92 protein-coding genes and 2 pseudogenes (2 of these 94 only partly in view) are annotated in these 115,343 nt (G+C 71.0%); 63 read left to right on the top strand and 31 right to left on the bottom strand.

The window, feature by feature from the left end:
• Window positions 1-394, top strand: partial view of a dolichyl-phosphate-mannose--protein mannosyltransferase gene (locus tag IF54_RS0109380; protein ID WP_234438946.1) — the end only. Its footprint begins 1,259 nt before the window's first position; only the last 394 of its 1,653 coding nucleotides appear in the window; the start codon falls outside the window, past its left edge; the stop codon is at window positions 392-394.
• A gap of 61 nt (window positions 395-455) precedes the next feature.
• Window positions 456-1,343, top strand: a complete 888-nt coding sequence (locus IF54_RS0109385) for a prephenate dehydratase (RefSeq protein WP_051735370.1) — start codon at window positions 456-458, stop codon at window positions 1,341-1,343.
• 18 nt (window positions 1,344-1,361) lie between these two features.
• Here the strand turns inward: IF54_RS0109385 and IF54_RS0109390 are convergent, their stop codons facing one another.
• Both IF54_RS0109390 and IF54_RS0109395 read right to left on the bottom strand, forming a co-directional pair.
• Window positions 1,362-1,910 (bottom strand): GNAT family N-acetyltransferase, encoded by a 549-nt coding sequence (locus tag IF54_RS0109390; RefSeq protein ID WP_030316460.1) that lies wholly within the window; start codon window positions 1,908-1,910, stop codon window positions 1,362-1,364.
• Between the two features lie 62 nt (window positions 1,911-1,972).
• Window positions 1,973-2,347, bottom strand: a complete 375-nt coding sequence (locus tag IF54_RS0109395) for a VOC family protein (RefSeq protein WP_030316461.1) — start codon at window positions 2,345-2,347, stop codon at window positions 1,973-1,975.
• 156 nt (window positions 2,348-2,503) lie between these two features.
• On the opposite strand from IF54_RS0109395, the gene IF54_RS0109400 reads away from it, so the two are divergent.
• Window positions 2,504-2,698 carry a hypothetical protein gene (locus tag IF54_RS0109400; RefSeq protein ID WP_030316463.1) on the top strand — a complete coding sequence of 65 codons (195 nt, stop codon included), beginning with the start codon at window positions 2,504-2,506 and terminating at the stop codon, window positions 2,696-2,698.
• Between the two features lie 4 nt (window positions 2,699-2,702).
• Here the strand turns inward: IF54_RS0109400 and IF54_RS0109405 are convergent, their stop codons facing one another.
• Window positions 2,703-3,266: a CGNR zinc finger domain-containing protein gene (locus IF54_RS0109405; RefSeq protein ID WP_030316465.1), complete on the bottom strand. Its 564-nt coding sequence runs from the start codon at window positions 3,264-3,266 to the stop codon at window positions 2,703-2,705.
• A gap of 225 nt (window positions 3,267-3,491) precedes the next feature.
• Here IF54_RS0109405 and IF54_RS0109410 point away from each other — a divergent pair, with 225 nt between their 5' ends.
• The 5 genes from IF54_RS0109410 to IF54_RS0109430 all read left to right on the top strand — a co-directional run bounded on the left by IF54_RS0109410 (window position 3,492) and on the right by IF54_RS0109430 (window position 8,117).
• Complete coding sequence (locus tag IF54_RS0109410) at window positions 3,492-4,460, top strand: NADPH:quinone oxidoreductase family protein (RefSeq protein ID WP_030316467.1); 969 nt, start codon at window positions 3,492-3,494, stop codon at window positions 4,458-4,460.
• Window positions 4,457-5,674: an acyl-CoA dehydrogenase family protein gene (locus tag IF54_RS0109415; RefSeq protein ID WP_030316469.1), complete on the top strand. Its 1,218-nt coding sequence runs from the start codon at window positions 4,457-4,459 to the stop codon at window positions 5,672-5,674. The genes IF54_RS0109410 and IF54_RS0109415 overlap by 4 nt, the downstream gene beginning before the upstream one ends.
• Window positions 5,671-6,753 carry an acyl-CoA dehydrogenase family protein gene (locus IF54_RS0109420; RefSeq protein WP_030316471.1) on the top strand — a complete coding sequence of 361 codons (1,083 nt, stop codon included), beginning with the start codon at window positions 5,671-5,673 and terminating at the stop codon, window positions 6,751-6,753. The genes IF54_RS0109415 and IF54_RS0109420 overlap by 4 nt, the downstream gene beginning before the upstream one ends.
• A gap of 181 nt (window positions 6,754-6,934) precedes the next feature.
• Window positions 6,935-7,792 carry a phosphatidylinositol-specific phospholipase C/glycerophosphodiester phosphodiesterase family protein gene (locus tag IF54_RS0109425; RefSeq protein WP_030316473.1) on the top strand — a complete coding sequence of 286 codons (858 nt, stop codon included), beginning with the start codon at window positions 6,935-6,937 and terminating at the stop codon, window positions 7,790-7,792.
• Between the two features lie 130 nt (window positions 7,793-7,922).
• Window positions 7,923-8,117, top strand: coding sequence for a hypothetical protein (locus tag IF54_RS0109430; protein WP_030316475.1), 195 nt, complete (start codon window positions 7,923-7,925; stop codon window positions 8,115-8,117).
• 13 nt (window positions 8,118-8,130) lie between these two features.
• Here IF54_RS0109430 and IF54_RS0109435 read toward each other — a convergent pair whose 3' ends face one another.
• The 5 genes from IF54_RS0109435 to IF54_RS0109455 all read right to left on the bottom strand — a co-directional run bounded on the left by IF54_RS0109435 (window position 8,131) and on the right by IF54_RS0109455 (window position 11,697).
• Window positions 8,131-9,366 carry a phosphodiester glycosidase family protein gene (locus IF54_RS0109435; protein ID WP_030316477.1) on the bottom strand — a complete coding sequence of 412 codons (1,236 nt, stop codon included), beginning with the start codon at window positions 9,364-9,366 and terminating at the stop codon, window positions 8,131-8,133.
• A 73-nt stretch (window positions 9,367-9,439) separates the two neighbouring features.
• A complete protein-coding gene (locus IF54_RS0109440) occupies window positions 9,440-9,826 on the bottom strand; it encodes a DUF779 domain-containing protein (RefSeq protein ID WP_030316479.1) in 387 nt (128 codons plus the stop codon).
• Between the two features lie 48 nt (window positions 9,827-9,874).
• Complete coding sequence (locus tag IF54_RS0109445; RefSeq protein ID WP_030316480.1) at window positions 9,875-10,126, bottom strand: hypothetical protein; 252 nt, start codon at window positions 10,124-10,126, stop codon at window positions 9,875-9,877.
• Window positions 10,127-10,178: 52 nt separating this feature from the next.
• Window positions 10,179-10,457, bottom strand: coding sequence for a hypothetical protein (locus IF54_RS0109450; protein ID WP_030316482.1), 279 nt, complete (start codon window positions 10,455-10,457; stop codon window positions 10,179-10,181).
• Window positions 10,458-10,530: 73 nt separating this feature from the next.
• Window positions 10,531-11,697, bottom strand: coding sequence for a bifunctional class I SAM-dependent methyltransferase/NUDIX hydrolase (locus tag IF54_RS0109455; protein WP_030316484.1), 1,167 nt, complete (start codon window positions 11,695-11,697; stop codon window positions 10,531-10,533).
• A 168-nt stretch (window positions 11,698-11,865) separates the two neighbouring features.
• On the opposite strand from IF54_RS0109455, the gene IF54_RS0109460 reads away from it, so the two are divergent.
• The 9 genes from IF54_RS0109460 (at window position 11,866) to IF54_RS0109500 (ending at window position 23,783) form a co-directional block, all read left to right on the top strand.
• Entirely contained in the window at window positions 11,866-13,515 is a 1,650-nt protein-coding gene (locus tag IF54_RS0109460; RefSeq protein WP_030316486.1) for a cellulase family glycosylhydrolase, read from the top strand.
• Between the two features lie 155 nt (window positions 13,516-13,670).
• Window positions 13,671-15,722, top strand: coding sequence for a discoidin domain-containing protein (locus tag IF54_RS0109465; RefSeq protein ID WP_030316488.1), 2,052 nt, complete (start codon window positions 13,671-13,673; stop codon window positions 15,720-15,722).
• Between the two features lie 24 nt (window positions 15,723-15,746).
• A complete protein-coding gene (locus tag IF54_RS0109470; RefSeq protein WP_030316489.1) occupies window positions 15,747-16,337 on the top strand; it encodes a TetR/AcrR family transcriptional regulator in 591 nt (196 codons plus the stop codon).
• A 65-nt stretch (window positions 16,338-16,402) separates the two neighbouring features.
• Window positions 16,403-16,744, top strand: coding sequence for a VOC family protein (locus IF54_RS0109475; protein ID WP_030316491.1), 342 nt, complete (start codon window positions 16,403-16,405; stop codon window positions 16,742-16,744).
• Window positions 16,745-16,798: 54 nt separating this feature from the next.
• Entirely contained in the window at window positions 16,799-19,174 is a 2,376-nt protein-coding gene (locus IF54_RS0109480; RefSeq protein ID WP_030316493.1) for an ATP-binding cassette domain-containing protein, read from the top strand.
• Between the two features lie 640 nt (window positions 19,175-19,814).
• Complete coding sequence (locus IF54_RS0109485) at window positions 19,815-20,900, top strand: S-(hydroxymethyl)mycothiol dehydrogenase (RefSeq protein WP_030316495.1); 1,086 nt, start codon at window positions 19,815-19,817, stop codon at window positions 20,898-20,900.
• A gap of 148 nt (window positions 20,901-21,048) precedes the next feature.
• Window positions 21,049-21,411 (top strand): bifunctional 3-phenylpropionate/cinnamic acid dioxygenase ferredoxin subunit, encoded by a 363-nt coding sequence (locus IF54_RS0109490; RefSeq protein WP_030316497.1) that lies wholly within the window; start codon window positions 21,049-21,051, stop codon window positions 21,409-21,411.
• Window positions 21,408-22,568 carry an NAD(P)/FAD-dependent oxidoreductase gene (locus IF54_RS0109495; RefSeq protein WP_030316499.1) on the top strand — a complete coding sequence of 387 codons (1,161 nt, stop codon included), beginning with the start codon at window positions 21,408-21,410 and terminating at the stop codon, window positions 22,566-22,568. The genes IF54_RS0109490 and IF54_RS0109495 overlap by 4 nt, the downstream gene beginning before the upstream one ends.
• A gap of 87 nt (window positions 22,569-22,655) precedes the next feature.
• The gene (locus IF54_RS0109500) at window positions 22,656-23,783 is read left to right on the top strand and encodes an aromatic ring-hydroxylating oxygenase subunit alpha (protein ID WP_030316501.1); all 1,128 of its coding nucleotides are present in this window, start codon (window positions 22,656-22,658) and stop codon (window positions 23,781-23,783) included.
• Here IF54_RS0109500 and IF54_RS0109505 read toward each other — a convergent pair.
• Entirely contained in the window at window positions 23,771-24,517 is a 747-nt protein-coding gene (locus IF54_RS0109505; RefSeq protein WP_030316503.1) for an IclR family transcriptional regulator, read from the bottom strand. The genes IF54_RS0109500 and IF54_RS0109505 overlap by 13 nt on opposite strands.
• Before the next feature lie 125 nt (window positions 24,518-24,642).
• Entirely contained in the window at window positions 24,643-25,839 is a 1,197-nt protein-coding gene (locus IF54_RS0109510; protein WP_030316505.1) for a phospholipase D-like domain-containing protein, read from the bottom strand.
• Between the two features lie 223 nt (window positions 25,840-26,062).
• Here IF54_RS0109510 and IF54_RS0109515 point away from each other — a divergent pair, with 223 nt between their 5' ends.
• Window positions 26,063-26,902, top strand: coding sequence for an RNA polymerase sigma factor SigF (locus tag IF54_RS0109515; RefSeq protein ID WP_381011007.1), 840 nt, complete (start codon window positions 26,063-26,065; stop codon window positions 26,900-26,902).
• Window positions 26,903-27,299: 397 nt separating this feature from the next.
• On the opposite strand, the gene IF54_RS0109520 is transcribed toward IF54_RS0109515, so the two are convergent.
• Window positions 27,300-27,731, bottom strand: a complete 432-nt coding sequence (locus tag IF54_RS0109520; protein WP_030316514.1) for a MarR family transcriptional regulator — start codon at window positions 27,729-27,731, stop codon at window positions 27,300-27,302.
• A gap of 194 nt (window positions 27,732-27,925) precedes the next feature.
• Here IF54_RS0109520 and IF54_RS0109525 point away from each other — a divergent pair, with 194 nt between their 5' ends.
• From IF54_RS0109525 to IF54_RS0109555, 7 genes are all read left to right on the top strand, one after another.
• Window positions 27,926-29,119 (top strand): PP2C family protein-serine/threonine phosphatase, encoded by a 1,194-nt coding sequence (locus tag IF54_RS0109525; RefSeq protein ID WP_030316516.1) that lies wholly within the window; start codon window positions 27,926-27,928, stop codon window positions 29,117-29,119.
• A 108-nt stretch (window positions 29,120-29,227) separates the two neighbouring features.
• A complete protein-coding gene (locus IF54_RS0109530) occupies window positions 29,228-30,124 on the top strand; it encodes an STAS domain-containing protein (protein WP_030316520.1) in 897 nt (298 codons plus the stop codon).
• The gene (locus IF54_RS0109535) at window positions 30,121-30,540 is read left to right on the top strand and encodes an STAS domain-containing protein (RefSeq protein WP_030316522.1); all 420 of its coding nucleotides are present in this window, start codon (window positions 30,121-30,123) and stop codon (window positions 30,538-30,540) included. The genes IF54_RS0109530 and IF54_RS0109535 overlap by 4 nt, the downstream gene beginning before the upstream one ends.
• Complete coding sequence (locus tag IF54_RS0109540) at window positions 30,540-30,983, top strand: ATP-binding protein (protein ID WP_030316524.1); 444 nt, start codon at window positions 30,540-30,542, stop codon at window positions 30,981-30,983. Before IF54_RS0109535 ends, IF54_RS0109540 begins: the two co-directional genes overlap by 1 nt.
• The gene (locus IF54_RS0109545; RefSeq protein WP_030316527.1) at window positions 30,980-32,134 is read left to right on the top strand and encodes a SpoIIE family protein phosphatase; all 1,155 of its coding nucleotides are present in this window, start codon (window positions 30,980-30,982) and stop codon (window positions 32,132-32,134) included. Before IF54_RS0109540 ends, IF54_RS0109545 begins: the two co-directional genes overlap by 4 nt.
• On the top strand, window positions 32,131-33,999 hold the full coding sequence (locus IF54_RS0109550) for a PP2C family protein-serine/threonine phosphatase (protein WP_030316529.1): 1,869 nt from the start codon (window positions 32,131-32,133) through the stop codon (window positions 33,997-33,999). The genes IF54_RS0109545 and IF54_RS0109550 overlap by 4 nt, the downstream gene beginning before the upstream one ends.
• 138 nt (window positions 34,000-34,137) lie before the next feature.
• Window positions 34,138-35,325, top strand: coding sequence for a PP2C family protein-serine/threonine phosphatase (locus tag IF54_RS0109555; protein ID WP_199821194.1), 1,188 nt, complete (start codon window positions 34,138-34,140; stop codon window positions 35,323-35,325).
• Window positions 35,326-35,359: 34 nt separating this feature from the next.
• Here IF54_RS0109555 and IF54_RS0109560 read toward each other — a convergent pair whose 3' ends face one another.
• Window positions 35,360-35,842, bottom strand: coding sequence for a MarR family winged helix-turn-helix transcriptional regulator (locus IF54_RS0109560; RefSeq protein ID WP_030316533.1), 483 nt, complete (start codon window positions 35,840-35,842; stop codon window positions 35,360-35,362).
• Window positions 35,843-36,083: 241 nt separating this feature from the next.
• Between IF54_RS0109560 and betA the strand changes: the two genes are divergently transcribed.
• The 9 genes from betA (at window position 36,084) to IF54_RS0109605 (ending at window position 51,419) form a co-directional block, all read left to right on the top strand.
• Window positions 36,084-37,754, top strand: a complete 1,671-nt coding sequence (gene betA / locus IF54_RS0109565; RefSeq protein WP_030316535.1) for a choline dehydrogenase — start codon at window positions 36,084-36,086, stop codon at window positions 37,752-37,754.
• Between the two features lie 184 nt (window positions 37,755-37,938).
• Complete coding sequence (locus IF54_RS0109570; RefSeq protein WP_030316538.1) at window positions 37,939-39,408, top strand: aldehyde dehydrogenase family protein; 1,470 nt, start codon at window positions 37,939-37,941, stop codon at window positions 39,406-39,408.
• A gap of 20 nt (window positions 39,409-39,428) precedes the next feature.
• On the top strand, window positions 39,429-40,517 hold the full coding sequence (locus IF54_RS0109575) for a quaternary amine ABC transporter ATP-binding protein (protein WP_030316541.1): 1,089 nt from the start codon (window positions 39,429-39,431) through the stop codon (window positions 40,515-40,517).
• Window positions 40,517-42,526, top strand: a complete 2,010-nt coding sequence (locus IF54_RS0109580; protein WP_030316543.1) for an ABC transporter permease — start codon at window positions 40,517-40,519, stop codon at window positions 42,524-42,526. The genes IF54_RS0109575 and IF54_RS0109580 overlap by 1 nt, the downstream gene beginning before the upstream one ends.
• A gap of 13 nt (window positions 42,527-42,539) precedes the next feature.
• Window positions 42,540-43,505 carry an ABC transporter substrate-binding protein gene (locus tag IF54_RS0109585; RefSeq protein ID WP_030316545.1) on the top strand — a complete coding sequence of 322 codons (966 nt, stop codon included), beginning with the start codon at window positions 42,540-42,542 and terminating at the stop codon, window positions 43,503-43,505.
• Between the two features lie 181 nt (window positions 43,506-43,686).
• Window positions 43,687-46,125 carry a GcvT family protein gene (locus tag IF54_RS0109590; protein ID WP_030316547.1) on the top strand — a complete coding sequence of 813 codons (2,439 nt, stop codon included), beginning with the start codon at window positions 43,687-43,689 and terminating at the stop codon, window positions 46,123-46,125.
• A gap of 56 nt (window positions 46,126-46,181) precedes the next feature.
• Entirely contained in the window at window positions 46,182-47,414 is a 1,233-nt protein-coding gene (locus IF54_RS0109595; RefSeq protein ID WP_030316549.1) for a sarcosine oxidase subunit beta family protein, read from the top strand.
• Window positions 47,415-47,437: 23 nt separating this feature from the next.
• Complete coding sequence (locus IF54_RS0109600; protein ID WP_030316551.1) at window positions 47,438-50,728, top strand: sarcosine oxidase subunit alpha family protein; 3,291 nt, start codon at window positions 47,438-47,440, stop codon at window positions 50,726-50,728.
• A 52-nt stretch (window positions 50,729-50,780) separates the two neighbouring features.
• A complete protein-coding gene (locus IF54_RS0109605; protein ID WP_030316552.1) occupies window positions 50,781-51,419 on the top strand; it encodes a sarcosine oxidase subunit gamma in 639 nt (212 codons plus the stop codon).
• Window positions 51,420-51,426: 7 nt separating this feature from the next.
• Here IF54_RS0109605 and IF54_RS0109610 read toward each other — a convergent pair whose 3' ends face one another.
• Together IF54_RS0109610 and purU are read right to left on the bottom strand one after the other, a co-directional pair.
• Entirely contained in the window at window positions 51,427-52,218 is a 792-nt protein-coding gene (locus tag IF54_RS0109610) for an IclR family transcriptional regulator (protein ID WP_030316555.1), read from the bottom strand.
• 32 nt (window positions 52,219-52,250) lie between these two features.
• The gene (purU, locus tag IF54_RS0109615; RefSeq protein ID WP_030316557.1) at window positions 52,251-53,123 is read right to left on the bottom strand and encodes a formyltetrahydrofolate deformylase; all 873 of its coding nucleotides are present in this window, start codon (window positions 53,121-53,123) and stop codon (window positions 52,251-52,253) included.
• Window positions 53,124-53,328: 205 nt separating this feature from the next.
• Between purU and IF54_RS0109620 the strand changes: the two genes are divergently transcribed.
• Entirely contained in the window at window positions 53,329-54,366 is a 1,038-nt protein-coding gene (locus IF54_RS0109620; RefSeq protein WP_078851917.1) for a LacI family DNA-binding transcriptional regulator, read from the top strand.
• Window positions 54,367-54,403: 37 nt separating this feature from the next.
• Here IF54_RS0109620 and IF54_RS0109625 read toward each other — a convergent pair whose 3' ends face one another.
• The gene (locus IF54_RS0109625; RefSeq protein WP_030316561.1) at window positions 54,404-58,009 is read right to left on the bottom strand and encodes a LamG-like jellyroll fold domain-containing protein; all 3,606 of its coding nucleotides are present in this window, start codon (window positions 58,007-58,009) and stop codon (window positions 54,404-54,406) included.
• A gap of 404 nt (window positions 58,010-58,413) precedes the next feature.
• Here IF54_RS0109625 and IF54_RS0109630 point away from each other — a divergent pair, with 404 nt between their 5' ends.
• The 5 genes from IF54_RS0109630 (at window position 58,414) to IF54_RS0109650 (ending at window position 64,399) form a co-directional block, all read left to right on the top strand.
• A complete protein-coding gene (locus IF54_RS0109630; RefSeq protein ID WP_030316563.1) occupies window positions 58,414-59,424 on the top strand; it encodes a LacI family DNA-binding transcriptional regulator in 1,011 nt (336 codons plus the stop codon).
• 116 nt (window positions 59,425-59,540) lie between these two features.
• Window positions 59,541-60,788 (top strand): sugar ABC transporter substrate-binding protein, encoded by a 1,248-nt coding sequence (locus IF54_RS0109635; protein WP_030316565.1) that lies wholly within the window; start codon window positions 59,541-59,543, stop codon window positions 60,786-60,788.
• Window positions 60,789-60,811: 23 nt separating this feature from the next.
• Window positions 60,812-61,762 carry a carbohydrate ABC transporter permease gene (locus IF54_RS0109640; RefSeq protein WP_051735382.1) on the top strand — a complete coding sequence of 317 codons (951 nt, stop codon included), beginning with the start codon at window positions 60,812-60,814 and terminating at the stop codon, window positions 61,760-61,762.
• Between the two features lie 89 nt (window positions 61,763-61,851).
• Window positions 61,852-62,613: a carbohydrate ABC transporter permease gene (locus IF54_RS0109645; RefSeq protein ID WP_234438954.1), complete on the top strand. Its 762-nt coding sequence runs from the start codon at window positions 61,852-61,854 to the stop codon at window positions 62,611-62,613.
• Window positions 62,614-62,671: 58 nt separating this feature from the next.
• A complete protein-coding gene (locus IF54_RS0109650) occupies window positions 62,672-64,399 on the top strand; it encodes an amylo-alpha-1,6-glucosidase (protein WP_030316571.1) in 1,728 nt (575 codons plus the stop codon).
• Window positions 64,400-64,470: 71 nt separating this feature from the next.
• Here IF54_RS0109650 and IF54_RS39520 read toward each other — a convergent pair.
• Window positions 64,471-64,925, bottom strand: a pseudogene (locus IF54_RS39520) (cytochrome P450); the annotation flags it as partial.
• Here IF54_RS39520 and IF54_RS39525 point away from each other — a divergent pair.
• From IF54_RS39525 to IF54_RS0109685, 6 genes and pseudogenes are all read left to right on the top strand, one after another.
• A pseudogene (locus tag IF54_RS39525) lies at window positions 64,923-65,261 on the top strand (gamma-glutamyl-gamma-aminobutyrate hydrolase family protein); the annotation flags it as partial. The pseudogenes IF54_RS39520 and IF54_RS39525 overlap by 3 nt on opposite strands.
• A gap of 118 nt (window positions 65,262-65,379) precedes the next feature.
• Window positions 65,380-66,372 (top strand): hypothetical protein, encoded by a 993-nt coding sequence (locus IF54_RS0109665; protein ID WP_030316578.1) that lies wholly within the window; start codon window positions 65,380-65,382, stop codon window positions 66,370-66,372.
• Window positions 66,373-66,430: 58 nt separating this feature from the next.
• A complete protein-coding gene (locus IF54_RS0109670) occupies window positions 66,431-68,254 on the top strand; it encodes an HSP90 family protein (RefSeq protein WP_030316579.1) in 1,824 nt (607 codons plus the stop codon).
• Between the two features lie 2 nt (window positions 68,255-68,256).
• Window positions 68,257-71,310 (top strand): hypothetical protein, encoded by a 3,054-nt coding sequence (locus IF54_RS0109675; protein WP_030316580.1) that lies wholly within the window; start codon window positions 68,257-68,259, stop codon window positions 71,308-71,310.
• Window positions 71,311-71,422: 112 nt separating this feature from the next.
• The gene (locus IF54_RS0109680) at window positions 71,423-72,268 is read left to right on the top strand and encodes an endonuclease/exonuclease/phosphatase family protein (RefSeq protein ID WP_037819651.1); all 846 of its coding nucleotides are present in this window, start codon (window positions 71,423-71,425) and stop codon (window positions 72,266-72,268) included.
• Window positions 72,269-72,399: 131 nt separating this feature from the next.
• Window positions 72,400-73,821 carry a DEAD/DEAH box helicase gene (locus tag IF54_RS0109685; RefSeq protein WP_030316583.1) on the top strand — a complete coding sequence of 474 codons (1,422 nt, stop codon included), beginning with the start codon at window positions 72,400-72,402 and terminating at the stop codon, window positions 73,819-73,821.
• Between the two features lie 64 nt (window positions 73,822-73,885).
• On the opposite strand, the gene IF54_RS43290 is transcribed toward IF54_RS0109685, so the two are convergent.
• Window positions 73,886-74,173, bottom strand: a complete 288-nt coding sequence (locus IF54_RS43290) for a hypothetical protein (protein WP_234438947.1) — start codon at window positions 74,171-74,173, stop codon at window positions 73,886-73,888.
• The gene (locus IF54_RS43295; protein ID WP_234438948.1) at window positions 74,170-74,532 is read right to left on the bottom strand and encodes a hypothetical protein; all 363 of its coding nucleotides are present in this window, start codon (window positions 74,530-74,532) and stop codon (window positions 74,170-74,172) included. The genes IF54_RS43290 and IF54_RS43295 overlap by 4 nt, the downstream gene beginning before the upstream one ends.
• A 329-nt stretch (window positions 74,533-74,861) precedes the next feature.
• Here IF54_RS43295 and IF54_RS0109695 point away from each other — a divergent pair, with 329 nt between their 5' ends.
• From IF54_RS0109695 to IF54_RS43305, 3 genes are all read left to right on the top strand, one after another.
• Window positions 74,862-77,138: a GmrSD restriction endonuclease domain-containing protein gene (locus IF54_RS0109695; RefSeq protein WP_030316586.1), complete on the top strand. Its 2,277-nt coding sequence runs from the start codon at window positions 74,862-74,864 to the stop codon at window positions 77,136-77,138.
• 266 nt (window positions 77,139-77,404) lie between these two features.
• Window positions 77,405-77,614: a hypothetical protein gene (locus IF54_RS43300; RefSeq protein WP_234438949.1), complete on the top strand. Its 210-nt coding sequence runs from the start codon at window positions 77,405-77,407 to the stop codon at window positions 77,612-77,614.
• The gene (locus tag IF54_RS43305; protein WP_030316590.1) at window positions 77,611-77,877 is read left to right on the top strand and encodes a hypothetical protein; all 267 of its coding nucleotides are present in this window, start codon (window positions 77,611-77,613) and stop codon (window positions 77,875-77,877) included. The genes IF54_RS43300 and IF54_RS43305 overlap by 4 nt, the downstream gene beginning before the upstream one ends.
• A gap of 63 nt (window positions 77,878-77,940) precedes the next feature.
• On the opposite strand, the gene IF54_RS0109710 is transcribed toward IF54_RS43305, so the two are convergent.
• Window positions 77,941-78,984 carry a LacI family DNA-binding transcriptional regulator gene (locus tag IF54_RS0109710; protein WP_051735373.1) on the bottom strand — a complete coding sequence of 348 codons (1,044 nt, stop codon included), beginning with the start codon at window positions 78,982-78,984 and terminating at the stop codon, window positions 77,941-77,943.
• A 412-nt stretch (window positions 78,985-79,396) separates the two neighbouring features.
• Here IF54_RS0109710 and IF54_RS0109715 point away from each other — a divergent pair, with 412 nt between their 5' ends.
• The 9 genes from IF54_RS0109715 to IF54_RS0109755 all read left to right on the top strand — a co-directional run bounded on the left by IF54_RS0109715 (window position 79,397) and on the right by IF54_RS0109755 (window position 95,979).
• Window positions 79,397-81,862 carry an RICIN domain-containing protein gene (locus tag IF54_RS0109715; protein WP_234438950.1) on the top strand — a complete coding sequence of 822 codons (2,466 nt, stop codon included), beginning with the start codon at window positions 79,397-79,399 and terminating at the stop codon, window positions 81,860-81,862.
• A 55-nt stretch (window positions 81,863-81,917) separates the two neighbouring features.
• Entirely contained in the window at window positions 81,918-83,054 is a 1,137-nt protein-coding gene (locus IF54_RS0109720; protein WP_030316594.1) for an SGNH/GDSL hydrolase family protein, read from the top strand.
• 362 nt (window positions 83,055-83,416) lie between these two features.
• On the top strand, window positions 83,417-84,850 hold the full coding sequence (locus IF54_RS0109725) for an arabinofuranosidase catalytic domain-containing protein (protein WP_030316595.1): 1,434 nt from the start codon (window positions 83,417-83,419) through the stop codon (window positions 84,848-84,850).
• Window positions 84,851-84,902: 52 nt separating this feature from the next.
• The gene (locus IF54_RS0109730; protein ID WP_030316596.1) at window positions 84,903-86,504 is read left to right on the top strand and encodes a glycoside hydrolase family 27 protein; all 1,602 of its coding nucleotides are present in this window, start codon (window positions 84,903-84,905) and stop codon (window positions 86,502-86,504) included.
• A 29-nt stretch (window positions 86,505-86,533) separates the two neighbouring features.
• A complete protein-coding gene (locus IF54_RS0109735) occupies window positions 86,534-88,096 on the top strand; it encodes an arabinofuranosidase catalytic domain-containing protein (RefSeq protein ID WP_030316598.1) in 1,563 nt (520 codons plus the stop codon).
• A 143-nt stretch (window positions 88,097-88,239) separates the two neighbouring features.
• On the top strand, window positions 88,240-90,072 hold the full coding sequence (locus IF54_RS0109740) for an RICIN domain-containing protein (protein ID WP_030316599.1): 1,833 nt from the start codon (window positions 88,240-88,242) through the stop codon (window positions 90,070-90,072).
• Between the two features lie 68 nt (window positions 90,073-90,140).
• Window positions 90,141-92,549 (top strand): ricin-type beta-trefoil lectin domain protein, encoded by a 2,409-nt coding sequence (locus IF54_RS0109745; RefSeq protein WP_030316601.1) that lies wholly within the window; start codon window positions 90,141-90,143, stop codon window positions 92,547-92,549.
• Window positions 92,550-92,606: 57 nt separating this feature from the next.
• Complete coding sequence (locus IF54_RS0109750) at window positions 92,607-94,589, top strand: alpha-L-fucosidase (RefSeq protein ID WP_030316604.1); 1,983 nt, start codon at window positions 92,607-92,609, stop codon at window positions 94,587-94,589.
• Window positions 94,590-94,656: 67 nt separating this feature from the next.
• Entirely contained in the window at window positions 94,657-95,979 is a 1,323-nt protein-coding gene (locus IF54_RS0109755) for a ricin-type beta-trefoil lectin domain protein (RefSeq protein WP_030316606.1), read from the top strand.
• A 544-nt stretch (window positions 95,980-96,523) separates the two neighbouring features.
• Here the strand turns inward: IF54_RS0109755 and IF54_RS0109760 are convergent.
• Genes IF54_RS0109760 through IF54_RS42060 form a run of 5 tightly spaced genes read right to left on the bottom strand, consistent with a single transcriptional unit; the run spans window position 96,524 to window position 101,077 of the window.
• A complete protein-coding gene (locus IF54_RS0109760; RefSeq protein ID WP_051735374.1) occupies window positions 96,524-98,377 on the bottom strand; it encodes an ABC transporter ATP-binding protein in 1,854 nt (617 codons plus the stop codon).
• Window positions 98,374-98,811 carry a lasso peptide biosynthesis B2 protein gene (locus IF54_RS0109765; protein WP_030316612.1) on the bottom strand — a complete coding sequence of 146 codons (438 nt, stop codon included), beginning with the start codon at window positions 98,809-98,811 and terminating at the stop codon, window positions 98,374-98,376. Before IF54_RS0109765 ends, IF54_RS0109760 begins: the two co-directional genes overlap by 4 nt.
• Window positions 98,808-99,062: a lasso peptide biosynthesis PqqD family chaperone gene (locus IF54_RS0109770; protein WP_030316616.1), complete on the bottom strand. Its 255-nt coding sequence runs from the start codon at window positions 99,060-99,062 to the stop codon at window positions 98,808-98,810. The genes IF54_RS0109765 and IF54_RS0109770 overlap by 4 nt, the downstream gene beginning before the upstream one ends.
• 29 nt (window positions 99,063-99,091) lie before the next feature.
• Complete coding sequence (locus tag IF54_RS0109775) at window positions 99,092-100,939, bottom strand: lasso peptide isopeptide bond-forming cyclase (protein WP_030316618.1); 1,848 nt, start codon at window positions 100,937-100,939, stop codon at window positions 99,092-99,094.
• 27 nt (window positions 100,940-100,966) lie between these two features.
• A complete protein-coding gene (locus IF54_RS42060) occupies window positions 100,967-101,077 on the bottom strand; it encodes a keywimysin-related RiPP (protein WP_107047813.1) in 111 nt (36 codons plus the stop codon).
• 599 nt (window positions 101,078-101,676) lie between these two features.
• Between IF54_RS42060 and IF54_RS42695 the strand changes: the two genes are divergently transcribed.
• On the top strand, window positions 101,677-101,940 hold the full coding sequence (locus IF54_RS42695) for a 4-hydroxyphenylacetate 3-hydroxylase N-terminal domain-containing protein (RefSeq protein ID WP_030316620.1): 264 nt from the start codon (window positions 101,677-101,679) through the stop codon (window positions 101,938-101,940).
• Window positions 101,941-103,104: 1,164 nt separating this feature from the next.
• Here IF54_RS42695 and adh read toward each other — a convergent pair.
• The 6 genes from adh to xylB form a co-directional block, all read right to left on the bottom strand.
• Window positions 103,105-104,628: an aldehyde dehydrogenase gene (gene adh, locus IF54_RS0109795; protein WP_030316623.1), complete on the bottom strand. Its 1,524-nt coding sequence runs from the start codon at window positions 104,626-104,628 to the stop codon at window positions 103,105-103,107.
• A gap of 56 nt (window positions 104,629-104,684) precedes the next feature.
• Complete coding sequence (locus tag IF54_RS0109800) at window positions 104,685-105,965, bottom strand: GAF domain-containing protein (protein WP_030316625.1); 1,281 nt, start codon at window positions 105,963-105,965, stop codon at window positions 104,685-104,687.
• Window positions 105,966-106,061: 96 nt separating this feature from the next.
• The gene (locus tag IF54_RS0109805; RefSeq protein WP_030316627.1) at window positions 106,062-106,661 is read right to left on the bottom strand and encodes an N-acetylmuramoyl-L-alanine amidase; all 600 of its coding nucleotides are present in this window, start codon (window positions 106,659-106,661) and stop codon (window positions 106,062-106,064) included.
• Between the two features lie 28 nt (window positions 106,662-106,689).
• Window positions 106,690-107,703 carry an acetamidase/formamidase family protein gene (locus tag IF54_RS0109810; protein WP_030316629.1) on the bottom strand — a complete coding sequence of 338 codons (1,014 nt, stop codon included), beginning with the start codon at window positions 107,701-107,703 and terminating at the stop codon, window positions 106,690-106,692.
• A gap of 298 nt (window positions 107,704-108,001) precedes the next feature.
• Complete coding sequence (locus IF54_RS0109820) at window positions 108,002-109,306, bottom strand: ROK family transcriptional regulator (protein WP_030316631.1); 1,305 nt, start codon at window positions 109,304-109,306, stop codon at window positions 108,002-108,004.
• Between the two features lie 7 nt (window positions 109,307-109,313).
• Window positions 109,314-110,759 carry a xylulokinase gene (gene xylB, locus IF54_RS0109825; RefSeq protein ID WP_030316632.1) on the bottom strand — a complete coding sequence of 482 codons (1,446 nt, stop codon included), beginning with the start codon at window positions 110,757-110,759 and terminating at the stop codon, window positions 109,314-109,316.
• Between the two features lie 146 nt (window positions 110,760-110,905).
• Here xylB and xylA point away from each other — a divergent pair, with 146 nt between their 5' ends.
• Complete coding sequence (gene xylA / locus IF54_RS0109830) at window positions 110,906-112,072, top strand: xylose isomerase (RefSeq protein ID WP_030316633.1); 1,167 nt, start codon at window positions 110,906-110,908, stop codon at window positions 112,070-112,072.
• Between the two features lie 228 nt (window positions 112,073-112,300).
• The gene (locus IF54_RS43310) at window positions 112,301-112,759 is read left to right on the top strand and encodes a hypothetical protein (RefSeq protein ID WP_234438952.1); all 459 of its coding nucleotides are present in this window, start codon (window positions 112,301-112,303) and stop codon (window positions 112,757-112,759) included.
• A gap of 94 nt (window positions 112,760-112,853) precedes the next feature.
• On the opposite strand, the gene IF54_RS0109840 is transcribed toward IF54_RS43310, so the two are convergent.
• Window positions 112,854-113,531: a TetR/AcrR family transcriptional regulator gene (locus tag IF54_RS0109840; protein WP_030316635.1), complete on the bottom strand. Its 678-nt coding sequence runs from the start codon at window positions 113,529-113,531 to the stop codon at window positions 112,854-112,856.
• Window positions 113,532-113,634: 103 nt separating this feature from the next.
• On the opposite strand from IF54_RS0109840, the gene IF54_RS0109845 reads away from it, so the two are divergent.
• Window positions 113,635-114,477 (top strand): patatin-like phospholipase family protein, encoded by an 843-nt coding sequence (locus tag IF54_RS0109845; RefSeq protein WP_030316636.1) that lies wholly within the window; start codon window positions 113,635-113,637, stop codon window positions 114,475-114,477.
• 245 nt (window positions 114,478-114,722) lie between these two features.
• Window positions 114,723-115,343: the 5' portion of a cytochrome P450 family protein gene (locus IF54_RS0109850; RefSeq protein ID WP_030316637.1), read on the top strand. The gene runs 552 nt beyond the window's last position; 621 of the gene's 1,173 nt are visible here — the first part of the coding sequence; its start codon is at window positions 114,723-114,725; its stop codon lies off the right edge, out of view.

The following is a 115,343-nucleotide window of genomic DNA, read 5'->3' on the forward strand; positions in this document are numbered from 1 at the left end:
CCTCGGCACCCCGCTGCTGTGGTGGGCGGCCTGCGGGGCCCTCGCCTACCTGATCTTCCGCTGGGCGCTGCGCCGCGACTGGCGGGCCGGGGCGATCCTGTGCGGGGTGGGCGCCGGGTACCTGCCCTGGTTCCTGTACCAGGACCGCACGGTCTTCTCCTTCTACGCCGTCGTCTTCGTGCCCTACCTGTGTCTGGCGGTGGCGATGACGGTCGGTGCGATGCTGGGCCCGCCCGGCTCGGACCACCGGCGGCGCACCCTGGGCGCGGTCGCCGCGGGCACCCTCGTGCTGCTCATCGCCTGGAACTTCGTGTACTTCTTCCCGCTCTACACCGGGCAGACGATCCCGTACGCCGACTGGCACTCGCGGATGTGGCTGGACACCTGGATCTGAGCCGGCCGGACCCTGGTACGTTACGGAGCTTCCGCCGCCCGACGACAAGAGACCGAGCACAGTGACGACCGTCGCGTACCAAGGTGAACCCGGATCCAACTCGGCGACCGCCGCGCACACCCTGTACCCCGGGTGCGCCGAGCAGCCCTGCACCAGCTTCGAGCAGGCCCTGGACGCGGTGACGCTCGGCACCGCCGACGTGGCGGTGATCCCGGTGGACAACTCCGCGGCCGGACGGGTCGCCGACGTCCACCATCTGCTGCCCGAGTCGGGGCTGTTCATCATCGCCGAGTACTTCCTCGCCATCCGCTTCGACCTGATGGGCGTGGCCGGGGCGACGGTGGACCAGGTGGAGTGCGTACGCAGTCATGTGCACGCCCTCGGGCAGTGCCGCAAGGTCCTGCGGGAGGGCGGCTGGCGGACCCTCGTCTCCGACGACACCGCCGGCGCGGCGCGCGAGGTGGCCGAGCTGGGGGACCCGCGGCACGCGGCGCTCGCCCCGCCCGCGGCCGCCGCGCGGTACGGCCTCGACGTCCTGTGCGCCGGGGTCGAGGACGACCCCGACAACACGACCAGGTTCGTCGTGCTGTCCAGGGACGCGGTCGTGGCCCCGGCCACCGGGCAGCCGACCATGACGAGCCTGTTCTTCTCCGTCCGCAACATCCCCAGCGCGCTGTTCAAGGCGCTCGGCGGGTTCGCCACCAGCGGGGTGAACCTCACGAAGATCGAGAGCTACCAGGTCGGCGCGGGCCTCGACGCCAGCCGCTTCTACGTCGAGATCGAGGGCCACCCCGACGAGCGGCACGTCGCCCTCGCGCTGCACGAGCTGGGGTTCTTCTCCACGGAGGTGCGGATTCTCGGCGTCTACCCGGCCCATCCGCACCGGTCCCGGACGGCGGCGGGTACCGCGGGATCCGCCCAGGCGGTCGATACGTCGTCCGGCGTCTGAGGACCTAGTACGAGCCGATCAGGGAACGAGCGGGGCGGCGGGCTTCCAGTCCCGGGCGAGGAGGCCGAGCAGGACCTCGTCCAGGAACTCGCCCATCACCCAGGCCGAGGAGCGCAGCACGCCCTCGCGGACGAAGCCGTTGCGCTCGGCGGACCGCAGCATCGCCGTGTTGTCCGCCAGGGTCTCGATCTGGAGCCGGTGCAGACCGCGCACGACGAAGCCGTAGTGGCACAGCACGGCGACCACATCGGTGCCGTACCCCTTGCCCCGGCAGGACGGCAGCAGTCCGAGGCCGATGTGGGCGCAGCGATTGTGGGTGTCGATGCCCCACAGGGTCGCGGTGCCGACCAGCGTCCCGCCCTCCAGCTCCACCACGGAGAACGGGACGTGTCCCTCCTCCTCGTCGTCCACCACGAGCCGCGGGTCCTTCGAGCCCGGCGTGATCGGCCGCCACGGTCCGCTCCCGGCGCGCGAGGAGTTGACCACGTCGTCGTAGAGCTCGGTCCGCAGCACCGGGATGTCGTCATCGTGGCGGGCCCTCAGCCCGACCTTGCCGCCCTTCAGCATGCGAGCTTCCTATAGGACCGCGCCGACCTGCGGCAACCGAATAGTCGGCGGCGGGCTCAGGCTCAGTGGAAGCAGAGACAGAACGGATGGCCGGCCGGGTCCGCGTAGACCCGCCAGTTGGCCTCCGGGCGGAGCTGGTCCGTGCGCTCCAGCACGGTCGCCCCGAGGGCGAGCGCCCGCTGCTCCTCCCCGTCGAGATCGTCCACGTCGAAGTCGAGGTGGAGCTGTTGCGGGTGGTCCTGTCCCGGCCACTGCGGCGGCCGGTAGTCGTCCACCCGCTGGCAGGCCAGCGGTGTGCCCTCGAACCCGTGCACCTCGACCCAGTCGGGATCCTCCGGGTGCTTGACCACCCGGCCGCCGAGCAGTTCCGCCCAGAACTCGGCGAGCCGTACCGGGTCGGCGCAGTCCAGGGCGACCGCTTGCAGTTTTCGAATCATGCGGGGGGCGTACCCACGACCGGGGAGGACATGCACGGCGGGCAACGGCCTGCCCGGGGAGCATGCGTCACCACCTTGACAGGTGACGAGCTTCGAGCGCACGCTGGTCACCGTCCGAGGCGTCGAGCCGGACCGGTCCACGAAGTGGAGAACGTCATGAGCAGGAACCTCACCCTGGACGCCGACACGGCGGCCCGGCAGGCGCGCTACGGCAGCCTTCCCGAGCGCATCCGCTTCGAGGACATGACCGAAGAGGTGGAGGCCGCTCCCAGGGGCGGGGTGGACGTCGCGTACGACCCCGCGGGGGGCTGGAAGTACTACTCGTGCCTGGCCCTCGACCTGGGCCTGTAGGGGTTCAGTCCGCGGTCCTCGCGGGGGCGTCCTTCTTGCGGGCCCGGTACGCGGCGGCCTTGATCCGGTTGCCGCAGGACTCCATGCCGCACCACTGGCGTCGCATGCCGCGCGAGCGGTCGATGTAGACGCGGGTGCACTCGGGGTTGCCGCATTCCTTCATGAGGGGCACGTCGGGGCCGCTCAGCAGCTCCACGGCCTGTCGGGCGACCGACGCGAGGGCCTGCGCGGGCGTCGCGTCGGTGTGCCGGCCCGACAGGGTGAGCTGCGGTGTCGTGGGAGTCTCGCGGGCGGCGGCGTTGAGCAGGGCGAGCGCCTCCCGGTCGAACCCCTCGCCCAGCCGGCGATCGGTGACGAGCCGGTAGACGGCCTCCCGCACGGTGATCGCCGCCCGGACGTCCTCCTCCCGCCCGGGCGTGATCGCGTCCACGAGCCCGGCTCCCAGATACCAGGCGTTGAGCCGCTCGGGCGACACGAACATCTCGAAACGAGCCGAGCGCCGGGCACGGAGAGTGGCCGCGAAGTCCAGAGCGGGGTGCCCGCAGACGAAGACGTGGTCAAGGTTCACATCACCATCCTGACGGGTGACTGCGGGGCGAAGCAAGAAACGCCCGGCCGGTTGCTCGAGGGTGCCGGACCGGTGGCGGCCCGCTCTCCGTAAGTGGCGGTACTTTCTCCCGGCGGCTGTTCCCTCACGGCAAGCGACCGCTTAGTATGCGAGGGATCCTGGTCGGACCCCGTCGGACCTGGGATTCAGACCCGGCATGACGACGCAGTCCTGTGGAGGCCCCCCATGCAGGCATGGCAAGTGCACGAGAACGGTGAGCCGAGCGAGGTGATGCGCCTCGAGGACGTGGCACGTCCCGTGCCCGGCGACGGCCAGGTCCTGCTGAAGGTGCGCGCCGCGAACATCAACTTCCCGGACGTCCTGATGTGCCGCGGCCACTACCAGGTCCGCCCGCCGCTGCCCTTCACGCCCGGCGTGGAGATCTGCGGCGAGACCGAGGACGGGCGGCGCGTGATCGCCAACCCCGCGCTGCCGCACGGCGGTTTCGCCGAGTACGCCGTCGCGGACGCCGCCGCTGTGCTGCCCGCGCCCGACTCGCTGGACGACGCCGAGGCCGCCGCGCTGCACGTCGGCTACCAGACGGGCTGGTTCGGTCTGCACCGACGGGCCCGCCTGGAAGCCGGCGAGACGCTGCTGGTCCACGCTGCCGCAGGAGGGGTCGGCAGCGCGGCCGTGCAGCTCGGGAAGGCGGCCGGGGCCACCGTCATCGGGGTCGTCGGCGGTGCCGACAAGGCCGCCGTGGCCCGCGAACTGGGCTGTGACGTGGTGGTCGACCGGCGGAGCGAGGACGTCGTCGCCGCCGTCAAGGAGGCCACCGGGGGCCGGGGCGCGGATGTGATCTACGACCCCGTGGGTGGCGAGGCCTACACGCAGTCGACCAAGGTCGTCGCCTTCGAGGGCCGGATCGTGGTCGTCGGCTTCGCGAGCGGGACCATCCCGAGCCCCGCCCTCAACCACGCCCTGGTGAAGAACTACACGATCCTCGGCCTGCACTGGGGCCTGTACAACACCAAGAACCCCAAGCTGGTCCAGCACTGCCACGAGCAGCTCACCGAACTGGCCGCCCGGGGCGCCATCAAGCCCCTGGTGAGCGAGCGGGTGCCGCTGGCGGGGGCCGCGGACGCGGTGCAGCGCCTCGGCGACGGAGTCACCACGGGCCGGATCGCCGTCGTACCGACGGGAGCACAGGCATGACCGACGCAGCCGAACTCCAGCGCCGCACCGCAGAGTTGCTGGCCTCCCACCCGCCCGCGAGCACGGACCGCCAGGACTTCCTCAAGGCCCGCTTCGACGCCGGACTCGCCTGGGTGCACTACCCCGAGGGCCTCGGCGGACTGAACGCGCCCCGCTCCCTCCAGGCCGTCGTGGACGCCGAGCTGGAGGCCGCGGGCGCCCCCGACAACGACCCCCGGCGCAACGGCATCGGCCTCGGCATGGCCGCGCCGACGATCCTCAAGTACGGCACCGAGGAGCAGAAGCAGCGCTATCTGCGGCCCCTGTGGGTGGGGGAGGAGGTCTGGTGCCAGCTGTTCAGCGAGCCCGGCGCCGGGTCAGACCTCGCGGCCCTCGGCACGCGTGCGGTGCGGGAGGATGGGGGCCCCTCCCGCTCGAGCGGAGCCGAGAGTGGGGGAGACTGGGTGGTCAACGGGCAGAAGGTGTGGACCTCCGGTGCCCACAACTCCCGCTGGGCCATCCTCATCGCCCGCACCGACCCGGACGTGCCCAAGCACGCGGGCATCACCTACTTCATCTGCGACATGACCGACCCCGGCGTCGACGTCCGCCCCCTGCGGCAGATCACCGGCGAGGCCGAGTTCAACGAGGTCTTCCTCACCGACGTCCGCATCCCCGACGACCGCCGCCTCGGCGAGATCGGAGACGGCTGGCGGGTCGCCCAGACCACCCTCAACAACGAGCGCGTCGCCATCGGCGGCATGCGGCTGCCCCGCGAGGGCGGCATGATCGGCCCGGTCTCGAAGACCTGGCGCGAACGCCCCGAACTGCGTACCCAGGACCTGCACCAGCGGCTGCTGAAGCTCTGGGTCGACTCCGAGGTCGCCCGCCTCACCGCCGAGCGGCTGCGCCAGCAGCTCGTCGCGGGCCAGCCCGGACCCGAGGGCGCCGGCATGAAGCTCGCCTTCGCCCGCCTCAACCAGGAGATCAGCGGCCTGGAGGTCGAACTGCGCGGCGAGGAGGGCCTGTTGTACGACGACTGGACCATGCGCCGCCCCGAGCTGGTGGACTTCACCGGCCGCGACGCCGGCTACCGCTACCTCCGCTCCAAGGGCAACAGCATCGAGGGCGGGACCAGCGAGGTCCTGCTGAACATCGTCGCCGAGCGGGTCCTGGGCCTCCCTGCCGAACCGCGCACCGACAAGGACGTCGCATGGAAGGACCTCTCCCGATGAGCGCACAGCCCGACCTGCTGTACTCGGAGGAGGAAGAGGCCCTCCGCGCCGCCGTCCGGGACCTGCTCGCGGACCACTGCGACGCGCCGGGCGTGATCGCCCGCACCGAGTCGGACACCCCGCACGACCTCGCGGCCTGGAAGGCCCTCGCCGACGGGATGGGCCTCGCGGGGCTCCTGGTCCCGGAGGACAAGGGCGGCCAGGGCGCCAGCCACCGCGAAGCCGCCGTCGTCCTGGAGGAGTTGGGCCGCGCGGTCGCCCCCGTCCCCTACCTCACCAGCGCGGTCGTCGCCACCGAGGCCCTGCTCGCCTGCGACGCCGACGACCTCCTCGCCGAGCTCGCCTCCGGGCGGAGGATCGGCGCTCTCGCCGTCGCCCTGAACGTCGCTCCGGGCGGCGCCTACAAGGTCGTACGCCATGAAGACGGCTCACTGCACGGGGAGTTGACGGCGATCGCCGACGCCCAGGCGGCCGATGTGCTGCTGGTGCCCGCGGACGACGGCGGACTGTACGCGGTGGACGCCGACGCGGCGACCGTCACCCCGCAGGTCTCCTTCGACCTGACCCGGCCGCTCGCGACCGTCACACTCGACGGGGTGCCCGGCCGCCTCCTCGGTGACGCCGAGACCGCCGTGCACCGGGCCCTCAGGGCCGGGGCCGGGCTGCTCGCCTCCGAGCAGTTCGGGCTCGCCGAATGGACGTTGACCGAGACCGTGCGCTACCTCAAGGAGCGCAAGCAGTTCAACCGGCCCGTCGGCGGCTTCCAGGCGCTCAAGCACCGGCTCGCCCAGCTGTGGCTGGAGGTCGTCAACCTCCGTGCCGCCGCCCGCAACGCGGCCGACGCGCTCGCCACCGGCGCGGACGCGGACGTGGCGGTCGCCGTCGCCCAGGCCTACGCGGCGTCCGTCGCCGTCCACGCCGCCGAGGAGGCGCTCCAACTGCACGCCGGGATCGGCATGACGTGGGAGCACCCGGTGCACCTGTACCTGAAGCGGGCCAAGTCCGACTCGATCGCGTACGGCACGGCGGGCGCTCACCGCGCCCGGCTGGCCGAACTCGTCGACCTCCAGGCGCCCTGACCCCTCGTCCCGCCACCCGGTGAAGCCCGCCCCACCTGGGGCGGGCTTTTCCGTGCCGTGTGCGCGGGAGGAGTGAACGAGGGGCGGCGGTCCGGCCAACTCCTTTCGCTTACAGGTTCATTGGGGTGCGGATGGCCCCATACTCCCTGTGGTTCCGACCCAGACCGCAGGGAGGCAGAACATGGCCCGCATCAGTCGTCGCACAGCCCTCACCGCCTTCGGGGCCACGGCCGCCGCGGTGCTCGCCCCGCCCGCCGGCAGCGCGTGGGCCGCCGACCGCAAGCACCGTCCAAGCCCGCTGTGGCGCGCCCACGCACACAACGACTACGAGCATCCGCGCCCCCTCCTCGACGCCCTCGACCACCGGTTCGGCAGCGTCGAGGCCGACATCTTCCTCGTCGGCGACCAGCTCCTCGTCGGCCACACCGTGGACGACCTCGATCCGACGCGCACGCTCGAATCCCTGTACCTCGACCCGCTGGCCAGAATCGTCAAGGCCAACCACGGTTCGGTGTACCGGGGCCGGCGCCGCCCGCTCCAGCTCCTCATCGACATCAAGACCGAGGGCTCCTCTACGTATCTCGAACTCGACCGTCATCTCCGGCGCCACAAGCACCTGTTCACGACCTACGTCCACGGCAAGGTGGTCCCCGGAGCGGTCACCGCCGTGATCTCCGGGGACCGGGCGGCCCGGGACCCCATGGAGGTCCAGCCGGTCCGGCGGGCCTTCTACGACGGCCGCCTCGCCGACCTCGGCTCCCCGGCGCCCGCCTCCTTCATCCCGCTGATCAGCGACAACTGGACGCTCAACTTCACCTGGCTCGGCGAAGGCGCCTTCCCCGAGGCCGAACGGCAGAAGCTGCGGAGCATCGTCGGGCAGGCCCACGCGCGCGGCCAGAAGGTGCGGTTCTGGGCCACCCCCGACCTGCCGGGTCCGGCCCGGGACGCGCTGTGGGGCGAACTCCTCGCCGCCGACGTCGACTACGTCAACACGGACGACCTGGCGGGCCTGGAGGCCTTCCTGGACGCCCGTCGATAGTCGTTCTCCCACGGGTGGGACACCACTCGTTCGGAGGACGCTTCCACCGCACGGACGAACCCTCCGCTACGCCACACTTGCGCCCGGATGCCGCGAAACGGAACCGGCGGCGTGGCGGAGGAGGCTGTCCATGGCGATTTCCATCTCGGTGCTGGTGCTGCTGCTGATCCTGGCGGTGATCTTCCTGCGCAGCGGCGGACTCAAGGTCTCCCACGCGTTGGTGTGCGCGCTCCTCGGCTTCTACCTCGCGAGCACGAGCATCGCGCCCACCATCCACAGCGGGATGACGGCGACCGCCGACATCGTCGGCAGTCTGCGCCCCTGAGCAGGGCCGGAGATCAACCCGAGAAGACCCCGATGCCGTTCGGAACGGGGCGTTCGGCGCCACCGGAGGGGTGGTTGAGGGCGGTGACGGAACTCGTGCCCGGCAACCGGGCGGCCATCGTCGTCGAGCCGCCGCCGTCCAGGCTGAAGGCGTCGACCGAGCCCAACGTCCGCATGGCGCCCGCGACTTCCGCGATCGTCAGTCCGCCGCGGTAGTCGGGCGCCCCGTCCAGTGCGAGGAGATACAGCGTTCGGCCGCCGTCCGCGATGCCCACGGCCGTTCGCACAGCCGACGTGGTGTCGTCGAGGCCGGGCAGCGCTCGGCCGTCCTCCAGCACCGGATAGCCGCCGAGCGCGAAGCGGTACGGGACCCGCGACGAGGCGGCGACCAGCCGGTGCCGCACCTTCACCGTCGAGCCGACCGCGAGCTTCCGCAACTCCTGCGCGCCCGCCTCCCGGCCCACGAGGACGGTGGTGTTCGCGGCGATCGGCCCGTGGCCAGGGGTGCCGGCCGCGGCGACGACGTGCCCGGCACGGACCGTCACCTCGTAGGTGTCGGTGCTGCACGGGGCCGCCCGGTCGGTGTCCGTCCCGCAGGTCGCCCGCACCCGGGACACGTTGCCCCAGTCCGAGGTGAACGCCCCCACCGAACCGACGGGCAGCGCGTACTGGTTGAGCCCGCCGAGTGGCAGCAGACCTTGGGGTGTGCGCACCGATCCGTCGAGTGCCAGGTCGTCCAGGCGGGCCCGGCGGTCGGTGCCCACCCCGAACACGTCCTCGGTGCTCGTGTCGGGTGGCAGCGCGGGCCCGAATCGCTGGCCGTCCGGGACCGCCCCCTTCAGCACCCGCCCGTGCGCGACCGCCGGTCCCACGCTCGCGCCGGTCGCCTCCACGCCCGGGTGCTGGGCCTCGGAGATGTTGAAGAAGTCGCCGTTCACGCCCGCGAGGGCGCCCTGTGCGGTCGCCTGCCGGGACACCGTGGCCCGCGCGGCCACCGCGCCCGGGTACAGCAGCTCCACCCGCACCCGCGGAGCGCGCAGGTCGACGCTCAGCACATGGGCGTGCGCCGGCCCCGCGGCCCCGGAGATGTCGAACTGGCCGTAGCTCACGCCCTTGGCGAGCCGCGTCCACTGCGGGGCGGCGCTCGCGGGTGCCGCGCCCACCAGGGCCGAACCGGCCAGGGTGCCGAGGGCGGCGAGAAACGTCAGTACCGATCTGCCTGCGCCGAAAAGTCCTTGACGGTGCGTCACAGCTCTCCCCTGAGGTCTCGTCAACTGTCCCAGAACTCAGGGGAAGTGCACCAGACGACGGGGAGCCGCGTGGCTACTCGGCACCGACCACACGCGAACGGATGAGGAAACGCACCCCCTCGGGTGCCTCCAGGGAGAATCCGCTGCCCCGCCCCTCGACGACGTCCACGATCAGCCGGGTGTGCGCCCACACCTCGTACTGGCTCCGCGACATCCAGAAGGTCACCGGCGCCTCGACCCCGGCCACGTCCAGCTCCGCCAGCAACACATCGGAACCACCGGTACGGAACTCGCCCTCCGGGTAGCACATCGGCGCGCTCCCGTCGCAGCAGCCGCCGGACTGATGGAACATCAGCGGCCCGTGCGCCTCGTGGAGCCGACGCAACAACTCACCGGCCGCGGCCGTGAGCTCGACCCGTGGCACCTCGTCGTACCCGGCACGTGCGGAATCCTCGTCCATGACCGACGAGTGCAGCACGGGGAAGGTTGCGAAGGGGTTGCACCGACCTCAGGACAGGTCGAGGGGCGCCGGGTTCCACTTGTACCGCGCGTCGTCCTCGTCCTTGAGCAGAACACCGGCCTGGGCCATGCGGTCCAGGATGTCCACGAGCATGTCTCCCAGGGGATATCCGTCGACCCAGAACATCCGCTTCACCGAGGAGAACTTCTGGTCGGGCGGAAAGACGCCCAGAAAGACTCCGAGCCGGAACGCCGCGACGTCATAGTCGAGCCAGTCGGCCAGCACATCCTTGAGCTCCATACAGTCACCGTCCTATGAGGCATTCCCGGCGGGCGCGTCGCGTCCCGCGGCGCTAGCAGGTGGCGAAGTCGCAGCCGAAGTCGAGGAGGAAGAAGAAGCCGGGAAGGGGCCACAGGACCGCCGCCGCGACGAGACCCGCCGCCAGCCGGCGTGACCTCTTGCGGCCAAGCCGCCGGACTCGGTCAGGGTCCTCGCCCTGGGCCACGGCCGGTTGCCTCCACTTGGCCGTCACCGACCAGATCGCGATCAGGCCGATCCAGACAATCGCATCGGAGCGGCCGGACCACGTGCTGAGTTGGTAGATGGACCGGCCGTCCGCGACGAAGATCACGGGCTGACTGTAGGCCCCTGTCCTGCGAGGGCGGCCGGCGGGGCGTCACGGGTGTGCGTCGCCGGCCGCCGCGTCACGGCGCGAACCGCGTGAAGTGCGCCGGTGTGTGGTCGATCGGCAGGTCCGGACGCCACACCGTGAGGCCCTGGGCGCTGCACACGAACAGGTTCTCCGGGAGGCGGTCCAAAGGGAACCAGCGCCAGTCGCCGACGCGTTCGTCGGGCTGGTCGGACGGTTCGCCGTGCCAGGTGGTGACCTCGGTGGCCACGGTCATCCGGACCACCCCCTCGACATGATCGAGGAGTGTGCCCAGGAGCCGTACGTCGGAAGGGCGGGACTCGATCCCGGTCTCCTCGCGGAGTTCGCGGACGACGGTCTCCTCCAGTGACTCCCCGGGCTCCACCGTGCCCCCTGGCAACTCCCAGGTCCCGCGCCGGTGCCGGCCGAGGAGCAGTCCGCGCGGGCCGTACAGGATGGCGCCGACCCCGATCGCCGCATGCGGGACCGGAGGGCGGCTGCCGCGGGGGCGGGAGGAGACCCGGACCGGGCGGGTCACCCGGAAGATCCGGTACGAGGCGTGGTTGTCCTTCTCCGGCGCGTCGAGGACTTCGACACCCTCGACCCGGAGACCGTTCTCGGCCAGCAGGTCGGTCCAGAGGTCGGGCGTCAGCACCCACACGTGCACGGTCACCTCACCGCCTCCCGCCGGCCGCAGCATTTCGGGCCGGGACTCGACGGCCGTCGAGGGGCCGTCCCCGCGGGAGTTGGTGTGCAGCACCGTGAAGCACAGCGTCCCCCCGGGACGCAGCGCCGCGGCGACGGCCGGCAGCAGCCGGCGGGGATCGATGTACGGCATCCCGTTGACCGAGTAGATGACGTCGTACGGCTCCGCCGTGCCCAGGTGTTCGACGGCGTCGGCCCTGATCAGGTTCAGGCCGGGCACGGAGCCGTGAGCGGCGCGGGCCCGTTCGTGCTGGGCGGGGCAGGAGTCGACCGCGTCCACCGAGACGCCGTGCGCCCGCACCAGGTGCGCCGCGTGCCGGGCCGGCCCGCAGCCGAGGTCCAGCACCCGGCGCCCGGCGAGTTCGCCGAGGATCTCGGCGCCCGGCCCGGTGCCCCAGAAGCCCCAGTCGAACCGCGTCGGCTCCGGCAGCACCGTGCCGCGCCGCAGATGGTGGTCGCCGTAGGCCTGCCAGGCCGCGGCGTTCACGGATTCCGGGTCGACGGGGCGACTGGTCAAGGTGCCTCCAGGGTGCGGTGGTCGAGGCCGCCACCCTATGTGCCATCCCGGCCGCCCTTTGCCGTCGCGCATCTTGACGTGTACTCGGCAGAGTAGCTTCCATGGGAGCGCTCCCATTCCCACGCCTCATTCCCTTTGCCGTCAACCCCACCCACCCCTGGAGCCGCAATGAGAAGAACGAGAACGAGCCCCTTGCGCACCTGCCTGGCCGTACTGACCGCCCTGATCGGCCTCGTGGTCCCCGGCGCCCTCTGCCCAGGGACCGCCCAGGCTGCCGTCGAGCCCGGCACCCAGGCCACCGGCCTGCACATCAGCAACGGCCGCCTCGTCGAGGGCAACGGCAACGACTTCGTGATGCGCGGCGTCAACCACGCCCACACCTGGTATCCCGACGAACTCGGTTCGCTGGCCGACATCAAGGCACAGGGCGCCAACACCGTCCGGGTCGTCCTCGCCGACGGACACCGCTGGACCGCCAACAGCGCAGCGGACGTGGCCAACGTCATCGCCCAGTGCAAGGCCAACAAGCTCATCTGCGTCCTGGAGGTGCACGACACCACCGGCTACGGCGAGGAGAGCGCCGCCGGCACCCTCGACCAGGCCGCCGACTACTGGATCGGCCTGAAGGACGTGCTCGCCGGCCAGGAGAACTACATCATCATCAACATCGGCAACGAGCCCTGGGGGAACACCGGTCCGGAAGGGTGGACCGCTCCGACCATCGCCGCGATCCAGAAGCTCCGCAATGCCGGCCTCCAGCACACGATCATGGTGGACGCGCCCAACTGGGGTCAGGACTGGCAGCAGGTCATGCGCACCAACGCCCGGTCCGTGTACGCCGCCGACACCACCGGCAACCTGATCTTCTCGATCCACATGTACAGCGTCTACGACACCGCGGCCGAGGTCACCGACTATCTGAACGCCTTCGTCGACGCCAAACTGCCCATCCTCATAGGGGAGTTCGGCGGCCCCGCCGACCAGTGGGGCGATCCCGACGAGGACACCATGATGGCGACGGCCCAGCAGCTCAAACTCGGGTACCTCGCCTGGTCCTGGAGCGGCAACACCGACCCGGCCCTCGACCTCGTGCTCAACTTCGACCCGGCCCAGATGACGTCGTGGGGGCAGCGCATCTTCCACGGCCCCAACGGCATCGCGCAGACCGCCAAGGAGGCCACGGTCTTCGGAGGCGGCTCCACCGACACCCAGGCCCCGACCGCTCCCGGCACCCCGAGCGCCTCCGCGGTGACGGCGTCCTCGGCCCACCTCGCCTGGACCGCGTCCTCTGACAACGTTGGCATCGCCGGATACGACGTCGTGCGGGTCAGCGGGGGCACGGAGACCACGGTCGCGTCCGCCACCGGCACCTCGGTGACGGTCACCGGCCTGAACGCCAACACCGCCTATTCCTTTGCCGTTTACGCCCGTGACGCGGCAGGCAACAAGTCGGCCCGCTCGGCGACGGTGAGCGTCACCACCGCGTCCACGCCCGCCGGGAGCTGCTCGGTCGGCTATCGCGTGGTCGGCGAGTGGTCCGGCGGCTTCCAGGGCGAGATCGTCGTCCGCAACACGGGGACGACGGCCGTCACCGGCTGGAAGCTGGGCTTCTCCTTCGCCGACGGACAGACCGTCTCCACCATGTGGGGCGGCACCGCCGCGCAGAGCGGTGGCTCGGTGACCGTCACCCCGGCCTCGTACACCAACACCGTCCCCGCCGGGGGCTCGGTGACCGTCGGCTTCATCGGCAGCAAGGGGGCCAGGAACACCGCGCCCGGCGCGTTCACCCTCAACGGGGCGTCCTGCGTGAACGGTTGATGTACCTCCGACATCAGGTCAACTGTCCCGGACTCTTGACTCGGAACGCGCTCGTCGCGATCCTCGACGCATCTATTGCGCCGGTCATGACAACTCCAAGGGCAGTCAAAACTCCCTCGGTCGACGGCGCCCCCGCCGACCGAGGGACGTGTGCCGTGACCGGACGCTCCTGCCGCAGACGCAAGAACATCACCATCGTCTCCGTGCTCTTCCTGGTACTGGCCGCGATCCTCGGCCCCACGCCGAGTTCGGCCGCCACCGACTGGTGGACGCCGACCGCACGGCCCACCCCCGACGCCCAGATCAACGTGACCGGAGCGCCCTTCACCGGCACCAATTCCGCAGGTGAGGTACGGGGGTTCGTCGACGCGCACAACCACCTCTTCTCCAACGAGGCCTTCGGTGGCCGACTGATCTGCGGCAAGGTGTTCTCCGAGTCCGGAGTCGCCGACGCCCTCAAGGACTGCCCCGAGCACTACCCCGACGGCAGCCTCGCGCTCTTCGACTACATCACCCACGGTGGCGACGGCAAGCACGACCCGACCGGCTGGCCCACCTTCAAGGACTGGCCGGCCTACAACTCGATGACCCACCAGGCCAACTACTACGCCTGGGTGGAGCGGGCCTGGCGCGGTGGCCAGCGGGTGCTCGTCAACGACCTCGTCACCAACGGGATGATCTGCTCGATCTACCCTTTCAAGGACCGTGGTTGTGACGAGATGACCTCGATCCGCCTCCAGGCCAAGCTCGCCTACGACCTCCAGGGCTTCGTCGACAAGATGTACGGCGGCACCGGCAAGGGCTGGTTCCGGATCGTCACCGACAGCGCGCAGGCCCGACAGGTCATCGAGCAGGGCAAGTTGGCCGTCGTGCTCGGCGTCGAGACCTCCGAGCCGTTCGGCTGCAAGCAGATCCTCGACATCGGGCAATGCAGCAAGGCGGACATCGACAAGGGCCTCGACGAGCTCTACGGACTCGGTGTGCGCTCGATGTTCCTGTGCCACAAGTTCGACAACGCGCTGTGCGGGGTCCGCTTCGACGAGGGCGGTCTCGGCACCGCCATCAACGTCGGCCAGTTCCTGTCCACCGGCACCTTCTGGAAGACCGAGGCCTGCAAGGGCCCGCAGCACGACAACCCGATCGGCACGGCGGCCTCCGGGGCCGAGGCGGACCTGCCGGCGGGCGTCGACGTCCCCTCGTACGACAAGGCCGCGCAGTGCAACGTCCGCGGGCTCACCGATCTCGGCGAGTACGCCGTGCGCGGCATGATGAAACGCAAGATGATGCTCGAGATCGACCACATGAGCGTCAAGGCCACCGGCCAGGTCCTCGACATCTTCGAGGCCGCCAACTACCCCGGTGTGCTGTCCTCGCACAGCTGGATGGACCTCAACTGGACCGAACGCGTGTACTCGTTGGGCGGGTTCGTCGCCCAGTACATGCACGGCTCAGAGGGGTTCGCCGCCGAGGCGAAGCGCACGAAGGCCCTGCGGGACAAGTACGGCGTCGGATACGGCTTCGGCACCGACTTCAACGGCATCGGTGACCACCCCGCACCACGCGGAGCGGACGCCCCGAACAAGGTGACGTACCCCTTCAAGAGCGTCGACGGCGGCTCGGTGATCGACAAGGAGACCTCCGGGCAGCGCACCTTCGACTTCAACACCGACGGGGCCGCGCATGTCGGGCTGATCCCCGACTGGATCGAGGACATCCGGCTCGTCGGCGGTCAGGACGTGGTCGACGACCTGTTCCGCGGGGCCGAGTCCTACCTCGGCACCTGGGGCGCCACCGAGCGGCACCAGGCCTCCGTCAACCTCGCCGACAGACGTCCGGCCGCGGCCAGTTCGTCCGAGTCCAACCCCTTCACCAGCTACCAGCCGGGGCGGGCCGTGGACGGCGACGACTCCAGCCGCTGGGCGAGCGACTGGAGCGACGACCAGTGGTGGCAGGTCGACCTGGGCTCCACCAACCTGGTCTCCAAGGTCACGCTCGACTGGGAGCGGGCGTACGGGAAGTCGTACCGGATCGAGCTGTCGACGGACGGGACGAACTGGCGGACCGTCTGGTCGACGACCTCCGGTGACGGCGGTCTGGACACCGCCAAGTTCGCCGGTACCCCGGCGCGTTACGTCCGGGTCCACGGTCTCGGCCGCGGCACCGACTGGGGATACTCGCTCTACGAGGTGGGCGTCCACAGCGGCTGATCCGTTCGACAGCGGGGGACACACATGGCACGCATGCCGTCGGCCGAGCGGCGCCGACAGCTGACGGAAGCGGCGATCAGGGCGATGGCCCGGGACGGCGTGGCGAAGACGACGACCCGGTCCATCGCCGCCGAGGCCGGCGTGTCCCTGAGCGTCTTCCACTACTGCTTCGACTCCAAGCAGGCCCTCGTCGAGGCCGTGATCACCACGCTCACCGACCACTCGGTGAGCGTGGTGCAGGAGGCGCTGCGCCCGAAGGACACCCTGGAGGAGACCGTCGACGCCGGTTTCCGGGCCTACTGGGACCATGTCCGCGCCAACCCCGAGGCGCACATGCTCACCTACGAGCTCACCCAGTACGCCCTGCGCGAGCCCGGCTTCGACCACCTCGCCAGACGCCAGTACGAGCTGTACGGCGAGGCCTACGCCGAGCTCATCGAGCAGCTGCGCCGGGACATGGACCTGGAGCTGAGGGTGCCCGTGTCCGTCCTGGCCCGCTATCTCGCGGCCATGACCGACGGGCTCACCCTCAACTACCTCGTGCTCGGCGACGCGGCCGCCTGGTCGGACATCCTCGACACCGTCACGGCACACATCGCGGGCCTCGTGCGCTGAGGATGCGCTGAGACCGGTCAGGATCCGAGAAGCGTGAGCCGGGAGCCGTGGCTAGCGTGACGGTCATGGACATCACCCTTCGGGCGAGCTTCCTTCCGCATGACGACCCGGAAGCGTCGCTGGCGTTCTACCGGGACGTGCTCGGCTTCGAGGTCCGGGGTGACACCGGCCGCGGAGGCCGGCGCCGGATCACGGTCGGTCCCGCGGGCGGCCCCTCGGTGGTGCTGCACCCCGTGGGCGAGGACCCCGGGCTCCTGCTCACCACCACCGATCTCGACGCCGCCTTCGAGTGGCTCCAGGCACGAGCCGAGGTGATCCAGGAGCCGATCGAGCAGTCGTACGGTGTGCGGGACTGCGCCTTCCTCGACCCCGCGGGCAATGTGATCCGGGTCCAGGAGCTGCGCTGAGACGCACGCCTCGACATAGTGTTCGAAGTCGTCGAAACGGGAGGACGAAAGACCATGAGCAAGGCCACTCCGGGCGACCGGCACACCGCTGACAGCCACGACCTGATCCGCGTGCACGGGGCGCGCGAGAACAACCTCAAGGACGTCAGCATCGAGATCCCGAAGCGCCGGCTCACGGTCTTCACCGGAGTCTCCGGCTCAGGCAAGAGCTCCCTGGTCTTCGACACCATCGCCGCCGAGTCGCAGCGGCTGATCAACGAGACCTACAGCGCCTTCGTCCAGGGCTTCATGCCCACCCTCGCCAGGCCCGAGGTCGACGTCCTCGACGGCCTCACCACCGCGATCACCGTCGACCAGCAGCGCCTCGGCGGCGACCCGCGCTCCACCGTGGGCACCGTCACCGACACCAACGCGATGCTGCGCATCCTTTTCAGCAGACTCGGCACCCCGCACATCGGCTCGCCCAAGGCCTTCTCCTTCAACGTCGCCTCCATCAGCGGCGCGGGCGCGGTCACCATGGAGCGCGGCGGGCAGACCGTGAAGGAGCGGCGCAGCTTCAGCATCGTCGGCGGCATGTGTCCGCGCTGCGAGGGCCGGGGCACCGTCAACGACATCGACCTCGGCCAGCTCTACGACGACTCCAAGTCGCTGGACGAGGGCGCCCTGACCATCCCCGGCTACAAGGCCGGCGGCTGGAACTACCGCCTCTACAGCGAGTCCGGCTTCTTCCCCGCGGACAAGCCGATCGGGAAGTTCACCAAGCGCGAGCTCCAGGACTTCCTGTACCGCGAGCCGACCAGGATGAAGATCGCGGGCATCAACATGACCTACGAGGGTCTTGTGCCGCGGATCCAGAAGTCGATGCTCGCGAAGGACCGCGAGTCGATGCAGCCGCACATCCGGGAGTTCGTGGACCGGGCCATCACCTTCATGGTGTGCCCCGACTGCGAGGGCACCCGGCTCAACGAGGGCGCCCGGTCCTCGAAGATCAAGGGGGTCAGCATCGCCGACGCCTGCGCGATGCAGATCAGCGACCTCGCCGACTGGGTCCGCGCGCTGAAGGAACCGTCGGTCGGGCCGCTGCTCACGGCGCTGGGGGAGACCCTCGACTCCTTCGTGGAGATCGGGCTCGGCTATCTCTCCCTGGACCGGCCCTCGGGCACGCTGTCCGGCGGCGAGGCGCAGCGCACCAAGATGATCCGTCATCTCGGCTCCTCGCTCACCGATGTCACCTACGTCTTCGACGAACCGACGATCGGGCTGCACCCGCACGACATCCAGCGCATGAACAACCTGCTGCTGCGCCTGCGGGACAAGGGGAACACGGTGCTCGTCGTGGAGCACAAGCCGGAGACGATCGTGATCGCCGACCATGTCGTCGACCTCGGCCCGGGGGCCGGTACGGCGGGCGGTTCGGTCTGCTTCGAGGGCACTGTCGAGGGGCTGCGGACCAGTGACACGGTCACCGGGCGCCACTTCGACGACCGGGCCGGTCTCAAGGACACGGTCCGCAAGGCGACCGGCGTGCTGGAGATCCGGGGTGCGAGCACGCACAACCTCCAGGACGTCGACGTGGACATCCCGCTCGGGGTGCTGACCGTGATCACCGGGGTGGCGGGGTCCGGCAAGAGCTCGCTCGTGCACGGGTCGATCCCGGTCGCGGAGGGGGTGGTGTCCGTGGACCAGGGGGCGATCCGTGGCTCGCGGCGCAGCAACCCGGCGACGTACACGGGACTCCTCGAGCCGATCCGGAAGGCGTTCGCGAAGGTCAACGGGGTGAAGCCTGCGCTGTTCAGCGCGAACTCGGAGGGGGCGTGTCCCACCTGCAACGGTGCGGGGGTCGTCTACACCGACCTCGCGATGATGGCCGGGGTCGCGACGACCTGCGAGGAGTGCGAGGGGAAGCGGTTCCAGGCCTCGGTCCTCGAGTACCACCTCGGTGGGCGGGACATCAGCGAGGTGCTCGCGATGCCGGTGACGGAGGCGTTGGAGTTCTTCGACACCGGTGAGGCACGGACGCCCGCCGCACACCGGATCCTGGAGCGCCTGTCGGACGTCGGGCTCGGCTACCTCACCCTCGGGCAGCCGCTCACCACGCTGTCCGGCGGTGAGCGGCAGCGGCTGAAGCTGGCGACCCACATGGGGGACAAGGGCGGCGTCTACATCCTCGACGAGCCGACGACCGGCCTTCACCTCGCCGACGTCGAACAGCTCCTCGGCCTCCTCGACCGCCTCGTCGACGCCGGCAAGTCCGTCATCGTCGTCGAACACCACCAGGCGGTCATGGCCCACGCCGACTGGATCATCGACCTCGGCCCGGGAGCGGGCCACGACGGCGGCCGGATCGTCTTCGAGGGGACTCCGGCGGAACTGGTGGCGACGGGGGGCACGCTGACGGCGGAGCATCTGGCGGCTTACGTGGGGGAGTGACGGCGGAGCATCTGGCGGCTTACGTGGGGGAGTGACGGCGGTCGGGTCCGGGCGGCGACTTGACGTGCGGGCTGGGGGCGAGGGGCGGGGCGTGGGCTGCTCGGTGGGCGGCCACCTGTTCGCGCGGGCTGCGGCAGCCGGGGTGCGGCGTGTACCGCAAAGGCGATCCCGGCGGCACCTTCGGGAGGGGGAGCAATCGGGTTCGGAGCGGATCCACGGGCCCGTCTCTCCCCCCTCCTGGCGCAGAGCTGTCCGTTGCTCCGCCGGGCGACCCCGGGGTGGTGATCTCGGACAGTGCGGAAGCACCCCGGCTCGGAGCCCGTCGGCGTGGACGTGTCCTCGTCCTCCGCGCGGTGGCCGAAAGTACCCCGGCCCCCGCCCCTCTCCGTCCTCCACCCACCCACCCACGGCACGGAATCCCCTGACCGGTGTCGCGCATATCCGGCCCCCGTCTGTCCCGCACCTCCACGCACGGCGGCGGATCTCCCGGCCCCGCCTCCCCGCCCCCCGCCGTGCATCCCCCCGCCCCGCCCGGCCGGAACCGACCCCTTGACCCCTGGCTCGCCCTCCCTGATGCTCGGTTGCGCATAGCGCGTCGTGTCGCGAATGAGGCAACCAAGCGTAGTCGGAGGAGTGACCCATGGCTCATGAGGTTCGTGCTGTCGTCGCCCGGGCGAAGGGCGCCCCCGTCTCCGTCGAGACGATCGTCGTGCCCGACCCGGGGCCCGGCGAGGCGCTGGTGAAGGTGGAGGCGTGCGGGGTCTGTCACACCGATCTGCACTACCGGGAGGGCGGGATCAACGACGAGTTCCCCTTCCTGCTGGGGCACGAGGCGGCAGGCCGGGTCGAAGCCGTCGGGGAGGGCGTCACCGGCCTCGCACCCGGTGACTTCGTCATCCTCAACTGGCGCGCGGTCTGCGGCACCTGCCGCGCATGCAGCAAGGGCAAGCCCTGGTACTGCTTCGACACGCACAACGCGCAGCAGAAGATGACCCTCACCGACGGCACCCCGCTCGCCCCCGCCCTCGGCATCGGTGCCTTCGCCGAGAAGACCCTCGTCGCCGCCGGCCAGTGCACCAAGGTCGACCCCGCCGCCCCGGCGACCGCCGCCGGCCTGCTCGGCTGCGGGGTCATGGCCGGCTTCGGCGCGGCCGTGAACACCGGCGCGGTCGGCCGCGGGGACTCCGTCGCCGTCATCGGCTGCGGCGGAGTCGGCACGGCCGCCGTCGCGGGAGCCCGGCTCGCCGGCGCCACCAAGGTCATCGCCGTCGACGTGGACCCGCGCAAACTGGAACGCGCCACCGGGATGGGTGCCACCCACACCGTCGACTCCCGCGAGACCGACCCCGTCGAGGCGATCCGCGAACTGACCGGCGGCTTCGGCGCCGACGTCGTCGTCGAGGCGGTCGGCCGCCCCGAGACGTACCAGCAGGCCTTCTATGCCCGCGACCTCGCCGGCACCGTCGTCCTGGTCGGTGTCCCGACCCCGGAGATGAAGCTGGAGCTGCCGCTCCTCGACGTCTTCGGACGCGGCGGCTCCCTCAAGTCCTCCTGGTACGGCGACTGCCTGCCCTCCCGTGACTTCCCCGCCCTCATCGACCTCTACCTGTCGGGGCGCTTCGACCTCGACGCCTTCGTCTCCGAGACCATCGGCCTCGAGGACGTGGAGAAGGCGTTCGAGAAGATGCACCGGGGTGAGGTGCTGCGCTCCGTGGTCGTGCTGTGACGTTCCCCCATGCGCACCAAGTTGCGCAAGAAGCAACCTCGGGGGTCGGCCGTGTCCGCCCCCTGGACTCCTTGACAAGGGTTTGCGGGCGCCCGCACACTGACGTTGCGTTCACCGCAATCCGTTTCGCTATACGCACCGAGGTGTCATGATGATTCCCGCGTGCCGTCTCGTGGATCTTCCGCGAGGCGAGGCCTACCGGCTCGACATCGATCCGCCGGTCTCGGTGTTCCACACCGACGACGGCGAGGTCTTCGCCATCGACGACACCTGCACCCATCAGGACGCCTCGCTCGCCGACGGCTGGCTGGAGGGCTGCGAGGTCGAATGCCCGCTGCACGCCTCGAAGTTCGACCTGCGCACGGGTGCCGTCGACGCCCCGCCGGCCAAACGCCCGGTGCGCACCCACGAGGTCCGCGTCGAGGACGGCATGATCTACGTCCGGCTCTCCACCGACGCCCCCAACCTGCCGCCCTGCGTGGCCGTCCGGCTCGCCGGAGGACCCGCGTGAAAACCGTCGCCGTGGTCGGCGCCTCGCTCGCCGGCCTGTCGGCGGCACGCTCCCTGCGCAAGCGGGGCTACGACGGACGGCTCGTCGTCATCGGCGACGAACTCCACCGCCCGTACGACAGACCGCCGTTGTCCAAGGAGTTCCTGGCCGGCTCCCTGGGCGAGGCGGACCTCGCGCTGGAGACGGACGACGAGGACCTGGGCGCCGAGTGGCTGCTCGGCGTCCGCGCCACCGGACTCGACGGCCCGCGGCGCGCCGTACGGCTCGACGACGGCGGCGAGATCCGGGCGGACGGCGTCGTCATCGCGACCGGCGCCACCGCCCGCACCCTGCCCGGCACGGCGGGCCTCGCCGGGGTGCACACCCTGCGCACCCTGGACGACGCCCGCGCGCTGCGAGACGAACTCGCCCTGGGCGGACGGCTGGTGGTGATCGGCGGCGGTTTCGTCGGCGCCGAGGTCGCTTCCACGGCGTACGCCCTCGGACTCGACGTGACCGTGGTCGAAGCCGCCCCCACCCCGCTGGCCGGGCCGCTCGGTGCCGCCATGGGAGGGATCGTCTCCGCCCTCCACGCGGACCACGGCGTACGGCTGTTGTGCGGAGTCGGCGTCAAGGGACTGAGCGGCGAGAGCCGGGTCGAGGCCGTCCTGCTGGAGGACGGCCGCAGCCTGCCCGCCGACCTGGTGGTCGTGGGCGTCGGCGCCCGTCCCTGTGTCGAGTGGCTGGCCGGCTCCGGCATCGAACTCGCCGACGGCGTGGTCTGCGGCACCGACGGACGCACCGGCCTCGCCGGAGTCGTCGCGGTCGGCGACTGCGCCTCCTGGTACGACCCGCGCGCGGGCCTGCACCGCCGCGTGGAGCACTGGACCGGCGCCCTGGAGCGGCCCGACGCGGCCGTGGCAGCGCTGCTGGCCGGAGGCGAGGTGGAACCGGCCGCGCCGAGGCCGCCGTACTTCTGGTCCGACCAGTACGGCGTCAGGATCCAGTTCGCCGGTCACGCGGCCGGTGCCGACAGCGTGACGATCGAGGAAGGCGCCCGGGACGACCGCAACGTCCTGGCCGTCTACCGGCGCGGGGAGCATCCGGTCGCCGTGCTCGGGATGAACCAGCCGCGGCTGTTCATGCGCTGGCGCAAGCAACTCGCCGCCGCGGCCTGACCGTTCACCGCCGCGACTCCCTACAGAACGCCGCCGGCTCCGGCCGGCCGTGCCTCACCGGTCCACGACATCCCCGAGGAGTGCCCTGTGACCTCGACCAGCCTGCCGGACAGTCTGATCGCCACCCTCCCCGGCGCCTCCTACACGGATCCCGGGATCTTCGCCCAGGAGCAGGAGCGCATCTTCGAAGCGATGTGGTTCTGCGCCGTCCGCGCCGACGACCTGCCCCGCCCCGGCGCTTTCAGGACCGTGCAGGTGGGCCGGGAGAGCATCCTGATCGCACGCGCCCGGGACCACTCGGTCCGCGCCTGGTTCAACGTGTGCCGGCACCGCGGCGCCAAGCTGTGCACCGAGGAGTCCGGCGAGGTCAAGCGGGCCTTCCAATGCCCGTACCACGCCTGGACGTACGACCTGACGGGCAAGCTCGTCGCGGCCCCGAACCTGACGAAGATGCCGGACGTGGGCCGCACCGAGTACGGCCTGGCGGGCGTGGCCGTGCGCGAGTGGCTCGGCTATGTGTGGGTGTGCCTCGCCGAGGACCCGCCGCCCTTCGACGAGGTGATCCAGGACGTGATCACCCGGCTCGGCGACACCGAGTCCATCGAGCGCTACGACATCGACCACCTCAGCGTCGGCCGCCGGATCGTCTACGACGTGAAGGCGAACTGGAAGCTGATCATCGAGAACTTCATGGAGTGCTACCACTGCGCGACGATCCACCCCGAACTCACCGAGGTGCTCCCGGAGTTCGCCGACGGCTACGCCGCCCAGTACTACGTGGGCCACGGCGCGGAATTCGGCGAGGACATCCAGGGCTTCACCGTGGACGGCTCGGAGGGCCTGGACCGGCTGCCCGGAGTCTCCGAGGACCAGGACCGCCGCTACTACGCGATCACCGTGCGGCCGCAGGTCTTCGTCAACCTGGTGCCCGACCACGTGATCCTGCACCGGATGTACCCGATGGCCGCGGACCGGACGGTCGTCGAGTGCGACTGGCTCTACCTTCCGCACGTCGTCGAGAGCGGCAAGGACGTCAGCCGGTCGGTGGAGCTGTTCGACCGGGTCAACCGGCAGGACTTCGACGCCTGCGAGCGCACCCAGCCCGGGATGAGCTCACGGCTCTATGCCAAGGGCGGTGTCCTCGTGCCCAGCGAGCACCACATCGGGGAGTTCCACGACTGGGTGCAGGCCCGGCTGGGCGGTCAGCCCAGGTAGCCCATGCGGTGACTGATCTCCTGCGCGCCCTTGACCAGGACCGGGGCGAGTTCGTGCAGGCGCTCCTCGGAGAGCCGGTACGCGGGCCCCGAGGCGCTGAGCGCCGCGATGACCTCGCCGTCCCGGTCGCGCACCGGCGCGGCCATGGCGTGCAGACCCAGCTCCAGCTCCTCCAGGGCCCAGGCGTACCCGCGTTCCCGGGCCTCGGCGAGGTTCCGCTCGAGCTTGGTCTTCGCGGTGATGGTGCGCGGGGTGACCTTCTTCAGACCGGTCTCCGTCAGCAGCGCCGAGCGCTCCTCGTCGGGCAGGTGGGCCAGCAGGATCTTGCCGCTGGAAGTGGCGTGCAGCGGGGTCAGCTGGCCGACCCAGTTCTGCGCGGTGACGGCACCCGGGCCGCGCACCTGGTAGAGGTTGACCGCGTAGCTCTCCTGGAGCACCGCGAGGTTGACGGTCTCGCCGAGTTCCTCGGCCAGGTCCTCGCAGACCGGGCGGCTCTGCTGGGTGATGTCGATGCGCCCGGTGACCGCGCCGGCCAGCCGCACGATCCCGAAGCCGAGCCGGTACTTCCCGCGCTCACCGGCCTGTTCCACCAGGCCCCGCGCCTCCAGGGCCCCGAGGAGCCGGAACGCCGTGGACTTGTGGACCTCGATCTCGCCCGCGACCTCACTGACGCCGGCCTCGCCCCGGCGGGCCAGGATCTCCAGAACGTGAATGGCCCGGTCGACGGACTGCACTCCGCCGCTCGACGACCCTGTCGTTTCGTTGTCCGGGTTGTAGTTGCTCACAACGCAACTATACGCACTCTGCGCTACAGCGGGTTTGCGACCGCGACTCCGGGCGCCCCCGGCTTCCCGGGCGTTCACAGGAAACGCCGGATCGGGGTCACGGCCGCCTCCTTGGCCCGCTGGAGGGCCGGACGCCGTTTCCACCGGGCGAGTTCGATGGCCACGCTGTGCTCCAGATCGGCCTCGTAGTCCTGGTCGAGTGCGGCGGTGAACGTCTCGTCCAGCACGGCGAGCATGACCTCCTCGTCGTGGTCCATGGAGCGGCGGTTGAAGTTGGTGGAGCCGATGAGGGAGGCGACCGAGTCGACCGTGATGATCTTGGCGTGCATCATCGTCGGCTGGTACTGCCGGATCCGCACCCCCGCCTCCAGCAGCCGCCGGTAGTGCTGCTGACCGGCGAGCTGACAGGCGCGCTGGTCGGTGTGCGGGCCGGGGAGCAGGATCTCCACACGTACGCCCCGCCGGGCGGTGTCGCACAGCAGGTCGACGAAGTAGGTGTCGGGCGCGAAGTACGCGGTGGCGAGCCGGAACCGCTCCTCGGCGGAGGCGAGCATCACGCGGATGAGGGTCTGCATGTCCTGCCAGCCGATACTGGCGGAGCCGCGCACCACCTGTACGACCGACGAGCCGGCCTGGCGGTGCTCCGTGAAACGGTCGCGCTCGTCGAAGAGTTCGTCGTGGCACTCTGCCCAGTTCTGGGCGAACGCGGCGGCGATGCCGTCCACGGCCGGGCCGCGCACCTGGACATGGGTGTCCCGCCACTCCCCGGGGGTGCGGGCGTCACCGCACCACTCCTCCGCGATGCCCACCCCGCCGGTGAACGCGGTGTGCTCGTCGACGATCAGGGCCTTGCGGTGGCAGCGGTGGTTCTGCTTGAACGGCGACAGCCACACCGGCTTGCGGAACCAGGCCACCTGCACTCCGGCGGTGTCCATGAGGTCCAGCAGGCTCGGCTCGATCTCCTTGGCGCCGAAACCGTCGAGCAGCAGCCGTACCCGCACACCCGCCCGGGCGCGGTCGGCGAGAGCGGCGGCGAAGTCGCGGGCGATCTCGCCGCGCCAGTAGACGAACGTCATCATGTCGATCGTGTGCCGCGCCGATTGGATCGCCCCGAGCATCGCGGGGAAGATCCGGTCGCCGTTGCGCAAGGGGACCAGCTCGTTGCCTTCGGTGGCGGCGACGCCGATCAGCCGCTCCAGGCGGCGCCGCAGCCGCAGCTTGCGGGCCTCCGCGCCGGATGCGGGGGACACGGGTCTGTCATCGAGGATCACGCCGAATCTCCCGGAGGGTAGGACCGTTGGTCGCGGGCCGCGGTGCGGCCCGGAGAGCGGATGCCCGGGAGCCCCGCACTCACTCCCGGCCGCCGTGCCCCGGTCGCGGAAGAGTCGCGGAAGATCCGCGAAGTGCGGGCATATGCGCAGGAGGTGGGGGTAGACGGCTGATCGCCGGTCGCCGGACCGGCTCAGGCAAGGACACCCTGTGGAGGGGCACATGATGGCGACGACCGTGCAAACTGCCGGACGGACGGCGGGCATGCCGGAGATCACCGACCCTTCCCAGGTCGCTCCCAAGGACGCGCGTGAACTGTCGAAGCTGTTCTTCGAGAAGCTCGCGGTCCTGGAGGAAGGGACCCCCGAGCACCAGTACGCCCGCAACACGTTGATCGAGATGAACATCTCACTGGTCCGCTACGCGGCCGGCCGGTTCCGCGGCCGGGGCCAGGAGGAGCGGGAGGACATCGTCCAGGTCGGCATGATCGGCCTGATCAAGGCGATCGACCGGTTCGAGCTGACCCGCGAGGTGGAGTTCACCTCCTTCGCCGTCCCCTACATAGTCGGCGAGATCAAGCGGTTCTTCCGCGACACCTCCTGGGCCGTGCACGTGCCGCGCCGGCTCCAGGAGGCCCGGGTGCAACTGGCCCGCGCCAGCGAGGAGCTGAGCAGCCGGCTGGGCCGCACTCCGACCACCGCGGAGCTGTCCGAGCTGATGAGCCTGCCCGAGGAGGAGGTCGTCGAGGCCCAACTGGCCTCCAACGCCTACCGGTCGGCGTCCCTGGACGCGGCGATCAACGGCAGCGAGGACGGGGAGAGCGCGCTCGCCGACTTCATCGGCGGCCAGGACCCGGCCCTCGGCCTGGTCGAGGACTTCCACGCCCTCGCGCCGATGATCGCCTCGCTCGACGACCGCGACCGCAGGATCATCCACTGGCGCTTCGTCGAGGAACTCACCCAGGCCCAGATCGCCGAACGTCTCGGGGTCTCCCAGATGCACGTCTCCCGGCTGATCGCCCGACTGCTGGCCCGGCTGCGCGAGGGCATGCTCAGCACCCGCTGACCCGACCCGGTACACGAATCCGCGATCACCAGCGGCACCTCCGGCGCACACCGGAGGTGCCGCTCCCGTTTTTCACCCCGTCTTCACGGCCGCCCGCGCCTGGGTGTGAGGTCGCGCTCCGTCGCACACGGGAACGCCTGGCGGGGCCCGATACCACTCGTTCGAGAGAGATGGCACACAACCATCACAGTTCGCGCGGATTCGGGGTAAGCGAGTCGGAGTAAGGGCCGCGAAAGCGCACTGTTGCCGTTTGACAACAATAGTCAGGAGGCAACAAAGTGGCCGTGTCGGACGTGCGCGGGGAAGGACCTGGAATGCTCCGGTTGACGGAGACCGCTCCGTGCGCGGGGCGCCGTCGCCGAGGGGTGACGGCGGCACCGGTGCCGCGCGACGTGGTTCAGGCGGTCCGGCTGTCGGACTCCTGTGAGTCGTGCAGCTGCGTCGCCGCCGAGGCGCAGAAGGCCTCCAGCCCCTCCAGCAACGCGACCCGCTTGGCGGCGGGCATGTCCGCCAGCACCCTGCTCAGCTCCTTCTCCCGGCGGGCCCGCAGATCGGCCAGGAAGGCCCGGCCCCGGCCGCTGAGGTGCAGCCTCACCTCGCGGCGGTCCTGGACGCCCGTCACCCGCTCGACGAATCCGGCGGCCACCAGCCGGTCGCACAGCCGGCTCGTGGACGGCGGCGTGGAGGCCAGGGACTCGGCGAGCGCGCGGAGGTTGATGCCGTCATGGTGCTCGAGGATGTGCAGCACCCGCAGCTGGGACGCGGAGGCGGGCGCGGTCGAGGCCCTGCCCCACACGAACTCCAGCAACTCGACGGCCGTCGTGGTCACGCGCGCCACCTCATCGGGCGCGGGGCGGCGGAAGGCAGTCACGGTCACACTCTCGCAGGCACTCGGGTGCCTGTCAGCGTACTAGGCGCGGGCCCGGCCCCCGACGGGCCGCCGCGACCGACACAGCTCGTGCACATGGCGGATCTCCCGAGCGAGGCCCCACGTCCCCGACGAAAGATGGTGTATTGCTCATCGTGAACAGATTCGAGGCCGCTGAACGCGCCCTGCGGACAGCGGCTCCCCACGAGCTCCTCGACGCCGTGCGTGCCGTCCTCGCCGAACGGTACGGCGCCCGGTCCGTCGAGTTGTTCATGGCCGACTACGGCCTGACGGTGCTCCAGCCGGTCTCGGTGCTGCCGCACACGCTCGACCCGGTCTCCGTGCACAACAGCCCGGCCGGACGGGCCTTCGGCTCCCAGCGGCCGTACCGCGAGGACCTCGGGGACGGACCGGTCCGGCTGCACCTGCCGGTCAGTGTGCGCGGCGACCGCCTCGGAGTGCTGACGGTCACGCTGGCCACGGCCGACGAGGCCCGCCGCTACGAGTCCGAACTGGTCGAGATCGCCGACGTGCTGGGGCACGAGGTGCTCGTGGCCGAGCGCGACACCGACCTCTACCTCCAGGCGCGCCGCAAGGACCGGCTCACCCTGGCCGCCGAGATGCAGTGGCAGCTGCTGCCCGGACGTGCCTGCTCCCGCCCCGAGTTCGACCTCGCGGCCCAGCTGGAACCGGCGTACGCCATCTTCGGCGACAACTTCGACTGGTCCGCCACCGCCGACCACCTGAGCCTCTACGTGACCAACGGCATGGGGGAGGGCATAGAGGCGTCGCTCCTGACGAACCTGGCCATCAACGCCCTGCGCAACGCCCGGCGGGCCGGCATCCCCATCGCCGACCAGGCCGCCCTGGCGGACCAGGCGGTCTACGCCCACTACCAGGGACGCTGCTATCTGTCGGTCCTCATGTTCGACTTCGACCTGCGCACCGGCCGGGCGAGCGTCGTGGACGCGGGCTCCCCCCAGTTGCTCCGGCTGCGCGACGGGACCGTGGAACGCGTCGACTTCGACGCCCAGTTGCCGTTGGGCATGTTCGAGGAGACGGACTACGTCGCCCAGGACTTCCAGGTGGAGCCGGGCGACCGGCTCGTCTTCGTCAGTGACGGAGTGCACACCGTGGCCTCCCCGCGTGGCGAGGCGTACGGCGACGCGGCTCTCACGCGGGCCATCCACGCCACCCGGCTGCTGCCCGCCGCCGAGGTGCCGCGTGCGGTCCTGCGGGAGTTGACCGGTCATCGCGGTGAGGCCCTCGCGGACGACGACGCCCTGGTCGTCTGTCTGGACTGGCGTGGCCGACCCCGCAGCGGCGAGGACGGCTCCGGTCGGTTGTGACGATCCCGTGTTGTTCGGGATGGGCGGCGACGATAATGTTTGTCATAAGGCAATAATTGCAAGATGGCCCGCGGTGAGGTGGGTTGACGAGACAGCGGCAGGGAGACGATGCAGGTGGCTGACCACGACACGGCTGACGGGGTGGCGAAGGAGCTCGGCGGGTTCCTGGAACGCAGGCGCGAGCAGATCGCCCAGCGCTGGGCGGACGCGCCCCTGTTCCGTACCGTCTTCACCGTCTCACGTGACGAGGCCGTCGAGGCCTGCAAGGCCGTCGTGGACGCCCTGGCCGACGTGGCCCGCTCCGGTCGGCTGGAGGACGTGCAGGCCCCGGGCTTCGGCGCCGTCCGCGACCAGCTCGGGCGAATGGCCGCCTCCCGGACCCAGGCCGGCTTCAGCTCCTCCCAGATCGCCGGCGAGGTGGCGGGCCTTCGGGAGCCGGCCCTCGCCCTGCTGAGGGCCGAGCTCGAGGATTCCTCCAGCGAGCACGTCGAGGCCTGTCTGCTCGCGCTGACCGTCCTGATGGGCACGCTGCGTGTGGTGGTCATGGAGACGAGCGTCAGCGCGGGCGAGGAACTCATCGCCCGGCAGCAGCTCCAGCTCCTCGAGGTGGCCACCCCCGTCATCAAGCTGTGGGAGGGCATCGTCGCCGTCCCGCTCATCGGCACCCTCGACAGCGCCCGCAGCCAGGTCGTGATGGAGAGCCTGCTGGAGGCGATCGTGGACCAGCGGGCCCGGTACGCCATCCTCGACATCACCGGCGTGCCGACCGTCGACTCGCTGGTCGCCCAGCACCTGATGAAGACGGTCGCCGCAGCCCGCCTGATGGGCGCCGAGTGCATCGTCTCCGGCATCCGTCCCGCGATCGCGCAGACCATCGTCCACCTCGGCATCGACCTCGGGACGATCATCACCCGGGCCGGCCTGGCCGACGCCCTGGCCTACGCGCTCACCGAGCAGGGCATCGTCGTCTCCCAGGGCCCGGCCCAGGGAGGGAGCCCGCGGTGAGCGGCCTCCCCGCCACCCCCGCCTCCTCGGTGCCGGTCCTGGCACTGGGAGACGTCCTGCTGGTCTCCTTGCAGGGAGAGCTGCACGACGCCACCGCCGAGCAGCTCCAGGACCACATCTCCCATCGCATCGCCCACCACCCGGTGCCGGTGGGCGGAGTCGTCATCGACATCTCCGGGGTGGAGATCGTCGACTCCTTCCTCGGCCGCATCCTCGCCGAGATCGCGGCCAACGCCCGGCTGCTGGCCACCCGGACCGTCGTGGCCGGGATGCGTCCCGCCGTGGCCATCACCCTGGTCGAACTGGGCCTCACCCTGCCCGGTCTGACGACGGCTCTGGACGTCGACAGCGCGTTGTCCCTCCTCGGGCGCGCCCCAGGGCCGGCCGCCCCCGCACACCCGGAAGGGGATGCTTGATGCATGCCCCACCCGCCCCCACCGCCCGGCTGCCCATCGCCTCGGACGCCGACCTGGCGTGGGTGCGCCAGCAGGTCCGCCGGGCCGCCGCCGGCCTCGGCTTCGGCCTGGTCCAGCAGACGAAACTGGTGACCGCGGCCAGCGAACTCGCCCGCAACACCCTGGTGCACGGCGGTGGCGGGCACGTGGAGATGACGACACTGGAGGAGGGCGCCGCCCGCGGACTGCGCCTGTCCTTCGTGGACAACGGTCCCGGCATCCGGGACGTCGAACTCGCCATGACCGACGGCTACACCACCGGGGGCGGCCTGGGCATGGGCCTGAGCGGGGCCAAACGGCTGGTCCAGGAGTTCACCCTCGACAGCCGCCCCGGCGAGGGCACCACCGTCACCGTCACCGAATGGGCCGCCGGGCTGCCCTCGCCCCGCACGGGGGCGCCATGAGCAGGGTCTGGGACATCCCGGTCCAGGAGAGCACCCGGGTCCGGGACGCGCGCGTGGCGGCGGAGGCCGCCTGTGCCGAGGTGTCGCTCGACGCCCCCAGCACGGCGGCCGCGGCACTGGTCGCCACCGAACTGGCCACCAACCTCGTCAAGCACGCCAGCGGCGGCCGTATCGTCATCAACCTCGTCGGCTCCGCCGACTCCCGCGCGGGGACCGAACCCTGCGTCCAGATCGTCTCGCTCGACCACGGGCCCGGCATCGGTGACGTCGGGGCGGCCAGCGCGGACGGCTACACGACCTCCGCCGCCTCCCTCGGGGCGGGGCTCGGCACCTGCCGGCGCGTCGCCGACGACTTCGACCTGCACAGCCGGCCCGGGGAGGGCACCGTCGCCGTCGCGCGCATCACCTCGACGCGGACGTCGCGCGCCAAGGGCTCGGGGCGAGCGGGGAGCGGCCTGCGGACCGGCGGCAGTGTCCAGGTCGGTCGGAACCTGCGGGTGGGCGGGAGCGTGCGGGTCGGCGGGGGCGTCCGGGCCGGCGACAGCGTCCGGGCTGGTGGCGTCACCGCCTCCTACGCCCACGCCGAACACTCCGGCGACGCCTTCGCCTGGGTCCGCTCCGGCTCCCGTGTCACCCTGCTGCTCGCCGACGGACTCGGCCACGGCGAGAAGGCGGCCGAGGCGTCCACGGCTGCCGTCGAGGAACTGCGCCGCGACGCCGACCTGCCGCCCGCCGACCTTCTGCGACGCCTGCACACCGTGCTGCGGACGACCCGCGGCGCGGCCGTCGGGGTCGCCCAACTCGACGAGGACACCGGCCGGTTGGCCTTCGCCGGGGTCGGCAACATCGGCGCCAGGCTGCGCACCGGAACCGGGTGGCAGCCGTTCATCTCGCACCCGGGCATTGTCGGGGCGCACTTCCCTGCCACCGTGCCGCTGCGCGAGGCCGACTGGGGGCACGACAGCCTGCTCGTCCTGCACAGCGACGGGCTGCCGGGCCGCTGGGTGCCGCCCCTGGATCCCCTGCTCCTCGCCCACGATCCCGCCGTGGTGGCCGCGGTCGTCCTGCGGGACGCCGGCAGCGCCGCACGGCCGCTGCGGGACGACACCAGTGTGGCCGTCCTGACCCCCGCCGCGGACGGAGGTCCATGACCGACCACACCGACGTCTGGAAGATCGCGTCGGCGGCCGACGCGGCCCGTGCCCGTGCCGCCGCCGCCGGCATCGTCGTGGCCGCCGGCACCCCGGCACCGGACCGGGCCCGCTTCCTGACCTCCCTGTCCGCCCGGCTGCGGAACTGCCTCGACCAGGGCGGCACTTGGGAGCTCCGCCTCCTCACCTGCGGAACCGAGCACGAGGGACGGCTCGACGTCCTGCTGCGGCCCTTCGACGGAGGGAAGCCGCGGCCCGTCGACGACGGGAACCTGTGGCCCATCGACGTCGAAACCCTGCGGCCCATCGACGTCGAAACCCTGCGGCCCATCGACGGCGGGAGCCTGCGGCCCTTCGACGGCGGGACCGCAGAGGACGGACGGGCCGGCGAGCCGGTCCTCTCCTGCCCGCTGCCGAACCCGCCCGCGCCCGGCGGTCGCGTCGGCGGCCGCGCCGGTCGCCCGATGTCGCCGTCCCGGGCCCTGCTGTCCGCCGACGAGGACACCGCCGCCGTACTGCGCCTCCTGGACGAGCAGGAACGACTCGTCCAGCTGCACCGCGAGGAGCTGCACCAGACGAACCAGGGTGTCCTCGCGCTGCACTCCGACCTGGAGGCCGCCGCGCTGGCCCAGGGGGAACTGCTGGAGGCCGAGCGGTCCGCGCGGGCCGAGGTGGAGCGGGCCCGGCGCCTGCTGAACTTCCTAGCCGACGCCAGCGCGGCCATCACCTCCTCCCTCAGCCCCACCGAAGTCCTGCGCCGGCTGACCGACCTGCTGGTACCGGAGTACGCGGCACGCCTCGACGTCTGGCTCTTCGACGAGGAGCAGGGCGACGAGGAGGCCGGCCCCGTACAGGAACACTCCAGGGCCGCGGTGGTCGCCGCACGCACGGGCCGCCCCCAGCACGCCGCCGCGCACCCCGGGAACCTGCCGGGCACCGACGACCTCCCGCCCGCCGCCATGTCGCCGGACCGGCCCCTGCTCGCCATTCCCCTGATCACACACCGCCTGCTGGGTGTGCTCACCCTCATCGCCCCCGGCCCCCGCTTCGACGCGGACACCTGCCTGATGCTCGTCGAACTCGGCCGCCGGGCCGGTGTCGCCCTGGACAACGCCCGCCGGTACGAGCAGCACCGCGACACCGCCGAGGCCCTCCAGCGCGCCCAGCTCACCGAGCTGCCCGACCCCGACGGCCTGCTGCTGGCCGCGCGCTACCTCCCGGCGTCCCAGGGCATGAACATCGGGGGCGACTGGTACGACGCCTTCCTCCAGCCCGACGGCAGTCTGCTGGCCGTCATAGGGGACGTGACCGGGCACGGGATGCACGCCGCCGTCGTCATGGGCCAACTGCGCACGGCACTGCGGGCCTACGCCGTGGAGGACAACTCCCCGGCGGAGATCCTCACGCGTCTGCACCGCATGCTCCGCCATCTGCAACCCCAGCTGTACGCCACCGCGATGATCGCCCGTTTCCGTCCCGGGGACCCGGAGGTGGTCTGGGCGTCGGCGGGCCATCCGCCCGCCGTGGTGCGCGACGCCGACGGCTCGGTGCGGATACTGGACGACGCTCCCGGCGTCATGCTGGGCATTCCCATCGCCTTCACCTACGCCGACCATGTCACCCGGCTCCCGGCGGGCTCCTCCCTGGTGCTGTACACGGACGGACTGGTCGAACGCCGGGCGCACGGCATCGACCCGGGCATCGAGCGGCTCCGCCAGGCGCTGGCCGGGCTCAGCACCCCGGAGCTGGAACAGGACCTGGACGCGGCCGCCGAGGCGCTGCTGAAGCCCCTGATGCACGATTCGGAGCGCGACGACGACGTCTGCCTGCTGCTGTGCCACACCGTCACGTACCCGGCGTCCTGAGCGCACGGCCTCTCCGGCCCGAGGCGTCCCGAGCCCGCGGCCTCCTCACCGCACGGCGTTCTCGGCACAGGCCTCCTCGGCCCACTGCCTCTGAGACCGGTCACCCGCGCGATAGCGTGGAGGAGACATGGTGAAAGGGTGGATGCCGTGAACGCCTTCGAGTCGCTTCCGTCCATGGAAGCCCAGTTGCGCGCGGCACCTCCGCACGCGCTGGTCGCCACCGCCCGCCGCCTGCTGGCCGAGCGCGCCGGTGCCCAGGACGTGACCCTCCTGCTCGCCGACTACGGACTGGCCGTGCTCCAGCCGGTCTCCCATCTGCCGCACACAGAGGAGCCGGTGTCCGCCCACGAGGGCCCGGCGGGCAGCGCCTTCACCCGTCAGAGCCCGGTGGTCGAGGACCTGAGCGACCCGGCCGGCCACCTGGTGCACCTGCCCATCACCGTGCGCGGAGACCGCCTCGGCGTGCTGTCCGTACGGCTGCCCGCGGGCATCGCGGCCCCCGAGAACGTCCGGCGCCTCGGTGACTTCGCGACGGCGCTCGGCCATGAGGTCACCACCGCGGGCCGCGACACCGACCTCTACCTCCAGGCCCGTCGCACCCGTCGGCTCACCCTGGCCGCCGAGATGCAGTGGCAGTTGCTGCCCGGCCGCGGGTGCGCGCGCGAGGAGTACGCCATCGGCGCCCATCTGGAACCCGCCTACTCCATCGGCGGCGACAACTTCGACTGGTCCACCAGCGCCGACCATCTCGTCCTGTCCGTCACCGACGGCATGGGCGAGGGCATCAACGCCGCCCTGCTGACCAGCCTGACGGTGGGCGCCCTGCGCAACGCCCGCCGGGCCGGCATAGGCCTCGCCGACCAGGCCTGTCTCGCCGACCAGGCGGTCTTCGCCCAGTACGGCGGCAAGGTGTACGCCTCCACCCTGCTGCTGGAGTTCCATCTCGCCACCGGCCTCGTGCGGGCCGTCGACGCGGGCTCCCCGCAGCTGTTCCGGCAGCGCGGCGAGCACGTCGAACGCGTCGAGCTGGACGCACAGTTGCCGCTCGGGATGTTCGAGGAGACGCTCTACGACGAGCAGACCTTCCACGTGGAGCCCGGCGACCGGCTCATCGTGGTCAGCTCCGGTGTGCACGGCAGCCGCTCGGCGACGGGTGACCTCTTCGGGGAGCGGGCCCTGCGCGGGATTCTCGTCGCGACCCGGTCGACCCCGGCGTACGAGACGGCACGCGCGGTCGTGTCCGGCCTGATCGACCACCACGGCAGCAGGGAGCTCCCGGCCGACGCGGCCGTCATCTGCCTGGACTGGCACGGCCGCACCGCCTGACCGGTGTCCCGGGAGGAATTCTTCGGCCGGCTCCTCAGGGCTCGGGCGTGTCCTGTGCCGCCCGGAATCCCCCAAGGCCTCGTTCGAGGGCCGAGCGTTCGGCCGGGGTCATCGCCGCGAGGACCGAGGCGAGCGCCTGTGACCTGCGGGCGCTCACCTCGTCGAGCACTTGGAGGCCGGGACCGGTCAGGCTCAGTCGCACCTCGCGCCGCTTCTGCGGGTGCAGCGCCCGCTCCAGCAGCCCGGCCGCCTCCAGTCGGTCGCAGAGCCGGCTCGCGGTCGGCAGACCTATGTCCATGCTCTCCGACAGCGCGGTGAGGTTCAGCCCGGGCGTCGCCTCCAGGATCTGAAGAGCCCGCAACTGGTGCGGCGACAAGCGGAGGCGGGCGCCCTGAGCGGCGACGGACCAGAGGTTCGCGAGGCGGTCCACGGCGTCGGAGATCTCCCGCGCGAGGGCCATGGGATCCTCGGCCGACCCGCTTGCCTGGTCGTCCCCGGAGCCACTGAGACGCGTCACGAACACATCGCTTTCAGTAATCGCCTGCCCATACAGATGCAACCCTCATTCAAACGCGGTACCCGAAGCATCGTCGAGCAAGCACTCCGAACCCGGGCCATCGTAGGAAGTCCGGCCGAACGGGAAACGCGGTTTCGTCCTGAATCTCCCCGCCAGGTTGCGTCGGTCGCAACCTGGTGCGCATAGCGATACCCGTATTAGCATGCCGCGCATATCTACGGCGCGAGCGAGACGAGGGACCATGGCTCCTCAGCAGTACGACTTCGTCATCGTCGGTGGTGGATCGGCCGGCAGCGCGCTGGCCAACCGCCTGTCCGCCGACCCGGCCAACCAGGTGCTGGTCCTGGAGGCCGGTCGGCCCGACTATCCGTGGGACGTCTTCATCCATATGCCCGCGGCGCTGACCTACCCCATCGGCAGCCGCTTCTACGACTGGAAGTACGAGTCCGAGCCCGAACCGCACATGGGGGGCCGGCGCGTCTACCACGCCCGCGGCAAGGTGCTGGGCGGCTCCAGCAGCATCAACGGCATGATCTTCCAGCGCGGCAACCCCATGGACTACGAGCGCTGGGCCGCCGATCCCGGCATGGAGACCTGGGACTACGCGCACTGTCTGCCGTACTTCAAGCGCATGGAGAACTGTCTCGCGGCCGACCCCGACGACGAGTTCCGCGGTCATGACGGCCCCCTCGTCCTGGAGCGCGGCCCGGCCACCAACCCGCTGTTCACCGCCTTCCAGAAGGCCACCGAGGAGGCCGGGTACGCGCCCACCGACGACGTCAACGGCTACCGGCAGGAGGGCTTCGCCAAGTTCGACCGCAACGTCCACCGCGGCCGCCGGCTCTCCGCCTCCAAGGCCTACCTGAAGCCCGTCAGGAAGCGTCCCAACCTCACCGTTACCACCCGCGCCCTCGTGACCCGCGTCCTGTTCGAGGGCAAGAAGGCCGTCGGCGTCGAGTACCGGCGCGGAAAGAGCGCGCTCCAGCAGGTCCGCGCCAGGGAGGTCATCCTCTGCGGCGGTGCCATCAACTCCCCGCAGCTGCTCCAGCTGTCCGGGGTCGGCAACGCGGAGGAGCTGCGCGCGCTGGGCATCGACGTCGTCCACGACCTGCCCGGCGTCGGCGAGAACCTCCAGGACCACCTGGAGGTCTACATCCAGTACGCCTGCAAGCAGCCCGTCTCCATGCAGCCGTACCTCGCGAAGTGGCGCGCCCCCTTCATCGGCCTGCAATGGCTCTTCCGCAGGGGTCCCGCCGCGACCAACCACTTCGAGGCGGGCGGCTTCGCGCGCAGCAACGACGACGTGGACTACCCCAACCTGATGTTCCACTTCCTGCCGATCGCGGTCCGCTACGACGGCTCGGTGCCCGCCGGTGGACACGGCTACCAGGTGCACGTGGGCCCCATGTACTCCGACGCCCTGGGCTCGGTGAAGATCAGGAGCAGGGATCCGCAGGAGCACCCGGCGCTGCGCTTCAACTACCTGTCCACCGAGCAGGACCGCCGGGAGTGGGTCGAGGCGATCCGGGTCGCCCGCAAGCTGCTCAACCAGCCCGCGCTGGCCCCCTTCAACGCCGGGGAGATCTCACCGGGACCCTCCGTGGAGACCGACGAGGAGATCCTCGCCTGGGTCGCCAAGGACGGCGAGACCGCCCTGCACCCGTCCTGCACCTGCAAGATGGGTACCGACAAGATGGCCGTCGTGGACCCCACCAGCATGCGCGTGCACGGCGTCGAGGGGCTGCGGGTCGTCGACGCGTCCGTGATGCCGTACGTCACCAACGGCAACATCTACGCGCCGGTGATGATGATCGCCGAGAAGGCGGCCGACCTCATCCTCGGCAAGGAGCCGCTCGCTCCCTCCAAGGCCGTCTTCTACCGCCACCGCGACGCGCGCACGCAGGCCGGGTAACACGGAATTTGCGCGCGGACGCTTGTTGCGGAAACCGGCCGTCGGCTGCCCGGCCGCACCGCGTCCGCGTGCTCAAACCGTCATCCGCCAACCCCTTGACGTGGGTTCACGCATTCTCCAGAGTGTTCCACCACAAGCAATGCGATGCGCGATGCGCAACGAAATCGCTCGAAGGGCTCCCGACGTGGCAGACCTGTATGTGGACGGTGAATGGCGGGAGCCGGTGGCCGCGGGCCGCCGGGAGATCCGATGTCCAGCCGACGGCACGCTCTCCGCGACCGTCTCCGAGGGCACCCGCCCCGACACCGAGGCGGCCGTCGCCGCCGCCCGCCGGGCCTTCGACGAGGGGCCCTGGCCGCACACCCCCGAGCGCGAGCGCGGCGCCCTGCTGCTGCGCACCGCCGACCTGATCGAGCGCGACGCCAAGGAGTTCGCCCGCGCCGAGTCGCTCGACACCGGCAAGCGGCTGGTGGAGAGCGAGTACGACATCGCCGACGTCGTCTCCTGTCTCCGCTACTACGGCGGCCTCGGCGGCACCGGCGCCGGCCGCGTGATCGACACCGGGCGGGACGACGCCGTCAGCCGGGTGGTCCACGAGCCGGTCGGTGTGTGCGCACTGATCACACCCTGGAACTACCCTCTCCTGCAAGCGAGTTGGAAGGTCGCCCCGGCCCTGGTGGCCGGAAACACCATCGTCCTCAAGCCCAGCGAGCTCACCCCCTCCACCTCGATCCTGCTCATCCGCGCGCTGGCCGAGGCCGGACTGCCGGCCGGGGCGGCCAACCTCGTCCTCGGCGCCGGACCCGAGGTGGGCGCGCCGCTCTCCGAGGACCCCCGCGTCGACATGGTCTCCTTCACCGGCGGCCTGGACACCGGCCGACGGATCATGGCGACGGCCGCCGCGACCGTGAAGAAGGTCGCCCTGGAACTCGGCGGCAAGAACCCCAACGTCGTCTTCGCCGACGCCGACTTCGAGACGGCCGTGGACTTCGCGCTCACGGCCGTCTTCCTGCACTCCGGCCAGGTCTGCTCGGCCGGTGCCCGGCTGATCGTCGAGGACTCCCTGCACGACCGCTTCGTCGACGAGGTGGTCCGGCGGGCCCGGCTGATCCGCCTCGGCGGGCCCTTCGACCCCGAGGCCGAGACCGGGGCACTGATCTCCGCGCAGCACCTGGCCAAGGTCGAGGCCTACGTGGCGGCCGGTCTGGCGGAGGGCGCCGTCCTGCGCTGCGGCGGCGCACGCCCCACCGACCCGGCCCTCGCGAACGGCCACTTCTACCCGCCCACCGTCCTCGACGAGTGCACCCAGGACATGAAGGTGGTCCACGAGGAGTCCTTCGGGCCCGTCCTCACCGTGGAGCGCTTCACCGGCGAGGACGACGCCGTCCGCATCGCCAACGACACCGAGTACGGCCTCGCCGGAGCCGTGTGGACCCAGGACGCGGGGGAGGCCCAGCGGGTCGCCCGGCGGCTGCGGCACGGCACGGTGTGGATCAACGACTACCACCCCTATGTGCCGCAGGCGGAATGGGGTGGCTTCGGGCACTCCGGTGTGGGCCGGGAACTGGGACCGACCGGCCTCGACGAGTACCGCGAGACCAAGCACGTCTGGCAGAACATCCAACCCCGGCCGCAGCACTGGTTCCGCGGCTGAACGCCGAGAAGAGGTCGACCATGACCCCCACCAAGACCGAGGTGCCGCCGCGGCGCGGCACCCCCGAGGACGCGGCTCCCACACCGGTGATCTCCGTGCGCGGGCTGTGGAAGGTGTTCGGGCCGAAGGCCGAGCGGGTGCCGGACTCCGAGGAGCTGTGCGGGCTCAGCCGCCGCGAGCTCATGGAGCGCACGGGCTGCACCGCCGCCGTGCGGGACGTGGACTTCGAGGTCGCGCCCGGCGAGGTCTTCGTCGTCATGGGCCTGTCCGGCTCCGGCAAGTCCACCCTGGTGCGCTGTCTGACCCGGCTGATCGAGCCCACCGCCGGCGAGATCGTCTTCGAGGGCGAGGACATCCGGGATGCCGACGAGCGCCGGCTGCGCGAACTGCGGCGCAGCAAGTTCTCCATGGTCTTCCAGCACTTCGGTCTGCTGCCCCACCGCCGCGTCGTCGACAACGTGGCGTTCGGTCTCGAGATCCGCGGCATGGGAAGGGCCGAGCGCACCCGGCGGGCACTGGAGGTCGTCGAGCTCGTGGGCCTGTCCGGCTACGAGAACTCCTACCCCGACCAGCTCTCCGGCGGCATGCAGCAACGGGTGGGTCTGGCACGGGCGTTGGCCGGCGACCCGGACGTCCTCCTCTTCGACGAGCCGTTCTCCGCGCTCGACCCGCTGATCCGCCGTGACATGCAGAGCGAGGTCGTCCGGCTGCACCACGAGGTCGGCAAGACCATGGTGTTCATCACCCATGACCTCTCCGAGGCACTCAAGCTCGGCGACCGCATCCTCATCATGCGCGACGGCAAGATGGTCCAGTGCGGCACCGGCGACGAACTCGTCGGCGCCCCCGCCGACGACTACGTCCGTGACTTCGTGAAGGACGTGCCGCGCGGCGACGTGCTGACCCTGCGCTGGATCATGCGCCCCGTGACCCCCGAAGACCCGCTGGACGGGCCCGAGCTGGGTCCGGACGTCGTCGTCAAGGAGGCCACCCGGGCGGTCCTCGCGGCCGAGAAGCCCGTCAAGGTGGTCGAGAACGGCGAACTGCTCGGCATCGTCGGGGACGAGGAGATCCTCGCGGTGGTCGCCGGGCAGGAAGGCGACGCGTGATGACCGTCGTCATGGAGAAACCCGAGACCTCGGGGGAGGGCCGGCAGGCCCCGACGCCCCCGCCGGTCACCCCCGCGCGCAGGATCAGCCGGTCCATGATGATCGCCGGGATCGTGGTCGTCTGGCTCGGCCTGTTCGTCGTCCTGCGCGGGAAGCAGACGCTGTCGCTGGCCGCGGCCGACCTCACCGATCTGCACCGCCGGCTCAACGACGTCAACGACTCCATCGGCGCCGACCGCAACTCCAACCCGCTCTTCCTGTACTTCTTCAACGAGATCCGGCTGGTCATCGACACCCTGGTGACCTTCGTCCAGGACCTCATCTCCCAGCCCTCCGGCGACCGGCCGCTCCCGCAGATCGGCTGGCTCGGAGTCGTCGGCCTGGCCGGCTACGTCTCCTGGGCGGTGGCCAACTGGCGGGTCGCGCTGCTGGCCGTGGCCGGCTTCACCTTCCTCGGGCTCCAGGGCCTGTGGCAGGAGAGCATGGACACCCTGTCGCTGACGCTCTCCGCGGTCCTCGTGGCGCTGCTGTTCGCGATTCCGCTGGGGGTGTGGGCGGGCCTGTCGGAACGGGTCAACCGGATCGTCACGCCCTTCCTGGACTTCATGCAGACGATGCCGACCATGGTCTACCTCGCGCCGCTCACCCTGTTCTTCCTCATCGGCGGCGCCTCCGCGACCATCGCCACCGTCGTCTACGCGGCGCCACCGGCCATCCGCATCACCGCGCACGCCATCCGCTCGGTGCCCCCGACGACCGTCGAGGCCGCCGAGTCCATGGGCGCCACCCGCAGGCAGTCGCTGCTCAAGGTGCTGCTGCCCATGTCCAAGCGGACCGTGGTGATGGGCGTCAACCAGACCATCATGGCCGCCCTCGCCATGGTGACCATCGCCGCCCTGATCGACGCCCCCGGACTCGGCAAGACCGTCGTCCAGGCCCTCCAGTCCCTCGACGTCGGAACGGCGTTCAACGCGGGCCTCGCGATCGTCGTCCTGGCGATCGTCCTGGACCGGGTCACCACCGCGGCGAGCGGACGCGCGGAGGCGGCCCGGCGGTCCGGCAACCCCCTGCTCAAGTGGCGTCGGCATCTGGTCGTGGCCGGGGGAGCGGTGACGGCCGTACTCGTGTACCTCTCGCACACCTATGTGTGGGCGGCCGAGTTCCCGGGTGACGGCAGCGTCGGCAGCCATGTCGCCAAGGCCGCCGACGACGTGACCACCTGGGCCCAGGACCACCTGTCGGGCCTGACCAACGGCTTCCGGGACGTCATCACCAACGGTCTGCTCAACCCCTTCCAGACCCTGCTGACCGACTCCCCGTGGTGGCTGGTCGGTGCCGCCCTGACCGGGATCGCCGTGGTCCTCGGCAGCTGGCGGGCCGGGATCACCACGGTCGTGTGCGCGGGCCTGCTGGTCGCCACCGGCCTGTGGTCGGACGCCATGACCACCCTCGCGTCGACCGTGGTGGCGACCGTGCTGGTGATGCTGCTCGGTGCGGTCTTCGGGGTGTGGATGGGCCGCAACGCGCTGGTGGACCGACTCGTGCGGCCCACCCTCGACGCGGCCCAGGTCATGCCGCCGTTCGTCTACCTCGTACCGTTCCTGGCCCTGTTCGGCGCGACCCGGTTCACGGCCATCGTCGCCGCGATCGTCTACGCGGCCCCGGTCGCCATCAAGATCATCGCGGACGGGGTGCGGACCGTCCCCGCGACCACCGTCGAGGCGGCCACCTCCACCGGGTGCAACACCTGGCAGATCATCACCAAGGTCCAGCTCCCGATGGCCCGCAGCGCCCTGACGCTCGCGACCAACCAGGGCCTGATCTACGTGCTGTCGATGGTCGTCGTCGGCGGCCTCGTGGGCGCGGGCGCCCTCGGCTACGACGTGGTGGCCGGCTTCTCGCAGGGACAGCTGTACGGCAAGGGCCTGGCGGCCGGACTCGCCATCGTCCTGCTCGGCGTCATGTTCGACCGGATCACTCAGGCTGCGGCTCGCCGCACCAGCGCATAAGGAGCACCACACGATGGCAAGACACTGGCGAGCCGGCGCGGCCGGCCTGGCGGTCCTCGGTCTCACCCTCACGGCCTGCGGCGGTGCGAAGGTCGGCGACTCCTCGGAGGCTGGCGGTTCGGGCAGCTCGGGCAAGTGCGGCACCTTCAACCTCGCGGTCAACCCGTGGGTCGGCTACGAGGCCGACGCGGCGGTCGTCGCGTACGTCGCCGAGCACGACCTGAAGTGCAAGGTCGCCAAGAAGGACCTCAAGGAGGAGATCGCCTGGCAGGGCTTCGGCACCGGAGAGGTCGACGCCGTCCTGGAGAACTGGGGTCACGACGACCTGAAGAAGAAGTACATCACCCAGCAGAAGACCGCCGTGGAGGCCGGCTCGACCGGCAACAAGGGCATCATCGGCTGGTACGTGCCGCCGTGGCTGGCCAAGGCCCACCCGGACATCAAGGACTGGAAGAACCTCAACAAGTACGCCGCGAAGTTCAAGACCTCCGAGTCCGGCGGCAAGGGCCAGCTCCTGGACGGCGACCCGTCGTACGTCACCAACGACGAGGCCATCGTCAAGAACCTCAAGCTGGACTTCAAGGTGGTGTACGCGGGCAGCGAGACCGCGCTCATCCAGGCCTACCGCAACGCCGAGAAGAACAAGCAGTGGGTGATCGGCTACTTCTACGAGCCGCAGTGGTTCCTGTCCGAGGTGCCGCTGGTCAAGGTCGACCTGCCCGCGTACAAGACCGGCTGCGACGCGGATCCGGCCAAGGTGGCCTGCGACTACCCGGTCTACGACCTCGACAAGATCGTCAGCGCCAAGTTCGCCAAGTCCGGCAGCCCCGCCTACGACCTGGTGAAGAAGTTCAACTGGACCAACGACGACCAGAACGTCGTGGCGAAGTACATCGCCGTGGACAAGATGACGCCGGACGCGGCCGCCAAGAAGTGGGTCGACGCCAACCGTGCCAAGGTCGACGCCTGGCTCAAGTAGGCCGGTCCAGGGGGCCCGGTGGGCGGCGCGCGCGGGTGCGCGCCGCCCACCGGGCCTTGCCGTTTTCCGGCCGGTTCCGCGAGGTCACGGACCCTCTTGACACCCACCGGCGCGACGGGCACATTGAGTTGCGCAGCCTGAATCGTGTTGCGTAAAAAGCAACTTATCCGGAGGTGCGGCGATGGCGGGACCCCGAGTGGTCATCATCGGAGCGGGCGTCGTCGGCGCAGCACTCGCCGACGAACTCTCCGCGCGCGGCTGGACCGAGGTGACCGTCGTCGACCAGGGCCCGCTGCCCGCCACCGGCGGGTCCTCCTCGCACGCCCCGGGCCTGGTCTTCCAGGCCAACCCCTCCAAGACCATGACCGAGCTGGCCCGCTACACCGTCGAGAAGTTCTGCTCCCTCGACGTCGACGGACAGCCCTGCTTCCTCCAGGTCGGCGGCCTGGAGGTGGCCACCACCCCGGAGCGCGTCACCGAACTGCACCGCCGCCACGGCTGGCTCACCGCCTGGGGCGTGGACTCGCGGATCCTGACCGGCGACGAGTGCGTCGAGAAGCACCCCCTGGTCAACCGCGACCGCGTCCTCGCCGGCCTGCACATCCCCACCGACGGCCTCGCCAAGGCCGTCCTCGCCGTCGAGGCCCAGATCCGCCGGGCCACCGACCGTGGCGTGACCTTCCTGGACCGTCACGAGGTCCTGGACATCCTCCGTACCGACGGCGAGGTCACCGGCGTCCGCACCGACCAGGGCGACCTGGAGGCCGAGATCGTGGTCTGCTGCGCCGGCATCTGGGGCCCGAGGATCGCCCGCATGGTGGGCATGAACCTCCCGCTCACCCCGCTCGCCCACCAGCTCGCCTGGACCGGCCCGGTCCCCGCGCTCGCCGGCCAGGCCGAGGAGGCGGTCCGCCCGATCCTGCGCCACCAGGACGCCGACCTCTACTACCGCGACCGCCACGACACCCTCGGCATCGGCTACTACGGCCACCGCCCCATGCCGATCAGCGCCGACGAGATCCTCTCCTGCGACGAGGCCGACGCCATGCCGTCCGTCCTGAAGTTCACCGAGGACGACTTCGCGGACGCCTGGACCGAGACCCAGTCACTGCTCCCGGCGACCAAGGACGCGAAAGTCGAGGAGGGCATCAACGGTCTCTTCTCCTTCACCACCGACGGCATGCCCCTGCTCGGCGAGTCCCCGGACGTCAAGGGCTTCTGGGTCGCCGAGGCCGTCTGGGTCACCCACTCCGCCGGTGTCGGCCGGGCCGTCGCCGAGTGGCTGGTCGACGGCCACTGCTCCTCCTTCGACCTCCACGAGTGCGACGTCAACCGCTTCGAACCGCACCAGCTCTCCCCGGAGTACGTGCTGGCCCGCGACTGCCAGAACTTCGTCGAGGTCTACGACATCCTCCACCCGCTCCAGCCCTCCGGCGACCCGCGCCCGATCCGCACGAGCCCCTTCCACACCCGCCAGCAGGAACTGGGCGCGGTGTTCCTGGAGGCCAACGGCTGGGAGCGGCCGCACTGGTACGAGGCCAACGCGGGTCTGGTGGAAGGCCGTTCGATCGTCACCCCCAACGACTGGGCGGCCCGGTACTGGTCGCCGATCGTCGGTGCCGAGGCCCAGGTCACCCGCGAGACCGTCGCGATGTACGACATGACGGCCCTCAAGCGCCTGGAGGTGAGCGGACGGGGCGCCGCCGACTTCCTGGAGCGGCTGTGCACCGGCAAGGTCGCCAAGTCCGTCGGCTCGGTGACGTACACCCTGCTCCTCGACCACGACGGCGGCATTCGCAGCGACATCACCGTCGCGAGGCTCGCCCCCGACGTCTTCCAGGTCGGCGCCAACGGCAACCTCGACCTCGACTGGTTCACCCGCCACCTCCCCGCCGACGGCACCGTCCAGGTCCGCGACATCACCCCCGGAACCTGCTGCATCGGCCTGTGGGGCCCGCTCGCCAGGGACGTCCTCCAGCCCCTCACCGACGAGGACTTCTCAGCCACCGGCCTGAAGTACTTCCGTGCCAAGCGCGCCCACATCGGGTCCGTCCCGGTGACGGCCATGCGGCTGTCGTACGTCGGCGAACTCGGCTGGGAGCTGTACACCACCGCCGATCTCGGACAGAAGCTGTGGGACACCCTGTGGCGGGCGGCGAAGCCGCTGGGCGGCATCGCGGCCGGCCGGGGCGCCTTCAACAGCCTCCGCCTGGAGAAGGGCTACCGCTCCTTCGGCACCGACATGACCTACGAGCACGACCCGTACGAGGCCGGCGTCGGCTTCGCCGTCAGGGCCGACAAGGAGGACTTCATCGGCAAGGCGGCACTGGAGCGGCGCGCGGCCGACGTCCGACGGAAGCTGACCTGCCTGACCATCGACGACCCGCGGGCCGTCGTCATGGGCAAGGAGCCGGTGTACGACGGTGAGCGCGCGGTCGGCTACGTCACCAGCGCCGCCTTCGGCCACACCATCGGCAAGGGCATCGCGTACGCGTGGCTCCCGGCGCACCTCGCCACCCCCGGCACCCCCGTCCGGATCGGCTACTTCGACCGGTTCGTGGACGCCGTGGTCGCCGAGGAGCCCCTGTTCGACCCGGCCATGTCCCGTCTGCGCGGCTGACCAGGCCCGCAGGAGACGCCGTCCCCGCACCCTCCCGGCACCTCAGGAGACATCCGATGAGCCCCCGCACCCCCGGCGCCGAACTCCCCGAACACCCGGACTGGCTGTGGCGCACCCCCGAGCCGAAGCGCTCCTACGACGTGATCGTCGTCGGCGGCGGCGGACACGGTCTGGCCACCGCCCACTACCTCGCCAGGAACCACGGCATCACCAATGTGGCCGTGCTGGAGAAGGGCTGGCTCGCGGGCGGCAACATGGCCCGCAACACCACGATCATCCGCTCCAACTACCTCTGGGACGAGAGCGCCGGCATCTACGAGCACGCCCTCAAACTCTGGGAGGGCCTCGCGGACGAACTCGACTACCCGATCCTCTTCTCCCAGCGGGGCGTGCTGAACCTCGCCCACAGCCTCCAGGACGTCCGCGACAGCGTGCGCCGGGTGGAGGCGAACCGCCTCAACGGCGTGGACGCGGAATGGCTCGACGCGGACGGCGTCAAAGAGGTCTGCCCGATCGTCAACGTCTCCCCGGACGTGCGCTACCCGGTCCTCGGCGGCACCTACCAGCCGCGCGCCGGCATCGCCAAGCACGACCACGTCGCCTGGGGCCTGGCCCGCTCGGCCGACGCGGCGGGCATCGACATCATCCAGAACTGCGAGGTCACGGGACTGGACGTGGTCGGCGGCAGGGTGACCGGCGTCCGCACCACACGGGGCCCGATAGCGGCGGGCAAGGTCGCCCTGTGCTCGGCGGGCCACACCTCGGTCCTCGCGGCCATGGCCGGCATCGAACTCCCGCTCCAGAGCCACCCGTTGCAGGCCCTGGTCTCCGAACTCCTCGAGCCGGTGCACCCGACGGTCGTGATGTCCAACGCCGTCCACGTGTACGTCAGCCAGGCGCACAAGGGCGAGCTGGTGATGGGGGCGGGCATCGACTCGTACAACTCCTACACCCAGCGCGGGGCGTTCCACATCATCGAGGAACAGATGGCGGCCGCCCTGGAGCTCTTCCCGGTCTTCGCCCGCGCCCACGTGCTGCGCACCTGGGGCGGCATCGTCGACGTCAGCCCCGACGCCTCGCCGATCATCGGCCTCACGCCCGTCGAGAACCTGTACCTCAACTGCGGCTGGGGGACCGGCGGTTTCAAGGCCACCCCGGGCGTCGGCTGGGTCTACGCCCACACGATCGCCCACGACACACCCCACCCGCTCAACGCCCCCTTCACGCTCGACCGTTTCACCACCGGCGCGCTCGTCGACGAGCACGGCGCCGCCGCGGTGGCCCACTAGGGATCCTCGAGGAGCCGAACGACATGCTGCTGATCCCCTGCCCGTGGTGCGGACCCCGCGACGAGTCCGAGTTCCACTACGGCGGCCAGGCCCACGTCCCCTACCCGGAGGCCCCGGCCGACCTGAGCGACGAGGAGTGGGCCCGCTACCTCTTCTTCCGCGCCAACCCGAAGGGCCCCTTCGCCGAACGCTGGAGCCACGCGGCGGGCTGCCGGCGCTGGTTCAACGCGGTACGGAACACGGCGACGAACGAGGTGCTGGCCGTGTACCGGGTGGGGGAGAGCCGCCCGGAGGCAGCGGTGCCGCTTCAAGCGAATTCGCGCCCCCTTCCGGTCACCTCTCAGCCTCGTTCGGCACCAACAGCCCGTCCGGCGTTTGAGGACGAGGCCTTTCGGGCCGACGGGGGTCCGGGGCCGCAGCCCCCGGGCGGGGCCGAAGGGGCGGCAGCCCCTGGGGACGGGACGGGCAGGGGCCGCGGGGGCGAGGAAAACCCCTACCGCCACCCCACCCGAGGCCGCATCGCCCGCGACCAACCCCTCACCTTCACCTTCGACGGCACCGCCTACCAGGGCTACAAGGGCGACACCCTCGCCTCCGCCCTCCTGGCCAACGGCATCATCCAGACCGGCACCAGCATCAAACTCGGCCGCCCCCGAGGCATCTTCTCCGCGGGCGTGGAAGAACCCAACGCGGTCGTCCAGATCGAAGAACCCTTCCCCGAACCCATGCTCCCCGCGACCACCGTCGAACTCCACGACGGCCTGGTCGCCACCGGCCTCCCCGGCCAGGGCCGCCTCGCCACCACCCCCGACCCCGCCCGCTACGACGCCGTGCACACCCACTGCGACGTCCTGATCGTCGGAGCCGGCCCGGCCGGCCTCGCGGCAGCCGCGGCGGCAGCGGGCAGCGGCGCCCGGGTCGTCCTCGCCGACGACCAACCGGAGCCCGGCGGCAGCCTGTTGGGCACGGCCGAGCACCTCGACTGGGCCGCGGCGACCGCGGCCCTCCTCGAAGCCGCCCCCGACGTCCGCGTGCTGCGCCGCACCACGGTCTTCGGCCACTACGACGACAACCACCTCCTCGCCGTCGAGCGCCGCACCAACCACCTCGGCGCGGACGCCCCCGCGTACGTCTCCCGCGAACGCGTCCACCGCATCCGCGCCCGCCGCGTCGTGCTCGCCACCGGCGCCCACGAACGCTCCCTGGCCTTCGCCGACAACGACCGCCCCGGAGTGATGCTGGCCGCCTCGGCCCGGGCCCACCTCAACCGGTACGGCGTCCTGCCCGGCCGCCACGCGGTGGTGTTCACCACCAACGACAGCGCGTACACGGCGGCGCTGGACCTGCACGCGGCCGGCGTGACGGTGGCCGCGATCGTCGACACCCGTCCCGAGCCGGGGGAGTGGGCCGACCGCGCCCGCGAGGCCGGCATCGAGGTGCTGCCCGGCCACGCCGTCACCGGCACCGAGGGCGAGGCGCGCCTCGCCGCCGTGACCGTCGCCCCCTACGGAACCCATGAAACGACCACGGGGCAGCGGGAGTTCGCCGCCGACCTGCTCCTCGTCTCCGGCGGCTGGAACCCGGTGGCCCACCTGTTCAGCCAGGCGGGCGGCACCCTGCGCCACGACGAGACGCTCGGCACCTTCGTCCCGGACTCCTGCCGTCAGGCCGTCGAGGTCGCGGGCGCCGCGAACGGCGTGTGGGACCTGCGCGAGGTGCTCGCTCAGGGCGCCGCTGCCGGAGCCCGCGCGGTCGAGGCCGAGGGCTGCACCGCCCGGACCCCGGTGCTCCCGCAGGTGCCCGCACCGCCCCGGCCGACCCCGCCCATGCAGGTCTTCACCGTCCCGGGCCGCGAGGGCGCCCCCCGTTTCGTCGACCTCCAACGCGACGTCACCGTGGACGACCTGACCCGTGCCACCGGCGCCGGCATGCGCTCGGTGGAGCACACCAAGCGGTACACCACGGCCGGTACCGCCAACGACCAGGGCAAGACCTCCGGCGTCCTCGCGAGCGGGGTCGTCGCCGAACTGCTCGGCGTGGACGTGGCCGCGCTCGGCACCACGACCTTCCGGCCCCCGTACACGCCCGTCTCCTTCGCCGCGCTCGCCGGCCGCGACCGCGGCGCCCTGCACGACCCGGTCCGCACGACCGCCCTGCACGAGTGGCACGTCGAGCACGGCGCCCGCTTCGAGAACGTCGGCCAGTGGAAGCGACCCTGGTACTACCCGCGCGACGGCGAGGACATGACGGCGGCCGTCCTGCGCGAGTGCGCCGCCGCCCGCGAGGGCGTGGCCTTCATGGACGCCTCCACCCTCGGCAAGATCGACGTACAGGGCCCGGACGCGGCCGTGTTCCTGGACCGGCTCTACACCAACATGATGTCCACCCTGAAGGTCGGCATGATCCGCTACGGCGTGATGTGCCGGCTGGACGGCATGGTCTTCGACGACGGCACCGTCATCCGTCTCGCCCCCGACCGCTTCCTGGTCACCACGACCACCGGCAACGCGGCGGCCGTACTGGACTGGATGGAGGAGTGGCTCCAGACGGAGTGGCCGGAGCTGAGGGTCCACTGCACCTCGGTCACCGAGCAGTGGGCCACCGTCGCCCTGGTCGGGCCGAAGTCCCGGGCCGTCCTCGGCTCCCTCGCGCCCGAACTGGCGGTCGGCAACGACGACTTCCCCTTCATGGCCTGGCGCGAGACCCCCGTCGCGGGCATCGACGCGCGCGTGTGCCGGATCAGCTTCTCCGGCGAACTCGCCTACGAGATCAACGTGTCGCCGTGGCAGGCCCGCAGCCTGTGGGAGGCGCTGCACCAGGCCGGAGCCCCGTACGGCATCACCGCGTACGGCACGGAGACCATGCACGTCCTGCGCGCCGAGAAGGGCTACCCGATCATCGGCCAGGACACCGACGGCACCGTCACCCCGCACGACCTCGGCATGAGCTGGGCGGTGTCCAAGAAGAAGCCCGACTTCATCGGCAAGCGCTCCTACGCCCGCGCCGACACCGCCCGCCCGGACCGCAAGCACCTCGTCGGCCTGCTCCCCGAGGAGCCGGGCACCCTCCTGCCCGAGGGCACCCAGCTGGTCGCCGACAGCGTGCTGCCCGCACCGCCCGTCCCGATGCTCGGCCACGTCACCTCCAGCTACCGCAGCGCGGCTCTCGGCCGGACCTTCGCCCTCGCCCTGATCAAGGGCGGCCGGGAGCGCGTCGGCGAGCGGCTCTACGCCCCCGTCGGCGACCGGCTGGTCCCGGTGACCGTCGCAAGCCCCGTCCTCTACGACCCCGAGGGAGCCCGCCGCGATGGCTGACACCGCCGCCCCGACCACCGCGATGGCTGGCACCGCCGCCCCGACCACCGCGATGGCTGACACCGCCCCGACCGCAACCCCGCTCCGCAGCCCGCTGGAGGGGGCACGGGACCGCCTGGCGGCCGTGACCCGTGCCTCCCGGGGCGCGGTCCGGCTGGCGGAGCTGCCCTTCCTGACCCAGCTCGACGTGCGCCTCGACGCCAAGGGCGCGGCGGCCGACGCGGTCGGGCTGGCGCTCGGGCTCACCCTGCCCGTGGAGCCCGACACCGTCGTACGCGCCGGGGAGCTCACCGCGCTGTGGCTCGGCCCCGACGAGTGGCTCGTGGTGGCACCGCCCGGGCGGCGGGACGTGGAGGGCCGTGTCCGCGAGGCCGGCGGCGACGAACCGGTGTCCGTCGTGGACGTGTCCGCGCAGCGCACCACGCTGCTGGTCTCGGGGCCCCGGGCCCGTGACCTGCTGGCCCACGGCTGTGCGCTGGACCTGCACCCGCGAGCCTTCCGGGCCGGGCGCTGCGCCCAGACCACGCTGGGGCGCACCCAGGTGGTGCTGGTCGCCCGCGACGAGCCCAGCACCGGGTTCTGGGTGCTGGTCCGTTCGTCCTTCGCCGGTTATCTCGCCGACTGGCTGGTGGACGCGGCCGTGGAGTGGACGGGCCCGGACCTCATGACGGAGCGCCGGCAGATCTCTTGACGACGCGTCAGCCCAAGTGGCCCAGGCGGCGGCTGAGTTCGTCCGCTCCCTCGACCAGGAGGGGGGCCAGCTCGTGCATCCGTTCCTCGGTGAGACGGAAGGCGGGCCCGGACGCGGTCAGGGCGGCGACGACCTCGCCGCCCGAGGAACGCACGGGCGCGGCCATCGCGTTGAGGCCCTCCTCGTACTCCTCCACGGTCATGGCGTAGCCGCGCTCACGGACCCGGGCCAGTTCCGCGTCCAGGCTCTTGCGGGACGTCAGGGTGTGCGCCGTCATGCGGGGGAGTCCGGCCGCGGCGACGAGCTCATCCAGCCGCCTGGGGGCGAGGTGGGCGAGCAGGACCTTGCCGCTCGACGTGCAGTGCATCGGCGTGAGCCGGCCGACCCAGTTCTGCGCGGTGATCGCGGACTGGCCGCGCACCTGGTCGAGGTTGATCACATGGTGGGACTCCAGGACCGCGATGTTCATCGTCTCGCCCAGGGTGTCGGCGAGGCGCTCGCAGATCCCGCGCCCGTGCTTGGTGACGTCGATGCGGCCGGTGACCGCGCCGGCCAGCCGCACGATGCCGAAGCCGAGCCGGTACTTCCCGCGCTCGCCCTCCTGCTCGACCATCCCGTGCGCCTCCAGCGCGCCGAGCAGGCGGAACGCGGTGGACTTGTGGACGTCGATGGCGTCGGCCACTTCACTGACGCCTGCCTCGCCGCGCTGGGCCAGGATCTCCAGCACGGTGACAGCCCGGTCCACGGACTGCACACCGCCGCCGGACGCCCCCGCGGACTCGGTGCCGTTGCTGCTCATGGCGGAACCATATGCGAAAGAGGCAACACAGGTCAGCGGAAGACCACCGTGCGCCGGCCGTTGATCATGACCCGGCTCTGGCTGTGCCACTCGACGGCCCGGGCGAGGACCTGCGCCTCCACGTCCCGGCCCAGGGTGACCAGGGTCTCGGGGCTCTGCGCGTGGCTCACCCGCATCACGTCCTGCTCGATGATGGGCCCCTCGTCGAGGTCGGGGGTGACGTAGTGGGCGGTGGCCCCGACCAGCTTGACGCCCCGCTCGTGCGCCTGGACGTAGGGGCGGGCGCCCTTGAAGCTCGGCAGGAACGAGTGGTGGATGTTGATCGCCCGGCCCTCCAGCTGCTTGCACAGGTCGTTGGAGAGGATCTGCATGTAGCGGGCGAGGACCACCAGGTCGACGTCCAGCCGCTCCACGAGCTCCAGCAGCCGCGCCTCCGCCTCGGGCTTGGTCTCCGGGGTCACCGGCACATGGTGGAAGGGGATGCCGTAGCTCTCGGCGAGCGGCGCGAAGTCGGGGTGGTTGGAGACGATCGCCGGCACCTCGATGTTCAGCGCGCCGGTGCGCCACCGGAAGAGCAGGTCGTTCAGGCAGTGGCCGAACTTGGACACCATGATCAGGGTGCGGGTCGGTGTCGAGGCGTTGTGCAGCTGCCAGGTGATCCGGTACGCCTCGGCGACCGGGGCGAAACCGGAGCGCAGCGTCTCCAGGGAGGTGGCCGGGTCCGACACGTCGAAGTGGACGCGCATGAAGAAGCGGTCCTGGAGCCGGTCGTCGAACTGCTGGCTCTCCCGGATGTTCCCGGAGTGCCGGACGAGGAAGCCGCTGACGGCGTGGACCAGTCCGGAGCGGTCGGGGCAGGAGAGGGTGAGGACGAACTCGCGGTCGGGTTGGGGTCGAAGAGACACTGAGTCCTCCCGAAGGCTGCGCATTACGCAACAGTGCGACTGATACGCAACATGCTCGCGGCAGCGGCGCCCCGCGGTCAAGGGGCCCAGGGGCGGAGACCCGTGGATGCAGTGCGTCCGCGGACCGGTGGTCGGCCCGGCGGCCGTCGTGGGGCTCCTGTGCACCCCGGTTAGGATCTGAGCCACCGGACCTCGGGAGACAGCGATGACGCCAGTGGCAGGACAGGGCGGGAGTCCCGGCGCACCGCGTGCCGTGGACGTCGCCCAGCGGGCCGGTGTCTCGCAGAAGACGGTCTCCCGGGTCTTCAACGGCGAGCGCTATGTGTCGGCGGACGTGCGGGCGCGGGTGCTGGAAGCCGCGGAGGAACTCGGCTACCGGCTGAACACCGCGGCCCGCGCCCTGGCCACGGGGCGCACCCGCTCGATCGGCGTGGTCACCCTCGGCACCGCCCTCTACGGCCCCGCCTCCCTGCTCATCGGCATCGAACGGGCCGCCCGGGACGCGGGGTACGCGCTCCGGGTCGTCAACACGCTGGAGGGCGATCCGGCGGGCGTCGCGGGGGCCGTGGACTCGCTCCTCGCCCAGGGCGTGGACGGCATCGTGGTGTCCGAACCGATCGACGAGGGCTCGGTGTCACTCGACGCGGGCGTGCCGGTCCTGGTCCTCGGAGCGCCCGCGACCGTCGGCGGTGCGCGGACCGTGACCGTGGGGGTCGGCGCCGAGTCACTGGCCCGGGCGGCCACCGAACACCTGCTGGACCTGGGTCATGTGACGGTCCATCACCTCGCTGGTCCGCAACGGTGGTTCGCCGCCCGGGACCGGCTCCGGGGCTGGCGGACGGCGCTCGTGGCCCGCGACCGCGAGCAGCCCGCCGTCATCGAGGGCGACTGGTCGGCCGCGTCCGGCTATGCGGCGGCCCGGACCGTCGCCGCCGAGGGCGGGGTCACCGCGGTGTTCGCCGCCAACGACGACATGGCCATCGGCCTGGTCCGCGGACTGCTGGAAGCGGGCCTGCGGGTGCCGGAGGACGTGAGCGTCGTCGGCTTCGACGACACCCCGGTCTCCGCCTATGTCACCCCGCCGCTGACCACCGTGCGTCAGCCCTTCGACGCCGTGGCGCACGAAGGGCTCCGCCTGCTGGTCCGGGCCATCGAGGAACCGGACGCCGAGCCGGCCCGGGCGAGCGAACCGCCGGTCGAACTCGTCGTACGCGCCTCGACGGCACCGCCGCCCGGGCCCTGAGAGACGAGCCCTCAGGGCCGGGATCATCAGGCCGCCGTCACCTCTCCCGTGCGTACGGCGCCACGGCGATCCGGTCGATCAGCGGCGCGTACCGGGAGCGGAGCAGCACCCCGGGGAAGGTGTCCGACGCGTAGGTCGTGCCGTCGAAGTTGGGCAGCTCCTCGGAGCGGAAGGAGATCGTGTTCCGTCCCTTCTTGAGGGTGACCGGCACGGTCAGCTCCCAGAAGTCGTTCTGGTGGAAGGTGTGCGGGAAGCCGACCCGCCGGCCCGCGCCACCGTTGACGGAGATGTCCGCGTGCCGGGCCAGCGGGTCCGGGTTGTAGTGGGTGGCCTCCGACTGCTCGGGGTTGGAGTAGCGCACCCGCAGCGCGTACAGGCCGGCCTTGTCCGCGGTGACGTCGAAGGTCGCGGTGTTGCCGTTGCCCGGGTCGCCGCCGACGCCGGTGATCGCCGTGCCGTCGGTCGCCAGGGACAGCGAGGTGAGAGAAGCGGTTCCGGCGAGCCTGGCGTCCTGTGCCTCGTAGGTCCGTACCGGCAGCGTGCCCTCGGTCGGGGTGACCGTCAGCCGGTCGAGGAGCGTCGGGGCAGAACCGCCGGTCACCGTCACCTTGTTGACGCCCCCGGAGAGGGAGACCGCGACCGCCCGGCGGTCCTTGGTGAGCCGCAGCACCTCGTGTCCGTTCACCGCGACCCGGGCGTCCGCGCCGCCGAGGGTGTCGACCCTGAGCGTGGCCTCGCGGTCGGCGGGGGAGTAGACCCAGAAGGTGGCAGTCTGGCCCTTCGCGAGCCGGGCCGCGCCCGAGCCGGTGGCCGCCCGCTTCGGCAGGTCGTACACCGGCTGCGCCCCACCGCCCAGCCAGGCCAGCTCGCCCTCGTACACCCGGGTGTCGGCGGACGCGTCCGGCAGGGACAGCGTGAGCCGGTCCACGATGGCGTCACCCTTCGTCACGCGCTTGCCGTCGAGGCTCTTCGCCGCGAGCGTCAGGGTGTGCCTGCCCTTGGTGAGGTGCACCTTGGTGTCGGTGTGGTCCCACACCACCCACTTGTAGCCGAGGGGCAGGTGCAGCTCCTGCTCGCCGGTGGCCTGGCCGTCCACGCGCAGGAAGACGTTGGTGGGGCCCTGCTCCTTCACCTGGTCGAAGGTGTTGAGGGAGTTGGCGAAGACGCTCAGGTCGTAGGTGCCGTCCTCCGGCACGTCCACCGGGAAGTCGAGCGTGACGTCCGAGCCGGTGCGCAGCCCGCCCACGTCGTACCCGCCGGAGGTGTAGAACTTCGACACGTCCGAAGTCGAGCCCTCGGGACCGTTCTTGGAGTAGCCCGACCCGGTGTGCGCCGCGTCCTCGGCCTCGTAGGAGCCCTGCCAGCGCACCGGGGCGGTCTGCGTGCCCTTCGCCTCACCGGCCGGGCTCAGGACGATCTCGTACGCCGAGGACTCCTTCAGCGCCGGGAGCGTGCCGTCGCCGAAGTCGACGGTGACCGTGCCGTCGTCCGTGACCTTCAGGTTCTTCTCGGTGAGCAGCTCGGGACCGGAGTTGTCGCCGATCTGCCCGCTCCACTCGATCTCGCGCACCCAGGCGTGCACGCTCGTGCCGAAGAGCTTCTTCGGCACGCCCGCGAAGGTGATGTGGCCCTTGCCGTTCGAGCCGCCGAAGAGCAGCCGGGCCTGCTTCTTCTTCTCGTCCAGGGTGGCCACGCCCTGCATGGTGTAGTTCTGGCCGGGGAACGGCGGGGCCACCGAGACGGTGTGGCCGCTCATCGAGGCGTACGAGTTCAGCAGCCACCACTGGCCGTTGCCCCGGTTCGACTGCACCGCGGAGTCGGACAGGTTGCCGTCGATGTTCCAGTACGCGATGTCGGCGTCCACCTTGGACTCCTCGATGGCGGACACCCACTGGATCATCTGGCCGGGGACCGAGGTGTGGTAGTTGAAGGCGTACTCGTTGATGTTGACGGGGAGTTGGGTGCCCTCGCGGGCGGTGCCCTTGAACAACTCCTTCTCCCAGACGCGGTACTTGGCCACGCTCGCGCGCACCGCCTCCGGGTGGCTCAGCTCGTGCCAGGTGATGACGTCCGGGAGGGTGCCGGCGGCCAGGGTGTGGGTGAGGAAGCCCTTCACCTGGTCGTACAGGACGCTGGTGTTGGGCCCGGCGATCCGCGCCTCGGGCATCCTCGCCTTGATGAGCCTGTACGCGGAGTCCCAGGCCGCGAAGTAGGCGTCCGGGTCGGTCAGCCAGCTGACCTTGTCGTAACTCCACTGCCCGGTACCGAACATGTTGCCCTCGGGCTCGTTGAACGGCACGAAGACGATGTTGTCCTGGTACTGCTTGGGCAGCTGGAGCACCTGGTCGACCTGCTTGGCGATCTTCTCCTCGTACAGCTTCACCTTCTGCGCGGGGGTGTCGCCCGGCCACTCGTAGGGGAAGCCGCGGTGGATGTCGGTCATGTAGATGTAGACATCGCCGTCGGTGGAGTCGGCCAGCGGCCTCACCACGTCCAGCGCGTCGGCGCCGGGGTGCTGCGGCCCGTCCTGGGCCTTGGTGGAGACCGTGCGCAGGCCCATGCCCTCGATGAGGTTGTTGGTGGGCACGTCCGGTCCGTACACGCCGTACAGGGTGCCGGAGGCCCCGCCGTGGAACGCGCCCGTGTCCGAGCCCAGATCCACGGTGAGCTGGCCCTCGCGGACCACGGTCACCGTCGCCTTCACCGCCCGTCCGGCCGCGGTCCCGGCCACCGTGAAGGTCCCCGGCCTGGCGTACTTCTCGGGTGGTACGGCGTCCCAGACGATCGCCGTGTCGCGGTCGTAGCCGTCCGAGAAGGAGGCGCGGACGGCGACCGGGAGCGATGGGGCGGTTCCGTCGGTCGTCCGGACGTCGAAGGACGTCGTCGAGAGGTCCTGGAGGCTCGGCACGGTCCCGACCAGGCCGGCCACCTGATCGGCGCTGAGCGCGGTGTGCCACACCGTGAAGTCGTCGACGGCGCCCTTGAGCAGCGGGTCCGGGTAGAGGGACTTGCCTATGTAGCCGGCCGCGGTCGCCGAACCGCTCAGCAGGTCCTTGGCCTTGATCGCGGTCGCGGCTGAGGACACCGCCACCCCGTCGAGGTAGGTGGTCAGCCGGCCGGCGGCGGTGTCGAGGGTGACGGTGACCGTCCGCCAGCCGTCGGCGGGCAGCGGCGCGTAGCCGCGGACCTGGGTCTCGCCGCCGCCTCCGCCGGTGGTCACGGAGGTCTGGAACAGCCCGCTGCCGTTGTACGGGGTGCTGAAGAGGTACCTGGACGTGTCGGTGCCCAGGTCGAAGATCCGCTGCCAGGGCGAGGTGTCGCCGCTCCACCTCACCCGGGCGGAGACGGTCAGGTCGCTCGCGTCGCCGACCACCTCGCGGGGCAGCCGGACGTACGCGCCGTCGGAGGTGGGCGCCCCGCCGGGCAGGGCCAGCGCCCGGCCGCCGTCGGCGCCCGCGACGGACTGGGCGGTGGTGCCGTTCACCAGACTCGCCGTCAGACCGTTGCCCGAACTGTCGGCGATCTTCCCGGAGGCGAGGTCGTCCTGGTCGAAGGTGTAGCGGGCGACGGGCCCCGGCGGCTCGGCGGCCTGCGCGGGGACGGCGGGGGCGGCCAGCAGGCCCGCGCCGAGGGCCAGCGCCATGGCGGCCGGGGCTCGACGGCGCGCGGAACTGTCAGCGGATGGCATGAATACGACCTCAATCGTCGGGGGAGGCGGCGTCCGTCCGCCCGCCTCCGTCATCGACCGGTTCGACTGCGTGACCTGCGGAAGGACGGAGCGGCCTCCGTCGTGGGGGATCGGGGCGGGTGCGGCGGCTTCGGTACGAGAGGGGTTGGGGGGACGCTGCGGTCCGGCTGTGTCGAACCGGTTCGGCGAAGCTAGCATCGGGTCCTGGGGCCAGCAATCCCTTGGACACGGGGTTCTTCTCGGACGTCCTGTCGGTCACCGGAGGTTCTGTTCCCGGTATTGACAGACGCCCCGCCGATTCCTACGTTCACATCACGCGAACCGGTTCGACGGCCGGTCGCCCATCCCGAGGAGTCGCCGTGAACATCGGTGAGATCGCCCGCCGGGCCGGTGTCTCGCGCAGCACCGTGTCCTACGCGCTGAGCGGCAAACGCCCGGTGTCCGAGGACACGCGCCGCAGGATCCAGCAGGTCGTCGACGAACTCGGCTACCAGCCCAGTGCCAGCGCCCGCGCCCTGGCCAACGGCCGGACCAGCACCATCGGCCTGGTCTTCCCGCCGGCCGGCAACCACTACACCGGCATGCAGCTGGACTTCATCGGCAGCGTCGTGGAGGCCGCCGCGGCCTGTGACTACGACGTGCTGCTGTCGCCCAGCGGGGTGGACAGCGACCGTTCCTTCCAGCGGCTGCTGGGGGAGCGGCGGGTCGACGGCGCGATCCTGATGGAGATCAGACTGGAGGACGACCGGGCCGACCACCTGGCCCGGCTCGGCTTCCCCTCCGTCGCCATCGGCCGCACCGCCCACGCGGAGGACGGCTGGTTCGTCGGCCTCGACCACACGGCACTCGCGGCGGCCTGCGTCCACCACCTCGCGGACCTCGGCCACCGCCGGATCGCGTTCGTCAACCGGCCCGAGCAACTCCTGCGCTCCGGCTACGAGTCGGCGCACCGAGGCCTCGACGGCTTCACGAAGGCCGCGGCCGAACGCGGGCTCACCGTCCGCACGTACTGCTGCGGCGACGACCCCGCCTCCGGCCAGGCCTGCCTGGAGAGGATCCTGCACGACGACCCGGCCACCACGGGCCTGGTCACCCTCAACGAGGCCGCGCTGGGCGGCCTGTACCGGGGGCTCGCCCACGCGGGCCGCCATGTGCCGCGCGACTTCTCCGTCACCGGAGTCGTCGCCAACCGGTGGGCGGAGACGGTGACCCCGCAGCTCACCGCCGCCGATGTACCGGCCGCCGAGATGGGCCGGCTCGCCGTCGACCTCCTGGTGGAGCGGCTCGGCCGTCCCGAGGCCCCGCCCCGCCACCACCTCCTCGTCCCACCGATCTCGCTGCGCGCCAGTACCGGGCCCGCAGGGACCTGATCGCAGCCCGCCCCCTCGGCACCTCACCCACGCACGAACCGCCGTTCGGCGTGCTCGCACACCCTTCCGACCCACCGCCGCGGCACCCGCATGCCCGAACCCGAAGGGAAACCGCCATGAACACCTTCTCCGGACGGCCCCGCCCGACCGCCGCGGTCCTGCTCGCGCTGGCCGTCGCCACCACCGCCACGGCCTGCGGCTCGGGCTCGGGCGGCAGCGGCACCAAGGCCGCCGACACCGGCACGTACACCGTCTGGGACCCGTACCCGCAGTTCACCAAGGGCTCGGCCTGGACCGACCTGCTCGACAAGTGCGGCACCGGGGCCGGTGTGAAGGTCAAGCGGACCGCCTTCGACACAAGCGACCTCGCCAACAAGACCCTGCTCGCCGCCCAGCAGGGCAACTCCCCGGACCTCCTCGTCGTCGACAACCCGGTCGTCTCCACGCTGGCCGAGGCGGGTGTCCTCACCACGACCGAGGAGAACAAGCTCGACACCTCGAAGGCCGACCCCAACCTCCTCGCGGCCGGCCAGTCCGGCGGCAAGACGTACGGCACCCCCATCGGCGCCAACACCCTCGCGCTCTACTACAACAAGAAGGTCCTCAAGGACGCGGGGGTGGACATCGCCTCGGTGAAGGACTGGCCGACGCTCACGGCGGCCCTGGCGAAGGTGAAGAAGGCCGGCAAGAAGGGCATCACCTTCTCCGCCATCGGTACCGAGGAGGGCAGCTTCCAGTTCCTGCCGTGGTTCTGGGGAGCGGGCGGCCAGCTGACCCGACTCGACTCCGCCCAGGGCCAGTCGGCGCTCTCCCTGTGGAAGGACTGGCTGAAGGCCGGCTACGCCCCCAACTCGGTCCTCAACAACACCCAGACCACCAGCTGGCAGGAGTTCGCGACCGGCGACTACGCGTTCGCGGAGAACGGCACCTGGCAGCTCGCCAACGCCAGGAAGGCCGGTTTCGAGTACGGCGTCCTCCCGATCCCCGGCGCCTCCGGCGGCAACGCACCCGCCCCGACCGGCGGGGAGTTCGTCACCCTCCCGGTCCAGAAGGACACCGCCCGCTACACCACCTCCCAGAAGCTGGCCACCTGCCTGACCAGCACCCAGAACCTCTACGCCACCGACACCACCCTGTCCTACGTGGCGCCCACCACCGAGGTCCAGGACAAGCAGGTGGCGGCCGACGCCGAACTGAAGCCGTGGGTCGCCGCGGTCCGGACCGCCAAGGGCCGCACCAGTGACGACCTGGGCACCAAGTATCCGAAGATCTCCGAGCAGTTGTGGAAGGCCGTCCAGTCCGCCCTCAGCGGCTCCAAGTCCCCGAAGGACGCGCTGACCGAAGCCCAGTCCGCCGCCAAGTGAGCAGCTCTCGGGATCAGTTGACGATCCGCCCGCCCCAAGCGCCGTCCCCGCGGGCCGAGTCCCGGGGTGCGGCCCCCCAGCCCCGGCGCCGGCCCGCCTCCCCCCAGTGGGCCGCCTGGGCCTTCCTCGCCCCGGTGACCCTCTACCTCGGCCTCTTCTACGCCTATCCGCTCTACCGCAACCTCGACCTGAGCCTGCGCGACTACACCGTCCGCTCCTTCGTCCAGGGCGACGCGCCCTTCACGGGACTGGCCAACTACCGCAAGATCCTGGACGATCCGACCTTCGCCCCGGCCCTGCTGCACACCGTGGTGTTCACCGCGGTGTGCCTGGTCTTCCAGTACGCCATCGGGCTGGCCCTCGCGGTCTTCTTCCACCAGAACTTCCGGCTCTCCGTCACCCTGCGGGCCCTGTTCCTGGTGCCCTGGCTGCTGCCGCTGATCGTGTCGGCGTCCACCTGGTCCTGGATGCTCAACAGCGAATCGGGCGTCGTCAACACCCTGCTGGGCGCCCTCGGCGTCGGCCCGGTCAACTGGCTGACCTCACCGTCCTGGTCGCTGGCCTCGGTGATCATCGCCAACATCTGGATCGGCGTCCCGTTCAACCTGGTCGTGCTCCACAGCGGCCTCCAGTCCATCCCGTCCAGCCTGTACGAGGCGGCCGCACTGGACGGCGCCAACGCCTGGCAGCGCTTCTGGCGCATCACCTTCCCGCTGCTGCGCCCGGTCTCCGCGATCACGCTGCTGCTGGGCCTGGTCTACACGCTCAAGGTCTTCGACATCATCTGGATCATGACCAAGGGCGGCCCGGCCGACTCGTCCACCACCTTCGCCACCTGGTCCTACCGGCTCGGCTTCGGCAACCTCCTGCCCGCCTTCGGCCCGGGGGCCGCCGTGGGCAACCTGCTGGTGATCGCCGCCCTGGTCTTCGGCCTGATCTATGTGCGGGCCCAGCGGAAGCAGGCACTGGCATGAGAGGACCTGGCGTGAGAGGACCTGGCGTGAGAGGACCTCTCGTGCGCCGCCCCCTGAAGACCGTCCTCGGTCTGCTGCTTACCGCGATCATGCTCTTCCCGGTGTACTGGATGATCAACGTGTCCTTCACCCGCGACCAGGACATGCGCAAGAGCCCGCCCGACCTGTTCCCCGTCCACGGCACACTGGAGGGCTACCGGACCGTCCTCGACGAGCAGTTGCCCTACCTCGGCACCAGCCTGGTCATCGGTCTCGGCACCGTCGTGCTCACCGTGGCCCTGGCCGCCCCCGCCGGCTACGCGCTCGCCAAGCTGCGCCCACGCGGCGGCGGAGTGCTGGGCTTCCTGCTCCTGGCCGCCCAGATGATTCCCGGCATCATCATGGCCATGGGCTTCTACGCCGTCTACCTCCAGCTCGGCCTGCTCCAGTCCGTCCCCGGACTGATCGTCGCCGACTCCACCCTGGCGGTCCCGTTCGCTGTGCTCATCTTCACCGCGTTCATGTCCGGCATCCCCGGCGAACTCCTCCAGGCCGCCCAGGTGGACGGGGCGCGCGCCCTGCGAACCTTCTGGTCGGTGGTCCTGCCGATGAGCCGCAACGCCGTCGTCACGGTGTCGCTGTTCGCGTTCCTGTGGTCGTGGTCCGACTTCGTCTTCGCGGGGACCCTGGTCAACGGCGGCGCCCACGAGCCCATCACGCTCGGCATCTACCACTACATCGGCAACAACAACCAGGAGTGGAACGCCATCATGGCCACCGCCGTCGTGGCATCGCTGCCGGCCGCGGTCATCCTCGTGCTGGCCCAGCGCTATGTCGCCGCGGGCGTCACGGCGGGCGCCGTCAAGGACTGAGGCCGGCGGCGCATCCCTCTCCTCCGACGATCCCTGCTCGAGAAACGAGTGCCTTTTGATGACCGCCGACCGCTCCGGCCCGGCCTTCTCCGTCCACGACATCCCGTTCAGCACGTACGGATCCTGGTTCGGCATCTCCCCCGTGCTGGCGGAGAAGAGGCGGGCCGAGGACCTCCACCTCGTCTCGCACCAGAACGGCATGCACGCCGTCCTGAGCCTCGTACCGCTCGACCCCGCGACCGGCGAGCGGGCCGGGACCCTGATCGAGGCCACCCCCGGACTGCTGAGCTGGACCGGTCCGGACGGCCGGGTGGACCTCGCCTACGAGTCGCCGGACACGGTACGACTGCGCGGCGCCGGCCTGCCGCTCAGAATCGCGGCGGCGGCCCGAACGCTGACCCCGTTCAGCGGCACCTACTTCTACCGCGAACCGGCCGCCGACGCCCATGTGTTCACGTCGTACGAGACCGGCCGCCGCTACCGTGTCACCGTCCTGTCCGGGAGTGTGACGGACCTGTTCGGCAGCCAGGCGCTGGGCGCCGCCGACCGCGGCCTCACCGTCTCCGGTGACAGCTGGGAGCTCGCGGTCGAGGAACTCGACACGGCCCGGCCCCCCTACGTCCCGACGGCGGTGTTCGCCAAGGTGGTCGAGGCGGCGCGGAACTCCTTCGCGGACTTCGCGGACAGCGTGGCCCCCTGGCGGTCGTCCGACACCCCGGCCGCCGAACTCGCCGCGTACGTCCTGTGGTCCGCGGCCGTCCGCCCGGCCGGACTCGTCACCCGGCCCGGCGTCCTGATGTCCAAGCACTGGATGGACAAGGTCTGGAGCTGGGACCACTGCTTCAACGCCCTCGCTCTGGCGCCCGGTTGCCCCGAGCTGGCCCGTGACCAGTTCCAGCTGCCCTTCGACCACCAGGACGAGTCCGGGGCCCTGCCCGACTCGGTCACCCACTCCGAGGTGCTCCACAACTTCGTCAAACCGCCCATCCACGGCTGGACGTCCGGCCTGCTGCGCCGTCGTCTGCCCACGCCCCCCGACCCGGCGGAACTGACGGTGACGTACGACCGGCTGACACGCTGGACGGAGTTCTGGCTCACCGCCCGGCGCGCCCCAGGCGCCGACCTGCCGCACTACCAGCACGGCAACGACAGCGGCTGGGACAACGCCACCACCTTCGACCCCGAACGCGTCGTCGTCACCGCCGACCTGGCTGCCTTCCTCATCCTCCAGCTCCGGGAACTCGCCGAACTGGCATCCCTGTTGGACCGCCCGGAGGACGCCGCCCGGTGGACGCGGGTTGCCGAGGAGACCCAGCGGGCGATGCTCGACCAGCTCTGGACCGGCGACCGGTTCGTCGCCCGGGGCGTCGACAGCGGTGACACCTGGAGCACTTCCAGCCTGCTCGACCTGGTGCCCGTGGTGCTGGGCGAGCATCTGCCCCCGGAGATCGGCGCGGTGCTGGCCGATCGGGTCGAGGCCCATCTGACCCCGTACGGCCTGGCCACCGAACGGCCGGACTCACCGCACTACCTCTCCGACGGCTACTGGCGCGGCCCCATCTGGGCCCCTGCCACGATCCTGGTCGAGGACGGGCTGCGCCGCAGGGGCCACCACCGACTGGCGGACGAGATCAGCGCCCGTTTCCGCGCCCTGTGCGAGGCCCACGGCTTCGCGGAGAACTTCGACGCCCTGACCGGCACGGGGCTGCGCGACCGCGCCTACACCTGGACGGCCGCGGCCTACCTCCTCCTCGCCGAGGCCCACCTCCGGCGGAACGCGGGGTGAGGCGGTCAGGGCGGGGTGATCGGGCGGGGTGAGGCCGGTCCGGGCTCGGGTTTTCGGCCGGGTGGGGCCCGTCAGGCCAGGGTGACCTCGACCGGTGGCCTCTTGATGCCGTTGACGAAGTTCGAGCGCACCCGCGGGACCTCACCCAGCAGCCGGATGTCGGCGAGGCGCGGGATCAGTTCCTCGAACATGATCCGGATCTCGGCGCGGGCGAGGACGTTGCCCAGGCGCAGATGCGGGCTGCCCTTGCCGAAGGTCACATGGTCGTTGTGCTGCCGGGCCACGTCGAAGTCGTACGGATTGCCGAAGACCTTTCCGTCGCGGTTGCCGGAGGCCAGGCGTACCACATGACGACCTTGTCGCCCTCCCTGACCGTCTTGCCGCCGAGTGCGACGAGAGACGGATTGTCCTTCAACCGGGCCAGCTGCTGCTGGTGTTGCAGCAGGGCCGGCATGGAGTGGGTGATGGTGTGCCGGGTGGTCTCGTTGCCCACCACCAGCAGCAGGACGTCCGCGTAGTCGGGGTCGCCGTCGCCCTCGGCGGCACCCTGGAGCAGGACATGGGCGGCCCCGAGCGCGAACACCGGCACCTCACCCACCGCGTGGCGAGCGCGCGCGGCACCCTGCTGGAACAGGCCTTCGGAGCACCGAAGGCGGACGCCTCCTGCCACCACCAGCGGGTGGAACGCCTCGGCACCGGACTCACCGTCACCGCACGGGCCGCCGACGGAACCGTCGAAGGCCTCGAACTCCCCGGCGCACCGGGCTGGTTCACCACCGTCCAGTGGCATCCCGAGGACACGGCGGCCGAGGATCCCACCCAGCAAGGCCTGTTCGACGCGCTGGTCCGGGTCGTCCGCTGAGACACCCCGCCCGGCACGGCCGAACCGTGCAGTCCTCGTGAAAACCCGGTGGAAGCGCTGTCAGTGGATCCCCTTATGCTGCACCGGACGATCACGCGGGACCAGGGGAGGGCGCGTCATGTTCGGCAAGCTGTTCGGTGGGGGCCGGGAGAGACCGACGGCGGATCCGCACGCCCTGCCCGTACCGCGCAAGCAGAAGAACGGGGTGTACGCCCTGCGCGCGCTCGGCGACGCCCGGGTGCTCGCCCTCGTGGAGGCGGCCGACGCCGGTGACTGGGAGGCGGTCAAGGCGGCCCTCGCCCCCTTCGACCTCGGCCGCGAGCAGGCGGTCCTCGGGCAGCTGACCGACGTGGACGGCCTGGAGGAATGGATCGTCCGGGCCGCCGAGCAGGACAAGGACGACAAGCAGCTCCGGGCGACCGCCCTGCTGATCTCGGGTGCGCGCCATGTCGCCTGGGGCTGGGAGGCGCGTACGTCCGCCCGTGCCGTGGACGTCAGCCGCGGACAGTGGGAGACCTTCCACGAACGGCTGCGCATCGCCGAGGAACACCTCCTGGAGGCCGCCGAGTTGCAGCCCGACTGGGTCACGCCCTGGCGCCACCTGCTCACCTCGGGACGCGGCATGTCCGTCGACGACAGCGTCCAGGACGCCCGGCTCGCGGCCGGTCTGCGCCGTGACCCGCTGAACCTGGACCTCCACCTGGAGTGGGTCTCGCACCTCCAGCCCCGCTGGGGCGGAGAGCCCGGCCAGGCCCTGGAGTTCGCCCGCAAGGCCTTCGCGGCCGCACCCGACGGGCACCGGCTCGGCTGTGCCGTCGCCATGGCCCACATCGAGGACTGGGTGGAGTCCGACAGCCGTGACTGCCTCCAGGACCCGCGGATCCGCACCGAGTTGAGGGAAGCGGCGGAGCGCAGCATCCTGCACCACGCGTACGAACGCCGTCTGGGCTGGCAGGGCGACTACAACATCTTCGCCATGGCCCTGTCCCTGGCGGGCAGCAGCACGGCCTCCAACGTCTTCCGCGAGCTGGACGGCGTCTTCACCGAGTGGCCGTGGACCTTCATGGCGGACCCGCAGAAGGTCTACGCGCGCTTCCGCAAGGCCTTCTGAGCCGCCGGCCGCACGGCCCCCGCCCGCCCTTCCTCCACGACTTCACCCGGACTGTCCCATGCCCCTGCCGCACGCCGCCGCCGACCGCACCTTCCAGGTCGACCTCCGTGGCCTGGTGGACCTCCTCTCCCACCACCTCTACTCCAGCCCCCGCGTCTACCTGCGCGAACTCCTCCAGAACGCGGTCGACGCCCTCACCGCGCGGCACGCCGTCGAGCCGCACGGCGACTTCGGCATCCGCCTGTACGCCGACGGCTCGGTGGTCCGGGTCGAGGACGACGGCGTCGGTCTCACCGAGGCCGACGTGCACACCTTCCTCGCCACCATCGGCCGCAGCAGCAAGCGCGCCGAGCAGGTCGCCGAGCAACGCGCGGACTTCATCGGCCAGTTCGGCATCGGCCTGCTCTCCTGCTTCCTCGTCGCCGACGAGATCCACGTCGTCAGCCGCTCCGCCCGCACCGCCGACGCCCCCGCCGTGGAATGGCGCGGCCGCGGCGACGGCAGCTACACCGTCCGCACCCTGCCCGCCTCCGCCCGCCCCCGGCCCGGCACCACCGTCACCCTGACCCCGCGCGCCGACGCGGGCGAGTGGACCCGTCCGGCCCAAGTGCACGCACTGGCCCGCCACTTCGGCTCCCTGCTGCGGCACCCGGTGACCTTCGACGACGGCTCGGGCGGCACGGCCGTCCCGGTGAACCCCGAGCCCGCCCCCTGGGCGCGCGCCTACCCGACGCCGGGTGCCCGCTCCCGCGCGCTGGCCGCCTACGGCGAGGACGTCTTCGGATTCACCCCGCTGGACACCATCGAACTGGACCTGCCCGCCGTGGGCCTCAAGGGCATCGCCTGCGTGCTGCCCGAGGCGGTCCCGGCCGGCCGCCGCCACGGACACCGCGTGCACGTCAAGGGCATGCTGCTCTCCGAGCAGGCCGAGGAGATCCTGCCCGACTGGGCGTTCTTCGTCCGCTGTGTCGTGGACGCCGAGAGCCTGCGCCCGACGGCCTCCCGCGAGTCCCTGTACGAGGACGACACCCTCGCCGCGGTCCGCGACGCCCTCGCCGAACGGCTGCGGGACTGGATCGCCCGCGCCGCCGCCAGCGACCCCGAACTTCTCGGCCGCTTCCTCCAGGCCCATCACCTGGCCGTCAAGTCCCTCGCGGTGCACGACGACGAGATCCTCAGGATGCTGCTGCCCTGGCTGCCGTTCGAGACCACCGACGGGCACTGCACCCTCGACGAGTTCGCCCGCACCCACCCCACCGTCCTCGTGACCTCCAGCGTGGAGGAGTTCCGGCAGGTCGCCGCCATCGCCTCGGCCGCAGGCCTCGGTGTCGTCAACGGTGGCTACACCTACGACCGCGAACTGGTCCACCGGCTGCCCGAGATCCGGCCCGAGGCCACCGTCGCCGACCTCGACCCGGCGACCCTCACCGCCCACCTCGACCCCGTCGACCGGGAGACCGAACTCGCCGCCTCGGCCTACCTCGCCCAGGCCCGCGAGGCCCTCGCCGTCTTCGACTGCGACGTCGCACTGCGCACCTTCCACCCCGCGTCCGCCCCCGCCCTCCTCGTCGACAGCCGCGAGGCCCGGCACGAACGCACCCGCTCCCAGCTCGCCCGCGAGCAGCAGGGCGGAGTGTGGGGCGATATCCTCGGCGCCCTGCGCCAGGAGGCCCCCCGCGCCCAGCTGATCCTCAACCAGCTCAACCCGCTGGTCCGCACCGCCGTCACCATCGACGAACCCGAACTGGCCCGCACCAGCGCCGAAGCCCTCTACGGCCAGGCCGCGATGCTGTCCCGGCGTCCGCTCAGGCCCGCCGAGTCGAGCCTCATCAACCGCTCCTTCCTCGATCTCCTCGCCCACGCCCTCCGCAAGGACAGCTGACGATGCCCACCGCACCCCATCCCCAGAGCACAGAAGAGCTGTACCAGGCCCTCCAGGCGAACGACGAGCGCCCCTACGGCCGTACCCGCACCGTCACCGCCGAGGAACTCGTCGACGCGGCCGAGCAGTTCGAGGAGCCCGTCCCGCTCATCCACGCCCTCCTCGAACTCCAGGAGGCGTACACCTACGGCTCCGAGCCCCGGAAGTCGCCGGTCGTCTTCGCCCGGCTGCTGAACCTCTTCGACGAGCAGCCCGACCTCTTCGACGAGCGGCTGCGGTACATGCTGTTCTGGCGGTTCAAGTGGGTGTCCAACGCCCTGCGCCAGCTGCCCGAGGTACCGCTGACCGGCCTGCGCCAGTGGCTGACGGAGATGCGCGAACGCTACGAGAAGGCCGGCCTCGGCCTCCAGCCCTACTACGGGGAGGCGTACCAGCTCGCGGCGCACACCGGCGAGGACACCGCCCTCGCCTACGAGCTGTGGGCGGCCCGCACCCGGACCCGGTTCAGCGACTGCGAGGCCTGCGAGATCTGCCGGCGCGCCTGTCACCACCTCACGGCCGGCGACGACGAACGGGCCCTGGCCGTCTGGGAGCCCGTCCTCGCCGGCAAGGAGTCCTGCCAGGAGGAACCGGCCCGCTCCGTGTCGTACGCGCTGCTGCCCCTGCTGCGCACCGGCCGTGTCGAACGGGCCCGCGAACTGCACCTCGCCGGGTACCGCGGCTGCCGTCGCAACCCCTCGATGGCCGGCGAGGTCGGCCGGCACCTGGAGTTCTGCGCGCTGACCGGCAACGAGGCACGCGGCCTCGAACTGCTCGCCGAGAACCGCAACCTCTTCGACGAGGTCGACTCACCGCTGGAACAGCTCGACTTCCTCACCGGCGTCGAGGTCCTCCTCCAGCGGGTCGAAGCTCTCGGCCACGGCGAGCTGCCCGCCGCCGGACACCCGGGCCGTACCTGGACGGTGACCGGCCTGCGCGCCGAGGTGCGGACCCGCGCCGACGACCTCGCCGCCCGCTTCGACACCCGCAACGGCACCACCACCGTGACCGACCGCCGCCGGGCCCGCCTGGACCGCGCCCCGCTCCTGGACGCTCTGGAACTCACCCTGCGCACCCGCAGCCTCGACGAGGTGGCCCCGGCCGCACCGACTGCCGCACCAGCTCCCCGCGCAGCGGAAGCCGTACCCGAATCACTGCCCGAACTCATCCTCCGGGCAAGGGCGTTGGACGAGAAGGGCCACCCGGACACCCGCGCCTGCTGGACCCGCTTGCGCACGCTCGTCGCCGCCCCCGACTACACCCACCCCGACGACCCGGTCGTCGGTCCGCTCGTCCTGCTGCGGGCCGACCTGCTGGCCGACGAGGCGAGCAGGGCGGGCGAGAAGGACGACCACGCCGAGGCCGCCGCCCTCCACGAGGAGGCCGCGGCTCTCTACGACGACGCGGGAGAACCCGGTCACGCGGCGGTGGAGCGCGGCACCGCCCTGCTCGCCGAGGCCGAGCGCGCCGAGGGAGCCGAGGCGAAGGCCGCCGTGCTCACCGACGCCCACGCGACCATGGTCCGTCTGCACGAGAGCACGGCCGGCCTCCCCCCTTACCAGGAGGCCCGCCTGCTGCGCCTGCGCGCCACCATGCTCGGCATGCGCCTCCAGTGGACGAGGAGCGAGGAGCACATCGCGCCGGTCTTCGCCGAGCTGGACCTGCTGCACACCTTCGCCACCCGGCACGACGTCGCCGGGCAGATCTCCGGCGGCCTGCTGCTGCGCGCCACCACCCACGCCCTGGCAGGCGACCTGCCCGCCGCGCTCGCCGAGATCGACGCCCTGCTCGAACGGCTCAGGTCCCAGGGCCCCGACTGGCACCTGCCCCGCACGCTGGGACTGCGCGGCCGGCTCCAGCTCGGGCTCCAGGACGCCCAGGCCGCGTACACCGACTTCGCCGAGGCGCACCGCCTCTCAGGTCAGTGGCAGGGCGACACGATCGATCCCTCCCGTCTCCTCGCCGACCTCGCCGAGGCCTGTATGCACCTCGGCCGCCCCGACGAGGCACTGCGGCACCTGACCCGCGCCGCGGAGGCGGACCTGCGCCGCGACAGGCGGTTCGACGCGTTCTGCACCTACAGCAACGCGGCCCGCCTCAGCCTGGACCTCAGCCGCGTCGAGGACTGCATCGCCCTGCTCGACTCCGTGCTGGCCGAGCCGGACGTCGCCGCCGGTGAACTCGACGACCGGCTCACCGCGCAGCTGCGCCTGACCCGGGCCCGCGCGCTGCGGGCGGGGGAGGACCTCAAGGCCGCCACCGCGGAGTTCGCCGCCCTCGCCGCCGAGTCGGCCGGCTGGGACGACGACCCCGGCAGCCACGCCATGATCGCCGCGGAGACGGCCGTACTCCTCGGCGAGTCCGGCGAGTTCGACCGGGCCCGCGAGGCGGCGGACCAGGCGATCGCCGCGCACCGCCTGGCGCCGCGCCACGAGCCGCTGAGCAACTCTTTGCGTGAACTGGCCTGCCTCCAGGCCCAGCAGCAGGGCCCCGACGGCCTCCCGGCCGCGCTCGCCTACCTCGCCGAGGCCGGCCGGATCGCCGACGAGGCACGGATCGCCCACGAGGCCCGGAGCGCCGACGAGAACCGGAGCGCCGACGAGAACCGGACCGCGGACGAGAACCGGATCGCGGACCAGAACCGGATCGCGGACGAGGCCGGGGAGGCCGAGCACGGAACCCACGGCGAATCCGAGACCCGCGGCCCCTCCCTGGACACAGCGCTGGCCTACGAGTACGGGCGGGTCAACGCCTACGGCCGCGCGTACGAGGACGCCCTGGCCGCTCTGGAGAAGGCGCGGACCCTGCTCGGCGAGCCGGGGCCGCAGGACGACTGGGCCGGACAGTGGGCCGAGTGCGTCCGCCTGGCGGGGGTCGTGGAGGGCCTCTACCTCAAGCGCACCGCCCCGGCGCTCACCCGCCTCGACGCGGCGGTCTCCCACCTGACCGCCCTGGGCCACGAGGAGGAGACCGCCCCGCTGACGTCGCTGGCGGCCCGACTGCGCGACGACGAGTGAACCGGGTCCCGTCAGGGCGGGGAACTCCCGTCAGGGCGGGGAACGAACTGACTCCCTCGCATCGTTGACGTAGACGTCAGTCGCCCTGCGGATCGACGTCGAGGAGGCAAGGGTGCTCGGAAAGGGCACGTGGTTGGTCGTCGGTGCGCTGGTCCTGGCCTGGATGGTGCTGTCCGGTCCCAGCGCGCCGAGCGGTGCCCTCGACGCCGGGTCAGCGCCCGCCAAGCCGACCAGGAAGGCCGTACCGAACCGGGTCATGACCTGGAACCTCTGCAACCCCTGCGAGACGGGCAACGACGACCGGGCCGCCGAGATCGCCACGTACGCGCCCCAGGTCGTCGGCCTCCAGGAAGCCTGCGTGGGTGATGTCGAGAAGATCCGGGACTATCTGGAGAACCTCCACGGGCTCGTCTACCACGTCGAGTACGGCCCGGTCCTCAAGAGCTGGGGCCGGTGCGGGGGAGCACCGTGGAACCCGGGCGGCTACGGCGAGGCGATCCTGTCGGCGGCACCGATGACCGATGTCGTCGCCCGGGAGTACCCCGACGGCGGTTCCGAGGACCGCGGGTACATGGAGGTCACCACCACGGTGGGCGGCCGCAAGGTCCGGCTCCTCAACACCCACCTCGCCGAACGACGCCAGGAGGCGGTCCGGGCGGAGCAGGTCGGCGTGCTCGCCGCCGAGGTCGCCCGGTACGACCGCGCGATCGTCATCGGCGACTTCAACGCGGTGCCGTACGCCTCCGAACTCGCCCCGATGTGGAAGCTGGCGGCGGATGCGGACCCCGAGTGCCACCCCTCCCGGTCCGGCCCCTGCGAGCCGACCACCGACTGGCAGAGCAAGTTCGACTACGTCTTCCTCCGCGACGTCGCCCCCCTCAGCCAGCACGTCCGCCCCACCGCCGTCTCGGACCACCATCTCGTGTACGCCGACCTGTCCCTGACCGCGCGCCCGTAGCAGGACACCGGCGCGTGCTACTGTCGGGGGTTTGCAGTGTCGCCTTGCCGGGTTCTGTCCGGGATTCCAGGCCGGTGACCGCGTCCCCGCCGCGCCTTCCTCGGTACGGTCCCTTCGGAGGAAGGCTTTCAGTGAGCGATGCAGCACATGCCGACGCCCGGCAGCAGGACGAGGCGCCCGGCGACCTCTCGGTGGCGCCCCCGGTGGCGTCCTTCGCCGATCTCGGGCTGCCGGCGGAACTGCTGCGGACGCTCGCCGAGCACGATGTGACCGTGCCGTTCCCCGTGCAGGCGGCGACGCTGCCGAACGCCCTCGCGGGCCGCGACGTTCTGGGCCGCGGCCGTACCGGATCCGGCAAGACGCTCGCCTTCGGCCTGGGCATGCTCGCCCGGACGGCTGGGCGGCGCGCCCAGCCCAAGGAGCCGCTGGCGCTCGTCCTGGTGCCCACCCGGGAGCTCGCGCAGCAGGTGGGAGAGGCGCTCACCCCGTACGCCGACGCCCTGCGGCTGCGGCTCGCGACGGTCGTGGGCGGGGTGTCCGTCGGACGGCAGGCCGCCGCGCTGCGGGACGGCGCCGAGATCGTCGTCGCCACCCCCGGCCGGCTGCACGACCTCATCGAGCGCAAGGCCTGCCGCCTGGGACGGGTGCGCGTCACCGTCCTCGACGAGGCCGACCAGATGTGCGACATGGGGTTCCTGCCGCAGGTCACCGAGATCCTGGACCAGGTGCGTCCCGACGGCCAGCGCATGCTGTTCTCCGCCACCCTCGACCGCGACGTCGACCAGCTGGTCCGGAGCTACCTGCGCGACCCCGCCGTCCACTCCGTCGACCCCTCCTCCAGCGCGGTCACCGGGATCGAGCACCACGTCTTCGTCGTGCACGGCCCGGACCGGTACGCGGTGACCACGGAGATCGCCGCCCGGGACGGCCGCGTCCTGCTCTTCCTGGACACCAAGCACGGCGTCGACCAGCTCACCCGGCACCTGCGGGCCAGCGGTGTGCCCGCCGCCGCCCTGCACAGCGGCAAGTCCCAGCCGCAACGCACCCGCACCCTGGCCCAGTTCAAGAACGGTCAGGTCACCGCACTGGTGGCGACCAACGTCGCCGCCCGCGGCCTGCACATCGACGACCTCGACCTGGTGGTCAACGTCGATCCGGCCACCGACCCCAAGGACTATCTGCACCGCGCGGGCCGCACGGCCCGGGCCGGCCGCTCCGGAACCGTGGTCACCCTCGTCCTGTCGGGACAGCGCCGCGAGACGAGCCAGGTCATGACGGACGCCGACGTCACCCCGCAGATCAGCAAAGTACGGTCGGGCGAGGCCCAGTTGACCCGGATCACCGGCGCCAGGACCCCGTCCGGAGTCCCCCTCGACGGCGGCCCCGCCGCCGCACGCCCCAAGAACCACAACACCCCGTTCCGAGGCCTGGGCAGCACCAAGGACCCGCAGACCGGCTCCGGCACCAAGTCGCCCCGCCCCTCTCGCAAGACCGATGAGGCCCGCAGACTCGCGGAGGCCCGCAGGGCGGCCCGGGTGCGGCGCGGCGGCTGAGCCCGGACGTACGTCGGGTGGGACAAGGGGACGGCATCACCTCTGGCGTCAGCTCTCGTCCGGCTCAGAACGAGGTGCCCGTCTCCTCGGCCAGAGCGTCCAGGAGCCGGTCCTGGAAAGTCTCGTCGTGCACCGCGCGACGGGGGGTGCACCTGCTCGCCGTGCAGCCGCCCGAGACGAGGACTTTCGGTTCCTCGCCGGACGCGAGCCACTCTTGGGTACGGGGTGCCCCTCCTCCGGATCGTCCGGAGCGCCGAGGACCGCCCGTCTTAGTCGGCACCCGGCCGGGATCGACCGCGTTGCTCAGCACCTCGGGCCACAGCCGCGCTACCGCGGCCGCGACTGCCGTCACGAACAGCTTGCTGTCGGGGAGTACGAGCCCGCGGTCTCGCCCCGCCAGTCGACCCCGTTGAACGAGGGGCGTCCCCCGAAGTGGGATTCGCTGCTCAGGTACACCAGTCGGCGCGGGCCTCGCAGCAGGGCCGTGAGCAGGTACGGTCTCCGGTCCGAGAAGTCACCTACCAAGAGCCGGGCGCCATCGCCGGGCCGGCTGCTGCCCGGGGCCCGCAGAGGGCCGACCAGCATGCCGAGGTCCACCGCCCGCTCCGGGTTCCGGGCGTGCACCACCACGTCATGGCGGGTGGCCGGCAGCGACTCGGCGGCGGCCCGTCCGAGACCGTCCTCGGACACGGTCACCAGAATCCGGCTCATGGCCGGACCGCCCGCGGGAGGCCGCTTCGCACGGAGGTTTGCCTTCGGCGAACTGGACCAGGGCAGACCCGCGGCACGGACTTGGCTCAGGTGGAGAAGCCCCTGCCTCGCGGCGGTGAAAGGTCACCGATGGCGCGGCGGCCCTCCGACGACGACCTCGCTCGGCTCGACCGACGGTCAGCGGTCCGCCGGTGGCACCTCAACTCGCTGCAACGAGAGCAACTCACGTGGTAGGTCTGTGATGTTGTCCACCCACTCTGCTTGTCCCGGTCGATCAAGCATCCGAAGTAGCCGTCCTGCGTGATCCGTTGACGTGAGGAGCCCACACTGTGCCACCTACTCTCTACCGCGACACGGGTTACACCCTTCGGCACCTGATTGAGGACATCGAGGGTGGACGGATCGGGCTTCCCGACATCCAGCGGCCGTTCGTCTGGTCCGCGACGAAGACCCGCGATCTCTTCGACTCGATGTACCGCGGCTACCCGATCGGCACCCTCATGTTCTGGGAGACCGGAGCCGAGGTGGGGACCCGGCAGATCGGGACGGGGACTGGCGACCGGGCGCCCCAACGGCTCGTTGTGGACGGGCAGCAGCGGCTCACCGCCTTGTTCGCCGTACTCACCGGGCGCAAGGTCGTCAACAAGTCCTTCGACGAGGTCACACTGCGGATCGCCTTCCACCCACAGGACCAGACGTTCGAGGTCACGGACGCGGCAATCGAGCGGGACACCGCCTACATCCCGGACATCACCAAGCTCTGGGCTCCGGGCGGCCACCGTGGAGCTGTCCGGGAGTTCTTCCACCGGCTCGAACAGGCAGCGGGTCAACCCCTGCCGACCGCGACGAGGGACGAGCTGGAGGAGCGGATCGACCGTGTCCGGGGCTTGCACGACTTCCGTTTCCAGGTGGTGGAGTTGGACGCCGCGGCAGACGAGGAGCAGGTCGCGGAGATCTTCGTCCGTATCAACTTCCAGGGAGTCAAGCTCAACCAGTCCGACTTCATCCTCACCTTGATGTCGGTGCACTGGGAGAAGGGCCGACGTCAATTGGAGGACTTCTGCCGTGCCGCTGTGGTCGCGGGACTTCCCGGGCCGAACCCCCGCAACCCGTTCCTGGACCCCAGCCCTGACCAGCTCCTGCGCGTCGCTGTCGCCGTGGCCTTCCGGCGTGCGAGGCTCCAGCACGTCTACAACGTGCTGCGGGGCAAGGACTTCGAGACCGGAAAAGTCTCCGTCGAGCGGCGCCAGGAACAGTTCGACCGGCTGGCGCAGGCGCATACGCAGGTCCTCGATCTGACCAGCTGGCATGAGTTCTTCCAATGCGTCACCGCGGCCGGCTTCCGCAGCCGCAAGATGATCACCTCTGACACCGCCCTGCTGTACAGCTATGCGCTGTGGCTGATCGGACTGCACGACTTCGGGCTGTCGGCCGAAGAACTCCGTCCGGTCATTGCGCGCTGGTTCTTCATGGTGCACACCACCGGCCGCTACTCCAACTCCCCCGAGTCGCAGATGGAGTTCGACCTGGGTCGGATCGGTGGCCTGCCCCAGGGTGACGGCCAGGCGTTCACCGCAGAACTCACGCGGATCATCTCCGCGCACTTCACAGGTGACTACTGGGACATCTCTCTGCCGAACAGGCTCGACAGCTCATCGTCGTACTCCCCGGTGGTGTTCGCCTACCAGGCCGCGTTGAACATCCTCGACGCGGAGTTGCTCTGCGGCGACCAGCGCATCCGCGATCTCATGGATCCGGCGGCCAGGCCCGCTCGGAAGGTTCCCCGGGACCGTCTGTTCTACTCCGAGACCCTCGAGAGTCGAGGTATCACCGACAAACGCCAGGTCAACGCCATCGCCAACATGGCATATGTGACATGGCCGGCAAGCGAGAAAGGCAACACCGACGCACCTGATGTCTACTGGCCGAGGATCACTGAGGCAATGGACCCGGATGTGATCAGGCGACAGGCCCGGTGGCATGCGCTGCCGGTCGGCTGGGAGCAGCTCGACTACCCGGCCTTCCTGGAACGGCGTCGCCAGCTGATCGCCCAAGTGGTGCGGGAGGCGTTCGAGACGCTCAGCGCGGACCGACCCGCGTACGTGCCCACCGCGGCGGCCGATCTCATCGCCGCGGGCGAGTCCCAGAGCACCGAGTTCAAGGCGAGTGCCCGCTGGAACGTACACAGCGGGGAGTACGACAAGTCCCTGCAAAACAATCTCGTCAAGACGGTCTGCGGCTTTCTCAACGGGGAGGGCGGCAACCTGTTCATCGGCGTCGGTGACGACGGGACCGTACTGGGGATCGAGAACGATCTGTCGACCCTGCCGAAACAGGCCGACTCCGATGGCTACGAACTGTTCGTACGCCAGGTCCTCGATGACAACCTGTCGGCCCCGACCGCGACCACCGTGCGGATCAGTTTTCCCGAAGTGGCCGGCCGTGTTGTATGCCGGGTCAGCGTGGCCGCGGCCGGTAAGGCCGTGTTTGCCAGGCCCGCCAAGGGCGGCAGTGCGGCCACCGACTTCTGGGTCCGGGTCGGCAACGCCACCAAGCAGCTGCATGGTGAGGGTCTCCTGCGCTACCGGGAGGAGCACTGGGGGTGATCGTCCGGGAACAGACCAGACGCCATAGGTCTGTGACGTCCGAGGAGCGGGGGCCAGTGGGAAGCAGAACCAACCCCTTGGTCTGAGACGAGCACGCAGTCGGCGTGAACTACGCCAAGAAGCCCTGGAGGCTGTCCCACATCAATGATCACCGCAGTCACCAGGGGGAGACCGCAGCATGACCGGCACCGCGGAGGCCCTTGGCGGGTCGGTTGCAGTCGACAATGCAGCACAAAGCGTCGCGCTGCCCGTTCTACGTATACGCCGTGCTCGTGGTCATATCGGCGGGATTCTTCGTCGGAGGACTCACTCCCCTGCTGTCGGACCTCGCGGACCGGCGCATCGGGTATCGGGTCATCGTCCCGGCGTCTCTCCCGATGCTCGCCGCGGCGCTGGGCCTCGGCGGCCTCGGCCTTGTCCGGGTCACTGTCGCCGCGTTCCTGGTCCTGGGGGAATTCCCGAGATCACCGCCGTGATCGTGGACAACGTGTTCAACGAAGCCGTGCCGTCGCGGTACCGGGCGAGCCTGCTGTCGATGATCTCTTTCGTGGAGTCGGCGCTCATCGGCACCGGGTATCCCGTTCTCGGCGCGCTCATGGGCGGGTTGGGCTCCAGCGTGGGCAGGGCAGCCTACGCCGCGGTTCCTCTGCCGGCATGTCTCCTGTGGCTCCCGGTGCTCTACCGAGGGGCGCGCGTGACCACCGAGATCGAGAAGTCGGCCCATCAAAAGGCATCCTGAAACAGACCATCTCCCACCTCTCTCTGAGGCGTCCTGCGGACCGGAATGCCCCACCCGCACGCCTCAGCGCGTCCCCCGATCGGGTGCCGTCTGCCAGTCGGCGCGCGCCGCCGCCGTGCTGGAGCGCAGCGAGATCGGTGGGGTCAGCAGGATGTGGCGGGGCGGGGCGTCCGGCGCGGTGATGCGTTCCATCAGGAGGGCGACGGCCTTCTCGCCCATTTCCAGGGCCGGTACGTCCGCCGCCGTGAGGGGCGGGCGGAAGTCCTCCGCCCAGGTCCTGGCCGCCACCCCGGTGATGGAGAAGTCGTACGGCACCGCGAGGCCGGCATCCGCCAGCGCCCGCTGGATGCCGGGCAGAGCGGCCTCGTTGATGGTGGTCACGGCGGTCAGGCCGGGACGGCTGCGCAGCAGCGCCTCGACGCACTCCTGACCTGAGCGGGCGTCGTCGCCGCACGGCACCTCGATGCCGTCGAGACCGCGTTCGGCCACGGCGGCCGAGAAGCCCTCGCCGGCCCTGCGCGCCGGGCCGTATCCCGCCGCGACGAGTTCGGCGGAGCGCGTGATCAGTGCCACCCGGCGGTGTCCCAGGTCGGCGAGGTGCCGCACGCAGTGCCGGACCAGGCCGGCGTAGTCGACGTCGATCCACGACATCTCCTCGTCGCCGGCCGTGTGCCCGATGCCCACGAAGGGCACCCCGGCAGCCTGGAGGCGGCCCACACGAGGGTCCTCCAGACGGATCTCCATCAGGATGACGCCGTCCACGCGGCTCTCCGAGACCAACCGTTCGAAGGAGCGGTCGTGGTCCTCGCCGGAGGGGGACAGGAGCACGTCCAGGTCGACCCGGGCAGCGGCGTCGACCACGCTGGCCACGAAGTCCAGTTGCATGTGGGTGAGCCGGTTGCCCGCCGGCGGGATGACGAGACCGATCGTCCTGGTCCGGCCCTCCTTGAGGGCCCGCGCGGTCGCGTTGGGGCGGTATCCCAGCTCGTCGATCACGTCCTGCACCCGTCTGCGGGTGCTGCTCGCGACAGGACGCTTGCCGCTGAGCGCGTACGACACCGTGCTGCGGGACACGCCGGCACGCCGAGCGATCTCCCCGATGTTCATGCAGCCCCCAAAAACCCACCCGGAGACCGACAGGACGGACCGCGGCCACCGGTGCTCCGCCGGACATGAGTGCGGGTCCCACTCCTTCGGACACCGGACTCCGGACACCAGACACCAGACACCGTACGGCGCGACGCGAACCGATGCGCGTGCTCGCCGAAACATTTCGAGCCGACGATGCCTTCGACCCGCAGGAATCAGCCGTCGAATCGATTCCGCGACAAGCTTCGCCAGAGGGCGCCCCACGACCTTGACAGCCCGCGGAGCCGGGAGCACCGTCTCCCCCCGAAACCTCTCTGCAATCTCGCGCCCCCAGCGTCACCGCACGACCCGACCGGGTTGCGTCGGCACGGTAGGAGATCAGTCGAGCACCGTGCGGCGGGGCCTCACGCGCCAGCACTGAAGGATGACCATGTCGAGAGCCGAAGTGCTCCGCGGCCGGTGGGCCGCCGCCCCGGCAGCTCTGCTCGCCTTGTTGGCCGGGAGTCTGGCCACGGCCACGGCCACCGCCACGGCCGCGTTCGCCGTACCGTCCGAGCGCGCGGCACCCGCCGCCACCCTGTACGTGGATCCGGCTGCCGCCCCCGGCGGGACCGGCACCGCCGAGCAGCCGTTCGCGACGATCGACCAGGCGCGGCAGCCCGCCCACCGCCTCGCGGCCGACGCGGACGTGATCGTCAACCTGGCCGGTGGCACCTATCGGCTGTCCCAGCCGCTGTCCTTCGGCTCCGGCGACGGCGGCCAGAACGGCCACACCATCACCTACCAGGCCGCCCCCGGGCAGCAGCCGGTCCTGAGCGGAGCCCAGCGCATCTCTGGTTGGCAGGTGCATGATCAGAACAGCAACATCTGGTCGGTCCACGTCGGCAGCGGCGTCAACACACGTCAGCTGTACGTGAACGGCACCCAGGCACCGCGCGCGGCGATCCAGGTGCCCCGCTCCGCCTTCACGTTCACCCAGACCGGCCTCACCGTCACCGACTCCTCCCTCGACTACCTGGCCGGCCTCTCCGACCAGAGCCACATGGAGGTCGAGAGCCTCAACTCCTTCACCGACCGCTACGCGCCGGTCAAGTCGATCAGCGGCAGAACGATCACCATGCAGCAGCCCGCGTGGAACAACAACTCCTGGGGCTACGACACCGTCAACGCGCCGTTCGCCGGCGGGACGATGTACCTGGAGAACAACTACGCGTTCCTCAAGCAGGCCGGACAGTGGTACCTGGACGCGTCCACGGGCGACCTCTACTACCGGGCCCAGCCCGGGCAGAACCCGAACAGCCTCGACGTCGAACTGCCCCGGCTCCAGAGCCTGCTCGGCGTCAGCGGCAGCTACGGCTCACCGGCGACCGGCCTGAGGTTCAGCGGCATCCGGTTCACGGGAACCTCCTGGCTCGGCCCGAGCGGACCCGACGGCTACGCGGACCAGCAGAGCGGCGCGCACATCACCGGCACCTTCGCGATGCCCGCCAACTGGCTGAGCACCTGCAAGTCGGGGTGCACCCAGTTCGAGGCCACCCGCAACCACTGGGTGCAGATGCCCGCGGCCGTCCAGGTCTCCGCCGCCACCGACATCACCTTCTCCGGCAACACCTTCTCCGAACTCGGGCAGGCCGGACTGGGCGTGGGCAACGACGGCGTCGCCACGGCGTCCGGCACCGGACTCGGCGCGAACGGTGTCGCCATCACCGGCAACACCTTCACCGACCTCGCCGGCAGCGGCATCCAGGTCGGCGGGATCCAACCGGACGCGCACCACCCCGCCGACCCGCAGATGACCAACCAGAACATCACCATCAGCAACAACAAGGTCAGCGGGGTGGGCACCGACTACAAGGAGACCGCGGGAATCCTGTCCACCTACGTCACCAACGCGACGATCACCCACAACCAGTGCGACCACCTGCCCTACGACGGGATCGACATCGGCTGGGGCTGGGGGATGAACGACCCGGGCGGCAGCCAGGACTACGCCAACCGCGGCACGTACAACTACCAGCCGATCTACAGCACCCCCACCACGCTGAAGAACAACACCGTCTCCCACAACCTGGTCTTCGACACCAAGAACGCGATGTTCGACGGCGGCAGCATCTACAGCCTGTCCGCGGCCCCCGGCTCGGTGATCTCCGAGAACTACATGTACGACAACAACCGCACCACCGCGCTGTACCTCGACGAGGGCTCCCGGTACCTGAAGGTGTCCGCCAATGTGGTGCAGGACGCGGGCAACTGGGCGCTCACCAACGCCAACGCGAACAACCACACCGACGACAGCACCTTCTCCGGCAACTGGTACAACGGCGGCAACACCTACGTGGCCACCGGCCCGCCGCACAACAACGTCCTCACCGGCAACGTCCAGGTCAGCGGCACCAACTGGCCGCAGGGCGCCCGTCAGGTCATCCAGCAGGCAGGCGTCCAGCCGACCGGCGGCGGAGACGGATTCCCCACCGGCCGGCACCAGTTGGTGATCGGCAGCAACAGCCTGTGCCTCGACGTGTACGGCAACTCCACCGGCGCCGGCGCCGCGATCGACCAGTGGACCTGCAACGGACAGGGCAACCAGCAGTTCGAGTTCCTGCCGGTCTCGGGCGGCTACGGACAACTGCGCGCGCAGCACTCCGGACAGGTCGTGGCGGTGGCCGGCGGCTCCACGACCGCCGGTACGCCGGACATCGTGCAGCAGGCCCCGGACGGATCGGCCGGCGCTCTGTGGCTGCCGGTGCGGCAGTCCGACGGCTCGTACTCCTTCCAGAACAAGAACAGCGGCCTCTGCCTCGACGTCTACGGCGGCGGCAGCAATCCCGGCCAGCAGCTCGACCAGTGGCCCTGCAAGAACACGGCCGGCAGCAACCAGGACTTCACGCCCCGCTGACCTGCCCGCGCACTCGTTCACCCCACCCACTGACCCGCACCAGTGAGGAACGCTCATGAAGAAGTACCTGGCCCCCTGGGCCGCGGCGCTGGCGACCGTGCTCGGTCTCGGCGCCGCCCCGCACGCGGTGGCCGCCACCGGCACCGAGTCGCCGCCCTCCGCCGTACAGGCCGCCGCGCCCACCGCTCTGCGGTTGATGCCGTTGGGGGACTCCATCACCTGGGGTGTCGGCAGCCCGTCGGGGAACGGCTACCGGGGCTTCCTGCGGGACCAGTTGGCGGCCGAGGGACACGCACCGGACTTCGTCGGCTCGGGTCGCAACGGCACCATGTCCGACCCGGACAACGAAGGCCACTCCGGCTGGCGGATCGACCAGATCACCGGCATCGCGGACTCCGTGCTGGCCCGCTACCGCCCCAACGTGGTCACTCTGGAGATCGGCACCAACGACCTCAACGGCAACTACCAGATCCCGACCGCCCCCGACCGGCTCCGCGCGCTCATCGACCGGATCACCGGCTCCGCCCCCGACGCCACCGTTTTGGTCGGCACCGTGATCATCTCCACCAGTGGTACGGAGGAGGCCAACCGGCCCGCGTTCAACGCCAGGATCCCCGGGATCGTCCAGGACGCGCAGGCCGCAGGCAAGCACGTACGGCTGGTGGACATGAGCGCCCTGACCGGAGCCGACCTGGCCGACGCCCTGCACCCCAACGACACCGGGTACCGCAAGATGGCGGACGCCTTCAACGCCGGGATCCAGGCCGCGGACGCGGCCGGCTGGATCAAGCCGCCGGTTTCCGCGGGCGGCGCCGAGGTGCGCTCGGGGATCGCGGGGAAGTGCCTGGACGTCAACGGCGGCAACAGCGCCAACGGGACCGCGGTGGACAGCTGGTCCTGCAACGGCTCCGACGGCCAGCTCTGGTCCGCTCGCTCCGACGGCACCCTGCGGGCCCTGGGGAAGTGCCTCGACGCCACGGCCCGTGGTACCGCCAACGGCACGAAGATCGCTGTCTGGGACTGCAACGGCGGCACCAACCAGCAGTGGCAGACGTACAACGGCGGTTACCGCAACCCGGTCTCCGGCCGCTGCCTCGACATCCCCGCCGGATCCGCCGACGGCACGCAACTGGTCCTGTGGGACTGCAACGGCGGCGCCAACCAGCAGTGGACGGCTCTCCCGGTCTCCTGACCCGGTGAACCTCAGGTGAGGTGAACGACCACCCGCGCCCGGCACGGCGGCCGTCGCCGGACGCGGGTTCCGGCATGCCCTGACAGTGGCTCCATCATGCGTATACATGGGATGGATGTGGTTCCGAGGAGGGGTGACAGGTCTATTGACACGGCGAGAGGGGTGTGGAATCACTATCGACATGGGATGTCTGAGGGTTTCCTGTGGACGCTCCCGAGCATCCCGGCCCCTTCGGACAGGCACGGCACTCTCTGTCCCCTTCCCCCACATATTCAAGGAACAGGATGCAGCCTTCATCTGTTCAGTCCCGTAGTCACGCGGCACCTGGACCACGCTTATTGGTGGCCGCCACCGTATGCGTGATGGCACTGCTGGCCGTGCTGCTGTCGACCGTGCCTTCATGGCCGGCACCGGCGTCGGCGGCGGCCCTGGTGAGCTCGCCGTCGGGCCGGTGCCTCGATGTCAAGGGCAACGTAGACACACCGGGTACCGCGCTGAACATCTGGGACTGCAACGACCAGGCCAACCAGGCCTTCGAGTTCACGTCGGCGGGTGAGCTGAGAGCGATGGGCGGCACCCGGTGCGTGGACGCCTACGACAACCGGACGGCCCCCGGAGCCCCCGTGGTCATCCGGGCCTGCGACGGCCGGCCGGCCCAGGTGTGGCGCCGGAACTCCGACGGTTCCGTCACCGGCGCGGCATCCGGCTTCTGCCTGGACGTCAGCGGAGCGGCAACGGCCAACGGCACCGCGGTCATCCTGTGGACCTGCAACGGTCAGAGCAACCAGAAGTGGAGTACCCCGGCAGCCCCGCCGCCGCCCCCGCCCGGCGGGTCCGGCCCCTGTGACCTCTACGCCGCGGGCGGCACGCCGTGCGTGGCCGCGCACAGCACGGTGCGGGCACTGCTGAGTTCGTACCAAGGCTCCCTCTACCAGGTCAGGCGCTCCTCGGACAACGCCACGAGGGACATCGGCGTGCTGGCGCCCGGCGGCTTCGCCGACGCGGCGGCACAGGACGCGTTCTGTGCGGGAACCTCGTGCGTGATCACGGTCGTACGCGACCAGTCAGGACACGGCAACGACCTGTGGTACCAGGGTTCGTCCCAGGTCCCCGGGTCGAGTCAGAGCAGCCCCGCGAAGGCGACCTCCGAGTCGCTCACCGCCGGGGGCACCAAGGCCTACTCGCTGTACATCAACCCCGGCAACAGCTACTGGCGGGACGGCCACCTGACGGGCGTGCCGACCGGTGCCGCACCCGAAGGCGCGTACATGGTGACCAGCGGCACCCACGTCAACAGCGGCTGCTGCTTCGACTACGGCAACAGCGAGACGACCCGGAAGGCCGACGCCGCCGGGGCGATGGACGCGATCAACTTCGGTACCCAGTGCTGGTTCGGCGGGTGCGCCGGCAGCGGTCCCTGGGTGCAGGCCGACCTCGAGTGGGGCCTGTACCCCGGCGGCAGCCAGTCCTGGAACCCCAACCAGCGCGCGTTCACCAGCAAGTTCGTGACGGCGATGCTGAAGAACAACGGCACGTCCAGGTTCGCCCTCAAGGGCGCCAACGCCCAGTCCGGCGGCCTGACCACTCTGTGGGACGGCGGACTCCCGGGCGGATACAGCCCCATGAAGAAGCAAGGGGCCATCGTCCTGGGGAGCGGCGGCGACTGCTGCAAGCCCGGCGGCGGCGCCAACCTGAGCGCCGGCACCTTCTACGAGGGAGCCATCGTCGCCGGCTACCCCTCCGACGCGACCGACAGCGCCGTACAGGCCAACATCACCGCGGCCGGCTACCGCTGAGTCCTTCTGTCCTACGGCGAGTTCTGCCGCAACCGGCCCAGGAGTCAATGACATGCGCATGATCACTCGGACGCTGGTGTTCGCCTTCGCCATCGCGCTGTTCTGCGCGGGCATACCCCTCCTCTCCCTCGCCACCGCGCAACCCGCCGCCGCGCTGGGCAACGGGCTCGCACTGACCCCGCAGATGGGCTTCAACGACTGGAACGCGTACGGCTGCAACGTGTCCGAGTCCCTGATCAAGTCCACCGCGCAGGCGATGCACACCAACGGCATGCAGGCGGCGGGCTACTCCTACGTCAACATCGACGACTGCTGGATGACCCACAACCGTGACTCCGGCGGCCGCCTGGTGCCGGACCCGGCCAAGTTCCCGGACGGCATCAAGGGCACCGCGGACTACGTGCACTCGCTGGGGCTGAAGCTCGGCATCTACGAGGACGCGGGCACCGCGACCTGCGCCGGCTATCCGGGCAGCCTGGGCCACGAGACCACGGACGCGCAGTCCTTCGCGTCGTGGGGCGTGGACTACCTGAAGTACGACAACTGCAACAACACCGGAGCCCCCGCGCGGACCCGGTACACGGCGATGCGTGACGCGCTGGCGGCCACCGGCCGGCCGATCCTGTACAGCCTGTGCAACTGGGGCCAGGACAACGTGTGGACCTGGGGCGCGGACGTGGGCAACAGCTGGCGCACCACCGGGGACATCAGCGCGAGTTTCTCCAGCATGCTGTCGATCTTCCACAGCAACGTGGGACTCGCCTCGTACGCCGGCCCCGGCCACTGGAACGACCCGGACATGCTGGAGGTCGGCAACGGCTCGATGACGGCCACCGAGAGCCGCAGCGAGTTCAGCCTCTGGGCGGAGATGGCGGCGCCACTGATCGCGGGCACCAACATCCCCTCGGCGAGCGCGGACACGCTCGCCACCCTGACCAACTCCCGCGTGATCGCGGTCGACCAGGACCCCCTGGGCAAGCAGGGCACCATGGTGTCGTCCTCGGGCGGCCTGGACGTGCTCGCCAAGCCGCTGGCGAACGGGGACGTGTCGGTGGCGCTGTTCAACGAGACGGGCTCGACGGCGACCATCACCACCACCGCGGCGGCGATCGGCAAGACCGGTGCGTCCGCCTACACCCTGACCGACCTGTGGTCCGGTGCGTCCTCGACCACCTCCGGCACGATCAGCGCCCGGGTGCCGGCCCACGGCACGGTGATGTACCGGGTCGCGGGCGGAAGCAGCGGCGGCGGCACGAGCGTGACCGGCGCGGTGCACGCCGTGGGTGCGGGCAAGTGCCTCGACGTACCCCGCTCGACCACGACCGCCGGCACCCAGGTGGAGATCTGGAGCTGCAACGGCGGCGCCAACCAGACCTGGACGCACTCCGCGTCGAACCAGTTCACCGTCTACTCCGGCAGCAGCCAGATGTGCCTGGACGCCTACAACAACCAGACCACGCCGGGGACAAAGGTCGAGATCTGGTCGTGCAACGGCCAGACCAACCAGCAGTGGACGCTGAACGCCGACGGCACCGTCACCGGCGTCCAGTCGGGCCTGTGCCTTGACGTCGCCGGTGGGGCCACCGCCGACGGCACCCTCGCCGAGTTGCAGACCTGCAACGGCGGCAGCAGCCAGCGGTGGACGTTGGGATGACTCCGCACTCGAACCCGGAGGAGACCTTCATGCTCGAACCAGGCAGTGATCGCCCACGCAGGCGAGGGAAAGCCGTGTTCCTTGTCGCCCTGGCGATGATCGTGGCAGCGTTCGGCGCCCCGGCGTTCGCCACCTCGCCGCAGTCCACGACGGCGGCCGTGGTCCGTCCGGCGGCTCAGCGAGTGGCGGACGTCGTCCACCCGGCGGCCCAACGCGTGGCGGACGTGTCGCTCCCGTGCGACCTCTACGCCGCGGGCGGTACGCCGTGTGTGACGGCGCACTCCACGACCAGGGCGCTCTTCGCGTCGTACAACGGCCCGCTCTACCAGATCCAGCGGGCCTCCGACCGCGGCTACCGCGACATCGGGCTGCTGAGCGCGGGCGGCTACGCCGACGGCGCGTCCCAGGTGTCGTTCTGCTCGGGCACGTCGTGCACGATCACGAAGATCTACGACCAGACCGCGCAGCACAACGACATGCCGATCTCCTGGGGCGGCTACTGGAAGGGCCCGGGGCCGAACGGGTCCGACGTCGGCGCGGATGCCATGGCCCTGCCGGTGACCGCGGCCGGCCACCAGGTCTTCGGCGTCAAGGTCGCCCAGGGCGTCGGCTACCGGCACGACAACGCGAAAGGCGTCCCCACCGGATCCCAGCCCTCGGGCATCTACATGGTGACGTCGTCGAACTACACGAACCAGTGGTGCTGCTTCGACTACGGACTCGGTGAGAACACCCACACCGACACCGGCAACGCCACCATGAACGCCATCTACTGGGGCAACGCCTGCTGGTTCGGCGGCTGTACCGGGTCGGGGCCGTGGGTGGAGGCCGACCTGGAGAACGGCATGTTCCACACCAACACCGGCTCCAACAAGGACCCCAACAACCCCGGTGTGCACCACCCCTTCGTCAGCGCCTGGGAGAAGAACAACGGCACCACCAACTTCACCCTCAAATACGGCGACGGCGCGAGCGGCGGGCTGACCACCACCTTCTCCGGCCCCCTGCCGAACGGCTACTCGCCGATGAAGGTCGACAGCTCCGTCCTGCTCGGCACCGGCGGAGACAACAGCGTCTCGGGCACCGGCGAGTTCTTCGAGGGCGCCATCACGGCCGGCTACCCCACCGACGCCACCGAGAACGCCGTCCAGGCGAGCATCACCGCGGCCGGTTACGGCTCGGGTGGCGGTGGCGGTACGTCGACCGCGCTGCACGCGGTGGGCGCCGGCAAGTGCCTGGAGGTACCGGGCGCGTCCACGACCCCGGGTACACAGACGCAGATCCGGGACTGCTCGGGTGCGGCGAACCAGACCTGGTCCCGGACCGGCTCCCGCGAGCTCACCGTGTACTCCGGCAGCAGCCGGCTGTGCCTGGACGCCTCCAACCAGGGCACCAGCCCCGGCACCAAGGTCATCACCTGGACCTGCAACGGCCAGCCCAACCAGCAGTGGAACGTCAACGCCAACGGCACCGTCACCAGCGCCCAGTCCGGCCTGTGCCTCGATGTGACGGGCGCCGCCACGGCCAACGGCACCCCCGTGGAGCTGTGGACCTGCAACAGCCAGTCCAACCAGCAGTGGTCGCTGAGCTGACCATGTGAGGGCCCCCGCGCGGCTCCGGGGCGGCATCCGACCGCCGCCCCGGCATGCCGCCGCGCGCTCGGACCCCATACGCAAGCCGGCCCCGTCCAGCACGCGCGCCGCAGCGCAGCGGCGCCCAGACTCAGGAGAATCGGATGAGGACGAGAGTGAGATCCGGCCGTCGGGCACTGCTGGCCGGCATCCTCCTGGCGCTCGTGCTGCCGCTGCTGTCGACGACAGTGAGCAGGGCCGCCGAGGGCAAGTCGCTGAGCGTGAACCTGGCGTCGACCCGCGGCCCCTCGACCGGCGTGGGGGAGGGGTTCCTCTACGGCATCAGCGAGGACGGCACCAGGCCGGTGGACGAGTTCCTCCAACCGCTCGGGATCAACGCCTTCCGTGGCGGCGGATGGTTCTCCGGCGGCTGGATCAGGGACGGCTACCAGTACGGCACGGCCACCCGGGCCGACCTCGACTCGATCACCGCACAGGCGAAACGCCTGACCCGGCCGCCCTACCACGCGCAGTACCAGGTCCTCGTCAGTGACATCTACGGCGCGAACGGCGGTCAGCCGTCGAACACCAGGTACCCGTGCGACAACGGCGACTGCTCCGACTGGCTCCGCTTCATCGACGCCACCGTGGGCGCACTACAGGCCACGGGGCTCACCTTCTCCTACGACATCTGGAACGAGCCCGACATCTCCGCCTTCTGGACCCGCGGTGTCAACAGCGCCCAGTACTTCCAGATGTGGGACACGGCCTACCGCGAGATCCGGCGCATCGCCCCCGGGGCGCAGATCGTCGGACCCTCCTTCGCGTTCACCCCGGAACGCAACTCCGGCCAGTGGCGGACCTGGCTCGCACACGTGAAGGCGGCCGGAACCGTGCCGGACATGATCGCCAACCACAACGAGGGCGATGTCGACGACCCGGTCACCGTCGCGCGCGCCCTGAACAACGCCCTGAGCACGGCCGGCATCGGCCAACTGCCCCTGTCCTCGAACGAGTACCAGCCCGCCGACCGGCAGACCACCGGGGTGACGGCCTGGTACCTCGCCCGGTTCGCGCAGTCCGGGTACACCAACGCGATGCGCGGCAACTGGGTCTGCTGCGTCACCCCCAACCTGACCGGCGTCCTCACCCAGAGCGGCGGCAACTGGCAGCCCACCGGCAACTGGTGGGCGCTGCGGGAGTACGCCGACATGACCGGCACCCTCGTCGACACCTCGGGCCAGGTCGGCTCGACGGCGATATCGGCAGCCGAGGACGCCTCCGCCGGGCGGGCGGTCGCTGTCGTCGGCGACTCCAACGGGTACACCGGTGCCGCGTCCGTGACCTTCAACGGGCTGTCGTCCGTGCCCTGGCTGGCGAACGACGGCAACGTCCACGTCACCGTGCACCGCATCCCGGACCAGGCGCCCCTCGCGGCTCCCCAGACCGTGTACGACCAGAACGTGAGCACCGCCGGCGGCTCGATCACCGTGCCGTTCACGTTCCAGGGCGCCCACGACGCGTTCACCGTGTATCTGACCCCCGCCTCCTCCGGCGGCGCGGGCTTCCCGGCCGGCTACCACCAACTCGTCGCCGCCCACGACAGCTTGTGCCTGGACGTGTACGGCAACTCGGGCAGCGCGGGCGCCGCGATCGACCAGTGGACCTGCAACGGGCAGAGCAACCAGCAGTTCCAGTTCGTGCCGGCCTCGGGTGGCTACGGCGAGCTGCGCGCCCAGAGCTCCGGCCAGGACGTCGCGGTCGCGGGCAGCTCCATGACGGCAGGCACCCCGAACATCGTCCAACAGCCCCCCGGCACAGCGGCCAACGGCCTCTGGCTGCCCGTCCGCCAGTCCGACGGCTCCTACGCCTTCCAGAACCGCAACAGCGGTCTGTGCCTGGACGTCTACGGCGCCGGCAACAACACCGGCCAGCAACTGGACCAGTGGCCGTGCAAGAACGCACCCGGCACCAACCAGGACTTCTTCGTCCGCTGAACCGTCCGCTGAACCGTCCGCCGACCGCACCGGCCGTGGACACCCCCCACCTGCGAAAGGATCCCACCGTGTCAGCAATCGCACGGCTGTTACGGCGCCTGCGTGTCCCGACGGCCGTCGTCGCGGGCCTCCTCCTGACCGCCGGCGGCGTCGTCGGCACGGCCGCCGCGCCTGCACAGGCCGCCACCTCCATCACCCTCAACGGCACCTCCGGCGGCCGCGTCTTCGACGGCGTCGGCGCCATCAGCGGCGGAGGTGGCAACAGCAGACTCCTGATCGACTACCCCGAGCCCCAGCGCGGCCAGATCCTCGACTACCTGTTCAAGCCCGGCTACGGCGCCTCCCTCCAGATCCTCAAGGCGGAGATCGGCGGCGACACCAACTCCACCTCGGGCGCCGAGCCGAGCCACCAGCACACCCGGTCCGACCTCAACTGCGACCGGGGCTACGAGTGGTGGCTGATGGAGCAGGCCAAGGCGCGCAACCCGAACATCAAGCTGTACGGGCTCGCCTGGGGCGCGCCCGGCTGGATCGGCGGCGGCAACTTCTGGTCCACCGACATGGTCAACTACGACCTCTCGTGGCTGGGTTGTGCCAAGAAGCACGGACTCAGCATCGACTACCTCGGCGGCTGGAACGAGCGCGGCTACAACGTCTCCTGGTACCAGCAACTTCGCAGCGCCCTCAACAGCAACGGCTACGGCTCCGTCAAGATCGTCGCCGCCGACTCGGACTGGGGGGTGGCCAACGACGTCAACTCCAACGCGTCGTTCGCCTCCGCGGTGAGCGCCATCGGCACGCACTACCCCTGCGGCTACCGGTCGGCCCAGTCCGACTGCTCGGTGCCGGCGGCGGCCCTGTCGTCCGGCAAGCCCCTGTGGGCGAGCGAGAACGGCTCGGACGACTACAACGGGGGAGCGCAGGCCGTGGCCCGCGGCATCAACCGCGGGTACATCGACGGACGGATGACCGCCTACCTCAACTGGCCGGTGGTCGCCGCCCTCACCCCCAACCTGCCGTACCCGACGATGGGTCTCGCCCTGGCCGCGCAGCCGTGGTCCGGCGCCTACTCGATCGGCAAGAACGCCTGGGTGATGGCGCACACCAGCCAGTTCACCGCCCCGGGATGGCGGTATCTCGACTCCTCCAGCGGCTACATCGGCGGCAACCGCGCCAACGGAAGCTACGTGTCGCTCAAGTCCCCCAACAACTCCGACTGGTCCACGGTCGTCGAGACGATGGACGCCGGCGGCGACCAGACGCTGAACTTCAGTGTCACCGGCGGGCTGTCCACCGGAACCGTGCACGTCTGGTCCACCGACGTCAGGTCCGGCAACACGGCCGACCACTTCGTGCACGCCACCGACATCACCCCGTCCGGCGGCACCTTCAGCCTGACCGTGCGGCCCGGCCACCTCTACACCCTGACCACCACGACCGGGCAGGGCAAGGGCACCGCCACCGGTCCGGCCAAGGCCTCACTGAAGCTGCCGTACAGCGACTCCTTCGACGGCAACGCCACCGGCACCGAGGCGAAGTACCTCATGGACTGGCAGGGCGCCTTCGAGGCGGTGGGCTGCGGCGGCGGCCGCAGCGGCATGTGCGTGCGCCAGATGAGCCCGCAGAAGCCGATCACCTGGGACACGCTGACCGATCCGCACGCCCTGCTCGGCGACGTGGGCTGGGGCAACTACACGGTCTCCTCGGACGTACTGCTCGAACAGTCCGGCTACGTCGAGCTGATCGGCCGTGCGGGCGGGCACGACTACGACCGCACCGGCGGGCAGAACGCCTACCGCCTCAGGGTGAGCGACACCGGGGCCTGGTCGATCCTGAACTCGAACACCAACGGCACCGTCACCACCCTGGCCCGCGGCACCACCGCCGCGCTGGGCACCAACCGCTGGCACACCCTGGGCCTCACCTTCTCCGGCACCACGATCACCGCGGTCGTCGACGGTGCCACGGTCGGTTCCGCGAACGACGGCACCTGGGCGACCGGGCAGATCGGCTACGGGACCAGCCAGGGCGAGACGGCTCAGTTCGACAACCTGTCCATCACCCCCGGCAGCGGTGGAAACGACGGCGGCACCACCGGAGCGATCGTGGGGACCGCCTCCGGCCGGTGCGTGGACGTGCCGAACCAGTCGCACACGGCCGGCACCCAGGTGGCGCTGTGGGACTGCAACGGCGGCAGCAACCAGCAGTGGACGAACACCTCGGCCGGTGAGCTGCGGGTCTACGGCAGCGCCTGCCTGGACGCGGCCGGACAGGGCACCACCCCCGGCACCAAGGTGACCATCTGGGACTGCAACGGCGGCGCCAACCAGAAGTGGACGCTCCGCACCGACGGCACCCTCACCGGCGTCCAGTCCGGTCTCTGCCTGGACGCCACCGGCGCCGGAACGGCCAACGGCACCCCGCTCCAGCTGTCCACCTGCAACGGCGGCAGCAGCCAGAAGTGGACGCGCGACTGATCCCGTGACCGGCGGGCGGGCTTCCCGAGCCCGCCCGATCCTTCCGAAAGGCCCCACATGACTTCCTCCCCCCTGCCGCTCAGCCGACGCCGGCTGCTGGCGGCGGCCGGTGCCGCGACAGCCGTCGGCCGGCTGCGGTTCGCGCCGGACGCCGCCGCGACCGAGGGCCCGCAGAGCTACACCCCGAGCTGGTCCTCCGTGGACCAGCACCCCCCGGCGCCCGCCTGGTTCCAGGACGCCAAGTTCGGCATCTACTACCACTGGGGTGCCTTCAGCGTTCCGGCGTTCGGCAACGAGTGGTACCCGCGCAACATGTACATCGGCGGCTCGGCCGAGAACAACCACCACAAGGCCACCTACGGCGACCCCTCGGCCTGGCCCTACAACAACTTCATCGACGGCGCCCGTGACAAGGCGGGCAACTTCGTCCAGTTCGCCCCCAAGCTCGCCTCCCAGGGCGGCAGCTTCGACCCGGACGCCTGGGCGCGGCTGTTCAAGGCCGCGGGCGCCCGCTTCGCCGGGCCGGTCGCCGAACACCACGACGGCTTCTCCATGTGGAACAGCCGCTCCAACCCGTGGAACTCGGTGCAGCACGGCCCCAGGCTCGACCTGGTGGGGCTGCACGCCCAGGCCATCCGCGGGCAGGGGCTGAAGTTCATGGCCTCCCTGCACCACGCCTACCACTTCAACGGCTACTACGACCATGTGCCGTCCCAGTCGGACCCGACGCTGCGCATCCTCTACGGCCAGCAGGGCTCGGCGGCGGAGAACAAGCTCTGGTACGACAAGCTGGCCGAGGTCGTCGACGGCTACCAACCGGACCTGCTGTGGCAGGACTTCGCCCTCAACCAGGTGCAGGAGTCCTACCGGCTCCAGTTCCTCGCGCACTACTACAACCAGGCGGTCGCGTGGAACAAGGACGTGGCAGCGACCTACAAGGACGGCTTCAACAACAAGGGTGAGGTCTTCGACTTCGAGCGGGGCGGCCCAGCCGGGCTGCTCACCCCCTACTGGCTGACCGACGACAGCATCTCCTCCTCCAGCTGGTGCTACACGGTCGGCATCGGCTACTACTCGACGCAGGCCCTGCTCCACTCCCTGATCGACCGGGTCAGCAAGGGCGGGAGCATGCTGCTGAACATCGCCCCGATGGCCGACGGCACCATCCCCTCGGGACAGCAGTCCATCCTGCTCGCCATGGGCGACTGGCTGGGCCGCTTCGGAGAGGCGGTCTACTCCACCCGCTCCTGGGCCAGTTACGGCGAGGGCCCCACCAAGATGGGCGGGGGTTCGTTCAGCGGACCGGTGGCGGGCAAACCGCAGGACGTCCGGTTCACCCGCAGCAAGGACAACAAGGTGCTCTACGCCACCGCCCTCGGCTGGCAGGGCGGCACCCTGACCATCGCGACGCTGAACTCCAACCAGATCAACCTCAGCAGCCTGACGCGCGCCCAACTGCTGAACAACACCGCCGGCACCTACATCGACCTGCCCGCACCCGTCCAGGACGCCTCCGGCCTGCACCTCACCATGCCCTCGTCCAACGCGCCGTTCAGCGCACTGGCGTACACGGTCAAGCTCACCTTCTCCGGCGAGATACCGGTCCTGGGCGCGCCGGGCGGCTCCACGACCTGGGTCAGGATCGCCAACGTGACCAGCGGACTGGTGCTCGACAGCGGCGGCAGCGTGGCCTCCGGCTCCAACCTCAAGCAGTGGAACTACGACGGCAGCACCAACCTCCAGTGGCAGCTGGTCGACCTCGGCAACGGCTACTACCGGATCATGAACCGCACCAACGGCATGGCCGCCGACAGCTGGGGCAACACCGCCAACGGCGCTCCCGCCCGCCAGGAGGCCTGGAACGGCGGCAACAACCAGCAGTGGTCACTCACCAGCCTCGGCAACAACCGCTACCAGATCGTCAACCGCGGCACCGGCACCGCCCTCGACGGCAGCGGCAGCACCACGGCCGGTTCGACCACGGTGCTGTGGACGCCGAACTCCAGCACCAACAACCAATGGACCATCACCCCCGTCTGAGCACGGGTGCTCCCTGTCACTCCTCTGACCACGGAAGAAGGAGAGCATGAAACGCACACCGCTCTTGATGCCCCTGGTGGCCGCGCTGCTTCTCGTCCTGGCGGCCGCGGGCACGTCGTTCAGCAGCGGCCCCGGCGCACCCGCGTCGGTGACGAGGACCGCCGCGGCCAGCACCGGCTGTGGCAAGCCCGCGGCGCTGGCCAGCGGAAACCACACGATCCAGAGCGGGGGCCAGAACCGCAGTTACATCCTGCGGGTCCCCGCCGGCTACGACAGCAACCGCCCCTACCGGCTGATCTTCGGCTTCCACTGGCGGGGCGGCACCGCGAACGACGTCGACTCAGGCGGAACGGACGGGTACAACTGGTCCTACTACGGCCTCAGGCGCCTGGCGGACGCCGCGAACAACGGCACGATCTTCGTCGCCCCCCAGGGCAACGGCAACGGCTGGGCCAACCCCGGAGGCCAGGACGTGGCCTTCGTCGACGCCATGGTCAACCAGATCGAAGCGGGCCTGTGCGTCGACACCACCCAGTTGTTCGCCGGCGGGTTCAGCTACGGCGGCGGCATGTCGTACGCCCTCGCCTGCTCCCGGGCCACGGTCTTCCGCGCGGTCGCGGTCTACTCCGGCGCCAACCTCAGCGGGTGCAACGGCGGCAACCAGCCCATCGCCTACATGGGACTGCACGGGCTCAGGGACAACGTGCTGCCCATCCAGTCGGGACGAGACCTGCGCGACACCTTCGTCCGGACGAACGGCTGCACCCCGCAGAACCCGCCCGAGCCGGCCTACGGGAGCCTGACGCACATCATCACCACCTACTCAGGATGCAGGTCCGGATACCCCGTCGTCTGGGCCGCGTTCGACGGAGCGGGCCACGACCCCGGCCCCATCGACGGTTCCACAGGTGACGGCTGGCGCACCTGGACGTCGGCGGCGGTGTGGCAGTTCTTCACCCAGTTCGGCTCGGGCACGACACCGCCGCCGGACCCGCAGCCGTCCGGCAACCAGAAGATCGTCGGCCAGCAGTCCGGACGCTGCCTCGACATCAACAACTTCACCACCACCAACGGCACGCAGGCCCAACTGTGGGACTGCAACGGCGGCACCAACCAGCGGTGGACCTACAGCACCGGAAAGCAGCTGGTGATCTACGGCAACAAGTGCCTCGGCGTGGGCCAGGGGGCGGGCAACGGCACGCCGGCGGCGATCTGGGACTGCAACGGCCAGGCGGACCAGCAGTGGAACATCAACCCCGACGGCACGATCACCGCGGCGCAGTCGGGGCTCTGCCTGGACGCCAACGGCCAAGCAACCGCCAACGGCACGAAGATCCAGCTCTGGAGCTGCTCCGGCGGCACGAACCAGCGCTGGCGCCTGGAGAACTGATCACGGGGCCAGGCACGATCCATGCGTGCCTGGCCCCGCAGCCGAATCCGAACCGGGTCGCAACGGGGGACCGGCCAGGGCGCCTTCTCGCGCCGGGTTGGTCCGCTCCCGGTCCGGATCTTGGTCCGTGATCTGTGATGTTGGCCTGCGAGTCCGGCGGCACGACATGGCACATGAGTAAGTCCGCGGTCGGTGACCCGCTTGTGATCGCTCCTGACTCGTGAAGACCCCCCTCGGCTTCCGTCGGCTTAATCCGTGCGGGGCCGCGTAGACGGGGGTCTGATACGACGACTGCTTGTGGTGCGGCGGCTTCGCCACGGTGTTTGGCTGCCCGGATAGGGTTTCAGCGGGTCGAGTCCGGCCGCGCGCATGGTTTCTCCGGCCTTGGGCGCGTTCGTGGCGGCGTGATTCGCCTGGGTCTCGTTCGTGTTGGTTGAGACGAGCGGTGTAGCCGGCGCAGGCACCGCAACGGCTTCTCCAGGCAGCCGACTTCAGGCTCTGGAAGAACCCAAGTGGCCGACTGGGCCGCGAGGACGGCACGGCTTCACCCCGATGTCCCCCCTCGGTTGCCGCCTCCGGGGTGCCGGCCAGGCCTGAGCATCTGGCTCACGGCCAGTTCGCGGTAAAGGCCGCAGTCGGCCAGTAACTCCTCGTGGCGTCCGCCGGCGGCGGTGCGGCCGTCCCGCAGCACGACGATGTGGTCGGCGTGTTGCACGGTGGACAGGCGGTGCGCGATGACCAGCAAAGCGCACTCCTGGGCGACGTCCTTCATGACGGCGGTGAGCGCCGATTCATTGATCGCGTCGAGGTGGGAGGTGGGTTCGTCCAGCAGGAGCAGCGTGGGGCGGGCCAGCAACGCGCGGGCGAGGGCGACACGTTGCCGTTCGCCGCCGGAGAGGGTGCCGCCGCGTTCACCGATGACGGCGGTCAGCCCGCCGGGCAGCCGGTCGACGACTTCTTCGAGCCGGGCCAGTTCCACGACGCGCCGGATCTCCGCTTCCGGGGCGTCGGGCACGGCGTAGGCGATGTTGTCGCGCAGGGTGCCATGGACGACGTGCGCGTTCTGGTCGACGACGGCTATGCGTCGGCGGCATGCGGCACGGGTGAGTTCGGTCGCGGGCCGCCCGTCGAAGAGCACGTGGCCCGCGTCCGGCTCGTAGAACCTCGCCACCAGGGCGAACAACGTGCTCTTGCCGGCTCCCGACGGGCCCACCAGGGCGACGTGCTGCCGGTGGGCGACGGTGAGTGAGGCGCCACGCAGGACCGGCCGGTCCGGGTCGAAGCCGAAGCGGACGTCGCGCAGGGCGAGGACGGGCTGCTCTGGGGTGTCGGACGGTCTGGCCGGCGGGGGTGTGCGGACGGGGGCTCTTGGGATGCGCGGTGCGGTGGGTTCGACGGGCAGACGGAGTGTCTGGTCGATGCGCTGGTAGGCGCCCATCCCGCGTTGGACGAGGCCCATGGCATGGAAGACGGAGGACAGCGGCAGCACGAGGTACGAGGCGTACAGCAGGAAGGCGACGAGGTCGCCGAGGGAACCGGCGTGCCCGTTGACACGAAGGCTGCCGACGACCAGGACGATGAGGAAGGAGCCCTGGACGGCCAGTTCGACAGCGGGGCTCATGACAGAGGCGATCTTCGCGGTGCGTACCCCCGCGCCGTAGGCCGTCTCGACACGTGCGCCGATGCCTGCCGCCTCGCGCTCCTCGGCGCAGTGCACGCGGACCATCGGCAGGGCACCGAGGGCGCGTTCAAGGTCTGCGGCGATGGCACCGACCGAGTCCTGCATCTGTTCGGACGCGCTTCGGATGCGCGTGAGCAGCGAGGCGACGACCAGGGCCGCCGCGGCCACGGTGACGGCGACCATGAGCAGCAGCAGGGGGTCCAGCCACGCCATGAGGACGAGCGCCCCCGCGGCGACAAGGCTTCCCGTCACCAGATCGACGAGGGCCTGCGACACGACCTCCCGGAGCAAGGTGGTGTCGGCCGTCACCCGAGAGATGAGGTCGCCGCCCCGTTGGCGGTCGTACTCCCTCATCTCCAGCCGGAGCAGCCGCCCCACCAGCCCGTGCCGGAGCTGCCGTACGACACGTTCGCCCATCCGCTCCAGGAGAAAGCGCCCGGCGGCTCCCGTCGCCGCTTCGGTGACGAACAGCGCGCCAAGGATCGCCAGCAGCGGCCAGATGGCCTGTCCACGGCCGCTCGCGTCCACGACCTGTCTGGCGACGAGCGGCTGGGCCAGACCCAGGGCGGAGCCCACGAGGGTCAGCACCGTGGCGACGGCGACGGCGCTCCGGTGCCCGGCGGTGAGCCGGTACATCGTGGCCACCGCCGTCCGGGTGGATTTGTCCCCCTCGGTGACCCGGGCCCGGCCGCCGTTCGCGACCGTCGTGCCGGTCATCGGTCCGTCGGTCGGGGCTGCGGGGCGACGGCCACCAGCCGGGCGAAGTAGCCCTCCGGCACACCCTCGCCGACGGGACTGCCTTCCGCCTCGATCCAGGCGTGCGCGGTGAAGGGCGGGACGACGCGTACGCCGGTGCACCAGGTCGGCCACGTTCCGCCGAGCCGACACAGCAGTGCCGCCCCCAGAGAGCGCGGCAGGCACCCCTTCGGTCCGGCGCAGCGCAGGCTGGCGGCGCACATGGCGTCGCGCGCGTTCTGGGCCTGCTCCGTGCCGGCCGGCGCGGCACCGCGCCGCAGGATGCCGAGTACGGTGCGGATGCTGCGGGGTGGCAGGAGGGCGAGGGCGACGGCGGGGAGCAGGACGAGGCGGGCGGCCAGGCGTCGGGCCAGGGGAACACCGGTGGGTCGTTGCAGTGCGCTGGGCGTCGTCATGAGGCTAGCCCCGAGTTCCGCAGCTCCCGTACGAGCGTCTCGACGTCCTGCATGGCCTGCGCCTGGTCGATGTCGAACTCCCGGACCAGGGCGGCGGCCGCGTCCGACTCCTCGCCGCCGTCGAGCAGCGTCCGCACGACCAGGGTGGCGGTCGGATTCAACTCCCAGTAGGCGCCGACCCGTTCGTCCAGCAGCACCGTGCCGTAGTCGGTCTCGGCCGTGGAGACGTCGTCGCCGAACCGCAGGGGCATGTGGGGGCCTTTCTGACGTGGGGATGTGGTCAGGGATGGGGGACATGGGCGCCGCTGCGGGCGAGTCCCCGCAGCCACACCTCGGCGGCGATCGTGGAGTAGAGGATGGCGTCGGACAGGCCCGGGGAGGCGGGCCGCCGGGCGAGGCGGCGGAGTTCCGCGCCGTTCACCAGGCCCAGCTCCTCCAGTCGCGAGTTCTCCCACAGTTCCAGCAGGTCGGCGCGGTGTTCCCGCAGCCCGTTGGAGGCGTCCATGGAGGCCGTGGCCTTGTTGGCCCGCCGCAGACATGTCTCGGGCACGATCCCGCGCATCGCGGCGCTCAGGACGGGCTTGTACGCCCAGGGCGTGACGCGCTCGCTCGGACGTACGGCGAGACACGCCTCGATGACGCGGTCGTCGAGGAAGGGCGAGGCCATCGGCAGACCGGCGCGGGCCGCCATCCGGTCCCACTGCCGGATGACGCGGGAGCATGAGCGGATCTGTTCCAGGTCGGTGTGCAGACCACGGTCCGGATGCAGTGGCGAGGCCGTCGCCGCCGTGAGCAGGGCCCGGCGGGCCATCCGTTCGGCGTCGGGCGTCACCCAGTCGAACAGGCGCGGGGTCATGCCCCAGCCGAGACCCGTCGCGACGGACGGCGGCAGTGGGTCGCGCAGGTGTTCGGCGGAGTCGGCGAGCCACTTCCCGTACGGCCGGGAGTCGGCGAGAGCGCGGGCCGTGCCGGCGAGCGGCCACTGCCACAGTGCCCGGAACCCTCGCAACTGCCGTACGGCGAACAGCGGGCGGGTGCGCAGCAGCCGGTGGTAGTAGGCCTCGGAGCACCATGCCACGTGATCGCCGCCGATGCCGGTCAGATGCAACCGGCTGCCGCGTGCGGCGAGGCCCGGCAGATGGTGCAGGACCCGGGAGCGGTCCATGACGCCGATGGTGGGCTCGTCGAGGAGGTCGTCGATGGCGAGCAGGTCCTCGTAGACCAGGGGCGATGCGTCGGCGTCCCAGACCACCTGCTCGACGTCCGGGAGGTGGCCCATCGCCTGTTCGGCCCAGTACAGGTCGGTGTCCGCCGGATCGCGTCCCGGCCAGGTACTGGCCACCACACGGGCCGGGGAGCGGTCCGCGAGGAAGCAGACGGAGGTCGAGTCCAGGCCGCCGGAGAGATCGCAGCTGACCACGCCGCCCTGCCGGGTACGGGCGTCAACGGCTTCCTCCAGTGCCTTGCGGATCAGAGGCGCTGCTTCGGCGAGCGGCCGGACCGGCTCCGGCGGCGTCCACCAGCGGGTGTGCCGCACGGTGCGCCCGTCCGCGGTGACGACCATGGCGTCCTGCGGAGGAACGGCGGTGACCGGACGCCACAGGGACGTCTCGAACAGCGGATACGGGGCGGGCCACAGCAGCCTCACGGCCAGCTCTTCCACGTCGGGGTCGACGCCCAGGAGGGCGGCGAGCGTGTCGGCACGGGTGGCAGCCACCCGCACGCCATTGATCTCCGCGTGGAAGACGAGTCGCAGCCCGGAGGCGGTGCCCTGCATCCTGATCTGTCCGTCGAGGGCGCCGACGAGGTGGAAGCTGCCGGGAAGGGACCGGGCCAGATCGTCGAGCTCCGCGAGATCGCGCAACCGTGCGACCCGGCGGCGCAGTTCGCCGGCTTCGACGGGGCAGCAGCCGACGACGGCCACGGCGGCGCCGCGGGCGGTCGCCGTGACCATGTCGTCGGCGTGCCATTGGCCGACCAGCCAGGGCCGGCCCGACGCATGCGCGACGATTCGGCTTCCGGGGCGGGCGAAGGAGCGGGCCACGGCGGCCGCGTCCTCGTGGTCGGTGAAGACCGCGAAGTGCGCGTCGCCGGGGCCCGTCCCCGCACTTTCGTGCAGTTCAGTCATGACGTCGAGTCAAGGACCGTCGATCCGTCAGTTCTTGCTCAGGATCAGCCGGTCGTTGCCGGAGCGCTGAAGGAGCCCCGTTTCCTTCCGGAAGGTGCCGAGCCGGACGAGCGTCGGTGCCTCGTATGCCTTCTTCATGACTACTCCTCACGTGCAGGTTTCCCGACCACCTCCCTGAGCGACGGCCCCGGGACTGCCCGGCGTGCTGTCGGTCTGCCCAAGGCTCATCGGGAACCCGGGCCAGGAAGTGGGCGCAGCACCTAGCTAGCTCCAGACCCTGAGCCCAGGGCAAGAGCGTTTTCGAAGCTCAGTTAATATGGAGAATTTGAACTCCTCGGAGTGCGCGCCCACTGTCCAGGATTGCTTTTTGCACGGCATTGTTTCGAGCGTCGGGTATGCGCTTGTTCAAAGAAGCGTTTTGACTTGAGTCCCGGCAGATGCCTGCCGTTCCCCTCGGAGTGCGCCCGACGGCGGTCACGGGCAGCGCCGCCGGGCGCACTCTTGGCTCCTGGCCGTGCGACGCTTCCCTTGGCTCCACCATCCGGTGAGCCGGTGGCGCGGCGTCCGCACGACGCCTGACCGGCGCCACGTCCCGGTCCCGATCACGCTCGCGTCACCGGGGTCGGCCAAGCGGACTTCGAGTACGTCCGGGACAACGACCTTTTCCTCACCCACGCACCGGTCACTCCGCGGATCGACCGCTCAGAGGTCCGCGGAGCAGTAGGACGCGTTCCCCCGTGGCGGTGTTCGCGGTGCCCGTGGAGAAGCCGGGGCTGCGCCTGATCAGCCGCCGGCCCTACGACGACGGCACCCGCAACACCTTCGACCAGCCGCTCTCCGCCCATTTCGAGGAGGCGGGCTCCCTGGTGGTGTCCGTCGAGGTGCTGGTGCCGTGGGGCCGGGTCTTCCTGCACGGGGAAGGCGGACCTGGCCAACGCCATGCACCTCGAGACCAACCTGCGCCGGCACAGCCGGCACCAGACCGGAGCACGGGCGCCTGAGCGGGACCTTGGCCCGGAAATGCGCCGGAACGGCTGGTCAGAGCGGGGATACGGGTGGGGGATATCGGAAGTGAGGGCGCTTTGAACGCGGTGATGACGGCGTGCATCGCCCCCGGTTCGGCGGTGGTCGGTGCACTCGCGGGCGGTGCGGTCGCAGGATGGCTCACACTGGCGGCCGTCCGGTGACCGGCGCAGAGCACGCTCGACGTCGCGGTCCGGCAGGCGGATGCGGCCTGGCAGATGGGACGCCGGCAAGCGGATGCCGCATGGGAGGCCGGACGGTTGCAGGCCGATGCCCAACTCGACGTGGCCCGACAGACGCTGACCGCCCAGCACCTCGCCTCGGCGCGAGGTGCGCCGGGCCGCCTATGCCACCTTCCTCACAGCCACCGACGTCGGCCACCAGCGTCGCATCGAATGGCAGCGAGCCTCGGGCACCTCCAGGGCGGTCGGCTGCCGCGACCGCTACCGCGCAGCCCCGAGTACTGACACCGAGGCACTCGCCCTCGTCCGGCTCGCAGGTGCGTCGAGCGGCAGGTCGGCACCCGGCAGGCTGTGAGCCTGGTGGCCAGGTCGCAGACTGCAAGCAGGGGGGCAGCACTGGGGTGCGCTGGGAGACCTACAGGCCGTGCTCGGCCTGTAGGTGGGTAAGACCGCGCTTATGGCAAGCCTGTACGACCACAGGCGCGTTTCTCTCTTTGGGGCGTTCACGCGGTGGCCGAAGCCGCGGTGGGGATGGAGCACAAGGCCTCGCGGAGGAGGCCCCCAGTACGCTGCTCTGCCCGCCGACCGCAACGAGAAAGGCGTGACGATGCCTGAGGATGCCGCCGAGGGAAGTGGTCCGCGACAGGACGTGATGCAGGAGCGGCAGATCGGTGAAGCGTGGCAGCGGATCGAGACGTGGCTTGGCCGCCACGCTCCCGCGACACATGCCGCGCTCAGGCCGGGCGCGTCGGAGGGTGCGGTGCATCCTTGCAGACCGGAAAGGTTTCCGAGGTGAACGTGGGTCAGAGTCAGCCGATGCGATGACCGCGTAGAGGGCCTGGTGGCTGTGGCGTCGCCGCTGCGGCAGGCTGAGGAAGAAGCTGGCGGCCCGTAGACTGGGGATGCCCAGCTCGGGTTGCCTGGAGCGCAACGACATCTCCAGGCAACCGACTTCAGGCTCTAGAAGAAGCCCAACTTCTTCGGCGAGTACGACACCAGAAGATTCTTCGTCTGCTGGTAGTGCTCCAGCATCATCTTGTGCGTCTCCCGCCCGATCCCCGACTGCTTGTACCCGCCGAACGCGGCGTGCGCTGGGTACGCGTGGTAGCAGTTGGTCCACACGCGGCCCGCCTGGATCGCGCGGCCCGCGCGGTACGCCGTGTTGATGTCCCGGGTCCACACGCCCGCGCCGAGCCCGTACAGCGTGTCGTTGGCGATCTTCAGGGCGTCGTCGAAGTCGGCGAAGGACGTCACCGAGACGACCGGGCCGAAGATCTCCTCCTGGAAGATCCGCATGCGGTTGTCGCCCTCGAAGATCGTCGGCTGGACGTAGTAGCCGCCCTTCAGCTCGCCGTCGTACTCGATGCGTTCGCCGCCGGTGAGCACACGCGCCCCCTCCTGCCGGCCGACGTCCAGGTAGGAGAGGATCTTCTCCAGCTGGTCGTTGGAGGCCTGGGCGCCGATCATCGTGTCGGTGTCGAGGGGATGTCCCGGCTTGATGAGTTCGGTGCGGGCGACGGCGGCCTCGAGGAACTCGGAGTAGTGGCCGGACTGGATCAGCGCCCGCGACGGACAGGTGCAGACCTCGCCCTGGTTGAGGGCGAACATCGTGAACCCTTCGAGCGCCTTGTCCCGGAAGTCGTCGTCCCGCGCCCAGACGTCGTCGAAGAAGATGTTCGGTGACTTGCCGCCGAGTTCCAGGGTGACCGGCTTGATGTTCTCGGAGGCGTACTGCATGATCAGCCGCCCCGTCGTGGTCTCGCCGGTGAAGGCCACCTTCGCCACCCGCGGGCTCGACGCGAGCGGCTTGCCGGCCTCCACACCGAAGCCGTTGACGATGTTCAACACGCCCGGCGGCAGCAGGTCCGCGATCAGGCTCATCCAGTAGTGGATGGAGGCCGGGGTCTGCTCGGCGGGCTTGATGACGACCGCGTTGCCCGCCGCGAGGGCGGGGGCCAGCTTCCACGTCGCCATCAGGATCGGGAAGTTCCACGGGATGATCTGCGCGACGACGCCGAGCGGCTCGTGGAAGTGGTACGCCACCGTGTCGTCGTCGACCTCGCCCAGCGACCCCTCCTGGGCCCGGATCGCCCCGGCGAAGTAGCGGAAGTGGTCGATGGCCAACGGGATGTCGGCCGCCAGCGTCTCCCGGACCGGCTTGCCGTTCTCCCAGCTCTCGGCGACGGCGAGCTTCTCCAGGTTCGCCTCCATCCGGTCGGCGATCTTGAGGAGGATGTCGGAGCGTTCGGTCACCGAGGTCCGGCCCCAGCCCGGCGCGGCGGCGTGCGCGGCGTCCAGCGCCCGTTCCACGTCCTCCGCGGTACCCCGCGCGACCTCGGTGAACGGCTGCCCGTTCACCGGAGACGGGTTCTCGAAGTACTGCCCGCGCGCCGGCGGCACGTACTCGCCACCGATGAAGTGGTCGTAGCGCGCCTGGTAGGAGACGATCGCGCCCTCGGTGCCGGGTGCCGCGTAACGGGTCATGCTGGCCAGCCTCCTTCAGCAGCGCCGCCCGCCGTTGGGCGGCTCTGCGCGTGAGGCTAGAAGCGCGGACGTTGCAACCACGTTGCCGTCGGCGCGGCCAGCTCCGACTCCAGCGCGGCCAGCCGGGCCCGCACGCTCGCCGTGGGCCGTACGGCCGCGAGCGCCCGCCACACGTCGAGGTCGTCCTCGCCCCACGGCGCGTGCGCCCAGTCCGCCAGCAGGTCGGGATCGCGGCGGGCGATCAGCGCCGTGCGCAGTCCGTCGGCGATCAGACGCCGCAGCCGTGCCACCGCCGGAGCCCGCGAGGCCGGCAGCAGCGGACCGGTGTACCCACGCGCCGCGCCCGTGACCGCCCCGCTCTCCAGTCGCCGCTCCACGACGGCCACGTCCGACTCGACCGGCACGGTCAGACGGTACGGCCGCGACGCCAGCAGCCCCGGACCCAGCACCCGCCGCAGCCTGGCCAGTTCGGCCCGCAGCGTCACCGGCGTCACCGACTCGTCCTCGTACAGCGCGCACAGCAGCTCGTCCCCGGTCAAGCCCTCCGGGTGCCGGGAAAGCAGCACCAGGATCTCGCTGTGCCGCCGACTCAGTCTGATCCTGCGTCCCGCGCTCGCGAACACCGCTTCGTCCCGGCCCAGCGCGCTCAGTTCGGGGGTGTCGGCGGCCGTCTCGGGCGGGAGAAGCAGCGCCAGCTGCGACTCGGCGGCCCGCGCGACCGCCTGGACGAAGCCCAGACTGTGCGGATGTGCCAGCCCGTCCCCGCCGGTGATGTCCACGGCTCCCAGCACCCGCCCGGTCCGCGGGTCGTGCACCGGCGCCGCCGCGCAGGTCCACGGCTGCACCCGGCGGATGAAGTGCTCCGCCGCGAACACCTGCACGGGCCGGTCCACCGCCACCGCGGTACCCGGCGCGTTCGTCCCGACCGCGCTCTCCGCCCACCGCGCCCCCGGTACGAAGTTCATCCGGTCGGCCTTCCGCCGGGTCGTCGCGTGCCCCTCGACCCACAGCAGCCTGCCGTGTTCGTCGCACACCGCGAGCAGATGCTCTCCGTCGGAGGCGAAGGTCCCCATCAGCTCACGGAACAACGGCATGACCCGCGCCAGCGGATGCTCCGCCCGGTACGCGCCGAGGTCGCCGTCGCTGAGTTCGACGCTCGCCGTCCCGTCGGGCCCCACCCCCGCGCGCGCGGAACGCCGCCACGAATCCGCCACCACCGGGCGCACCGGCCGCTGCACCGTACCCGCCTCGGTGAACGTCTCGTGCGCTCGCAGCAGCATCAGGACCCGCTCGGCGGGGTCGGCACCGGCCTCCAGGGCCACCCATGGATCGGACAACTCGGCCTCCCGGAACGCGATGCGGCTGGGAACATCGTCACTCCGGGTGCCCGGCCCGACAACCTCTTCGACCGGCGCCACCCGAACGAGGCCGGATCACATGGCTTCCACCATCCTCATGTAGCGCGTCCAGTCCCAGGACGGCCCCGGGTCGGTGTGGTCGGAACCCGGCACCTCGTAGTGCCCGATGATGTGCGCGCGGTCCCGGGGAATGCCGTACTTCTCGCAGATCCCCGCCGTGAGCTTCGCGGACTCCTCGTACAGGGCGTCGGTGAAGTAGGCCGGCTTGTCCACCCATCCCTCGTGCTCGATGCCGATGCTGCGCGTGTTGTAGTCCCAGTTCCCCGCATGCCAGGCGACGTCCGCCTCCCGCACGCACTGTGCGATGTGCCCGTCCGCCGAACGCACGACGTAGTGCGCTGACACCTGCTTCGCCGGGTTGCGGAAGATGTCCAGGGCTTCGGTGTAGGAGGTCTGCGTGACGTGGATGACCACCAGGTTCACCCGGTAGGACCACGGACGGTCCGACTCGGTGAAGTTGGACGACGTGGCGGGCTGCCACTCGGCGAGGGGGTAGTCGCCGCTCTGCGGAGCCGCCCCCGCTCGTGTCTCGGGAAGCAGCGTGTACGGTACGGCGGCCAGCAAGGCCCCCTTCAGCAGCCGCCGTCGGTCGAACAGCGGCCTGGCGCGTTCCAAGGATCGGTGCCTCTCAGGTCGGCGGCGTTCAGCCCCGAAAGGCCGCCGCGGTCTCACGGAGCCGGTGGTGCACTCCGCGGTGAGTCTCGCGCGCGGGTAGCCATTCCTTGCGGATCTTCGCCACACACGTGTAGTTGGTGTCGCAGACGTTGGCCAGCGGGGATTCCACGGCCTGCGTCGCGAACTGGTAGGCGTCCAGCTCGCTGAATCCGTAGTCGCGGACCAGCCACTGCACCAGGTCGAGCTGGGATATCCGGAACGCGTCCTCCAGGGGGCGGGCCGAGCCGGTCGAGATGATGTGGGTGTCCGACTCGATGCGGGGCCAGGGCGTGGCGAGCCCCTTGAGCAGCTCCACGATCACCACGGTGTTCATCGCGCACTCGACGGCGACCCCGCAGGTCTCTCCCTCGCCCTGCCGGGCATGGCCGTCACCGAGGCTGAGCAGGGCGCCTTCCACGTTGACCCCGAGGTAGCAGGTGACGCCGGCCCGCATCTCCGGTGTGTCCATGTTCCCGCCGTGCGCGTCGGGCACCAGCGCCGAGCGCACCTCCAGATGGGCGGGGGCCACCCCGACGGTGCCGTGCATCGGGTCCATGGGCAGCTCGATCTCGATGTCGCTGTCGTGTGCCCGGAACAGGGCCGTGCGCCGGGCCCGGTCCAGCTGCCAGATCCACACGGTCTCCGGCAGCGGGGGCTGGAGCGTGGCGGTGGCGTGCGTGGAGGTGAGCGCGCCGAACAGGGGGACCGTGGTGGACGCGGCCCAGTCCCGGGCCGGTTCGACCGACACGAAGTGCACGGCGACGGTGTCACCCGGCTCCGCGCCCTCGATGTGGAAGGGACCGGTCTGCGGGTTCAGGAAGGGGAACTCGCACACCTCGGACACCAGGTCCTTCTCGGACCGCACCCGCCCCGCGAAGCAGTCCTCGGTGTAGAGGTCGAGGACGGTGCCCGGCTTGATGCGGGCCACCGGCGCGGCACCGCCGAACGTCCAGGCGTACTCGCCCGGTTCGGGCCGTACGGTCAGAATCCTGGGGTCGCTCATCGCTGCACTCCTCCGATCGGTTCGGGTTCCTCGAGGTGGACGCGGGCTGTGTCGGCCATGCGCGCATCGACGCCGCGCCGGAAGAGGACCTCGCGCAGTCCGATGGCGTCGCGCCGTGGCTCCGTGGTCGTTTCCGCCGACATGTCACCCCCCGATTCCCGTCGTTGGAGGCGCTGGGTGCCTCGCGTGAATCACGGTACGGCGGGCACCGATTGGGCAGAAGGGCGCCTGGTGTTTCCGTGGAGAACCTTGGAAATGTGGATAACTCACTCACCCGAGGGGGTGAGATGGCGGACCGTCAGGCGCGTTCGCCCACAGCCGCCGGGTCGTCCAGTACCGCCCGCACCACGGAGTGCGCGGCGCCCAGGAGCGGCCCCTGCGAACCCAGGCGTGACACCGACACAGGACAGGCCGGACCGGCGGTGCGCCGGGCCAGTTCGTCCCGCAGCGAGGGCAGCAGCCAGGGCGCGAGTCCCGCCAGCGCCCCGCCGAGCACCACGCCTTCGGGGTCGAGGAGATTGACCGCTCCGGTCAGCGCGATACCGAGTGCCTCTCCCGCCTCTCGAAGGGCGTCCCGCACATCCTCGTCGCCGGCCGCCGCGTGCTGCGCGAGCAGACCGACCCGGTCCTCGCCCTGTTCGAGGCCCGCCGCCCTGAGCACGGCCTCCTCGCCGGCGTACTGCTCCAGACAGCCCCGGCCGCCGCACGGACAGCGGGGGCCGTCCGGGCGCACCGGCACATGGCCCAGCTCGCCCGCGAAACCGCGGGTGCCGCGCAGCAGCTGGCCGTCCACCACCAGGGCCGCGCCGATGCCGATCTCCGCCGAGACGTGCAGGAAGTCGTGGGGTGTGCTGTCGCCGAGCCAGAGTTCGGCCAGCGCGCCGAAGTTGGCCTCGTTGCCCACGGTCAGCGGGAAGTCCTCGGGCAGCAGGGCGCCGAGATCGGTGTCCTGCCAGTCGAGGTTCGGGGCGCGGACGACGGTCCGGGCGTCACGTGCCACCAGGCCGGGCACCGCCACGGCGAGCCCCGCGGGCCACAGGCCCTCGCTCTCCGCTTGCGCCACCACCTCGCGGACCAGCGAGGAGAGTTCCGCGATCACCGGCTCGGGTGCGCGGCCCCGGTTCGCGCCGTACCGCACCACCTGTGCACGGGTCTGGCCGCGCAGGTCGACCGCGCAGACCGCGAGGTGGTCCACCCCGATCTCCGCGCCTATCCCGGCGGGGCCCCGCCCGCTGACGGCTAGCGCGGAGCCGGGCCTGCCGACCCGCCCGGGGCGCTCGGGTCCCAGTTCCTCCAGGAGCCCCGAGCGTATGAGCTCGTCGACGAGGGTCGACACCGCGGCCCGGGTCAGCCCGATCCGCGAGGCCACCGCGGCACGCGACAGCGGTCCCTCGGCGCTGACGGCGTGCATGACACGGGCCAGGTTGCGGCGGCGCATGCCCTGCTGGGTGTCGGGCAGGCCGCGGCGGGGGCCCGCAGGGTGGGCGTCGTGCGGGCCGCGCGCCGGACCTGCCGGTGGGACGTCGTGCGGGCCGCGCCCCGAGGCGGCAGGGCGGGCATCCCGCGGGCCTGCCGGTTCGGCGTTGTGCAGCGGTGCGGTCATGCCTCCCTCACTCCTCAGAGGTCCCCCGCTCCAGCAGCGGCGCCGCGTCGGAGAGTACCCCGGCGATCCTGGCCAGCGTCTCGTCGTCCCGCTCGACGGCCTCCAGCACGGGCCCCGCCGCGGTGTTCCAGCGCCGGGCGACCGCGCCCGGGTCCTCGCCGGTCAGCAGTCCGGCGGCCTGCGCGGCGGCGCCCAGTGCGACCAGCTCCTTGGCTTCCGGCACCTGCACCGGACGTCCCGAGAGCCGTCGTACGGTCTGCTGCCAGGCGGTGCCCTGGGCGCCGCCGCCGATCAGCAGCAGTGGCGTGGAACGGTCGGCGTCCGCGTCGAGCACCAGGTCCAGGGCCCCGAGGAGCGCCTGTACGGCACCGTCGTAGGCCGCCTGGAGGAGCTGCCCGCCGGTGGTGTCGTGACGCAGGCCGTGCAGGAGACCCGAGGCGTTCGGCAGGTTCGGGGTGCGCTCGCCGTCCAGATAGGGCAGCAGGGTGACCCCCGAGACCGGCTCCACGGCCTCGCGGTCCAGGTTCAGCAGCGCCGCCACGCGGTCCACGGCCAGCGTGCAGTTCAGGGTGCAGGCGAGCGGCAGCCAGTCGCCGTGCGCGTCGGCGAAGCCCGCCACGGTGCCGGTCGGGTCGGTGGGGCGACGCTTCGACACCGCGTACACCGTGCCCGAGGTGCCGAGACTCATCACCGGCGTGCCGGGGCGCAGCCCCAGGCCCAGCGCGGCCGCCGCGTTGTCACCGGTGCCGGGCGCGACCAGGGTGCCCTTGGAGAACGGCAGGTCATGGCCGTCGCGGACGGTGCCGGCGACCTCGCCGGGCCGGACCACGCGGGGGAGCAGCGCAGGGTCCAGCCCCACGTGCGCCAGGATCTCGCTGTCGTACGCCTCCGTCGCCGACGCCCACCAGCCGGTACCGGAGGCGTCGCCGCGGTCGGTGCTGCCCTCACCGGTGAGACGCTCGGTGAGGTAGTCGTGGGGCAGGCGGACGGCCTTGGTGGCACGCAGCGCCTCCGGCTCGTGCTCGGCGAGCCAGGCCCACTTCGTGACCGTGAAGGAGGCGCCGGGCACGCTTCCGGTCCGTTCCGCCCAGGCCTTCGGGCCGCCCAGCTCGTCGATGAGCCGTCTGGCCTGCGGCGCCGAGCGCACGTCGTTCCAGAGCATGGCCGGGCGGACCGGCTCGCCCTGCGCGTCCAGGGTGACGAGGCCGTGCTGCTGTCCGCCGATCGACACCGCGGCGGCCTCCCGGGCGGCGTCCCCGCACTGGCGCAGGGCCTCGGAGAGCGCGTCCCACCACTGGCGGGGGTCGCTCTCGCGGCCGGCGCCGGACGACACGGTGTGCGGCGCCTGGCCGCGGGCGACGACCTGGCCGGTGGCCGCGTCGACCACCAGCGCCTTGGTGGACTGGGTGGACGTGTCCACGCCGACGACGAGCGGACCCTCGGCAGCTGACATCGGGCTCTCCCTTGTTGCGCGGCTCATGATCTCGATGCGGCCGGTGTCTCCATCCGGAGACACCTTGTCTCTTCCCAGAGACGTGTGTGCATACTAATTTGTAAACCGCCATGACGAAATAGTCCGGAGCAGCAAGGAGCCGCGTCATGAACTACCAGCCCACCCCTGAAGACAGGTTCACGTTCGGCCTGTGGACCGTCGGCTGGCAGGGAAGGGACCCGTTCGGCGACGCCACCCGCCGTGCCCTCGACCCGGTCGAGACGGTGCAGCGCCTGGCCGAGCTCGGCGCCCACGGCGTGACCTTCCACGACGACGACCTGATCCCCTTCGGGTCCTCGGACAGCGAGCGCGAGAACCACATCAAGAGCTTCCGCGAGGCCCTGGACGCGACCGGCATGAAGGTGCCGATGGCGACCACCAACCTCTTCACGCACCCGGTCTTCAAGGACGGCGCGTTCACCGCCAATGACCGCGACGTCCGCCGCTACGCCCTGCGCAAGACCATCCGCAACATCGACCTCGCGGTCGAGCTCGGCGCCGAGACCTACGTCGCCTGGGGCGGCCGCGAGGGCGCCGAGTCCGGCGCCGCCAAGGACGTGCGCGTGGCGCTCGACCGCATGAAGGAGGCCTTCGACCTCCTCGGCGAGTACGTCACGGAGCAGGGCTACGACCTGAAGTTCGCGATCGAGCCCAAGCCGAACGAGCCGCGCGGCGACATCCTGCTGCCCACCGTCGGCCATGCCCTCGCGTTCATCGAGCGCCTGGAGCGCCCCGAGCTGTACGGCGTCAACCCCGAGGTCGGCCACGAGCAGATGGCCGGGCTGAACTTCCCGCACGGCATCGCGCAGGCCCTGTGGGCGGGCAAGCTCTTCCACATCGACCTCAACGGCCAGTCCGGCATCAAGTACGACCAGGACCTGCGCTTCGGCGCCGGTGACCTGCGTGCCGCCTTCTGGCTCGTCGACCTGCTGGAGAGCGCTGGTTACGGCGGTCCGAAGCACTTCGACTTCAAGCCCCCGCGGACCGAGGACCTCGACGGTGTGTGGGCGTCGGCCGCGGGCTGCATGCGCAACTACCTCATCCTCAAGGAGCGCGCCACCGCCTTCCGCGCCGACCCGCAGGTCCAGGAGGCGCTGCGCGCCGCCCGCCTGGACGAGCTGGCGCAGCGGACGGCCGCGGACGGCCTCAAGTCGCTGCTCGCGGACCGCACCGCCTTCGAGGACTTCGATGTCGAGGCGGCCGCCGCCCGCGGCATGGCCTTCGAGCAGCTCGACCAGCTCGCCATGGACCACCTCCTGGGTGCCCGCGGCTGAACGAGACCCACGCGCGTGTGCGGTCGGTCGTGAGTGGCCTCCTTCGACGGCATACGCAGATGCCGACGGTCGGAGTGCACAAGCACGGTCCGACAGGTCAGGCGCACGCGCGCGTAGGGGGGTGACCCCGCGCGGAATGTTCCGGAATCATGCGATCCACGGCATGAGCCCGTATCAACTCCCGCGCGGGGGTCGCCCCGTGACCGGCTCGCGGCGACTCTGGACGGTATGGCCATGCCGCCGGTACCGCCCCAGCCGCCCGGACCGCCGGGCGACACACCGCCTCCGGGCGGTGGTTTCGGACCACCCCCTGACGACTTCGGACGCAAGGGCCCGAACCCCTACGGGGGTCTGCCCTCGACCCAGCCGATACCGCCCGTCCACGAAGGCCGGGGCGGTGGGCCCAGAGGCCCTGGGCGCCGCCGCAGCTCGCTGCTTGCGCTGCTCGTCCTGGTCGTGGCCGCTGTCGCCGTGATCGCCGTGATCTTCATGGCATCGGGCAGCGACGACTCAGAGGACGAGAACCCCGCCCCGCAGACCAGCACGAGCGGCTCTCCCCAGCCGTCGTTCAGCCTGCCCACACGGCTTCCGAGCGAGCTGCCCAGCGAGCTTCCGTCGCAGTTCCCGAGCGAACTTCCCAGCGAGTTCCCGAGCGACCTGGAGTCGTTGCTTCCGTCCCTGGGGTGACGGCTGGAGGTCCTTGGGGTGACGGCTGGAGGGCGGCGCCGACCGCCTGTGGTCTGATGCGGCAAGCAGCACACGTGTGTGCGCCCGCGCTTGCTCAAGGGGAGGCGCGGGGCGCCCGGTGTGGACCCAGTCCCTGGAGGATCTCGCCGAGTTGGTCTGCCGTGAGCGCGGGGGAGGGCAGGTTCGTGACGCCGGGCGTGGCCCGCAGGCTGTCGAGGAGCAGGGCCAGCGGGCGGCGCCACGCGTCCGGTGCGACGGTGCCGGCCAGAGCCGGGACGGCTCGCCCCAGTGCGGCGAGCGCGAAGAGGACGTCCTCCGTCGTGACGTCCGCGCGCATGCTGCCCTGTTCACGGCCGCGGGCCAGCAGTACATCCATGGTCGCCCGGTTGTGGGCGTGGACGGCTTGCAACGATTCGACGCCTTCGAGGCCCGTGGTCATCAGGTCGTTGGTGCCTCGATCGGTGGCCAGCACGGCGAACACGGCCCCCAGGTAGTCCACGAGCCCCTCCCAGGCGTCCGGGGCGCTCCGGGCCCGCTCGCCCGCGGCCATGGTGTCCGCGAGCGGCTCACGGAAGACCGCGTCGACGAGCTCCGCGCGGGTGGGGAAATGCCGGTAGAGCGTGGCGTTCCCCACCCCGGCGCGCCGGGCGATCACGTCCAGAGGCGCCTCGAGGCCTTGCTCCGTGAACACCTCGTGCGCGGCCCTGACCAGCAACTCCCGATTGCGGCGCGCATCGCGCCGCCGGGCCGGTGCCGTCGCCTCGTTCGTCATGATCGCGCCTCTCCGCCGTACCGGGGAGTGCTCCCCGGTAGCGATGCTATCGTTCCCCGATGAAGCGGGGAGTGGTCCCCATTTCGTGGGGGAGGGGTGGATCGTGGACAGTGCCGCGCTTGTTCTCGGCGGAGGTGCTCGCGTCGGAGGGGCCTGGATGACGGGAGTCCTTGCGGGCCTGCATGACGCCGGTGCCGATCCGACCCGAGCGGACGTGGTCATCGGAACCTCGGCCGGCGCGATCTTCGGTGCGCGCCTGCTGGCCGGCGAGCCCGCGCGAGAGCTGTACGAACGTCAACTGGCCGGTGCCGACTCCGTGGATCTCGATGTGACGCTCGGTCAGACGCTCCGCTTCCTGTGGGCCGCCCTGGGCTCCCGCGACCCGGAACGTTCCGTGCGACGTCTCGGACGAGCGGCCCTGAAGGCCCGTACGGGCCCCGAGTCCGACGTGTACGAGGCTCTGGAGCCGCTGCTGCGCGGGGTCGGGGACTGGCCCGACCGTGCACTGAGGATCACTGCCGTCGACGCCCTCACAGGGCGACTGAAGGCCTTCGACGCCGATTCGGGAGTCACCCTCCGGGAGGCCGTCGTCGCGAGCTGCGCGGTTCCCGTCGTCTGGCCTCCCGTCGCTCTCGCCGGGCGCCGCTGGATGGACGGCGGCAGCCGCTCCACGGCCAACATCCACCTCGCGCGCGGCCATCACCATGTCCTGGCGATCGCCCCGATCCCCGTCGCCGTGGGCCCTCATGCCGACGCCGCGCAGCAAGCGGCCGAACTCACCGCCGAAGGCGCCCGCGTCACCCTCGTGACCCCGGACAGGGCCGCGCGCCGCGCCATGGGACGCGACATGACCGTGGACGCGCGCCGCCCGGCGGCCGCCCGCGCCGGGCACGCCCAAGGGATGGCCGTGGCGGCGTCCTTGCCCGCGGTGTGGAGTGCTGGGTAACGGCGCCGGGTGGGGCCGTCCTGGATCTCAAGGCCGCGCTCGGGGCGCGGCAGACCGCAGATCGTGTGTGACGGCGTGCTGAGGCGCAGTGGACCGCAGACCGTGCGCCGGTGGCGTGCTGAGGCGTGGCAGACCGCAGACCGTGCGCCGGTGGATCTCAACCGCCGTGCTGGGGGCGCGGCAGAGCGCAAAGACCGTGATCGGGGCGGGACGAGCGCTCAGGACCGCTACCGGAAGGAACCGTCATGCCCGCACCCACCCTGGAGGAACTGGCCCCGCACGGCCTTGACCTGGCCTCGAACCCGTACCCCGTCTACGCCTCGCTGCGAGCCGAAGGGCCCGTGCACCGGGTTCGCGTTCCCGGAAGCGGTGAGAGCTGGCTCGTCGTGTCCCATGACGCCGCGCGAGCCGCGCTGACCGACCCCCGGCTGCGCAACGACATTCGCCATTCCGCTTCCTGGCGGAGCGACGGCGGACACGCTGTCGGCCGCAACATGCTCCAGACCGACCCTCCCCGGCACACCCGCCTGCGTCGGCTGGTCGCGGCCCGCTTCACAGCCGGGAGCGTCACCGCCCTGCGCCCGAAGATCGAGGACGTGGCGCTCCAACTCCTCGACGCGCTCCCGGAGCGGGGAACGGCGGACCTGGTCGCCGGGTACGCGCTCCCCCTGCCCGTCACGGTGATCTGCGACCTTCTGGGTGTGCCGACGGCAGACCGCGCGGTGTTCCACGCCTGGTCCCACGAACTGGTCGTGCCCACGTCGCCCGAGGCCGCGACCGACGCGGCGAAGTCCTTGGCCGAGTACCTCACGGCTCTGGCCTCTCCAGGACGCGAACGGCCGGAAGGCCTGCTGGACGACCTGGTG

The organism is Streptomyces sp. NRRL B-3229, assembly GCF_000719505.1.
Lineage (GTDB): Bacteria > Actinomycetota > Actinomycetes > Streptomycetales > Streptomycetaceae > Streptomyces > Streptomyces griseorubiginosus.

Bases quoted from the DNA above. Each gene is read 5' to 3' on its own strand.
- IF54_RS0109575 (WP_030316541.1), top strand. From the start codon at position 39,429: ATGACCCCCACCAAGACCGAGGTGCCGCCGCGGCGCGGCACCCCCGAG.
- IF54_RS0109610 (WP_030316555.1), bottom strand. From the start codon at position 52,218: ATGAGCAGCAACGGCACCGAGTCCGCGGGGGCGTCCGGCGGCGGTGTG.
- IF54_RS0109645 (WP_234438954.1), top strand. From the start codon at position 61,852: ATGCTCTTCCCGGTGTACTGGATGATCAACGTGTCCTTCACCCGCGAC.
- IF54_RS0109410 (WP_030316467.1), top strand. From the start codon at position 3,492: ATGCAGGCATGGCAAGTGCACGAGAACGGTGAGCCGAGCGAGGTGATG.
- IF54_RS0109605 (WP_030316552.1), top strand. From the start codon at position 50,781: ATGGCTGACACCGCCCCGACCGCAACCCCGCTCCGCAGCCCGCTGGAG.
- IF54_RS0109770 (WP_030316616.1), bottom strand. From the start codon at position 99,062: ATGCCCCTGCGGTTCGGCGACGACGTCTCCACGGCCGAGACCGACTAC.
- IF54_RS0109480 (WP_030316493.1), top strand. From the start codon at position 16,799: ATGAGCAAGGCCACTCCGGGCGACCGGCACACCGCTGACAGCCACGAC.
- IF54_RS0109400 (WP_030316463.1), top strand. From the start codon at position 2,504: ATGAGCAGGAACCTCACCCTGGACGCCGACACGGCGGCCCGGCAGGCG.
- IF54_RS0109445 (WP_030316480.1), bottom strand. From the start codon at position 10,126: ATGGAGCTCAAGGATGTGCTGGCCGACTGGCTCGACTATGACGTCGCG.
- IF54_RS0109710 (WP_051735373.1), bottom strand. From the start codon at position 78,984: ATGAACATCGGGGAGATCGCTCGGCGTGCCGGCGTGTCCCGCAGCACG.
- IF54_RS0109715 (WP_234438950.1), top strand. From the start codon at position 79,397: ATGTCGAGAGCCGAAGTGCTCCGCGGCCGGTGGGCCGCCGCCCCGGCA.
- IF54_RS0109540 (WP_030316524.1), top strand. From the start codon at position 30,540: ATGCATGCCCCACCCGCCCCCACCGCCCGGCTGCCCATCGCCTCGGAC.
- IF54_RS0109665 (WP_030316578.1), top strand. From the start codon at position 65,380: ATGTTCGGCAAGCTGTTCGGTGGGGGCCGGGAGAGACCGACGGCGGAT.
- IF54_RS0109735 (WP_030316598.1), top strand. From the start codon at position 86,534: ATGCTCGAACCAGGCAGTGATCGCCCACGCAGGCGAGGGAAAGCCGTG.
- IF54_RS0109485 (WP_030316495.1), top strand. From the start codon at position 19,815: ATGGCTCATGAGGTTCGTGCTGTCGTCGCCCGGGCGAAGGGCGCCCCC.
- IF54_RS0109765 (WP_030316612.1), bottom strand. From the start codon at position 98,811: ATGACGACGCCCAGCGCACTGCAACGACCCACCGGTGTTCCCCTGGCC.
- IF54_RS0109730 (WP_030316596.1), top strand. From the start codon at position 84,903: ATGCGCATGATCACTCGGACGCTGGTGTTCGCCTTCGCCATCGCGCTG.
- IF54_RS0109415 (WP_030316469.1), top strand. From the start codon at position 4,457: ATGACCGACGCAGCCGAACTCCAGCGCCGCACCGCAGAGTTGCTGGCC.
- IF54_RS0109675 (WP_030316580.1), top strand. From the start codon at position 68,257: ATGCCCACCGCACCCCATCCCCAGAGCACAGAAGAGCTGTACCAGGCC.
- IF54_RS0109585 (WP_030316545.1), top strand. From the start codon at position 42,540: ATGGCAAGACACTGGCGAGCCGGCGCGGCCGGCCTGGCGGTCCTCGGT.
- xylA (WP_030316633.1), top strand. From the start codon at position 110,906: ATGAACTACCAGCCCACCCCTGAAGACAGGTTCACGTTCGGCCTGTGG.
- IF54_RS0109420 (WP_030316471.1), top strand. From the start codon at position 5,671: ATGAGCGCACAGCCCGACCTGCTGTACTCGGAGGAGGAAGAGGCCCTC.
- IF54_RS0109755 (WP_030316606.1), top strand. From the start codon at position 94,657: ATGCCCCTGGTGGCCGCGCTGCTTCTCGTCCTGGCGGCCGCGGGCACG.
- adh (WP_030316623.1), bottom strand. From the start codon at position 104,628: ATGACCCGTTACGCGGCACCCGGCACCGAGGGCGCGATCGTCTCCTAC.
- IF54_RS0109580 (WP_030316543.1), top strand. From the start codon at position 40,517: ATGACCGTCGTCATGGAGAAACCCGAGACCTCGGGGGAGGGCCGGCAG.
- IF54_RS0109430 (WP_030316475.1), top strand. From the start codon at position 7,923: ATGGCGATTTCCATCTCGGTGCTGGTGCTGCTGCTGATCCTGGCGGTG.
- IF54_RS0109550 (WP_030316529.1), top strand. From the start codon at position 32,131: ATGACCGACCACACCGACGTCTGGAAGATCGCGTCGGCGGCCGACGCG.
- IF54_RS0109760 (WP_051735374.1), bottom strand. From the start codon at position 98,377: ATGACCGGCACGACGGTCGCGAACGGCGGCCGGGCCCGGGTCACCGAG.
- IF54_RS0109545 (WP_030316527.1), top strand. From the start codon at position 30,980: ATGAGCAGGGTCTGGGACATCCCGGTCCAGGAGAGCACCCGGGTCCGG.
- IF54_RS0109515 (WP_381011007.1), top strand. From the start codon at position 26,063: ATGGCGACGACCGTGCAAACTGCCGGACGGACGGCGGGCATGCCGGAG.
- IF54_RS0109750 (WP_030316604.1), top strand. From the start codon at position 92,607: ATGACTTCCTCCCCCCTGCCGCTCAGCCGACGCCGGCTGCTGGCGGCG.
- IF54_RS0109720 (WP_030316594.1), top strand. From the start codon at position 81,918: ATGAAGAAGTACCTGGCCCCCTGGGCCGCGGCGCTGGCGACCGTGCTC.
- xylB (WP_030316632.1), bottom strand. From the start codon at position 110,759: ATGTCAGCTGCCGAGGGTCCGCTCGTCGTCGGCGTGGACACGTCCACC.
- IF54_RS43295 (WP_234438948.1), bottom strand. From the start codon at position 74,532: ATGAGCCGGATTCTGGTGACCGTGTCCGAGGACGGTCTCGGACGGGCC.
- IF54_RS42060 (WP_107047813.1), bottom strand. From the start codon at position 101,077: ATGAAGAAGGCATACGAGGCACCGACGCTCGTCCGGCTCGGCACCTTC.
- IF54_RS0109670 (WP_030316579.1), top strand. From the start codon at position 66,431: ATGCCCCTGCCGCACGCCGCCGCCGACCGCACCTTCCAGGTCGACCTC.
- IF54_RS0109650 (WP_030316571.1), top strand. From the start codon at position 62,672: ATGACCGCCGACCGCTCCGGCCCGGCCTTCTCCGTCCACGACATCCCG.
- IF54_RS0109600 (WP_030316551.1), top strand. From the start codon at position 47,438: ATGCTGCTGATCCCCTGCCCGTGGTGCGGACCCCGCGACGAGTCCGAG.
- IF54_RS0109820 (WP_030316631.1), bottom strand. From the start codon at position 109,306: ATGACCGCACCGCTGCACAACGCCGAACCGGCAGGCCCGCGGGATGCC.
- IF54_RS0109810 (WP_030316629.1), bottom strand. From the start codon at position 107,703: ATGAGCGACCCCAGGATTCTGACCGTACGGCCCGAACCGGGCGAGTAC.
- IF54_RS0109595 (WP_030316549.1), top strand. From the start codon at position 46,182: ATGAGCCCCCGCACCCCCGGCGCCGAACTCCCCGAACACCCGGACTGG.
- IF54_RS0109490 (WP_030316497.1), top strand. From the start codon at position 21,049: ATGATGATTCCCGCGTGCCGTCTCGTGGATCTTCCGCGAGGCGAGGCC.
- IF54_RS0109470 (WP_030316489.1), top strand. From the start codon at position 15,747: ATGGCACGCATGCCGTCGGCCGAGCGGCGCCGACAGCTGACGGAAGCG.
- IF54_RS43310 (WP_234438952.1), top strand. From the start codon at position 112,301: ATGGCCATGCCGCCGGTACCGCCCCAGCCGCCCGGACCGCCGGGCGAC.
- IF54_RS0109840 (WP_030316635.1), bottom strand. From the start codon at position 113,531: ATGACGAACGAGGCGACGGCACCGGCCCGGCGGCGCGATGCGCGCCGC.
- IF54_RS0109425 (WP_030316473.1), top strand. From the start codon at position 6,935: ATGGCCCGCATCAGTCGTCGCACAGCCCTCACCGCCTTCGGGGCCACG.
- IF54_RS0109475 (WP_030316491.1), top strand. From the start codon at position 16,403: ATGGACATCACCCTTCGGGCGAGCTTCCTTCCGCATGACGACCCGGAA.
- IF54_RS0109635 (WP_030316565.1), top strand. From the start codon at position 59,541: ATGAACACCTTCTCCGGACGGCCCCGCCCGACCGCCGCGGTCCTGCTC.
- IF54_RS0109725 (WP_030316595.1), top strand. From the start codon at position 83,417: ATGGCACTGCTGGCCGTGCTGCTGTCGACCGTGCCTTCATGGCCGGCA.
- IF54_RS0109740 (WP_030316599.1), top strand. From the start codon at position 88,240: ATGAGGACGAGAGTGAGATCCGGCCGTCGGGCACTGCTGGCCGGCATC.
- IF54_RS0109620 (WP_078851917.1), top strand. From the start codon at position 53,329: ATGACGCCAGTGGCAGGACAGGGCGGGAGTCCCGGCGCACCGCGTGCC.
- IF54_RS0109390 (WP_030316460.1), bottom strand. From the start codon at position 1,910: ATGCTGAAGGGCGGCAAGGTCGGGCTGAGGGCCCGCCACGATGACGAC.
- IF54_RS0109440 (WP_030316479.1), bottom strand. From the start codon at position 9,826: ATGGACGAGGATTCCGCACGTGCCGGGTACGACGAGGTGCCACGGGTC.
- IF54_RS0109395 (WP_030316461.1), bottom strand. From the start codon at position 2,347: ATGATTCGAAAACTGCAAGCGGTCGCCCTGGACTGCGCCGACCCGGTA.
- IF54_RS0109530 (WP_030316520.1), top strand. From the start codon at position 29,228: ATGCAGGTGGCTGACCACGACACGGCTGACGGGGTGGCGAAGGAGCTC.
- betA (WP_030316535.1), top strand. From the start codon at position 36,084: ATGGCTCCTCAGCAGTACGACTTCGTCATCGTCGGTGGTGGATCGGCC.
- IF54_RS0109460 (WP_030316486.1), top strand. From the start codon at position 11,866: ATGAGAAGAACGAGAACGAGCCCCTTGCGCACCTGCCTGGCCGTACTG.
- IF54_RS0109775 (WP_030316618.1), bottom strand. From the start codon at position 100,939: ATGACTGAACTGCACGAAAGTGCGGGGACGGGCCCCGGCGACGCGCAC.
- IF54_RS0109590 (WP_030316547.1), top strand. From the start codon at position 43,687: ATGGCGGGACCCCGAGTGGTCATCATCGGAGCGGGCGTCGTCGGCGCA.
- IF54_RS0109625 (WP_030316561.1), bottom strand. From the start codon at position 58,009: ATGGCGCTGGCCCTCGGCGCGGGCCTGCTGGCCGCCCCCGCCGTCCCC.